We start from the raw sequence: 113,518 nt of genomic DNA, 5'->3' as shown, positions 1-113,518 counted from the left end.
ATGTGAAGACCGGGCTCAACAAGCCGCCCGTGCCGCATATCCGCAAGGTGCTCGGCGACTATCCGACCTATGACCGGACCAGCATCAACAGCTGGGAAGACACCGAATTCCGCAAGGCGGTGGAGGAGACCGGCCGCAAGAAGCTGATCATGACCGCGCTGTGGACCGAGGCGTGCTTGACCTTCCCCGCAATCGACGCGCTGGCGGAAGGGTATGAGGTCTATGTGCCGGTCGATGCGGTCGGCGGCACCTCGTCGACGGCGCACGAGGCGGCATTGCGCCGGATCGAACAGGCGGGCGGCAAGCTGATCTCCACGGTCCAGCTGTTCTGCGAATTGCAGCGCGACTGGAATCGGCTGGTCACGGTGCCGGCGTTCATCAACCTGTTCATCGAAACCGGCGGCACCGCCGGCATCCAGTTCAGCTACGACAAGGCGGAATAAACCGGCCGCCATCCAATCAAGCGCGCGATCTGCAATATGGCCGACACGGCTCGATTGCAGATCGGCCGCTTGATGAAGTAAGAATGAGCACAGCGGAACATCGACGGAGGACCGCCGTGAGATTGTCGTTACTTTCTGCGCTGTTGCTGGCGGAGCCGGATGCGCGCAGCAAGAGAAACCGATCGGCATGGCCAACCCAGCGTCGAAGAATTGCATCAGGCTCGGCGGCCAGTTGGAAATTCGCGGGGAGACCGCGGGCGAGACGGGGTATTGCCGTCTGCCCGACGGACGCGTGATCGAGGAATGGGCGCTTTTCCGCGAAAGCGAAGGCAAGAAGCCGGCGAACTAAGGGATGCCGGCGCGGGCTTCTTAGGCGACGGTCGGTCTTTTCGCCTAGTTTATCTTCTTGCCGGGCTAAATTATATTAATGAGGACGTGAACTAAATAACGCTCGCCATTAGCGTTATTTAGTCGAAGCACCGCTGCCCGGTCATCATTCTGTCGTCTTGCTGAAACAAAAGCGACGCCGCATTGCAAAGATCGACGGTTAGGCCCCGCCGCAGACGGGGCCATTCGCGACCCCGCGCAAGGGGAAAATCATGACGCGCAAGCCGATGTTCGCAATGATGCTGCTCGCCACCACGGCGTGGCCGTCGCTGGCGATTGCCGAGGCCCCCGCCGATGCCGCGCCCGCCGTGGCCGATGCGCCGGCGGCGGCGGACGATATCGTCGTCATCGGTCGCGGCGAAACGCGACAGGTGCAGGAAATCAGCACGCGCGATTTCGATCTCGTGGTGCCGGCGACCAGCCCGCTGAAGGCGATTGCCAAATTGCCAGGCGTCAATTTCCAGTCGGCCGATGCCTTCGGCAATTACGAATGGTCCGAGCGCGTCTCGATCCGCGGCTTCAACCAGAACCAGCTCGGCTTCACGCTCGACGGCATTCCGCTCGGCGACGGCAGCTACGGCAATACCAACGGTCTGCACATCAGCCGCGCGATCAGCTCGGAGAATATCGCGCAGGTCCGCGTCGCGCAGGGTTCGGGCGCGATCGGGACGCAGGCGACCAACAATCTCGGCGGGACGATCGAATTCATCTCCTCCGATCCGAAGCGCGAGGCGGGGCTGACGCTCAACGGCACTTATGGCAGCGACAATACGTGGCGCGCCTTCGTCCGGCTCGATACCGGCACGCTCGGCGACAACGGGCCGAGCGCCTATGTCTCCTACGGGCATTTCACCACCGACAAATGGAAGGGCTGGGGCGTCCAGCGGCAGAATCAGGTCAATGCCAAGGCGGTCGCGCCGCTCGGCGACAGCGGGCTGCGGCTGGTCGCCACGTTCGACTTCTCCGACCGGCGCGAGAACGACTATCAGGACATGTCGCTCGATATGATCCACCGGCTCGGCTATCGCTGGGACAATATCTCGAACAATTATCCGCTCGCGATCCTGGTATCGGATGTCGGTGCGAACACCGGCTATACCGGGGTGACCCCGACCAATCCGGCGGCGGGCAAGACCTATCCGGCGCCCTTCGCCAACCCCGACGACGCTTATTACGACGCGGCCGGGTTGCGGCAGGACTATCTCGCCTCGGTCGGCATCGAGACCGCGAAGGACGCCAAGATCCACGGCGAGCTGCGCGGCTATTATCACGACAATCACGGCCGCGGCATCTGGTTCACCCCCTATGTCGCCTCGCCCTCCGGCGTGCCGATGTCGGTGCGCACGACCGAATATGACATCCGCCGCAAGGGCGTGTTCGGATCGGTCGGCACGTCGCTGGGCGGGTTCGGCGATCTCACCGTCGGCGCCTGGTACGAGCGCAACGATTTCCGCCAGGCGCGGCGCTTCTACGGGCTCGACAGCCGCACCGTGCCGACGCGCGACAGCCTCGATTTCCCGCTGCTGCCCTTCTTCACGCAATGGGATTATCGCTATCAGACCGATACCTTCCAATATTATGTCAGCGACAGGATCGCGCTCGGCAATCTGACGGTCGACCTCGGCTGGAAGGGCTATGACGTGCGTGTCACCGCGACGCCGCTGACCGCCGGCAGTCTCGCCTCGGGCAAGATCAAGACGACCGACTGGTTCCAGCCGCGCGCCGGGCTCACCTATCGCCTCGGCGCCAATGCCGAATTGTTCGGCGGGTTCAGCCAGGTGACGCGCGCCTTCACCGGCTCGGCGACCAGCGGTCCGTTCGCGACGACGCAGGCCGGGTTCAACGCGCTCGGCAATCTCAAGCCCGAGCAATCCGATACCTATGAGGCGGGTACGCGTTTCCGCAGCGGCATCTTCACCGGCTCGATCGCGGCTTATTATGTCGATTTCCGCAACCGGCTGCTGGCCTATTCGGTCGGGTCGGGAATCCAGGGCAATCCGCCGATCCTGCAGAATGTCGGCGGGGTCCGCTCCTATGGTGTCGAGGCGACCGGGCAGATCAAGCTGCCCAACGGGTTCGGCGCGTTTGCGTCCTATGCGTATAATGACTCGCGCTACCGCGATAACGTCTTTGTCGTCGATCCGCTGACCCAGCAGAAGGTACTGCTCGGCGGGGTGCCGATCAAGGACAAGACGGTGGTCGATGCGCCGCGCAACATCGCCTCGGGCGAGGTGACCTATGACAGCGATCTGTTCTTCGGCCGCATCGGCGCGAATTACATGAGCAAGCGCTATTTCACCTATAGCAACGATCAGTCGGTGCCCGGGCGCGTGCTGTTCGATGCCTCGATCGGGGTGCGCTTCGCGGTGGCGGGGGATCGCAAGGTGGAGCTGCAGCTTTCCGGCACCAACCTGCTCGACAAGCAATATATCGCGACGATCGGCTCGAACGGCTTCACCCAGAAGGGCGACAACCAGACCCTGCTGGTCGGGGCGCCGCGGCAGGTGTTCGTTTCGCTCAAGACGGGTTTCTGACCGGCCTGCAGGACTCGAACGGCGCGGAGCCGGGTACGCTCCGGTTCCGCGTCTTTCCGCGCACCTGCCGCAACCTCGACCTTGCAAAGGAAGGAGGTGGCGGGGCGGTTCGAGATAGCGTAACCACGCGCAATTCCCGCCGCTTGATGGAGCGAATATTCGTGCCGACCCCCGAAAGCCAATCCGTCACAGCAAGGCTCTCTCGATCGGCGATCTTCCTGGTAGCGACGATCAATCCCGAGCCAGCGGCACTCGGCACGGTCAAAGCTTTTCTCGCCGATTTGTCCGGGATCGTCCGCGCGATCAGGTTCCGCGATGTCGATGCCGATCTGTCGTGCGTGACGGGCATCGGGTCGGGCGCGTGGGACCGATTGTTCGGCGCGCCGCGGCCGAAGGAGCTCCATCCCTTTCGCGAGATCAGCGGCGTCCATCATGCGCCGTCGACGCCGGGCGATCTGCTGTTCCATATCCGCGCCTCGCGGATGGACATGTGTTTCGAACTCGCCGCACAGATCATGGTGCGGATCGGATCGGTCGCGACGATCGTCGACGAGACGCACGGCTTCAAATATTTCGACGATCGCGATCTGCTCGGCTTCGTCGACGGGACCGAAAATCCCGTCGGGCAGGAGAGCGTGGACGCGACGATCATCGGCGACGAGGACCCGGCATTCGCCGGTGGCAGCTATGTGATCGTCCAGAAATATCTGCACGATCTGCCGAAATGGGAAAAGGTGCCGGTCGAGCAGCAGGAGGGCTTTGTCGGCCGCAAGAAGCTGTCCGACATCGAATTGCTCGACGACGTCAAACCCTCTTTCGCGCACAATGCGCTGACCGTGATCCACGACGAGGACGGCAACCAACTCGATATCCTGCGTGACAACATGCCGTTCGGCGCGATCGGCAAGGGCGAATACGGCACCTATTTCATCGGCTATGCGCGGTCGCCGAGCCGCACCGAGCGGATGCTCGACAATATGTTCGTCGGCAATCCGCCCGGGAATTACGATCGCCTGCTCGATTTCAGCCGCGCCGTGACCGGCACATTGTTCTTTGTGCCGACATCGGCGTTTCTGGATGAGGTGACGCCGGACGGCCCGGCGCCGGCGGAGGCGCGTGCCGCGTCGCCGGACGTCGCGCCGGCATCGCACGGCTCGCTCGCTATTGGATCGCTGAAGGACGGGGACTGACATGAACAATCTTCATCGCGAATTGGCGCCGATCTCGGCGGCGGCGTGGGACCAGATCGAGGAAGAGGCCAAGCGCACGCTCAAGCGCTACCTTGCGGCCCGCAAGGTGGTCGACGTGATCGGTCCCAAGGGGTTCGATCTCTCCGCGGTCGGCACCGGCCATACCAAGGAGGTCGCGCCGCTTCGCGAGGGGCTGCAGGTCGTCCAGCGCGAGGTGACCCCGGTGATCGAATTGTGCGTGCCGTTCAAGCTGACGCGCAAGGCGATCGACGATGTCGAGCGCGGCTCCAACGATTCCGACTGGCAGCCGCTCAAGGATGCGGCATGCACGATCGCCTTCGCCGAGGATCATGTCGTCTTCGAAGGCTATGCGCAGGCCGGCATCGACGGCATCCGGCAGGTCACGAGCAATCCCAAAGTGAGCTTGCCGGCCGATGTTCGCGGCTATCCCGAGGCGGTCGAGAAGGCGATCAATGCGCTGCGCCTCGCCGGGGTCAATGGCCCCTATGCGCTGGTGCTCGGTGCCGATCCCTATAGCAAGCTCACCGGCGAGAGCGATGACGGCTATCCCGTGCTCAAGCATATCGAGAAGCTGGTCGACCGCGAGGTGATCTGGTGCCCGGCGATCAAGGGCGGGGTGGTGGTCACCACGCGCGGCGGCGATTTCGATCTGACGATCGGGCAGGATCTGTCGATCGGCTATCGCCACCACACCGCCGATGCGGTTGAGCTCTATATCCTCGAGACGCTGACCTATCGCACGCAGACCTCGGAAGCGTCGGTGATCCTCGACCTTCCGGCGGCGGGATAAGGCGCGGCGCGGCGGCTCCAGCGGGGCGCCGCCTTCCGCGCTCGATTTCAGGGACTTGCTGCGCACACTTACGATCGGTACGCTCCGTGACGCATAATAGGAGAGTGCCGATGAAGTGGCTTCCCCTCGCGTCCGCCGGCCTGTTGCTGGTTCCCGACATCGCCATTGCACAGGCCGCCGCGCCGCAAGTGCAGCCCGTTCCGGGGCAACCCGGCCGTCCGGGTGGCCCCGGCCAGGGGCAGCGCCCGCCCGGCGTGCGCCCGCCCAATCCGGGGCCGGGCAATGGCCAGCGTCCGCCGATCACGCGACCGCCCAATCCGGGGCCGGGCAATGGCCAGCGTCCGCCGATCACCCGTCCGCCGAACCCCGGCCCGGGCAACGGCCACCGGCCGCCGGTGACGCGGCCGCCGGTCGTGCGCCCGCCGCACGGCATTGGCCACCGCCCGCCGAACTTCCGGCCGATCCCGGCCAAGCCGTTCCGCTATCCGCGCGGCTATCATTATCGCCGCTGGACGATCGGGCTGATCCTGCCGCATCTGTTCCTGTCGTCGGCTTATTATTTCGACAATTATGCGACTTATGGCTTCGGACCGCCGCCGCGCGGCCATCGCTGGGTGCGCTATGGGCCGGATCTGCTGCTGGTCAACACGCGGACCGGGCGGATCGCCGACGTCATCTACGGCGCGTTCCGCTGATCTTGTGGGGCGGGAGCGGGCGCGCGCGGCCGCTCCCTGCGCGCCCGTGCAAAAAATCGGTGCACGATCGGGACGGCGCCGCCCTTTCCTGGCGCTTGTCATCGCGACGGCAGCGTGCGACCCTCGCTCAATAGTCGATCCCGCATCGCCGATATCATTTGATTTAGAGATAACGCTTTGAGGGCATTGAGAATGTTGCCGCGCGCCGATTCTCTGCTTTCCCAATCGTCCGGGGTGATGACGCCGCGTCGCGATGCGTGGCCTTAAAGTGGGGGAGGGCGGCCTTTGTACAAACATCTTTTGCTCGCGAGCGACGGGACAAGGGAAAGTCTGGTCACCCTCCGCGAAGGCGCGCTCATCGCCAAGCGGTTCGAGGCGACCGCGCATCTGCTGATCATCGATCCCGAAACCGCGTCCACGCGCATCGCCGAAAGCCATTGCGCGGTGGAGCGCTCCGCACACAGCCGGGAATTGCTCGATCTCGGGCTTTCGCGGCTTCGGCAGCTCGGCGTGAAATCGACCGGTGAATTGTTGCGCGGCGAGCCCGTCCGGCTGATTTCGGAGCGGGTCGGGCCGCTGGGGATCGATCTCGTCGTGCTGGGGCACCGGCGGCAATCGTTTCTCGATCGTTGGTGGTCGGGCGCAAACGGCGGGTATATCGTCGACAATGTCGCGTGCAGCGTGCTGGTGGTGCGCGACACGATCAGCGACGAGGAATTCAACTGCCACCTGGCAGCCGCGTCGGCCGGGTAATACCAAGGCTTCGTTATCGCGCGTGGAGCCGGGCCAGCGCGATGCCCGCGAGGTTCTGCGCGCGTTTCACATGCCGGATATGCAGCGGGCCTGACGCAGCGCGCAGCGCTTGCAACGCCTCGAAGTGCTTGGCGGCCGCGCCGCGGCATTTCGCCGTGCCGTTCGCCTGACTGACGACCGCGAGCGAGTCGCCGACAAACAGCGGGTTCGCCAGCCCCAGGTTGCGCGCAATCTGCACCGCGTGGCGCAACGCCAGCCATTCGGCGTCCATGCTCGTGCCGGGGCCGAGATCGCGCTGCAGATAGCTGCGCCCGCCCACCACCACCGCGGTTTCCATCCCGATCGGGGCAGGGCGGTAGCCGCCGTCGAAATAGACCTTTACGCGGGGTGGCATTGCCACTCCCCGGGCGACAGACCGTCGAGCGTCCAGTCGCCGACGCGCCAGCGCACCAGCCGCAAGGTCGGGAAGCCTACCGCGGCGGTCATGCGGCGCACCTGACGGTTGCGGCCTTCGCGGATCGTCAGGCTGATCCAGCGATCGGGGATGCTCTTGCGCACGCGGATCGGCGGGTCGCGCGGCCACAATTGCGGGTCCGCGATCGCCTCCGCCTCCGCCGGGCGGGTCGGCCCGTCCTTGAGCCGGACGCCGCGGCGCAGCGCGGTGAGCGCGGTCTCGCTGATCTCGCCCTCGACCTGGACCAGATAGGTCTTGGGCAATTTGAACGCCGGATCGGCGATCCGCGCCTGCAGCCGGCCGTCGTCGGTCAGCAAGAGCAGCCCCTCGCTGTCGAGATCGAGCCGCCCCGCCGGGTACACGCCCGGCACATCGATGAAGTCGGACAAGGTGCGCCGCGCCGATCCTTCAGTGCCGCGGTCGGTGAACTGGCTCAGGACATCATAGGGCTTGTTGAACAGGATCAGCGTCACGCGGCGATGCTCCGCGCGACCGCCTCGGCGACCTTGATGCCATCGACCGACGCCGAGAGGATGCCCCCCGCATAGCCCGCGCCCTCGCCGGCGGGGAACAGCCCGCGGGTGTTGAGGCTCTGGAAATCGTCGCCACGGGTGAAGCGCACCGGCGACGAGGTGCGCGTCTCGACCCCGGTCATCACCACATCGGGGTGGTCGTAGCCCGCGATCTGGCGCCCGAACACCGGGATCGCCTCGCGCATCGCCTCGACCGCGAAGGCGGGGAGGCATTGCGAAAGGTCGGTCGGGGTGACGCCGGGGCGATAGGAGGGGATCACGCTGCCCAGCGATTCCGACGGGCGGCCGGCGAGGAAATCGCCGACGCGCTGCGCTGGTGCGCGATAGTTGGAGCCGCCGGCGACGAAGGCCAGCGACTCCCAATGCCGCTGGAAGGCGATCCCGGCGAGCGGGTCGCCGGGATAGTCGCGCGCCGGGTCGATCGCGACGACGAACCCCGAATTGGCGTTGCGCTCGTTGCGCGAATATTGGCTCATCCCGTTGGTCGCGACGCGCCCCACTTCGGATGTCGCGGCGACCACGGTGCCGCCGGGGCACATGCAGAAGCTGTAGACCGTGCGGCCGTTCCCGCAGTGATGCGAGATATGATATTCGGCCGCGCCTAGGATCGGATGGCCCGCGTCGGCGCCGAAGCGCGACCGGTCGATCCACGATTGCGGATGCTCGATCCTGACCCCGATCGAGAACGGCTTGGCCTCGACATGCACCCCCGCCGCCTGGAGCATCGCAAAGGTATCGCGCGCGCTATGCCCGATCGCCATCACCACGCGATCGGCCTCGAGATAGTCGCCGGTGTGAAGGTGCAGCCCGCGGATATGGCGCTCACCGTTCGCGCCGGTCTCGATATCGAGGCCGTCGACACGCGTCTGGAAGCGATATTCGCCGCCGAGCCCCTCGATCGTCTCGCGCAGACTCTCGACCATCGTGACCAGCCGGAAGGTGCCGATATGTGGATGCGCCTCGGTGAGGATCTCGGGCGGCGCGCCGGCCTTGACGAATTCGCTCAGCACCTTGCGGTCGAGGTGCCGCGGATCCTTGATCCGGCTGTAGAGCTTGCCGTCCGAAAAGGTGCCGGCGCCGCCCTCGCCGAACTGGACGTTGGATTCGGGGTTGAGCACGCTGCGCCGCCACAGCCCCCAGGTGTCCTTGGTCCGCTCGCGGACGACCTTGCCGCGATCGAGGATGATCGGGCGGAACCCCATTTGCGCAAGGATCAGCCCGGCGAACAGCCCGCACGGCCCCGCGCCGATCACCACCGGCCGCTTCGCGCCCGCGGGGGGCGCTTGCGTGACGAATTTGTAGCTGGTGTCCGGCGTCGGCTGTACGTTGCGGTCCTTGCGGAAGCGCGCGAGTACCGCGGCCTCGTTCTTCACATTGACGTCGACCGAATAGACGAGCTGGATCCGGGTCTTGTCCCGCGCATCGTTCGCCCGACGCGCGACGACATAGCGGATCAACTCGCGCGGGGTGATCCGCAGCCTTTTGCAGATCGCAGCCGGCAGGGCTTCGTCGGCGTGGTGCAGCGGCAGCGTCAATTCGGTCAGGCGAAGCATCGGCCGCGCTGTAGCCTGCACGCCGGCCGCGCGATAGCGCCTCAGTTCTGGCGGCGCAGCGCGGCGACCTCCTTCGCCGTGATGCTCGATCCCGCGGCGCCGAACCGCGCGGTGACATAATTGGCGACCGCGGCGACCTCGCTGTCCGAATAGGCATCGGCGAAGCTCGGCATATAAGGCCGCCCGGTGCCGGGCCTGCCCGCGCCGTTGAGGATCATCTGCGCGACATTGGTGGCGGTGGGATCGTTGACCGATCGGACGCCGGTAAGCCGCGCTTCCTCGATGATCGCCCCCGCGCCGGTCCAGGCGTGGCAGGCGACGCAATTGCCCTCGAACATGCGCTTGCCGACCGGATTGTCGATCGACGCGAGCTTGGGCGAGGCGGGCGCGGGGCCGGCGGGCTGGGGCAGGCGATCGCTGCGGATCGCGGGGACGGTCCTGAGATAGGTGACCATCGCGGCTATATCCGATTTGGTCAGCTTGGAGATACTGAGCGCGACCGCCTCGTGCATCGGCCCGGAGGCGACCCCGCGGCCCTTCGCGTGACCGGTGGTAAGATAAGCGGCGAGCTCGTCGTTGCTCCACGCGCCGATGCCGCTGATCCGGTCGCTGGTGATATTATAGGCGTTCCAGCCCTCGGCCTGTCCGCCGGCGAATTTCTGGCGCTGGTCGAGCGCCTGCAGGAGATTGCGGGGGGTGTGGCATTCGCCGCAATGACCCGCGGCCTCGACGAGATAGGCGCCGCGGTTCCACGCCGGGCTCTGCTCCTGGACCGGCTGGAAGCGTTTGTCGTCGTTGAAGAAGGCGGACCAGATTCCCATCAGCCAGCGCTGGTTGAACGGGAAGCCGAAGGTGTTGGGCTTGTTCGCCTGACGCACCGGCTTGAGCGAGAACAGATAGCTCTTGATCGCCAGCACATCGGCATCGGTTAGCCGGGTGTAGGAGGCGTAGGGGAAAGCGGGATAGAGCCGCGATCCGTCCGGCGCGATGCCCTTGTGGACCGCGGTGAGAAATTGCGCGTCGGTCCATTTGCCGATCCCGGTTTCGGGATCGGGGGTGATGTTCGGGGTGTAGATCGTCCCGAACGGCAGGACGAACGGGCGACCGCCAGCAAAGGGCGTGCCGCCCTTGGCAGTGTGGCACGCCTCGCAATCGGCCATGCGGGTGACATATTCGCCGCGGGTACGCGGATCGGCGGCGGCAAGCTCGGCCGGGACGCCGGTGGGCGAGGCGCCCTTGTAGCTGGCGAGATCGACCCGATTGCCGCCGGCAAAGCCATAAGGCCCGGGCTGGAGGATCATGCGGCCGAAGATCGCGCCGAGCACGACGATGATCGCGCCGGCGATGAGCGTGAGGATCCGCCGCATGCTCAGGCTCCCTTCGCGATCAGCGCGCGATCGATCGGCATGCGCGTCAGCTGCACCCCGGTCGCGGCATAGACGGCATTGGCGACGGCCGGCTGCGTGACCACCGTGCCCGGCTCGCCGATCCCGCCCATATTTTCCTTGCTCGGCACGACATGCGCCTCGATCACCGGCATCTCGTCGATGCGCAGGATGCGGTAGTCGTTGAAATTGCCCTGTTCGACCTTGCCGCCGGCGAAGGTGATCTTGTCGAACAGCACCGTCGATAGCCCGAAGGTCGCGCCGCCCTGGATCTGCGCCTCGAGCGTATCGGGGTTGACGACCTGCCCGACATCGGCGGCGATCACCAGCCGGGTGACGCGGACGTCGCCGGTATCGTTGACCGCCACATCGGCGATCGCCGCGAGGAAGCTGCCGAAGGCGTTCATCAGTGCGATCCCGCGCCCGCGCCGCGCGCCGTGGGGCGAAGGCGGGGCCGGGGTTCCCCAGCCAGCCTTCTCCGCCACGAGGTTGAGGACACCCAGCGCGCGAGGGTTCTTCTCAAGATGCGCGCGGCGGAAGTCGAGCGGATCGCTCCCCGTCTTGCGCGCGATCAGATCGATGAAACACTCGACCGAGAAGATGCTGCCGTTCGGCCCGACACCGCGCCAGAAGGCGACCGGCACCGCGCTTTCGTGACGGATATATTCGACCAGCCGGTTGCCGATCGCATAGGGCACGTCCACCGCGCCCTCGACCGCATCGCTGTCGACCCCGTTGGTGAACGCCACGGGCAGCCAGCGCGCCATCACCGATCCGCCGGTGACGCGATGATGCAAGGCGGTGATCCGGCCGTTCTCCACCCGCGCCTTGAGATGCTCGTTATAGAGCGGGCGATAGAGTTGCTGGCGGATATCCTCCTCGCGCGACCAGATCACCTTCAGCGGCCCGTCGACATGCGCGGCGATGCGCGTCGCCTTGACCACCCCGTCGACCTCGAGCCGTCGCCCGAAGCCGCCGCCGATCATGTGGTTATGGATCGTCACCTTCTCGGGCGGGATGCCGAGCGCCTTGGCCGCGCCGGCCTGCGCGAAGCCGGGGACCTGGGTGCCGGTCCAGACTTCGCAGCCGCCGTCATGAACGTGGACAACGCAATTGGTCATCTCCATCGGGGCATGCGCGAGATAGGGCAGCTCGTAGCTCTGCTCGAACAACGTGCCGTCCTTGAGCTTCGCCGGCGCGTCGCCTTCCTTCTTGGCGGTGACGCCGGGGCCTTGTGCGGCCTTTTCGAGCCCGGCCCAGAGCTGCGCCTGATCGAGCCCGGCATTGCTGCCCGGCGCCCATTCGATCGCGAGCGCGTTGAGCCCCTGCATCGCGGCCCAGGTATTGTCGGCGACCACCGCGACGAGATCGTCGAGCACCACCACCTGCCTGACCCCGGGGACGGTCATCGCCTGCGCCTGATCGACCGATCCTACCTTGCCGCCGAGCACCGGCGAGGCCATCAGCGTCGCGAACTTCATCCCCGGCAGCATCACGTCGATGCCGTAGACGGTCTTGCCGGTCACCTTGTCGGGCGTGTCGATGCGATGCACCGGCTTGCCGATCAGGCGGAAATGCGCAGGGTCCTTGAGCGGGACGTCCTTGGGCGGGGTGAGCCGCGAGGCAGCGTCGGCGACCGCGCCATAAGCGATCGTCCGGCCGCTCGGCGCGTGGGTGATCACGCCGTTTTCCGTCGTCAGGCTGGCGGGATCGACCTGCCACCGTGCCGCAGCGGCGGCAACGAGCATCGCGCGCGCGGTGGCGCCGGCCTTCCGCAACGGGCCGCTCCACGCCATCGTCGTGGTCGACCCCCCGGTCGCCTGGACGATCAGCGCCGGGCTGCCGTAATTGGCCTGATCGGGCGGCGCGGGGACGGTCATCACCTTGTCGAGGGCGACGTCCAATTCCTCGGCAAGGCATTGGGTTTGCGAAGTGAAGGCGCCCTGACCCATTTCCACCGCGGGGAGCGTGAAGGTCACCGTGTTGTCGGGGGCGACATGGATGAAGGCGTTGAAACGCTTGCCGGTTGGCTCCGGCTCGTCGGCGCGCGCGGCGGCCCAGGGCAGTTCGATCGCGACCAGCAGCCCGGCGACGAGCGCGCCGCCGCCCTGCAGGATGGCGCGGCGCGAGAGATCAGGCGCGAGCGGCATGCTTGATCCCCTCGCGGATGCGCACATAGGTGCCGCAGCGGCAGAGATTGCCCGCCATCGCCGCGTCGATCGCCTCGTCGTCGGGCTGCGGATTGGCGGCGAGCAATGCCGCGGCCGACATCACCTGCCCCGGCTGGCAATAGCCGCACTGGATCACTTCGAGATCGAGCCACGCCTTCTGGATCTTCGCGCCCGCCGGAGTCGCGCCGACGCCCTCGATCGTGGTGATCGCGCGTCCCCCGACCGCGCCGACCGGCAACTGACACGAGCGCACCGCGACGCCGTCGAGATGGACGGTGCATGCCCCGCATTGCGCGATGCCGCAGCCGAATTTGGTGCCGGTCAGCCCGATCACGTCGCGCACGACCCATAATAGCGGCATATTGTCGGGGACGTCGACCTGGTGATCCGCGCCGTTGATCTTAAGATCCATCGCACCCCTCGCTTTGCCGCCAGCCCCTTGGGACGGCGACGAATAGGCGCTTTTTCGGTCAGAAGGTCAAATGGATCGTCAACGCAGCCGGTCGAGCGGCACGAGCATCGGGGTGGCGCCCTCCCCGAAATAGGCGGTAATGCCATAAACGCGCGCCAGCAACTCGGCGGTCAGCACATGGCGCGGCGCGCCGTCCGCGACCAGCGCGCCCTCCGCCATCACCAGCACGCGATCGCAGAAACGCGCGGCGAGCGTCAGGTCGTGGAGCACCGCGACGACCAGCCGGCCGGCGTCGGCTTCGGCGCGGAGCAATTCCATCCCCTCGATCTGATGCGCCGGATCGAGGCTGGCGAGCGGCTCGTCGACGATCAGCGCGGGCGCCTCAACCGCGAGCGCCCGCGCGAGCAATACGCGCGCGCGCTCGCCGCCCGACAATTCGGTCGCGAGCCGGTCGGCGAGCGACGTGACCCCGGCGCGCGCCATCGCATGATCGATCGCGGCGTGATCCGAATCGGCGAGCCGCGAAAAGGGCGCGAGGTGCGGCAGCCGCCCGAGCGCGACCAGCCGCGCGACCGTCAGCGGCCAGTGCAGCACCTGCCCCTGCGGCAGATAGGCGACCGCCTGCGCGATCGCGGCGCGCGACATCGCGGTGCGCGCGATGCCGTCGATCGTCACATTGCCGTGATGCGGGACCAGCCCGAGCAATGCGCGGACCAGCGTCGATTTGCCCGCGCCATTGGGGCCGAGCACGCCGACCAGGCGGCCCGGCGTCAGCGCGGCCGATACCTCGCGCACCACATGCCGCCCGCCGAGGGAGACGCTAACCCGATCCGCGGCGATGCTCACCACAGTCGCCGCTCCCGCATCAGATGGACGAGGAAGACCGGCACGCCGAGAAAGGCGGTGACCACGCCGAGCTTCAATTCGTTGGTCGCGGGGATCACCCGCACCGCGACATCGGCCAGCGCGAGCAACGCCGCCCCGGCGAGCGCGCTCGGCCACAGCACCGCCGACGGGCTGCGATCGGTGAGCGGGCGGACGAGATGCGGAACGATCAACCCGACGAACCCGATCGCCCCCGAAACCGCGACCGCCCCGCCGACCCCGATCGCCACTCCGAGCATCAGCCGCATCCGCGTCGCGCGGAGATCGATCCCCAACGCGGCCGCGCCGTCTTCGCCGAGCGTCAGCGCATCGAGTGCGCGGCCTTGCCCGGCGAGCAGCACGATGCCGATCGCGATGCAGGGAAGCGCGAGCAGGACGTGGCGGAACGAGCGATCCTCGAGGCTGCCGAGCAGCCAGGTCATGATCTCCATCGCCGCGAAGGGGTTGGGCGACAGATTGAGCGCGAGGCTGATCCCGGCGCCGGTCAATGTCGCCACCGCGATCCCGGCGAGGATCAGGGTCAGCGGGCTTTCCGATCGCCCGGCGAGCGCGAACAGCGCCGCGAGCGTCACCAGCGCCCCGGCGATCGCGAGCACCGGCAGCGCGACCGCATTCCACTCGGCGATCCCGAAATAGAGCGCGACCACTGCGCCGAGCGCCGCGCCGTTCGACGCACCGAGCACCGAAGGTTCGGCGAGCGGATTGCGCAGATAGCCTTGCAGCGCGGCGCCGGCGAGCCCGAGCATCGCGCCGACCGCAAGCCCGAGGATCGCGCGTGGCAGCCTGAGCTCGATCAGGATCGCGCGCTCGATCGGATCGCCATGCCCGGCAAGCGCGGCAAGCGCGTGGCCCGGCGCGATCGAGGTGCTGCCGATGCCCACGCCGAGCACGCCCGCGACCAGCATTGCGAGGATCAGGGCGGGCCAGAGCCAGCGGCGGGTCACGATCGGGCAGCCTCGTCGGGCAAGGGGGTAGGCCCGACGCGGGCGCGCGGACCGGCGGGTGCCTAGCGCGGATCGGAACGGAGGAGAACTCGTTTTTCCGTCGTGCAGACCCTCCTTTGTGCTGCCGCGCAGGCGGGAGCCCAGACTAGTGGGTAGATACAGACGGATGGTTCCCGCATCTCTCACCCGGCATGACGGGAAAGGATTCCGGGACTCATCCGTTGTGTTCTCAGCATTAGGTCCCCGCCTTCGCGAGGACACGGGGGAGCCGAGTGGAGCGTTAACGGACCTAAGATCACCCCTCGCCTGGACGCCGGCAATCGGGCAAAGGCGCGGATGCGATGCGCCGCTTGCTCCTTCTGCCTTTGCTGACGATCCTGCTCGGCGCCGCCCCGCCTCCGCCCGCTGCACCTCGCCGGATCGTGTCGCTCAACCTGTGCGCCGACCAATATCTGCTCGCGCTCGCCGATCGCGGGCAGATCGCGGCATTGACCAATTTCGCGCGCGATCCGCAAATGTCCGCCGTCGCTGCCGCGGCCCGGTCGGTGCCGATCACCCGCGGTGGGGCGGAGGAGGTGCTGGCGCTGCGCCCCGATCTGGTCATCGCCACGCCCGGCCGTCGCCGCGAGACGATGGCGCAGTTACGCGGCCGTTCGATCGCGACGCTCGATCTCGTGCCCGCCGAAAGTTATGCCGAGATCCGTGCGCAGGTGCGGATGGTTGCTGCGGCGGTCGGGCATCCCGAACGTGGCACCGCGCTGATCGCGCGGATGGATGCCGCGCTGGCGCGAATCCCGCGCGACGCCGGGCACCGCGCCACCGCGGCTTATTATCAGCGGCGCGGCTATCTCACCGGCACCGGTACGTTGGTCGACGATCTGATGCATCGGGTCGGGCTGACGAACCTTGCCGCACGGTTGGGCAAGCCGGCGCTGGCCCGCGTCGGGCTGGAGGAAATGGCGCGGGCGCGGCCGGACTATCTGATCGTCGAAACCGCGACCGATCAGGTGACCGATCAGGGCATCGAATTGCTCCATCATCCGCTGCTCGGCACGATCCCGCGGTTGAAGCTGCCCGAAGCCTGGACGGTGTGCGGCGGCCCTGCCTATGTGCTGGCTGCGGACTCGCTCGCGCGGCAATTGCGCCGGCGGGGGCGATAACGCGCTTTCGCCGGAACCGCGCCCGATCCGGCGCGTTGAAACCACGCCGATCGATCGAAAGACGATCCGGTATCGAAGGCTTTGGTCACACCGAGCGTGTTGAGTAAACCTTCAGGGAGCCCCGCCGCTGAAAAGCGACGGGGCTTACTTGTATCGCCGATAGTGAGGTTCGCGGTGGGCGCGGTTAACCCGGAGAACCGGGTTGCCGCGGCGCGGTTTCCTCGCCGCCTTCGGCCGGTTCTTCGCTCGACTCGCCCTCGTTGGTCTGGTCGCGGTTGCGTTTGGTGCCCGGCGGGCCCTCGACGTCGCGGCCGGATTGCCGAGGTTCGTTGCTGCGGTTGTTCATCGCGCTGCTCCTGGCATTTCCAAATGTCGTGGCGCGCCGACGTTCCGTGCGCTTTGCCTAACCTGGATCAGTTCCGGGGAGCGGCCGCGTGCAACGGCACGTTGATCGGGCATTCAGGAGAAGCGGCATGAACCAACCAGCCAAACGGCAGCGTCCCGATCTGCCCCCGGACAACGGCAAGCGCGCCCGCGTCGATCCGGAGACCGGCGAGGTGCGCGGCGCCGGATCGGGGGCGGGGGGCGGCAACGCCGGCGAGGATTTCGACAGCGACTCCGCGACCGGCTCGGGTTATCCGCAGACTGGCGGCGATCGGCAAAAGCGCGACCACAAGCAGTAATGGCCGAAACGGCGCTCAGCCGCGCGGCTTGAGCCGTTCGGGTGACATCGCCTCCCGGGTGACGCCCCACTCGGTCAGCATCTCGGGCCAGGCGGTGCCGGCGATCAGCGCCTCGGTGATCGCGCTCATCGCGGGAGCGGTCTGCAGCCCGTATCCGCCCTGACCGGCAAGCCAGAAGAACCCCGATGCGTCGGGCGCGAACCCGGCGACGGGGACGCGATCGTGGGTGAAGGTGCGCAGCCCCGCCCAGCTATGGCTGATCCGGCGGATCGGCACCGAGGTATATTCCTCGACCTTCGACGCGGCGAGCGCGATGTCATATTCCTCGGGGTGCGCGTCGCCGGGATCGCTCGGGACCTCGTCGACCGGGCAGGCGAGCAGTCGGCCGGATTCGGGGAGCATGTAGAAATCGTCGACCGCGGTCTTGGTGAACGGCCAGTCGCGCACGTCGAGCTCGGCCGGCGCGTCGAATACGATGATCGTCCGCCGCAGCGGTTGCAGCCCAAGCGGCGCGACTCCGGCGAGGCGCGCGATCTCGTCGCACCACGCGCCGGCGGCATTGATCAGGACCGGCGCGGCGTAACTGTCGCCGGCGGCGGTGGTGACCGTCCACGCACCGCCTTCGCGTGCGACCGCAACGACCCGCGCGTCGGGGATCGCCTCGCCGCCCGCTTTCTTGAGCGTCGCGCGATAATCCTGCTGCAGCGCCTCGCTATCGAGCCGGCGCGCGGTGCGATCGATCACCCCGGCGACCACGCCGTCGCCGCCGGTGTTGAGGATCGGCACGATCGCCTTCACCCCCGCCGCATCGAGCCGTTCGAGCCGGTCGCTGTAACGCGCCATCTCCGCCTCGAGCTCGTCGAGCCCGTCGACCATACCCGGCGTGGCGATGAACAAGGCGGCGGAGGGGCGCGAAAGCTCCACCCCGGCGGCGGTGGTGGTCTCAAAATGCGTGCGGCTGAACGCGGTCATCCCGCGGACCACCGATTTGCCGATCCCGAAATGATAGAAGGTCGCGCTGCGGCCGCTCGAATGATAACCGAACGCACTTTCCGCTTCGAGCAGCAGCGTCCGGCCGTGCGGGGCGAGGCGGGCAGCGGCGGAGACGCCGGCGATGCCGCCACCGATGATCAGGAAATCGGCCGTTTTCAAAAAATACACTCCCTCTTCGGCGCGCGAGGTGCGGCGAATGCGCGCGAAGGTCAATGCTCGACTTACGCGCGGCGCGGCGCGATGGTGCGCGAAACGAATCCGCTCCGGAAGGAAATGACGTGACGATCGAACGCATTATCGACAAGCGCAGCCGCGATCTGGGCGGCGGCTTCGTGGTCGGCCGGGTGTTGCCGTTCCACGCGCGGCGGATGGTCGGGCCGTATATCTTCTTCGATCACCTGGGGCCGCTCGAGCTGGCGCCGGGCATCCCGCGCGAGCTCGACGTGCGCCCGCATCCGCATATCGGGCTCGCGACGGTGACCTATCTCTATTCCGGGCAGATCACGCACCGCGACAGCCTGGGCTATGAGCAGGAAATCCGTCCCGGCGAGGTCAATTGGATGGTCGCGGGGAGCGGGATCACGCATAGCGAGCGGCTCGAATATGCGCGGTCGCACGGCGCCAACATGCACGGCATCCAGGCGTGGGTCGCGCTGCCGCTGGCGGACGAGGAGACCGACCCGAGCTTCGATCACCGCGAGGGCGACGACCTGCCGCAATGGACCGAGGACGGGGTGCGCGGCCGGCTGATCGCGGGCACCGCCGACGGGCTGACCGCCGGGGTCAAGGTCCATTCGCCCCAATTCTACCAGCATTGGGAAATGTCGCCCGGCGCGCGACGCAGCGTGACCACCGCCTACCCCGAGCGCGCGGTCTATTGCGCGAGCGGCGAGGTGACGGTCGGCGGGACGGTGCTGAACGCGGGACAGATGGCGGTGCTCGCCGGGCGCGACGCGGTGGACGTCGAGGCGCGCCAGCCTTCGACGGTGATGGTGCTGGGCGGCGAGCCGATCGGCGAGCGCTTCCTGCTGTGGAATTTCGTCTCCTCGTCGAAGGAGCGGCTCGAACAGGCGGCGGAGGATTGGCGGCAGCAGCGGATGAAGCTGCCGGTCGGCGACGATCGCGAATTCACCCCGATGCCCGAGGCGGCGCACTGATGTTGGCGGCGAGACCGGTGGCGGCTGTCATGACGAAGGAATGAAGGCGATGGCCGATATCACGATCACCAAAGAGGATGGCGCGCGTCACGGCCGCTATGTCGCGCGGGTCGCCGGGATTGACGCCGAGGCCGAACTCACCTTCACGCATCGCGGGCCGGGGCTGATCAGCGCCGACCATACCGGCGCGCCCGAGGCGCTGCGCGGCACCGGCGCCGCGGCGGCGTTGGTCGACTATCTGATCGCCGATGCGCGCAGCGGCGGGTTCAAGATCATCCCGCTCTGTCCCTATGTCCGCGCGCGATACGAAAAGCACCCGGACTGGCAGGATGTGATGACCGTCGGGCCGGGGGAGATGCCGCGGATCACGGTGTGAACTCTCTCCTCACAGGGGAGAGCGAGAAAAAAATCAGAAAAATCTTCGCCCGATGTCACGCCCGGCATCGTGGGCTCGTCATGTCACCGGAACCCACGAAAGGACCCCGACCATGACTGCCAAGCTCAACCCCTATGCCGCTGCCCCGCAACTGATGAAGACCTGGACCGGCGCGTCGATGGCGATCGCCGCCAGCCTCGAGCCGAGCCTTATCGAACTGGTCAAGATCCGCGCCTCGCAGATCAACGGCTGCGCCAATTGCATCAATATGCACACCGTCGAGGCGCGCGCGCAGGGCGAGACCGAACAGCGCATCTACCTGCTCTCCGCGTGGCGTGAGGCGCCGTGCTACACCGATCGCGAGCGCGCCGCGCTGGGGTGGACCGATGCGCTGACCCGCCTGTCCGAAGGGCATCACCACCGAGAGGCCTATGCCGCCCTCAGCGCGCATTTCTCCGAGGAGGAGCAGGTCAAGCTCACGCTGATGATCAACATCATCAACGGCTGGAACCGGCTCGCGGTCGGTTTCGGGCTGTGGATCGAGCCCGAGGCGGCCAAGGCGGTGCAGCAGCAGGTCGCGGCATGACGAGCGCCGGCGCGGCGGAAAGCTTCGATCCGCTGCGCCCGCGGCTGCTGCGCGTCGCCTATCGCATGCTCGGTTCGGTCGCCGATGCCGAGGACGTGGTGCAGGAGGCCTTCATCCGCTGGATGGGGGCCGACCGCGCCGCGGTGCGCGAGCCCGAGGCGTTCCTGCGCCGCACCGTGACGCGGCTGTGCCTCGATCAGCTCAAATCGGCGCGGCACAATCGCGAAACCTATATCGGCCCGTGGCTGCCCGATCCGATCGTCGAGGAAGAGGAAGAGGCGGAGGACGTGACCCTGCCGCTGATGCTCGCGCTCGAACGGCTTTCGCCGCTCGAACGGGCGGCGTTCCTGCTCCACGACGTCTTCGGGGTCGGCTTCGACGAGGTGGCGACGACGATCGCGCGCGATGCCGCGGCGTGCCGCCAGCTCGCCGCGCGTGCCCGGGCGCACGTCCGCGAGGCCCGGCCGCGCTTCAAGGTCGAGAAAGAGCGCGGGATGGCGATCGCCGAAGCGTTTTTCGCCGCGTCGCGCGGGGGTGACATGACCGCGCTCGGCGCGATGCTCGCCGCCGATGTCAGCATCCATTCCGACGGCGGCGGCAAGCGCCCGGCGGCGATGAAGCTGGTACTCGGGTTCAAGCAGGTCATGCAGGTCCACAAGGCGCTGGCGGTGCTGTTCCGGAAACACCGCTCGCAATTGGTGCGGACCGCGTTCGTCAACGGACTGCCCGGCTTCGTGACGCGCGAATCCGACGGCGAATTGCAGACCACCGCGCTGGAGATCGAGGACGGCAAGGTCGTCGCTATCTATGTGATGCGCAACCCGGACAAGCTGCGTCACCTCCACTGAATTGGCGTGGCCCGGCATCGGGCATCGCTCTATAGTGGAGCGATACCCGGTTTCAGGCGTATCTTGGTGCGGACGACCTTCTGCGCGCGGGTGCGCCGGGTCGAAAAGCACAGGAGGGCGAGAGCATGACGCTGCTGATCAACGATATCGCGCCGGATTTCACCGCAAACACCACCGAGGGACCGATCAACTTCCACGAATGGATCGGCGACGGCTGGGCGATCCTGTTCTCGCACCCCAAGGATTTCACCCCGGTCTGCACCACCGAGCTCGGCTATATGGCCGGGCTCAAGCCCGAGTTCGACAAGCGCAATACCAAGATCATCGGGCTCAGCATCGATCCGGTCGACAATCATGCGCGCTGGGCCGCGGATATCGAGGAGACACAGGGGCATAAGGTCAATTACCCGATGATCGGCGATACCGATCTGAAGGTCGCCAAGGCCTATGGCATGCTGCCGCGCGACGCCGGCGAGACCTCGGAAGGGCGCACCGCGGTCGACAATGCCACCGTCCGCGCGGTGTTCGTCATCGGGCCGGACAAGCGCATCAAGGCGATGCTGATCTATCCGATGAGCAGCGGGCGCAATTTCGACGAGGTGCTGCGGCTGCTCGATTCGTGCCAGCTCACCGCCAAACACACCGTCGCGACCCCGGTGAACTGGCGCCCCGGCGACGATGTGATCATCCCGCCCTCGGTCTCGGACGAGGCGGCGGCGGCGAAATATCCTGAGGGGTGGAAGACGCTCAAGCCGTATCTTCGGGTGATCGCGCAGCCGCGCGATTGAGGTTGCGGGTGCTCGCGCGGAGGAGGGCGTGATGATCTTTCGCCAATTGTTCGATTCCGCGTCGAGCACCTATTCCTATCTGCTGGCGAGCCGCGCGGGCGGGGAGGCGCTGATCATCGATCCGGTGCTGGAGCGGACCGACCGTTACCTGCAATTGATCCGCGAGCTCGATCTCAAGCTGGTCAAGGCGGTCGATACGCATCTTCACGCTGATCATATCACCGCGCTCGGCGCGCTGCGCGACCGGACGCATTGCATCACCGTGATGGGCGAGCAGACCAAGGCCGATATCGTCTCGATGCGGCTCGCCGACGGCGACAGGCTGACGATCGAGGGCGTGTCGCTCGATGTGATCTACACCCCGGGGCATACCGACGATTCCTATAGCTTCGCACTGCCCGACCGCGTCTTCACCGGCGATACCCTGCTGATCCGCGGCACCGGACGCACCGATTTCCAGAACGGCGACGCGCGGATGCAATATGAGTCGCTGTTCGGGCGGCTGCTCAAGCTCCCCGATGCGACATTGGTCTATCCGGCGCACGATTATAAGGGCGATACGGTATCGACGATCGGCGAGGAGCGCGCGCACAATCCGCGGCTGCAGGTTTCCAGCGCCGACGAATATGCCGAGCTGATGCACAGTCTGAAGCTCGCCGATCCCAAGATGATGGATGTCGCGGTGCCCGCCAATGTGCGCGTCGGGCTCGATCAGGAGGCGATCGCGCGTGCCGGCTGGGCGGTGTGCGCCAAGGAAGCGGTAAGGCTGGTCGGCGCGCCCGACGTGATGCTGATTGATCTGCGCGAAGAGGGCGAGCGCGCGCGCAATGGCGTGATCTGCGGCTCGCTTCATCTGCCCTATCCCAATCTCCACGACAGCATCGGGGAGGGGGGGATGCTCCACGAGCTGGCGAAGCTGCCCGACCGGCGGCTGCTCTTCTATTGCGCGTTCGGCGAGCGTTCGGCGATGGCGGTGCAGGAAGCGCGCGCGGCGGGGCTCGCGGTGTTCCATATCCAGGGCGGGATCGATGCGTGGCGCAAGGCGGGCGGGCCGTTGAGTTAACGCGCCGAGCACAAACCCTCCCCGAGGAACGACGCAACCTAGAGCAAAGAGTTGAACAGTCGCGCGACATTCTCGGCCAGCCGCCGCGCCAGCGAGCGTTGCCGCCATTGCGCCAGATCGATCGTGTCGGACTGGGCGAGATATCCGCGCTGGATCGCCTCGACCGCGGCGACCGACGCGGGGTCGTAGAGCAAGAGGCTCGCCTCCTCGTTGAGCTGGAACGAGCGCAGATCGACGTTGCTCGAACTGACGATCGCCAGCCGACCGTCGATCCCGACATTCTTGGCGTGGAGCAGGAAGCCGCGGAACAGGTGGATCCGCACCCCCACCGCCATCAGCTCGTCGTAATAGGAGCTTTGCGACAGGTTGACGAGCCGCTGGTCGACCACTTCGGACAGCACGATGTCGACCGTCACCCCGCGCGCGGCGGCGGTCTGCAGCGCGGCGAGCACGCCTTCGTCGGGGATGAAATAGGGCGCGACCATCACGATCCGCTCGCACGCTTGGTGGAGCTGCCAGACAAGCAGAGATTCGAACCCTTCCAGCCGGTAATTGGCGCCGCTCGGCATCAGCTGCGCATCGGCGTCGCCGGTCGCGGCGGGCAATTCGATCCGGTGTTCGGGGAGGATGCCGGTTTCGAGGCACCAGTCGCCGCGGACGATCGCCTCCATCGCCGCGACCACCGGCCCGGTGACGCGCGCGACCAGCTCGCGATTGACCACCCCCGGGCGGAAATCCTTCGCGACGATATTCTGCGATCCGGCATAGCCGATGCACCCGTCGATCACGAACAGCTTGCGGTGGTTGCGCATGTCGCGGCGCGAGCGGTTGCGCCACAGCCGCCACGGCAGCGATTCCATCACCTCGACGCCGTGCGCGCGCAGCATCGCGAGCGTGCCCTTGCGCCAGTGATGCGAGCCGACCGGATCGAACATCACCCGCGCCTCGACCCCGCGTGCCACCGCTCGTCCCAAGGCGGCGGCGATGCGCCGGCCGACATGATCGTCGGCGAAGATATAGACGAGGATATGGACGAAGCGCTGCGCGGCATCGATATCGGCGACGAGCCGGTCGATCACCGCGTCATAATCGTCGATCAGCGTGATGTCGTTGCCCGTCGTCGCGGGCATATGCCCGAGCGTCGCGGCGAGATCGGCGGTCGGGCGATTGTCGCCCAGCCTCGGGGCGTGCGCGGCAAGGCTCGCGGCGGTCTCGCGGAAAAAGGGCTGCAGCGCCGCGAAGCGCTGTCGGCGCCACGCCGGGAAGCGCGGATTGCCGATCAGCAGATAGAGGATCAGCCCCGGGATCGGCAGGAAGAAGATCAGCAGCAGCCACGCGCGGGTGGCGTTGGGCGAGCGGCGCTGCGGGACGACGATCAGCGCGCCGATCCGCACGATCCATTCGACCGCGTAGTAAAGGACCTCAATCTGGTTCGACACCCGTTGCTCCCGGCTGCGTCAGCATCTCATGCTCAGACGCAGACCGGGAGGCAAGGGTTTCAGCCGGCCGCCTGAGGGCCCAAATCTAATCGGGACGACGTCGTGATCGCCCGGAGAAGCCCGCTGGCAAGGAGTGCAGCGCAGACGCGTAGCAGTCGCTACGCGCAAGCAAGCGACGCCGTCCAGCGGGCTTCTCCGGGTGACCGCTCTGCGGCGGGCGGCTTTTGGCGCCATGCGGCGTCGCGCGTCGATCACGATGCATCAGCATCGCTCTCTCCTTGCTCCTAGCCTGGCGCCAAAATCCGCTCCGTCACGACCTCGTCCCGATTAGATTTGGGCCCTAATCATGTCGAGCGCGACGTCGACGATCATATCCTCCTGCCCGCCGACCATCTTGCGGCGGCCGAGCTCGACGAGGATCGCGCGGGTATCGAGGTTGTAATCTGCGGCGGCCTTTTCGGCGTGACGCAGGAAGCTCGAATAGACCCCGGCATAGCCGAGCGCGAGCGTCTCGCGGTCGACCCGCACCGGGCGGTCCTGCAGCGGCCGGACGAGATCTTCGGCGGCGTCCATCAGCGCCATGACGTCGCAGCCGTGGTTCCACCCCTTGCGATCGGCGGCGGCGATGAACACTTCGAGCGGCGCATTGCCCGCGCCCGCGCCCATCCCGGCGAGGCTGGCGTCGATCCGGATCGCGCCTTCCTGCGCCGCGACGATCGAATTGGCGACGCCGAGCGAGAGGTTGTGATGCGCATGCATCCCACGCTGCGTTTCGGGCTTGAGCACCTTGTCATAGGCGCGGAAGCGATCGCGCACCCCGTCCATATCGAGCGCACCGCCGCTATCGGTGACATAGACGCATTGCGCGCCATAGCTTTCCATGAGGAGCGCCTGCTGCGCGAGCCGATCGGGCTCGATCATATGGCTCATCATCAGGAAGCCCGACACGTCCATCCCGAGATCGCGCGCGATGCCGATATGCTGTTTGGAGACATCCGCTTCGGTGCAATGCGTTGCGACGCGCACCGAGCGCACGCCGAGATCATAAGCGCGGCGAAGCTCCTCGACCGTGCCGACGCCCGGCAGGATGAGCGTGGTGAGCACCGATCTGCTCAGCACGTCGGCAACGGCCTCGATCCATTCCCAATCGGTATGCGCGCCGAAGCCGTAGTTGAAGCTCGCGCCCGACAGGCCGTCGCCATGCGCCACTTCGATCGCGTCGACGCCCGCCTCGTCGAGCGCCTTAGCGATCGCGCGGACGTGATCGATGCCGTACATATGGCGGATCGCGTGCATCCCGTCGCGGAGCGTGACGTCCTGGACGTAGAGCTTGGTGGTGGTGGGATCGAAGGTCATGCGGTCACCTTTTCAGCGATGCGTTGCGCCAGCAGCTCGCCGGTCGCCTTGGCCGCCGCGGTCATGATGTCGAGATTGCCCGAATAGCTCGGCAGATAATCGCCCGCGCCCTCCACCTCGAGGAAGATCGAGGTCTTGAGGCCGGTGAATTCGCCGCGGCCTGGGATCTTGAGCTTGTTGTTGTCGCCGTAGCGCTCGAACTGCACTTCCTGCTTGAGCCGATAGCCGGGGACATATTTCTGCACCTCGGCGACCATCTTCGCGACCGAGGCGCGGATCGCCGCCTCGTCGCCGCCCTCGGACAAGGTGAACACCGTATCGCGCATGATCATCGGCGGTTCGGCCGGGTTCAAAATGATGATCGCCTTGCCCTTGGCCGCGCCGCCGACTTCCTCGATCGCGCGCGCGGTGGTGCGGGTAAATTCGTCGATATTGGCGCGGGTGCCCGGCCCGGCCGAGCGCGACGAGACCGAAGCGACGATCTCGGCATAGTGGACCGTCGCGACCTGGCTGACCGCGGCGACCATCGGGATCGTCGCTTGCCCGCCGCACGTCACCATATTGACGTTGGGCTGATCGAGATGCGCATGCATGTTGACCGGGGGGATCGTGAACGGCCCGATCGCCGCGGGGGTCAGGTCGACGACCTGCTTGCCGTCGGCGCGCAACGCCTCGTCATGCACCTTATGCGCATAGGCCGAGGTGGCGTCGAACACGATGCCGATCTCGGGATAGACCGCCATCGCCTTGAGCCCGTCGATCCCCTCATGCGTCGTCGCGACGCCGCGCTCGCGCGCCATCGCCAGACCCTCGGAGGCCTCGTCGATCCCGACCACCGCGACCAGCTCCATATTCTGGGGATATTTGACCATCTTGATCATCAGATCGGTGCCGATATTGCCCGAACCGATGATCGCCGCCTTGACCTTGCCGCTCATCGCCATGTCCTCGTGATTTCCCGCGCAAATTACGCCCGCGGCGGAGGCGGAACAACTTGCGCCGACGTCCGGATTCTCGGACAATGAGAGAATGGCCGGAAAAGAGACCGAGAGTGGCGCCGTCGATCGCGCGCTGGCGCTGCTTGCCGCGCTGCTCGCCGATAATGGCGAGCGCCCGCTGGCGGCGGTCGCGGCGGATCTCGCCTTGCCACTGTCCACCGCGCATCGCCTTGTCGCGGCGCTGGTGCGCCACGGGCTGCTGATCCGGGTGGGGCAGGGGCGCTATGCGGCCTCGGCGGGGTTGACCCAGCTCGGCGCGGCGGCGCGCAGCCATGCCTTGCTCGCGCGGATCGCGCGCCCGGCGTTGCGCCGGCTGGCGGGCGCGACCGGGATGGTCGTCCACCTCGGGGTGATGCGCGGCGATATGGTGAGCTATCTGGTCAAGGAGCCGATCGATTTCCCGCTGTTCACCCGCGAGGGAATGGAGCTGGAGGCCTATTGCTCGGGGATCGGCAAGCTGCTGCTCGCGCATCTGCCCGATGAGGCGCTCGATCAATATCTTGCCAATGGCCCGTTCGTCGCGCTGACGCGCGCGACGATCATCGTCCCGGAGGCGATCCGCGCGCATCTCGCGCAGGTCCGCGCGCATGATTTCGCGACCGATGCGGAGGAGGTGGTCGAAGGGCTCGGCTGTATCGCGGTGCCGATCCGCGATGCGGGCGGGGCGGTGATCGCGGCGCTGTCCGCCTCCGCCTCTCCGCCGCGGCCGGTAAGCGCGCCGGTGTTGCGCCGGTTGCGGCGCTGCGCCGGGGAGATCGAGCGAGCACTGGCGGGGGTTAGAACCTCTCCCGCCCGTTCGCCCTGAGCTTGTGAGGGCGCCCATGAAAGTAATACTTTCATGGGCCCGCCGAAGGGCGGCGCTTCCTCGTGTGAAGAAAAGTGCAGGGCTTCGACAAGCTCAGCCCGAACGGAGGTTTGTAGCAGGCGGCTATGCCTCCGCCTTCTCCGCCGGCAACAACCCCAACAGCACCGGCATCGCGAGCAGCACCAGCGGATATTGCAGCAGCAGCCCGGCGATGATCGCGATCGCCAGCGGCTGCTGGATCCCCGCGCCCGAACCGATCGCGAGCGCCAGCGGCAGGAGCGTCAGGATCGCGGCGAGCGTCGTCATCGTGATCGGGCGCAGCCGGTTACGGCTCGCTTCGCGCAGTGCCTCGGCGCGCGGCATGTGCCGCGTCAGCTCCTGATATTCGCTGACATAGAAGATCGCCATTTCGGTGCCGATGCCGATGATCATCGTCATCCCCATCAGCGCGGTGATGTTGAGATCGACCCCAGTGATCCAGAGCGCGGTGAACACCGCGGTGGTCGAGACGAGCGAGCAGCCGATCACCACCAGCGGGGTGGTAAAGCGGCGATAGAGCACGAGCAGCAGCGCGAATTCGGCGACCAAAGCGGCGAGGAACACCTTGGTCAGCCCGGCGAAGGCGATCTGCTGTTGCTGGTAGAGCCCGCCCAGTTCGTAGCGAACCCCCGGCGCGAGCATCCCCGGCCGGGCGAGCACGGCGCGGATATCGGCGATCGTCGCGCCGAGCCCGCGCGCCTGGATCCGCCCGGTGACCGCGACCATCGGCTCGAGATTCTCGCGCGCGATCTGCGGCTGGCCGGTGACCGGCACGAGATCGGCGACGCGCGAAAGCTGGAACACATGCCCGTCGCCCGCGCGGATCGGCAGCGTCGCGAGTTCCTCACGGGTCAGCGTCATCGCCGCCGGCAGGCGGACGCGCACGTTCACCGAGCGCGAGGGCTGGGGGAGGGTGGTTGCGACCACGCCGTTGAGCGCGGCGTCGATCGCATTCTGCACATCGGCCGGGGTCACCCCCTCGAACCCGGCGCGGACCGGATCGATCCGCACGTCGATTGCATCGCCGGCAAGCTGCACCCCGTCCTTCACCTCGACCACGCCCGAAACCTTGCCGATCGCGGCGGCGACCTTGCGCGCCTGATCGGTGAGGATCGACGGATCGGCGGCGAACAATTTGACCTCGATCGGCTGCGGCACCGCGGTGAGATCGCCGATCAGATCCTCCATCAATTGCGCGACCTCGATCTGCACCCCGGGCACCTCGGCGCCGATCCGCTTGGCGACATCGGCGGCGACTTCCTCGGTCGCGCGATCGTGATCGGGCTTCAGCCGGACGAAATAATCGCCGTGATAGCTCTGCCCGAGATCGCCGCCGAGACCGGTGCCGAGCCGTCGCGAGAAGGTGAGCACGTCGGGATCGGCGCGGATCAGCGCGTCGACCTGGCTCATCCGCCGCTCGGTCTCGTCGAGCGAGGTGCCGGGCGGGGTATAATAATCCATCACGAACCCGCCCTCGTCGACCTTGGGCATGAAGCCGGTGGGGACATTGGCATAGCCGAGATAACCGATGAGCAGCAGCGGCACCCCGATCGCGGCGAGCAGCCACGGACGCGCGAACAATTTGTCGAGCCCGCGCGCATGCCAGCGCGACAGCCGGCCTTGCTCTCCGTCGGCGGCGGGATCGTGGACCTTGTCGAAATCGACCAGCCACGCGGTCAGCACGGGGACGACGAAGGCGGTCATCGCCCAGGAGATCGCCAGCGCCGCGCCCATCGTCAGCGACAGCGCTTTGGAGAACGCGCCTGTCACCCCGGTGAGGAACGACAAGGGCAGGAAGACGATCAGCGTCGCGAGGCTCGATCCGGTGAGCGGCGTCATGAACTCGCGCGCGGCGGGGAGCACCGCGGCGCGCCCGCCGCCGGTCCCGGCACGGCGCACAATATGCTCGACCATCACGATCACATCGTCGATCAGCAGCCCGACCGCGGCGGCGATCCCGCCCAGCGTCATGATGTTGAAGCTCATCCCGCAGATCGTCAGCACCAGCACCGTTGCCGCCAGGGTCGCGGGGACGATCAGCGCGGCAACGAGCGTGATCCGCCAGTTGCGCAGGAACAGCAGCAGCACGAGCGCCGCGAGTACCAGCCCGATCAGCACCGCATCGCGCACGCTGGCGAGCGATTGCGTCACCAGCTCGCTCTGGTCGTACCAGGAGACGAGCCGCGTGCCGGAGGGCAGGCGGACCGCGGCGAGCTTCTGCTGTACCGTTTGCGCGATGCGCACCGCGTTGCCGTCGGGCTGTTCGTAGATGTTGAGCAGCACAGCGCGGCGCCCGTCCTCGCTGACGTGCATCCATTGCGGGGCGACGCCGGGCTGGACGCTCGCGACGTCGCGGACGCGTACCACCCCGGCGGGATCGGCCTTCACCACCACCTCGCCCACCGCCGCGGCGCCAGGGAGGGTGCGGTCGGCGACGACCAGCGAGAGCCGCCCGCGATCCTGCACCCGCCCGACCGCGCTCAGCACATTGCCGTTGGCGATCGCGGTCGAAAGGTCGCTCATCGCGAGCCCGTGCGCGGCGAGCCGCGCGGGATCGGCGAGCACCTCGACCTCGGCGGTATCGCCGCCTTGCACGTCCGCGCGCGCCAGCCCGGAGATGCCGCTGAGCAGCGGCACGAGCTGGTAACGCGCGAAATTCTGCAGCTCGGCGGGCGAGGTGCGATCGGATTCGAGCGCGTAGGAGATGATCGGGAAGACCGTCGGGTCCATCCGCCGGACGTTATAGCTCGTCCCGGGCGGCAGCGCGCCGAGCGCGCGCGACATCGCCGCCTCGACCAGCAAGGTGGAGGCAGTCATGTCACGCCCCCAGCCGAAGTCGATCGAGATCTGCGCCGACCCGCGGGTCGTTTCGGAGCGGACGTTCTGCACCCCCGGCACCGCGCGTAACGCCTGTTCGACCGGGGTGGTGACGCTGCGTGCGGTCTGGTCGGCGGGGCGCGAACCCGCGTCGATGTCGACCACGACGCGCGGGAACGACACCTGCGGGAACAGCCCCACCGGCAGCGACAAGGCCGCGACCAGCCCCGCGATCGCCAGCGCGACCGCAATCGTCACCAGCGCACGCGATTGGCGCGCGAGCAGGGCGGCGTAGGTCATTCCTCCGTCGCCCCGGCCTTGAGCCGGGGTCCATCGGGAGGCAAGCGCAGGGCAAGAACTTCCTGCCGCCGCGCCTGAGGCATGATGGATCCCGGCTCAAGGCCGGGATGACGCCGGGCGGCGGAGCCAGTGCCGCGCGAAGCCGCGGCGTGACGATCAGCTCCCACGCGCACCGCATCACCGTCCCCCACCTGATAGGCGCCGTCGACGATCAGCCGGGCGTGGGGATCGATCGCGCCGGTAACGAGATCGTCGTCCGATCGCGCGACCGCGATCGTCACCGGCACCGCCTTGGCCTTGCCGCCGACGATCTGGAACACATTGGCCTTGCCGTCCGCGTCGATCACCACCGCGCGATGCGGCACGCGCCAGCCTTGCGCGGTACCGGTTTCGATCGCGACCTTCATCGCTTCGCCGGAAAGGATCGCGCCCGCCGGATAGGCGATATCGACATCGATCTGGCGGGTGCGCGGGTTGAGTATCGCATCGACCCGCTGGACATGCCCGGTCACCGATGCGCCGCCCTCGAGCCGGGTCAGCGTCACCGGCGCCCCGACGCGCAGATCGCCGCGCCGCGCAGGGTCGACCCCGACCGTCACGATCAGCGCCCCGGCGCGCGCGACCGTCGCCAGCGCCTGCCCCGGCTGGGTGCGGTCGCCCGGCGCTACGGGGACGGTGCTGACCACCCCGGCGAATGGTGCGCGCAATGTCATCGTCGCCGCACCGGCGCCTTCCTTGGCCAGCGCGTCGAGCGCAACACGCGCGTCGATGACGGCTTTTTCGGCCTGAACGAGCTGGTCGCGCGTGGCGAGCTGCTGGGTCACCAGCCGCGCGGTCGTTTCGCGCTGCGATTCCGCCGCCTTCACCGCGCTCGCCGCCTGCTGCCACGCGCTGCGCGCCGCGGGGGCGAGCGCGAATATGACGATCGGCTGGCCCGCGGCGACGGTCGTCCCCGCCACCGCCGGCACCGCGACGACCTGCCCCGGTTGCTGAACGCTCAACGTCACCGTGCCATTGGCCGCGGGCACCGCCTGCCCATAAGCCTCGATCACCCGCGGCAGGCTGCCCTGCTGCGGCGCGACGGTGGAGACCAAAGCGGTGCCGCGCGCGCCCTCGTCGGCCGGCTCGCCCGCGCCGCATGCCGCGAGCGGCAACGCAAGGAGGATCGTTGCGACGCGCTTCATCGGGCGGCCCCCTTGGTCCCCGGATCGATCAGCCCGAGGGTATCGACCCCCGGCAGCCCGGCGCCGATCAGCGCCTCGATCGCGATCTGCCGGTCGAGCAGCGCGAGTTTCAGCGTCTGCACTTCCTGTTCCTTCGTGAAGCGGTTGGTGACGAGATCGACGTAAGCGCGCTCGTCGAGCGCGGCATTGCCGAACGCGGCGCTCGCCCGCACGGCGGCAGCGCGCGCGGCGGGGAGGTCGCGCTCGACCGTGGCGAGCTGGTCGCGCAGTTGCGCCAGCTCCGAGAGCAGCGCGCCGACCTGCCCGACCGTCGCCGAGAGCCGCGCGGCATATTCGGCGCGGAGCTGTTCGCGCGTGGCGCGCGCGATCGCGACATTGCCCTGGTTGCGATCGAACAGCGGGAGGCCGAGCTGCGCGGTCGGGCCGGCATTGACCACCCGGCTGTTGTCGCTCGACGCGTTGCCGCCGAGGATCAGATCGGGGAATTGCGCGAGGATCGCCGCGCGCAGCGCCTCGTCCTGCGCGGCATAGCCGAAGCGCAGCGCGAGCAGATCGGGGCGCCGCGCCGGGAGCGTATCGAGCGCGGCGCGTGCGGCGGCGATATCGAGCGGCGCGACGGCCCCGACCGGCGCGAGCGGCAAGGCTGCGTCGGGCGTGAGGCCGAGCAAGGCGTTGAGCTTGTGCCGATCCTGCAATTGCTGCTGGTCGAGCGTCTGCAGATTGGTTCGCGCCTGCTGATAGCCGACTGCGCTCGGCGCGGCGGTCACCAAGGTCACGTCGCCCGCCGTCAGCGCGCGCTGGGTGACCCGATAGCGATGCTCGAGGATCGTCACCGCTTCCTGGAGCAGCAGGCGGGTCTGGTCGCGGCTGGCGATATCGGTGGCGAGCTGGCGCGCCTCGCCCGCGACTTGCCATTCCTGCCACAACAGATCGGCGCGGACCTGCGCCGCGCTGTCGCGCGCGCCGCGGCGCTTGGGGCGATAGACGAGCAATGCCTTGATATCCTGCGCCAGCCCGAGGTTCCACGCCGGCACCGTCCCCGCGCCCGAGATCAGCGGCAGGAAGGCGCCGGTCAGCGAAGGATTGGGCAGCACCCCGGCCTGCACCAATTGCGCTTCGGCGACGCCGCCTTTGGTGCGCGCGGCTACGAGATCGGGATCGCGCGCCACCGCGAGCGTCGCCACCTCGGCCGCCGACAGCGGGTGCGTCGGGACATCGGGCAGCGTGGCGACCAGCGCGGGGCGTTCGGCGAGCGGCGCCGGCTGGTAATGCGCGCAGCCACCCGCCAGCGCGGCAAGCGCGAGCGGCATCAGGTGGCCGGGCAATCGAATGGTCATGGCGGCGTCCGTCGTCTCGTCGGATTTGGCCCATAAACCCAGCGCGATGCCCGCCGACATTGTATTATCCCAATGTTGCCGAAAGCGCTGGCGGCGAGGGGCGGTGCGACGGCAAAATCGCGCGAAGGAGACTCGCTCGATGTTTCGCACGATCACGTTCGCGCTGGCCGGGCTCGCCGCTGTGACCGCCGCCGGCGCGCAAAGCTACCGCATGCAGCCCGCGATTTCCGTCCCCGGCGACGGCGGCTGGGATTATGCGACGGTCGATCCGCTCGCGCGCAAACTCTATGTCGCGCACAATGACGCGGTGGCGGTGGTCGATCTCGCCACGATGCGCGCGGCGACGCCGCTCGGTCCGGTCGCGCACAGCCACGCGGTGGTGCCGCTCGCCACCCGCGAACTGGCGGTGACCAGCGGTGGCGACGACAGCGTTCGCTTCTTCGATCCCGCGCGCGGCACGCAAAGCGCGAGCGTCGCGGTCGATCGCAAGCCCGATGCGGCGATCGTCGATCGCGGCACCGGCCATCTGCTGACGATGAACGCCGCCGCCGGCACGGTGGCGGAGATCGACGTGACTGCGCACCGCGTGATGCGGACGATCCGGGTCAAGCCGGGGCTCGAATATCCCGCGATCCGCGGCCGCACGCTCTACATCAACAATGAGGACGCCAATGAGATCGAGGTGGTCGATCTCGCCCAAGGCACCATAGGCAAGCCGATCGCGCTGCCCGGCTGCGAGGGGCCGACCGGGCTGGGGCTCGATGCCCCCCACGCGCGACTGGTGAGCGCGTGCGGCAACGGCGTCGCCGCGGTGGTCGATCTGGCGACGGGCAGGCTCGCGCAGCGCGTCCCGATCGGGCGCGGCCCCGATGCGGTGATGATCGACGCGCGGCGCAAGGTCGCGCTGATCCCGGCGGGGCAGGACGGGACGCTCGACGTGCTCGATCTGTCCGCCGCGCGGGTGACGCCCAAGGCCAAGATCAAGACCGCGCCCGGCGCGCGCACCGGTGCGGTCGATCCGGTGACCGGGATGGTCTATCTGCCCACCGCGACTTTGGTGGCGTCGCAAGGCAAGCGCCCCGGCGCGGCGCCGGGGACGTTCCATATCCTGGTGCTCAAGCCCAATTGAGCGGCACGGATTGCGGTTTCGCGTGGCAGCGCGCAACACGGCCCCGATGCACATTCTGCTTGCCGAGGACGATGCCGAAACTGCGGCGCTGGTCGAACGCGGGCTGGCCGACGCCGGTCATAAGGTGACGCACGTCGCCGACGGCGATGCCGCGCATCGCGCGGGCGACGCGGCGGATTTCGATCTTGCGGTGGTCGATCGCATGCTGCCCGGGGTCGACGGGCTGGAAGTGGTCCGCCGCTGGCGCGCCGCGGGGATCAGGGTGCCGGTGATCATGCTGACCGCGCTGGGCAGCATCGGCGATCGCGTTGCCGGGCTGGAAGCGGGGGCGGACGATTATCTCGTCAAGCCGTTCGCGTTCGCGGAGCTTTCGGCGCGGGTCGGGGCGTTGCTGCGCCGCCCGCCGCTGGCCGAGGCGCCGACGCGCTTCCACGTCGGCGACGTGACGCTCGATCTGTTACGGCGCGAGGTGCGGCGCGGCGCACGCGAGATCCGGCTCCAGCCGCGCGAATTCGGCATCCTCGAGCAATTGATGCGCAACGCCGGGCGGATCGTCACCCGCGCGATGTTGCTGGAGGAAGTGTGGGGTTTCCACTTCGATCCGCAGACCAATATCGTCGAAAGCCATTTGAGCCGGATGCGCGGCAAGCTCAACGAGGGGTTCGACAGCGACCCGATCGAGACGTTGCGCGGGGTGGGATATCGGATGCGCGGCGGTGACTGAGAAGCGGCGCAGCGCCGTCTATCGCATCGCGTTCATCTATTCGGGGGCGTTCGCGCTGGCGGTCGCGCTGCTCGGGGTGCTGGTCTATGTCGCGGCCGAGCGGGCCTTGCGCGGCGAGCAGGATCTCGCGCTGGGCGAGGCGACCGCCGCGCTCGAACGCAGCTATCGCACGGAGGGTTATGCCGGGCTGATCGACGCGATCGGCGAACGGGGATCGACCAACGGCGTGGTCACCTTCGGCTATGCCCTGTTCGACGCGTCGGGCAGGAAAGTCGCGGGCAGCTTCGACCTCGATCTGCCCCCGCCGGGCTATTCGAACGTCGCGTTCCGCGATCCGGTCGAGGGGCTCGATCATGCGCGCGCGCTGACGACGCGGCTCGATCGCAACCTGTCGCTCGTCGTGGGGATCGATTCGCAGGTGCTGGAGCGGCTCGACCGGCTGATCCTGTCACTGTTCGCCGGGGTGCTCGTGCTGATCCTCGCGATCGGCGCGGGCGGAGCGCTGGTGCTCGGCAGCTATCTCCGCCGGCGACTCGACCGGATCAGCGGCACCGCGCAAGCGATCATCGCCGGCGACATGCGCCGCCGCGTGCCGGTATCGCCGCGCGGCGATGAATTCGACCAACTCGGCATCGCGCTCAACCTGATGCTCGAACGGATCGCGCGGCTGCTCGACAATCTCCGCCAGGTGTCGGCCGATGTCGCGCACGATCTGCGCACCCCGCTCGCGCGGCTGCGCGCCGGGCTCGAAGCGGCGCTTTCGGTCGACGATCCCGCCGCCCAGCGCGCGGCGATCGCCAAAGCGGTCGAGCAGGCGGATGCGACGCTAGCGCTGTTCGGCGGAATCCTGCGCATCGTGGAGGTCGACGCCGGGGACGTGCGGCAGGGCTTCGTCACGGTCGATCTCACCGCGCTCGCCGAGGATCTCGTCGACAGCTACGCCCCCGCGGTTACGGACAAGGGGCGGACGCTGGCGTGCGATATCGCGCCGGGCATCGCGGTGCCGGGCGATCGCGAGCTGATCGCGCAGGCGGTGATCAACCTGCTCGACAATGCCCAGGCGCACACCCCGCCGGGCACCGCGATCCGCCTGACCTTGCGCGCCGAGCCGGGGATCGCGCGGCTGGAGGTGGCCGACGACGGGCCGGGGGTGGCGGCCGCGGACCGCGCGCGGATCGTCGAGCGCTTCGTGCGGCTCGATCGCAGCCGCGCGGCGCATGGCCATGGGCTGGGGCTCAACCTCGTCGATGCGATCGCACGCGCGCACGGCGGCACGCTGGCGATCGAGGATGCCGCGCCAGGGCTCAGCGCGGTGCTGCGGTTGCCGAGGATCTGAGTGCGTCAATCCGCATCGTTCCGCCTCCGGGGCACCGCGTGTAGACCTTCGCAAAGTTCACGAAGTTCACACGAATGATACTTCGCCTAAGAACAACGGATCGCCACTTAAGATATTGTAAAAAAGTCATTCATTGCATGAGTCGTCTGGCGCGTCGCGTTTAATTGGGGGTACACCAAGCCCCTTGTGCTCCCGCGAAGGCGGGAGCCCAGACTGGGTCCCCGCCTTCGCGGGGACACAAGGATAGGACTAACCACCCCGGCGAAGGCCGGGGTCCAGTTACGACCGGCCCGTTGCTGGACCCCGGCCTTCGCCGGGGTGGACCACGTTTCTTACGGATACTCTAATCGGGATCTATGAGCCGTCGTCATACAGGCTACCGACATATTCGTTGTCGACCGGCCCGTCGCTTCCGTCCTGCCGGTCCGCCGTCGCGTCATTCCGCCGCTCGCCCCGGCGCGGGCGCGATCCGTGGGGCGGGTCCTTCGGCGCCGGTCAGCGCGATCGACCCGTTGGCGGTCGTCACCGCGGCGATCGCGAAGCTGCTTTTCAGCGCCTCGACGAATTCGCGGCTTTCGTGGATCCCGAACCGGCCCGAGATCACCAGCGAGCCGATCCGCGGATCGGCCACCACGATCGGCTGGTCGCGATAGCGGTTGAACTCAGCCACCGCCTCCTCGATCGTCTCGTCGTTGAGCTCGATCACCCCGTCCTGCCATGCGGTGCGCTGGCGGATCAACGCCTCGCCGGGGTCGGCCACCGCGAGCACGCCGGGGCGGATCAGCGTCGTCTCGCCCGCGCCGACGCGGATCGATTGCCCTTCGACATCGCTTACCGCGACCAGCCCGCGCGTCACGGTCAGTTCGGTGCGATCGGCGCGTTTGCGGATGTTGAAGCTCGTGCCGATCACCCGTACCTCGGCGTCACCGAGATCGACGATGAACGGACGACGCGGATCGCGCGCGACGTCGAACAGCGCCTCGCCCTCGATCATCCTTACCTTGCGCCGCGCGCCGCTGAGGCTGATCGCCAGCGTCGTCGCGGTGTTGAGCCGGATCGACGAACCGTCGGCAAGCCGCGTCAGGCTTTGCTCGCCGCGCGTCGTGGCGCGGCGCTCCTCCCCGGGAAGGAGCAGCCGGCCGAGCCCGACCGCCCCCACCGCCGATGCCGCGAGCAACCCGAGCCCCACCGCGCGCCGGCTGATCATCGGCGCGGCGGGGACCAGTGCCTCCTCGGGCGCGGTCGCTTCCTCGTCCTGCCCCTCCTCGTCGCGTAACCGGGTGTGCGGCGCGGCTTCCCAGGCGAGCTGCGCCTCGGCGAACGCGACCGCGTGGCGCGGATCGGCGTCTATCCAGCGATCGGCGTCGTCGCGCAGGCTGGGATCGCCCGGGGCGGCGTCAAGGCGCACCACCCAGGCCGCCGCCGCGGCGCGGATCGCCTTGCGCTCGTTCGCCGCTTTCGTCCCGCTGGACAACGCAATTATCCTCCTGCTCGGCGCGCTCGGCCGCGATACGGGCGAGCGCCTTCGTCAGATGCTTCTCCACGGTTGAGACGGATATCCCCATGATTTCCGCCACCTCGCCGACCGAATGCCCCTGCACGCGGCGCAGCAGAAAGGCGCGGCGCGGTTGCGGGGGCAATCGTTCGATCACCGCCTCCAAGTGACGCAGCGCATCGCGCGCGTCGAACATCTCGTCATAGGAGACGCTGCGCTGCAACGTCTCCAGATCGGCCATATAATCGAACGAGACGATCACTTCGCGGCGCTGCTGGTCGATCAGGATATTGTGCGCCGCGCGGGTGATGAAGGCGAGCCCGTTGCGCACCTCGCGCCAGCCGTCATAGGCATAGGTGCGCGTCATCACCTCCGCGACCAGATCGTCGAGATCGTGCGGATTGCGCACCAGCCGCCACAACCGGCGCCGCAGCACCGGCTGATACGGCAGGATCACGGCCTTGAACCAGGCCAGCCGCTCGTCGCGATCGTTCAGCGCTTTCCCCCCGGCCTTTTCGCTCGCTGGCATGAAAGCGGGCGGCGCGGGGCTTGTCGAGAGCTAATGCGCGAAGCGTGGATTTCTGCGGTTGGGAGGTAAAAAGGCGCGGGATTACCTTTGCTTGTTCGGTGGAGGGGGTGATGAAAATCCGCTTTCCTACATGCAATGTTCCTGCTTCGTTCCAAATCCCCCCACGGAGTGATTCGCGATGCGACAGGTTAACCGGGACGAGCTGGTCACCGCCTTGCAGTCCGGAATAGGCGATTGGTCGACGACGCTGCTCAACGAGCTTCAGCACCACGATCCGGATCGCAGATTGATGGCCCGGCTCGTCGCCGCGCGGCTGCTCACCGACAAGCTCAGGCGGCTGGAGGATGTCGCCGACGAGCCGGCGCGGCCGCTTTCCGCAGAAGCGTAACGGTCGTAAGCGCAAACTTGCGCGAACCGCGCCGCTGAGAGGCGCAGAAACGCTCGCGGCGCACGCGCCGAGACATAAAAGTGCAAGAAATTCCTCCGCGAGGGTGGGGGGAATGCGCGCATCGCCCGTCTTGGAAGGATGAGGGTCGGAAAATGCCGGCTCGGTCGTACCGGGGGGTAAGATTGATGATCGGTGGAATCGGGCGTTGGGCGCTTATCGCACAGGCAAGCGCGGCGGTGATGGCGGTGGCGACGATATCGCCCGCTGCGGCCGCGGCGGCCCAGGCACAAGTGACGCGGTTCGATATTCCGGCGCAGTCGCTGGGCGGCGCGCTTCAGGCGTTTTCGAAGCAATCGGGCTATCGCCTGCTGTTCCCCTCCGCCAATGTCGCGGCATTGCGCGCGCCGGCGGTGGTCGGCAGCTATGCCGCCGAAAGCGCGCTGGCGAAGATCCTGGAGGGTACGCCGCTCAAGATCGCCTCGATCAACGGCCGCGTCGTCGCGCTGACCTTGCGCGAGCCGGCGAAGCAGATGTCGCGGCGGATCGCGTCGACCACCCATTTCGTTCCCGCGCCGCAGGAGGCGAGCCCCGGCGCGGCCGCCCCGGCGCCGGCCCCGGCGGAGGATGTCGATCAGACCCCGGTTCAGGATGTCGTCGTCGTCGGCTCGCAGATCAAAGGCGCCAAGATCAACGATGCGCTGCCGGTCACGCTGATCGGCCAGCGCGAGATCCAGGACAGCGGCGCGGTTTCGGGCGATGAGCTGTTCCGTTCGGTCCCGCAATTCGGCGACGTGACGTTCAACAGCTCGTACCTGCCGCAGAGCAGCAACGCCGCGCGCGGCGACGTGGGATCGGTCAACCTGCGCAACCTCGGGATCGGCAACACTTTGGTGATGCTCAACGGTCGCCGCGTCGTCCAGCACCCGACCAGCCAGGCGAACGATCAGCTCGTCCCGGTCCTCACCTATAATACCAATGCGATCCCGGTGAACGGGCTAGAACGGCTGGAGGTGCTGCGCGACGGCGCGGCGGCGATCTACGGCGCGGATGCGGTGGCGGGCGTCGTCAACACCGTGCTCAAGAAGGATTACAGCGGCGGCGACGTGTCGCTGCAATATGGCGGCGCCGAGGGGACGCGGCTGCGCGAGCTCAACGCGAGCGGGGTGTTCGGCAGCAATTTCGCGGGCGGCAAGGGCAATATCACCTTGTTCGCGAGCTATGATCGCGGCACCGGCTTGCTGACCACCGACCAATATTTCACCGCGTCGGCGGACCGCCGCCCGCTGTTCGTGGGTACCCGGTTCGAGGGCAACAGCAAGCTCGACGGCCGCAGCACCACGACACCGTGGCTGGGCGGTACGGTCGTGAAGACCGGCAGCAGCCCGGTCATGGCCGGCGGCACGGCAGTGACGACCAGGGCCGGCGCGTTCCAGATTCAGCCCGCGACGCTGTCCGGCTGCAACACTGCGCTGGGCAACGGGCTGTGCACCACGACCGGCGGGCTCAACGCCGCGTTGCGCGAAGACCATATCGCCGAGGGCACCTCGGTCATCCCGCGGCTCAACCGCGTCAATTTGTTCCTCACCGGGCACTATGACTTCGACGACGTCACCGCCTTCTGGGAAGCGGGCTATTATTACGCGAAGACCCATGCGGTGCAGCGCCCGATCGAAACGCTGACCTCGATCCCGATCACGGTGCCGGCGAGCAATTACTGGAACCCGTTCGGCCCGGTCACCTTCGCCGACGGCACCCCCAATCCGAACCGTATTCCGGGGCTGAACATCCCGGCCGGCGGGTTGCCGGTCCGGATCAACAATTATGCCTTCCGCGATTTCGGCCAGATCAACGTCGATGTGACGAACAAGCAGTTCCGCACCCTGTTCGGGCTGCGCGGCGAATGGAACGGGTTCAACTGGGAAACCGCCGGCAGCTATTCCGAGGCGACGGTTCGCGACGTCAGCGACAATATCTCGCGCACCAAGCTCGCCGAGATCCTCGCGCTGTCGACCCCGGCGGCCTATAATCCGTTCAACGGCGGCACGCTCGCCACGCCCTCGCTCGGCGACGGCACCCCGAGCAACGCGACCAGCATCGATGCGGCGCGGCAGAAATTGGTGCGCTTCACCAAGGCGACGCTGGCGACCTACGACTTCCGCGTGTCGAAAAAGGATCTGATCACGCTGCCGGGCGGCGACGTCGGCTTCGCCTCGGGGATCGAGGCGCGGCGCGAAACCCAGCTCGACGATCGCGACGCGCGGATCGACGGGACGATCGACTATATCGATCCCTATACCAAGACCGCGGTCAGCGATTTCGCCAATCTGAGCAAGAACCCGGATACTCGCGGCGCGCGTATGGTATTCTCGGCCTATGGCGAGCTCGCGGTGCCTGTGGTGTCGCCCGAAATGTCGGTGCCGCTGGTCCGCAGCCTCAATCTCCAGGTCGCGGGCCGCTTCGAGAATTACAGCGATTTCGGCGATATCGCGGTGCCGAAGGTCGCGGGCTCATGGGATGTGGTGAAGGGTTTCCGCCTGCGCGGATCCTGGGCGAAGTCGTTCCGCGCGCCGAACCTCGAACAGGTCAATGCGCAGGTCATCGCGCGCACCAACACGCGCACCGACTATGCCTTCTGCGAGGCGGATTTTCGGCGCGGGGCGTTCGCCAAATTCTCCGATTGCTCGGCGCCCGGCAGCCCGCGCCGGATGAACGTGACCGCGCTCCGCTCGGGCAACCCCGATCTCCAGCCCGAGCGCGCCACCACCTGGTCGGTCGGCGCGGTGGTCGAGCCGCCGATCCCCGATCGCTTCGGCCATCTGACGCTCACCGCCGATTATTGGCGGGTCAAGCAGACCGGGCTGATCGGCATCTTCGGCGAAGGCAATGCGCTGATCCTCGATTATCTGCTGCGCCAGTCGGGCGAGACCAACCCGAACGTGGTGCGTGCGGCGCCTACCGCCGACGATCTCGCCGCCTTCGCCGGGACCGGGCTCGCGCCGGCCGGGCAAGTGCTTTACGTCAAGGACCAGTACGTCAATCTGTTGCCGCAAACGGTGCGCGGGCTGGATCTCAATGCGGTCTATTCGGTCCGCGATACCGGGATCGGCGACTTCAACGTCGCGGTGAACGTGTCGCATCTGTTCGAATTCTATCAGGATCCGTCACCGGGGATCGCCGCGCTGATGGCCGCGCGCGCGGCGGGGAAGATCAACAAGGATACGGTGATCACCGGCGGCGGCAGCCTGCTGCGGCTCAATTCGCGCCCGGCGTGGAAATGGTCGGCGTCGTTCAACTGGTCGCTGGAGAATGTCTCGGTCGGCGCCTTCACCCAATATATCGGCAGCGTCGAGGACGACAGCATCGACAGCGCCTCCGCGCCGTGGGTAGTCGACGGGCAGCTCACCGCCAATCTTTACGCCGAATATCGCTTCACCGGCGCGCTCAAGGGCGCAAGCATCCGGATCGGCGCGCGCAACATCACCAATGAAGCCCCGCCGCTTGCGGCGACCGGCTATCTGGGCACGCTCTATACGCCGATGCGGCGCTATTGGTACGCCAACATGAGGTATCGTTTCTGATGTTCAGACGGGGGGCGGCAGCGTTGGTTCTTGCCGTGGCGCTGGCGCCCGCGGCAGCGGTCGCGAAAACGGGGGATGCGCCCTTGTTCGCGATCGCGGCGGGGGAGGGCGGACGCATCACGATCCGGCTTCCCGCGGCGGGCGCGGACGGAATCCTCGGGCGCTACCTCTACACCCCGCAGATCGCCGGCGGGCTCGGCGCGACCGAGATCGGCGCCGACCGCGCCGGGCTGGGGCAGACGCAGGTCATCGTCTTCCGCCGCGTCGGCAAGCGCGTGCTCGCCGAATTCGAGAATAATCGCTTCCGCGCGCTCTCCGGCGATGCCGGGGAGGAACGCGCGGTGGCGGCGTCCTTCGCGCCGTCGGTGGTCTGGGCGGGGGAGGCGACCGACTTGCCCGACGGCGGCGTCTCGGTCGATATCTCGGGCTTCCTGCTGCGCGATGCGGTCGACATTGCCGCGCGGCTCAAGCGCGGCAAGGCGGGGGCGTATAAGCTCGCCCCGGCGCTGAGCTATGTCGATCCCAGGCAAAGCCTTGCCTTCCCCGACAATGCCGAATTCGAGGCGGTGCTGACCTTCCAGAGCGACGATCCCGGCGGCGCGCTCGGGCGGATCGTCCCCGATGCGCATGCGGTGACGCTGGCGATCCACCACAGCTTCGTGCGGCTGCCCGACGCCGATTTCCACCCACGTGGCTTCGATCCGCGCACCGGCACCTCGGCGCAGGTGATCCGCAACGATTATGCCGCATCGCTCGATCAGCCGATTGTCAGCCGACTGGTGCGGCGCTTCCGGCTCGAAAAGACCGACGCCAATGCGGCGCGCAGCCGCGTCGTCAAGCCGATCGTTTTCTATGTCGACCGTGCCGCGCCCGAGGCGATTCGCACCGCGTTGATCGAGGGCGCGCGCTGGTGGGCGCAGGCGTTCGACGCGGCGGGCTATATCGACGCCTTCCGCGTCGAGACTCTGCCCGAAGACGCCAATCCGATGGATGCGCGCTACAATATCATCGCCTGGGTCCACCGCGCGACGCGCGGCTGGTCGACGGGCACGACGGTGGTCGATCCGCGCACCGGGGAGATCGTGCGCGGGGTGGTGCAGCTCGGATCACTGCGCGCGTGGCAGGACCGGCTGATCTTCGACGGGCTGATCGGCGCGGCGCATGAGGGCAGCGGCGCGGCGGACGATCCGCTCGAGCTGGTCCGCGCGCGGCTGCGCCAGCTCGCGGTGCATGAGGTAGGGCATGCGCTCGGCCTTGCGCATAATTTCGCGGGAAGCACCTATGCCGGGCGCGCCTCGGTGATGGATTATCCCGCGCCGCTGATCCGGGTGAACGGCGAGAAGCTCGATTTCTCGAATGCTTATGCCACCGGCGTCGGCGCGTGGGACAAGTTCGCGATCAACTGGCTGTACGGCGCAGCGCCGAAAGGCGCGAACGAGGCGGCGTGGCTCGACGCGCTCGCGCGCAAGGCGGCGGACGACGGCTATCGCTATGTCAGCGACGGCGACACGCGCGGGGTGGGCGACGCGCAACCTTATGGCAATATGTGGGACAATGGCGACGACGCGGTGGCCGAGCTTGCCAATGTCCTCGCGGTGCGTCGCATCGCGCTGGCGCGGCTCGGCCCGGACAATCTGCCCAAGGGATCGCCCGCCGCCGATCTTCGGCGGATGATCGTGCCGATCTATCTCTATCACCGCTATCAGGTGACCGCGGTGTCGAAGCTGATCGCGGGGGTCGATTATCGCTATGCCGTCGCGGGGGACGGGCATGATCGTGCGTCGGTCGTTCCGGCGGCGAAGCAGCGCGCGGCGCTGACCGCGCTGATCGGTACGCTCGATCCGGCGCTGCTCGACCTGCCCGATCGGTTGCTGGCGCAGCTCTCCTCGGTGCAATCGGGAACCCCCGATCCGCAATATGAGATCGAGCTGTTCCCCTCTAACACCGCCGCGCCGTTCGACCTTCCCAGCGCCGCCGAAACCGCGGCGGACCAGACGCTCGAGGCGCTGCTCGCGCCCGAACGGCTCAACCGGCTGGTCGAGCAGGCGCGGGTCGATAGCGGGCAATTGTCGCTCGCCGAGATGCTCGACAAGCTTTCCGCCGCGCTCGCCCCGGCGGCGCGCGGCCGCGAAGCGGAGCTGCGGCGTCGGATCCGCGCGCGTTATGCGGTGCGGCTGGCGACGGTGATGCAGGACAAGCATCTCTCCGCCACCGCGCTCGGCGTAGTGCGCGGCGCGGCGATGCGCTTCGGCGAGCGGCTGCGTAGTTGCGCGGGCGATGCGACCGAGACCGATGTTTGCGCCTATCTCGCCGCGATGCTCACCGGCCCGCAGGCGGAGCTGCGCGCGCTGGCCGAGCCCGTTGCGACCCCGCCCGAAATCCCGCCCGGGGCGCCGATCGGCGAAGACGATTGGCTGACCGGACCCGTGCCGACAAGGACGCTGCACCAATGACGCTCTCGCTCCTCCCCCGCCTCGCCGCCGGCCTGCTTCTCGCGGGGAGCATGCTCGGCGCCGCGCCGCTTGCCGCCGCCGATGACGGCCCGCTGGCGATCGTCGGCGCGACCGTGTTCGACGGCACCGGCGCCGCGCCGCGGGTCGCGACGGTGGTGATCCGCGACGGCCGGATCGTCGAGGTGACGCCGGACGGCAAGGCGCCGCGCGGCGCCAAGGTGATCGACGCGCGCGGCAAGGCGCTGATCCCCGGGCTGTTCGATCTCCACACGCACTGGACCCCGGCGGGCGAGCCCAACACGACGCCGCAGATCGCGACGGCCTATGTCAAATCGGGCGTCACCACGGTCAACGATTTCCACGAACAGCCCGAAAGCTATGCCCCGCGCCGCGAGTGGCTGAAATCGCTGGTCACGCCGCACGTCAATTTCGCCGCGCGGATCAGCACCCCGGGCGGCCACGGCGCCGATTGGGGCGATCAGGCGACGACGATCTGGATCAATACCCCCAATGCCGCGCGCGCCGCGGTCGAGAAGCTCAAGCCCTATCAGCCCGATCTGATCAAGGCGTTCACCGACGGCTGGCGCTACGGCGTGGCGCCCGACAATACCAGCATGGACGGCTGGACGCTTTCCGCGCTGACCGATGCCGCGCACAAGGCGGGGTGGAAGGTGCTGACCCACACCGTCACCGCCGATCGCGGGCTGGTCGCGGCGCGCGGCGGGGTGGATTCGCTCGCGCACGGCTTGCAGGATCGCGACCTGACCGCCGAGGAGGTCAAGGCGATCGCCGCGTCGAAGATGGCGATGATCCCGACGCTGGCTGTCTATGATCCCGACAAGGGCGGGGCGGGGGCCAAGCCCGACGATCCGCGCTATCGCCAGAGCGTCGCCAAATTCGGCCACGCGCTGCACAATGTGAAGGCGTTGTTCGACGCGGGCGTGCCGATCGGGGTCGGCACCGATGCCGGGATGCCGTCGACCCCGCACGGCACCTCGACCCAGCATGAGCTGGAATTGCTGGTCCGCGCCGGGCTCACCCCGTCGCAGGCCCTGGTCGCGGCGACCGCGACGAGCGCGCGGATCATGGCCGAGGACGCGGATCGCGGCACGATCGCCCCCGGCAAGCGCGCCGATCTCGTGCTGATCGACGGCAAGCCGTGGGAGACGATCGGCGATATCTACAAGGTGTCGCAGGTGGTGATCGACGGCCGCCCGGTGATCGGCTCCGGGGCGCCCGCCTTGCCTGCGGCGAACCAGGCGAAATATCCGGCGCCGGTCAAGATCGAGCCGTTGCTTGACGATTTCGAGCGCGCCGACGGACGCAGCGCGCTCGATACGCTGCGGCTCGAAACCGGCGACGGCGGGATCGATCGCTCGGTCGAGATCACCCAGATCGTTCCGCGCGGGGATGACGGGCATGCGCTGCAGCTTGCCGCGCGAATGGCGGTGAAGGATCGCGCTTACGCCGGCTTTGCGGTGCCGCTGACGCGCGGTTCGGTCCAGCCGGTCGATGTGCGGCGCTACAAAGGGGTCCGGTTCGATCTCAAGGGGCCCGGTGCGTTCGTCGTGCGGCTGAATGGCCTCGCGGGAAGCTGGGCGGCATCGGTCAACGGGGTCGCGGGCTGGGCGGCGGTCGAGGTGCCGTTCAGCGCCTTCGCCCCGGTGAAGGAGGGCGGCCGCGCCGACAAGCCGTGGAGCGGGGACGATATCGTCCAGGTCGAAATCGGCGGCACGCGCGGGCCGGGGCAGACGATGACGTTCGAGGTGGACAACATCCGTTTCTATTGAGCATGCTCGCCCTCGAACAGGGCGAGGAGCGGATATGCGGAGCATCTTCATCACCGGCGCGGCCTCGGGGATCGGGCGCGAGACCGCGCATCGCTTCGCCGGCGCCGGATGGCGCCTCGGGCTCTGCGATCGCGATGCCGCGGCGCTGGCGTCGGTCGAGGCCGAGGTCGGCGTTGCCGCATCGTCGCACGTCGCCGATGTGCGCGATGCCGGTGCGCTTGCTGCCGCGCTGGCCGAATTCTGCGGACAGGATGCACTGGGCGTGCTGTTCAATTGCGCCGGCATCCTCGAGATGCGCGATTTCGCCGATACTCCGCTCGATCGATTGCACGCGCTGGTCGACGTCAATGTGAAAGGGGTGATCAACGGCATCCACGCCGCCTTGCCCTATCTGCGCCGCGCGCCCGATGCGCGGATCGTGACCATGTCGTCGGCGTCGGCGGTCTATGGCGTGCCCGAGGAGGCGGTCTATTCGGCGAGCAAGTTCGCGGTGCGCGGGCTGACCGAGGGGCTCAATATCGAGCTGGAGCGCGACGGCATCTGGGTATGCGACGTGATGGTCGGCTATGTCGCGACGCCGATGGTCATCGCCGCCGAGCGTCAGGCCAAGTCGGTCGAGATCGTCGGGGTCAACGTCAAGCCGTCGCAGGTCGCCGAAACCGTGTTCGCCGCGGTCGAGGGGCGCAAGGTGCATTGGTTCGTGACCGAGGCCGATGCCGGGTCCGCGCAAGCCTTTGACGCGACCGAATGGGAGCAGCGGCGCGACCTGATGAAGCGCGCCGCGGGGTTCTGAACGACGATGCACGCTACCGCGGCGGCCGGTTCCTGCCGCCGCGGCAACGGCCCATTAAGGGTGCATATCGCGCAGGCGACCGCCGATCACCCCGGCAACGCTGGCGATGAAAGCGCCGATGACGAGCGACAGGCCGGTGAAGGCGGCGAAGGTAGCGGCGACCTTGCGCGCCGCATCGATCGCTTCCTTGCTCGTCGGAACATCGGCCGGCGCCGGTGCGAGGCTGGCGAGCGCGGTCGCGCCGACCGCGACGACCGCCACCACCACCGTCGCGGTCGCCCAGGTGACGAAGCCGTGCGCGGTATCGCGGAAGAAGACCTCGTCGCCGTGGAGCCCGTGCCACCGCACGCGCAGCCGCCCGGCGAGATACCCGCCGAGCGCGGCGGACAGCCATTGCGTCACGACCAGCCAGATTCCCGCGCCGATCGTAAACGTCTCGGGCTTGGCGCCGACGCCGGGCCACGGCGACACCGTCGCCAGCCCGAACGCCGACCCCAGCATCAGCAAGGTAAGGCTGAGCGCGATCGCGCCGATCGTACCGGCGGTCACCGCGGACCAGGATAATGCCGCACCCGCAGCGGGTGTCGAAGCGCCGTTGGGATAGAGCACGGGATCGACCGTGCCGTAGATTTCGCCGGTCATGATCAATGCCAGACCAGCAAGAGAATCAGGATGATCGGCAGCGGGATGCCGAGCAGCCACAGCAAAATGCCCTTTCCCATGACATTTTCTCCCATACCCCTCCCTGGGTTGATGGTGCTGGTTACAACAACTTGAAATACGAAGAAGTTCCCTGTCCGAAAGCTTGACGGACCCAGGCCGGATTGCGTCTTCCGATCGAGCGATGCTTCCGACTTCTTTCCAGACTATCCCGCGGCGCGGATCTGGGTCGCGCGCGCGGCGAGGTGCGCCGCCGCGCCGTCGAGGCCGTAAAAGGCGAACGGGTTGAGGAACTGGCGGCCCCAGAACAGCGACCGGTCGACCGGCCCCAGACCGGCCTCGTCGCACAAGGGGTGCCAATGCGCGGCGATCGTTTCGAGCTGGTGCCCGACGATCGCGATCGCCTGATCCTGCGAAAGATGGAAATCGCCCGCCGCGGCGAGGCAGGTGGCGATCTGGCTCGATCGCTGCTGGTCGATGATCAGCATCGCCTGGCTCGCCTCCTCGCCCGCGCGCGCCTGCGGGCAAATGTCATAGGCCGGGGTCAGGCTGAGCCGCGTGCCGTCCCAGAAGGCGGCGTGATTGCGCGCATGATCGTCGACATTGCCGACGAGGATATTGAGCACCAGCCGCCCGAACAATTCGCGCAAGGTGGCATTGGGGTCAATGAAGCGGAAACGGATGATTTCGGCGAGATCCTGATAGCTTGCGTAACGCGCCTGCATCTCGTCCAGCTCGAGCATGGTGAGCGCCGACACCATTGCCTTGCGGCGCCACGCATTGCCCAGCGGCACGCGATCGAAGCGCTCTACCAGCAGCACGTCTTTGCCCGCGGCATGCGCCAACCGCACCGGGGCGACCGAAAGCCCCGCCAGCTCGGCCAGCCGCATCGCGATATATTCGCCCTTCACGACCGCATAAGTGTCGTTCCCGCTCGAGAATTTGGCGACATATTTGCGCTTGCCGTCGACGATCAGCGCCTTCGGCCGGGCGCCGCCGATCGAGCTGCCGTGATGCAGCGCCTGATCGAGTTCGAAGGTGAGCGGCAGATTCTTCTCGACCCGCTCGGCGGAGGCGAGCAATTCCTCCAGGCTCGCATGCCCGCCGCCGCGCGGGACATAATCGGTCGCCGAGGTCTGGAAATCGAGCGCGCCGATCCGGTCCGATCCGGATTCGAGCAGGAAGACGAGTTCGTCGAGTTCGAGCCCTTCGAGCGCCTCGCCCTTCACCCCGAAGGTCTTGTTGAGGATCACCCGCCGGCCCCAGGCATCGGGCGCGCTGTCGCGGATCGCGCTCGCCATCGACAGATTGCCGGGCGGCGCGATCGGGCCGGGTTCGAGCGGCAGTTCGGGCAGGTAAAGCGGGATCGCATTGTCGCGCTCGCGATAGGAGCGGCCGTAGACGAACTGGATACGTTCGCCGTCCTGCACCAGCCGCCCGGCGACGACCGGGGTGGTCGCGCCGGGCAGCCAGGTCCAGACGAAGGCCTCGCGCGGCGCGGGGAGCTCAGAAGTCATCGCTGACGCTCAGCTGGTGTGGGCGGACGCGGCTGGGGAGCAGCGCGAGGCGCTTGTTGGTTTCGTCGAGTCGCATCGTGACGCCCTGCGCATCCTCGTCGAACAGCGGGATGTTGAGCAGCGCACAGGCTTCGAACGCGAGCCCCACTTCGACCTTGGGATCGCCGCTTTCGAGCCGCTGCAACGTTCCCCGATCGACCCCGAGCCGGTCCGCCAGTTCTTTCGCGGTGATCCGCCGCGACTTGCGCTCGGCTTCGACCAGCGCGCCGAGCAGCTGAACCGCGGCGATCGTGTAACGGGCGTAGCTTCGCTTCTTCGACGCGGGCATTTGCGGGACCCATCCATCGTTAATCGCGTTAATGCGCGATGCAAGCGGCGCTAGCCGTTTCGTCAGCGTTTGTCAAACGAGAAGCTGTATGTATCCAGCATTATGGCGCTTAATGCTGGATACATACAGCTCGAAACGCGAACGGTTTTATCGCAGCGGCGGCAGGCCGTCCATGATCGCGGTCAGCGCCAGCGCATTTTCGCGTTCCATCGCGCTATGTCCGGCGTTGGTGACGACATAGCTCGCCGGCGCCGCTCCCGCGTCGCGCAGCGCGGCGACCAGCCGCGATGCCTGGGTCAGCGGGCAGACCAGATCGAAGCGTCCGTGAACGATATGCGTCGGGATCGTCGCCAGCGTCGCGGCATGGCGGATGATGTGATCGGGGGGCAGGAACAAGGCGTTGGCGAAGAAATGCGCCTCGATCTGCGCGAAGCACAGGGCGAAGGTCTCCTCGCCGAACTTGCCCTCGTCTTCGGTATCGGGGATCGCGTTGGAGATCGTGCCTTCCCACACCGACCAGGCGAGCGCCGCGGCGAGCTGGTGCCGGCGCTCGTCGTCATTTTTCGGCGCCATGTCGAAGATCGCCTTATAGGCCTTCATCACGTCGCCGCGGTCGGCCGGCGCGATCGGGGCGAGGAACGCCGCCCATGCCTCGGGGTAGCTGACATAGGCGCCCGGTGCGGTGAGCCCGAACGGGTCCCCGGCAAAGGTCGCGGCATTGCCCTGATACATGAAGTGGAGGTCTTCCGGCGCGCCGAGGAAGATCCCGCGCAGGATCAGCGTGGCGCAATGCTGCGGATACGCGATCGCATAGGCCATCGCCAGCGTGCTGCCCCAGCTGCCGCCGAAAACGTGCATCTTGCCGGTGATGCCGAGCGCGTCGCGCAGCCGGTTGATATCCTCGACGAGATGCGCGGTGGTGTTGTTGGTCAGCGCCACCGCGGGGCCGGCCGAGGCGACGGTGGGCTCGCTCTTGCCGCAGCCGCGCTGGTCGAACAGGATGACGCGATAGCGCTCGGGATCGAAGAAGCGCGCCATGACGGGGGCGCAGGCGCCGCCGGGGCCGCCGTGAAGGAACATCACCGGCTCGCCGGCCGGATTGCCATATTCTTCCCAGTAGAGCTTGTGATCGGGATCGCGATCGACCTGCAGCAGCCCGGTGCGGCGCGCCTCGGCGGCGGGATAGCGCCATTCGTCGTCGATCTTGCTGGTGCGCTGGAGCGCCGAGAAATCCATGTCCGCTGTCCTTGCTGTTCCGAGGGGCGCCGGTCCGGCCGGCCGACGTCATGCTTCTATCGCGCGTCCTACCCAGATTTGGCGATAAATGCCTTGAATCTCTTCCGCCGACGGGGTGACCGGATTGTTGCCGGGGGACCCTGAGGCAAGCGCCTGTTCGGCCATCAGCGGCAGCAGCGTATCCCAGCGCGCGCGATCGATCCCATAGGCCGCCGGGGTCGGGACGGCGAGGTCACGGTTGAGCGCCTCCAGCTCCCCGATCAGCCGCGCGACCGCCGCCTGATCGCCTTCGCCCGGTGGCGCGATCTGCATGAAGCGCGCGCAATCGGCGTAGCGGTCGAGCGCATGCGGGGCCGAGAAAGCGGTGACGGCCGGCAGAAGCATCGCGTTCGACAGCCCGTGGGGGACGTGGAAATGCGCCCCGATCGGCCGGCTCATCCCGTGGACCAGCGCGACGCTGGCGTTGGAGAAAGCGATCCCGGCATAGGTCGCGCCGCGCATCATCGCGTCGCGCGCGGCGCGGTCGTCGGGGGCGGCGCAGACGCGGCGCAGATTGGGCGCGAGCAGCGCCATCGCCTTTTCCGCGAACAGATCCGAGAAAGGATTGGCGCGGCGCGAGACATAGGCTTCGATCGCATGGGTCAGCGCGTCGATCCCGGTGTCCGCGGTGAGCCGCGCGGGCATGCTGAGCGTGAGATCGGGGTCGACCAGCGCGGCGAGCGGGAGATAGGCGAGCCCCGCGCACAGCATCTTCTCGTCGCTCGCCTCGTCGGTGATGATCGTGAAACGGGTCGCCTCGGATCCGGTCCCGGCGGTGGTCGGGATCGCGACGATCGGCAGCCCCGGCGCGTCCTGGACATGCGGCACCATATAATCGCGCGAGACCCCGCCGTGCACCGCGAGGACCGCGATCGCCTTGGCGCTGTCGATCGGACTGCCGCCGCCGAACCCGACGACGCAATCGTGATCGCCCTGCGCGAGAAAGGACCGCGCCAGCTCGATCGACGCCGCGGTCGGCTCCGGCACGGTATCGGCGAAGACCCGCGCCGCGATCCCCGCAGCGGCCAGCCCCGCGACGAGCGGCGCGACGAAACCGTTATCGAACAGGAACCGGTCGGTGACGATCAGCGGCCTCGACAGGCCGAGCGAACCGAGCACGGCGGGTAATTCGCCCGACGATCCCGCGCCGATGCGCAGGATCCTCGGCAATGCGACGATCGGTGTCATCCTTCCTCCCGCGCGTGCTTTTCACGTTGCGGGAGCATGTAGCCCGGTGAGCGCCGATCGCAAATGGCGCGACCATGCGTCCGATCAATAAGCGGCGGACAGGGTCAGGAACCACTGGCGCGGCGCGATCGGATAGGCCGAATAGCTGTTGGTCGCCGACCCGATCGATAGGCTCGATACGCCCTTCTTATCGGTCAGGTTGGTGACGTTGAGCGCGATCTCCGCCTTGCGCAGCGGCAGGACGTTATCCGGCACCTTGGCGGCGAGACGCAGCGAGGTCAGGAAATAGGAGGGCACGCTGGCGTCGTTGGTGAACGTCGCGAAGCGGCGGCCGACGAAATCGCCGATCACCTGCAGCTCGAACGGGCCGCCGGAGAGCGTCGCGACGGTCTTGTTCATCCATTTGGGCGTCCCGGGCAATTGCTTGCCGCAGGTCGGGACGACGCCGTTGGTCACGAGATAGCCGCCGATGCACGACCCGGTCGCGGCGCCGATCCCGGTCGCGGCCGAGGTGTAATCGCTTTGATATTTGGAGAGATTGTACGAAGTCGCATTGTAGAGCGAGAAGGTGCGGCCGAAGCGCAGCGTGAAGGCCGCGTCGACGCCGTCGGTCTTCACGTCGCCGACGTTGACGAGGATCGAGGTGCCGCCGGTGATGCCGCTGCCCGCGATCCCGCCCGGGTTGGTCGAAATCGCCAGCAGCCGGTTGTTGAACACGACGTGATAGTAATTGATCTGCGCCTCGAGCCCGATGTCGTTGCCGAAATTGCGGCGCGAGCGCAGGCCGCCCTCATAGGTCCAGCTGCTCTCAGGCTTGCCCTGTTGCGCGAAGGCGTCGAACGCCGCCTGGCTGCCGGTGAACCACGGCCCGCCGCCGCCCGCCAGATACGCCTGATACTGGCGCAGATTCTTCTGGACGTTGAAATAGACCTGCTCGTGGCCGTTGATGTCATAGGTCGCGCCGAACGCCGGCAGGAACCAGCGCAAGGTGTTGATCCGCCCCTGCGGCAACCCGCCCGCAAGGCCCGAGAGCGACCCCGCCCTGGGCTGGACCGGGAACCAGCCGTTGGCCCATTGCGCGCTCGTCTTGAAACCGGCCTGGACCAGCAACTTGTCGGTCGCCTGCCAGCTATCCTGGATATGGAGCTGGAGCTGGTTGATCCGCGCCTCGCCCTGATATTGGGTGAACAGCGGCGCGGCCGCATCGAGCGGGCGGATATAGGGCGTGCTCGACGCGGGATTGTTGACGTCGACGCCGTACCAGCGGCGCCATTGCGTCGTGCTGTTATGTTCGAACCAGCCGCCGAGCTCGATCTTGTGGTCGCCGATTTCGGCGTTGAGCGCGGCAATCACCCCGCCGCGATCGATGCGATATTCGGTGGTGCGGGTGATCAGCCCCGACCCGCCGGTCGCCGCAACCAGCGCCGCGCCGGCCGCTGCCGCCTGCGCGTTGGTCAGCGCGGTGCAGGCAGCGGGGCGGACGCCGTTGGCGTTGCCGCCGAACCGGCAATTGGTCGGCAGGCTGGCGTAATTGGGATCGAGATAGGGCTGGGCGGTGGTGATCGACTGGCCGAGCGGACCGGCGACAACGCCGGCACCGTCATTGTGGTGATAATAGCCGGTGGTCGACAGCGTCACGCGATCCGATAGATGCGCGTCGTAGCGGATGTAGCCGAGATAATCGGTCCGCTGCGCATCGGAGTAATAATTGCGGTAATTGCTTCCCTCGGTCGCCGGCGAATTGCCGAGCGGGCTGAGATAGGCGGTGCGATAGGTACCGAAATCGGGGTAGAAGAATGGCTTGGTATAGGGCGTATAGAGCTGCGTCGGTGTCGCTGTGCCGCCCGCCGACGGCTTGAAGAAGACGGTCGCATCCTCGTTCGGCTGCGTCATGTCATTATAGTCGAAGAAGAATGTCAGCTTGCCGATCTTGCCGTCGTGGACGAACTTGGCGTTCGCCTGATAACCGCCTTGATTGCCGTTGAAATCCCACGCCCGGGCATGCTGGCGCGCCGCCGAGATATAGGCCGAATTGCTGCCGTCCGCGCCGAACGCGCCGCTGTCGAGCCGGATGAAGGTGCGCGAGGTGCTGTAGCTGCCGATGGTCTGTGCGGCCTGCACGCCCATCTTCTGGAGCGGGTTCGACGAGAAGGTTTCGACCGTGCCGCCGAGGTTGCTGTTCGACGCGGTGGCAAGATCGCCCGCCCCGGTCGCCACGACGACGCGGCCGACATTTTCCGAGATCACCGCGCGCTGCGGCGAGAGGCCGTTGTAATTGCCGTAGCTCTGATCGCCGAGCGGGATCCCGTCCATCGTATAGCCGAGCTGGTTGCCGGCGAAGCCATGGATGAAGATCTGCGCGTTCTGCTCGTTATAGCCCCAGGGATCGGCGGTGATGTAGAGCACGCCGGGCAATGTCTGGACCGCCTTCAGCGGCGAGACGCCGGGCAGGATCTTCTGGATTTCGACCTGCGGGATCGCGGTCGCCGAGCGGGTCGATTTGGCGGTGATGACGATCGTCGAACTGTCGTCGGCCACGGCCGTTTCCGCTGGCGCCTCGGCGGTCTGGGCGAACGCCGCATTGGCGAACAGAAGCGCGCTGGCGAGCGCGAACAGGCTGGACGTGGATCGGATCACGGCGGTCCCTTTTTTGTGGTCGTTGCTGCGACGCAGAACGAGGCGCCTGTGGACGCCGGCCGTGCAATTTTCGTGACGCTTTCGTTGCGGACCGATGACAATCGTCCCTCTCATGTGCTTCTGCCTTCGCCGGGACACAAGGGAGGCGGATACGCAATGCTCGTTCGACGAGAAGCAGTATTGGCCGCGATGCCGCCGCACAATTGTAATAAACGGTGTCCGCAAAATCAGCCACTTGCCAGTCACATCGAATATTGTTACACGGCCACCGCATTCCAGCGCGAAGAAAGGAGGGCGTAGATGATCATGTCGACCACAGCACGCCCTCTCGGCGGGTTCGGAGCCATTAGGCATTACCGCCATTAGGTTCTGAAGCCTCCCGATTCGGGTTTTCGCCCGATCGATCCTGACATTCATCGCATTGGAGACGGCGCCTGAGCGCCGGTTCACGACATGGCATTAACACGCGCCGAAGACCGCGCGGATTCGATCCGCCGCGTGCTTGCATTCACCTTTCGTCACTGGGCCGCGCAACGCGGCCGCGCGATCTTTATCGCGCTGTTCATCACCGCGGCGACGGTCACCGAGATTTTCGTGCCGCTTTTCGCCGGCCGGCTGATCGACGCGCTCGCCGCCAACCGGCGCGAGGGCGCGCTGCTGCTGTTCGCGGCGATGGCGTCGCTCGGCCTCGCGATGGTCGCGCTGCGCCACGTCGCCTGGGCGGGGATCGTGCCGTTCACGTTGCGCATCATGCGCCACGTGACCCACGACGCCTTCCACCGCGTCCAGCGCTTCTCGACCGACTGGCACGCCAACAGCTTCGCCGGCTCGACCGTGCGCAAGATCACCCGCGGCATGTGGGCGTTCGACACGCTCAACGACGTGCTGCTGCTCCAGTTGCTGCCGTCGACCGTCGTGCTCGTCGGGACGATGCTGCTGCTCGGCTGGCACTGGCCGATCCTCGGCGTGGTGATGGGGGTGGGCGCGCTTGCCTATATCGCGATGACCGTCGTGCTCGCGACGCGCTGGGCGGCGCCGGCCTCGACGCTGTCCAACGCGTGGGACACTAAATTGGGCGGGCTCTTGTCCGACGCGATCGGCTCCAACGCGGTGGTCAAGGCGTTCGGCGCCGAGGATCGCGAAGAGGGTCGGGTCGACCGGCTGCTCACCAAATGGGCGAAGCGGACGCGGCGCACCTGGATGCGCTACACCTGGTCGGGCAGCGGGCAGCTCCTCGTATTATGGGGCATTCGCAGCGCAATCACCGGCGCGGCCTTGTGGCTGTGGTGGCGCGGGGCGGCGACGCCGGGCGATGTCACTTATGTGCTCGCCAGCTATTTCGTGGTCCACGGCTATCTGTCCGACATCGGCTTCCACATCCATCACCTGCAACGCTCGGTGAACGAGATGGAGGAGCTGGTCGACCTGCACGATCAGCCGCTCGGGATCGAGGATCGCAGCGACGCGGTGCCGATCCGCATCGACGCGGGCGAGGTGCGCTTTGAGGATGTCACCTTCCGCTATGGCGGGCATGAGACGCCGCTCTACGAGCACCTCGATCTCGTGATCCGCGGCGGCGAGCGCGTCGGCCTCGTCGGACATTCGGGATCGGGCAAGACGACCTTCGTCAAGCTCGTCCAGCGGCTCTACGACGTCAGCGCGGGCCGGGTGACGATCGACGGCCAGGATGTGTCGCACGCGACCCAGCAATCGCTGCGTCGGCAGATCGCGATCGTACAGCAGGAACCGATCCTGTTCCACCGCAGCCTCGCCGACAATATCGCCTACGCCCGCCCGGAGGCGACGCAGCGCGAGATCGAGGCGGCGGCACGGCTCGCCAATGCGCATGACTTCATCGTCAAGCTGCCGCGTGGCTACAGCACGTTGGTCGGCGAGCGCGGGGTCAAGCTGTCTGGCGGCGAGCGTCAGCGCGTGGCGCTGGCTCGCGCCTTCCTGGCGGATGCGCCGATCCTCATCCTCGACGAGGCGACCTCCAGCCTCGATTCGGAGAGCGAGGCGCTGATCCAGCAGGCGATGGACCGGCTGATGAAGGGCCGCACCGCGATCGTCATCGCGCACCGGCTCTCCACGGTGCGCACGCTCGACCGCATCCTGGTGTTCGATCAGGGGCGGATCATCGAGGACGGCGATCACGATGCGCTGCTTGCCGATGCGGGGGGCCAGTATCGCCGGCTGTTCGATCGGCAATCGGGCAACATCGTCGACGACGCGCCCGAGCTGACCGACGCCTGAAGGGTTCGGGGGATCGGGCGCCGCATTTCGGCGCCCGATCTTCGCGCCGGCGAGAGACGTTGACGCCGCGGCGCTGCGGCTTCTAGGTCGCGCGTGCACAGAGGAAGAAGAAGCCGGTGAAAGCCCGGCGCGGTCGCGCCACTGTAAACGACACTGCGAAGCGGGGTCGGGAGCCAGACCTTCTCCCTCGGGCGACAAACCTCTCTTGGGACGCGAAGATCCCGCAAGGAGCAAGACGATGGCCGAACGGACCGAGGCGCAGCACGCCGAAAAGATGAAGAAGCGACAGGCGGCGCAGGCCAGGATCGTCGCGGCCAAGACGATCGAGAAGGGGCTGCTGATCGTCCACACCGGCGCCGGCAAGGGCAAGACCACCGCCGCATTGGGGATGGCGGTGCGCGCGATCGGCCACGGCATGAAGGTGGGGGTGATCCAGTTCGTCAAGGGCGCGATGACCACCGGCGAGAAAGCGGTGTTCGACGCTTTTCCCGCGCATGCCGAGTTCAAGCCGATGGGCGAGGGCTTCACCTGGGATACGCAGGACCGCGCACGCGATATCGCGACCGCGCGCGTCGCGTGGGACGAGGTGAAGCGGATGATCGCCGACCCGGCCTATGACATGGTGGTCGCCGACGAGCTCAACATCGTGCTGCGCTACGATTATCTGCCGCTCGACGAGGTGCTGGCGGTGCTCACCGCGCGGCCGGCGATGAAGCATGTCGTCGTCACCGGCCGCAATGCCCCCGCGGCGCTGATCGAGGCGGCCGATCTGGTGACCGAGATGACGCAGGTGAAACACCCGTTCCGATCCGGGGTGAAGGCGCAGGCCGGGATCGAATTCTAGCGCGTCGCGGGATCCACCCCGGCGAAGGCCGGGGTAAAGTTACGACCGGCCTGATCCTGGACCCCGGCGTTCGCCGGGGTGGGCGCCCCCATATTGTGTTCCTGCCTCCGCGGGAGCACAGCGGCGGCTCGACGTGACCGACGTCCCGCCGCTCGGCTTCACCTTTCATCGTCACGCCGGGCTCGACCCGGCACCCAGAGTCTCAGGCGGTGTCCTTTGTGGCTCTGGATGCCGGGTCGAGCCCGGCATGACGATGAAGAAATTCGGATTCTACCCCCGCCCGCGCTGCGCAGCAACTACTCCAACCTCAGCGCCTGCGTCAGATCGCCCGGCGGCGGGCCGCCCGCCGCGATCATCGCGCGCTCGCGTTCGACCAGCCCCGGCAGCTTCTCCAGCCCCCAGCGCCGCGTGATGAAGCGCGCGATCGATCCGGTATCGTAGATCGTATGATCGACCTCGCCGCGCCGCGCGTGCGGCGAGATCACCAGCGCGGGGATGCGGGTGCCCGGCCCCCAGCGGTCGCCCTTGGGCGGCGCGACATGATCCCACCAGCCGCCATTTTCGTCGAAGGTGACGACGATCAGCATCTTCGCCCATTGCGGGCTCTTGCGCAGCGCGTCGATCACCCCGGCGATATGGCGGTCCCCGGCATCGACGTCCGAATAGCCGGCGTGCATGTTGAGGTTGCCCTGCGGTTTGTAGAAGGTGACCGGGGGCAGCTTGCCCGCCGCGGCATCGGCGAGGAACTTGTTGGTCCGCGCGGTCTCGCCGGTGCCGCCGTCGCGCAGATGCCGGTCGCGCGCCGCGGTGCCGGGGGCGAATTGGGTGAAATAGTTGAACGGCTGGTGATGCGGCTGGAAATTGGGCCGCGTCGGGAAAGCGCCGTCGGTGCCGTGCCCGGCAAGCGCCGCCGCCCAGCCGCCGCCATACCACGCCCAGTCGACAGTCTTCGCGCTCAGCATGTCGCCGATCGTCTTGTGGCTCTGCGGGACGAGCGTGTGCGCGCTCTGCCAATTGGCATAGCCGGGCCGCGCGGGATCGAGATCATAGGTCGGCGCATAAGGCGGCATCAGCGTGTTGACCGCCCAGAAATCGGGGGTGATCGAATTGGGCACGAACTGCACCGGGCCGTCCATCGCGCTCTTGGGCGAATTGGCGGTCTGCTTGATGCGGATGCTCCTGGGATCGCCGTCCTCGGTGATCGCGATCCGGCCCTTCGCCGGGCTCTTGTCGGCATCGGGATAGAAAGGCGGGCGCGCCGCAATGAGATATTGGTGGTTGAGATAGGAGCCGCCGAATGCCCCCATGAAGAAATTGTCGCACAGCGTGAACTCGCGCGCGATCTGCCACAGCCGCAGGTTGGACGAGCCGTCACCATAATGGCCCATCACCAGCGCGCCGCTGTCGCCCCAGGCAACGAAGCCGTCGTTGCGCCCGCCGTTGATCTGCAGCTGGTTGTTGTAAAAGGCGTGGACCAGATCGCGCGTGACGACGCCATGCGGCAGCGGATCGCCCTCCGGGGTCGACAGCGCGAAGGGCGCATTGGGCAGCGCGGGCAGATCGTCAGGGCCGATCTGATAGTCGCGATGCTCAACCACCTGTTTGTTGGGGACCAGCCCCTCCCAGATCTTGGGCAACTTCTCCAGGACCTTGCCGTCTCGGTCGCGCTGGAGCGTGCGGTCGGCGGGCACCTTCGACAGCGGGTTCTGGAGCCCGGGGAAATCGGCGAACAGATTGTTGAAGCTGCGGTTCTCGGCGTAGATCACGACGATTGTATCGATATGTGCGCGCAGCGCCGCGTCGCTCGCCCCGCCAGCGGGCCGCGCGGCCGGCTTGGTCGCCGCCTCCGCCGGCAGCCCCACCGCCGCCGCGCCGATCGCGGTGGCGATGCCTTCGAGAAGCAGGCGGCGTTGCGGGCTCTCGGGGCGGCCGGGGCGGGGCGGCTTGGCGGTGCTGTCGGTCATGCGGCGTTCGTAGCCGCCGCACGCGACCGGTGACAATCCCGCAACAATCGGCTTCGACGTGGCGGCGCCGATCGGCTAGTCTTCGCGCGATCACACCCTGTTGCAAGGAGATGGAAGATGAGCGGCCCCGCCAATCAAGCGCCTACCAGCGGCCTTACCCCGCACATCACGATTCGCGACAAGCGCGCCAAGGAGGCGATCGATTTCTACGCCCGCGCGTTCGGCGCGACCGAGCAGGCGCGGGCGCCCGCGGAGGACGGCGAGCGGCTGATGCACGCGCATCTCCATATCAACGGCGCGTCGCTGATGATGCATGACGATTTCCCCGAATATTCGGGCAAGCCAGCGAGCGAGCCCGCGGGTCTCGTGCTCCACCTGCAGGTCGACGATACCGACAAATGGTATCAGCGCGCGGTCGATGCCGGGGCGACCTCGGTGATGGCTCCGGAGGATATGTTCTGGGGCGATCGCTATGCGCAGGTGCGCGATCCGTTCGGCCACCTCTGGTCGATCGGCACCCCGCTACGCTGACCCGCGCGCACCTTTCGCACCCGCAACAATGGCGACATGCCGGGTTCATCCGGCGCGACCTATTCGCCTCCGTAACAAAGGAGTTTGCGATGAAGTTGATCGACCGGACCGGCGCGATGATGCTCGGTCTCGCCGTGGTCCTGGCGGCGGGTGCGGCGGATGCCGCCCCCGCGAGCGCGAAAGGTGCCGCCGCCCGGCTCGCAGCGCAGCATTGGGATCTGGTGGCGTGGAGCGGGCGCCCATTGCCACAGGGCAAGCCGCTGCGGCTCGATTTCGACGCCGCGAACGGGCGCTTTTCGAGCGACACCGGGTGCAACCGCACCGGCGGCGCGTTCCGCGTCGGCCGCGATACGTTGCGCTTCGGCGACGGCAAGCACGGCTTCGCCAGCACGCTGATGGCCTGCCCGCCGCCGGCGATGGCGACCGAGCGCGCCTATGTCGACGCGCTGTCGGCAGTCACGCGCTATCGCCTTGCGGGCGATCAATTGGTCCTGCGCACCGCCAAGGGCGCGACGCTGACCTATCGCGCGGCGCACAAGCCCGCCGCCGATGCCCCGCGCAAGCTGGTCTATGTCTCGGCCGAAACCCGCCCGTGCAATGGGGTCGGCCGGATGACCTGCCTGCAGATCCGCGAGAAGCCTGGCGACCGCTGGCAGCTGCATTATGGCGGCATCGAAGGGTTCGCCCCGCATCCGGGGATCGAATACCGCCTGCGGATCATCGAGGAAAAGATCGCCAACCCCCCGGCGGATGCGTCGTCGATCCGCTGGACGCTCGATCAGGTGATCGAGCAGCGCGTGGTGCGTCGATAAGTGACGGTCGGCGGGCGCCGCGACGCCCGCCGCCGCTTCATGCAGCCTGTTCGTTCAGCCGATAGGTGCGCACCCAGGCTTCGACCACTTCGAAGCGGGGATCATTCTCCTCGAGATCGAGGTAGAGACGAAGAATCTCCATGCGCGGTGTGACAAAGAGTTCCTGCTGAAAAGCAGCGATTTCGAGCGGGGTCACAGAGTTGATCCAGTGCATCCATTATCGGGCGGCGACACGGCGCGGGAAGGGAGCGCCGCATCGCCACCGACAAAACCGCCGGCGCGCGATGTCGATCCACGGTTCGTCTCATTCTGGACGCGATAACCCGTTGGTCAGGCAGCGCCGCTGGCGTCCTCTAACACCCTGTTCCCGCCGCGCAGGCGCCCGGCGTCGCGGTGCGGCGGGGCGCCGAACATGCGGGCATATTCGCGGCTGAACTGCGACGCGCTTTCATAGCCGACCATATGCGCCGCCCGCGCCGCGCCGCCGCTGGCGATGAGCAGTCGTCGCGCCTCCTGCAGCCGCAGCGTCTTCTGATATTGCAGCGGGCTCATCGCGGTCGCCGCCTTGAAGTGGCGGTGGAACGACGCGGGGCTCATCCCGGCCCGCTCCGCGAGGTCCTCCACGCGCAGCATCTCGTCGAAATGCGCGCGGATCCACGCGATCGCCTGCCGCACCCGGCTCAGCCGGCTGTCCGTCCGCACCACCTGGCGCAGCACCCCGCCCTGCGGCCCCTTGAGTAGCCGGTAGAGGATCTCGCGCTCGTGGATCGGCGCGAGCACCGCGATATCATCGGGGGTGTCGAGCAGGGCGAGCAGGCGCGTCCAGGCGTCGAGCAGATCGGGGGTGACCGCGCTCACCGCGAAACCGCGCGTTTCTCCCTCCGCGGCGGGAGGCATATCAGAGATCAACGCGAGCAGACTGGCGCGATCGAGCCGCAGGCTCACCGCGACATAGGGTTTGGCCGGGGTCGCCTCGACCACCCAGCCAGAGGCGGGCAGATCGACGCCGGTGATGAAATAGCTCGCCGGGTCGTAGCGCAGCAGCCGATCGCCGATCATCACCTGCTTCGCGCCCTGCAGGACGAGACACAAGGCGGGCTCGTACAGGCTCGGGGTCGGCAGCGTCGGTCCGATGCCGCCGTGCACCGCGACGCGGGGGATAAGCGTGTCGCGCCGCATGCCGTCGACGTGGCGCGCGGCGATCGCCAGCATCCGGCTGAGCTGTTCCTGCATGCCCGCAACATCGTGAAGCTTGCGCGCCGAGACAAGTCGCCCACGCGCAGAGCGCACCGCTGTTGATAGGATCGGGCAAGACTTCGATCGGATCGCGCTTCGGCCGTAGCGCGCCCGGCCCAATATCGGGCCGGCAGCGGACGACCCTCCACGGCGCGATCCACATCATTGTCTGTCCAATCATTCCCCGACACAGGAGAAACGATCCATGACCAATGCCTTCGGCGCGGAATCGACCACCGACGAGATACTCGCCGGCGTCGATCTCGCGGGCAAACGCATCCTCGTGACGGGCGTATCGGCCGGGCTGGGGGTGGAGACGGCGCGCGCGCTTGCCGCGCACGGCGCCGACGTCGTCGGGGCGGCGCGCGATCTGGCCAAGGCCGAGACGGCGACCGCAGTGGTGCGCGAGGCGGCCAGGGCCGGCGGCGGGAGCCTCGAACTGGTCCAGCTCGATCTCGCCTCGCTCGCCAGCGTGCGTGCCTGCGCCGATGCCTTGCGCGCCGATGGCCGTCCGTTCGACATCATCATCGCCAACGCCGGGGTGATGGCCTGTCCCAAGGGGCAGACGCAGGACGGGTTCGAGACCCAGTTCGGCACCAACCACCTCGGCCATTTCGTGCTGGTCAACCGCATCGCATCGCTGCTGCGGCCCGGCGGGCGGCTGGTGAATCTCGCCTCGGCGGGGCATCGTATCGCCGATGTCGATCTCGACGATCCCAATTTCGACCATACGCCCTATGTCGAATTCGTCGCTTATGGCCGCTCCAAGACGGCCAATATCCTGTTCGCGGTCGAATTCGATCGCCGGCACCGCGATCGCGGGGTCCGCGCGGCCGCGGTCCATCCCGGCGCGATCCAGACCGAGCTGGGGCGGCACCTGACGCAGGAGAGCATCGATCAGCTGCTCGCGTCGCTCGGCGCGCCGCAAAGCGAAAGTGGCGCGCTGCCGTTCACCTATAAGTCGATCCCGCAGGGCGCGGCGACATCGGTGTGGGCGGCGGCAGTCGCCCCGGCGGATGAAGTGGGCGGGCTCTATTGCGAGGACTGCCATGTCGCCGAACTGGAGGAATCGACGAGCATCTTCGCCGGCGTGCGGGGTTATGCGCGCGATCCCGAGCGCGCCAAGGCATTGTGGGCGAAGAGCGAAGAAATGGTCGGCGAACGTTTCTGACGCCGACTGGACCGACAAGAGGAGAACCGGACATGAAATATCGTACGCTGGGGCACGGGCTGAAGGTGTCCGCGATCGGGATCGGCTGCATGCCGATGATCCGCGGCGGCAATATCATCTACGGCGCGGCCGATGACGATGTGTCGACCCGCACGATCCACGAGGCGATCGATCTCGGCATCACCTTCTTCGATACCGCCGAAATGTACGGGCCGTTCAGCAACGAGGAACTGGTCGGCGCGGCGATCAAGGGCAAGCGCGACGGGCTGGTCATCGCGACCAAATTCGCGATGCGCTGGGAGGGCAACAATCCGGTCGCGGTCGACGGCAGCCCGGAAAATGCGCGGCGCGCGTGCGAGGGATCGCTGAAACGGCTCGGCATCGACACGATCGACCTGTTCTACCAGCATCGTGTCGACCCCGATGTGCCGATCGAGGAGACGATCGGCGGGATGGCCGAGCTGGTGAAGGAAGGGAAGGTGCGTTACCTCGGGCTGTCCGAGGCTGCGGCGGAGACGGTGCGCCGCGCCGCCGCGGTGCATCCGATCGCCGCATTGCAGACCGAATATTCGGTGTGGGAGCGCGACGTCGAGAACGGCATCCTCCAGGCATGCCGCGAGAATGGCATCGGCTTTGTGCCCTACAGCCCGCTCGGGCGGGGGCTGCTCGCCGGCGGGATCCGCAGCCTCGACGATCTCGCCCCCGACGACTGGCGCCGCAACGATCCGCGCTATTCGCCCGAGAACATGCCGAAGAATCTCGCGATCGTCGATGCGATCGCGACGGTGGCGCAGCGCCACGGCGTCTCCAACGCGCAGATCGCGCTGGCGTGGCTGCTCGCACAGGGCGACGACATCGTGCCGATCCCCGGGGTCAAGCGCAGCGAGACGATGCGCGACAGCGCCGGCGCGCCCGATGTCACGCTGACCGCCGACGACCTCGCGACGATCGCCGCAGCGGCGCCGAGCGGCGCGACGGCAGGGCCGCGTTATGCCCCCGCCGGCATGGCGCGAGTGAAGCTGTAATCTCTTCTCCCCTCCCTTGAACAAGCGAGGGGGCGGGGGTGGGTTGGCCCGCGAGGAAGCGGACCGGTATCCCTCATACCGACCCACCCCCAGCCCCTTCCTTCCAGGGAGGGGGCAGACTCACCCCGCGATCGTGCAGATCTCGCTCTGCTGCACCGGTCGCGTGGCGATCCCGGCGAAGCCGTCCATCGCGCCATAGCTGTCCTCGCACTTGACCAGCCCGTCGTTGTCGAACCCCCAGACGATCATCAGCCGCGCCTCGTAGAGATAATAAGGCGCATCTTCCGGCACATCATGCCCCATCGCGCGCAATGCGGCAGCGGGATAGGCGATGCGGATATCGCCCTCGGTGGTGATATTGTCGCGATCGGCGACGATCCGGTCGAGGTCATGCTCGATCTGGTGGCAATGATTTTCCACCAGCGCGCGATAATAAGCCGCGACGGCATCCTTGGAGCGCGGGCTGTGCGGCGAATCCACCCCGACGTTGAAGCTGGTATAGGCCGCATCGGGCGAAACGGTCGCCATCAGCGCGTCGAAATCGGCGGTCGCCTCGGCCTTCATATGCACGAGCATCGTGCGCAGGTTGCGCCGGGTCGCTGCGTCGTCGCCGCCCGCCGCAAGCCGCGCCTCGACCGCGTTGATCTGTTTCCGGGGATCGATCTTGTAACTCATCCTCACCTCTCCGGCTGAAACGTCATTGCCGTCCGCATCAGCTTAGCGCGTCGCCGTCTGCCGCGGAAAGCTGCGCATTCATGGCAGAATGAATCGATTCGTTGATGATTTGCGCCGTCACGCGTACCAAAGGCGCGCGAACATGAGAGCGCGGCGCGAGCGGGAAGGCGTAAGATGGAAGCGACCCAATCGAGAAATCAGGTCGAGGCGGAGCTGTCCGGCACGATGGCGCGCGTCCGGCTGCAGACCTATGAATATGAAACCCCTTCCGAAGAGGTGCGACGCCCGTCGCAGCATCAGCTCGCGCTGATCCTGACGCGCCGGCCGCGCGAGAGCCGCTATGTCGGCCGGCTCGCTTCGGGGCGGACCTTCTCGATCGGCAATCTGATCTATGTCCCCGCGTCGCAGTCGATCTGCGGGGCGGGGCCGGGCGGCCCGCATCAGATGATCACCTGCGCCTTTCCGGTCGGCACGCACGCTGCGCTGGCCGGTTTCGAGCGCGAGTGGGATGACGCGGGGCTGACGCGCTGCGGCAATCTGCGCTCCGAATGGATCGCCGAATCGATGCGGCGGCTGGGGCGCGAGGCTGTGCGGCCGGGGTTCGCGAGCGATATCCTGATCGACAGCCTCGCCGCGGCGCTCCCGGTCGAGCTGCACCGGTTGCTCGAGCCGCAGCCGCAGCCGCGCGCGCGCTGCCGCGGGGGGCTATCGCCGCACCAATTGCGCCGCGTCGAGCAATATGTGTTCGACTGGCCGAGCGGCGGGATCAAGGTGCCTGAACTGGCCGGTCTCGTCGGGCTCAGCCGCGGGCATTTCATGCGCGCGTTCAAGCAAAGCACCGGGCGGACGGTCCACGCCTTCGTCGAGGAAGCGCGGCTCGATCGCGCCAAGGCCTTGCTGTGCGCGGATCAGTTGCCGATCAAGCAGATCGCCGCCGATCTCGGCTTCGCCGACCCGTCGAGCTTCTCGCTCGCCTTCCGCCGGATGACCGGCATCGCGCCGGGGCGATATCGGTCGGCGGAGCATGCGAACAACATATGAGCCGTTCGCCCTGAGCCTGTCGAAGGGGCTGCACTTCTTCCGGCGAAGAAAGGGCGGGGCTTTGAGAGGCTCAGCCCGAACGGTGGAGGGGCGGCGATATACGCTAAGGCCGCACCGCCAGCCCGTCGACGATCATCCGCGTCACCTGTTCGGCATAATCGGGCGGGATCGGCTTCATGCTGAACAAGGCGCGATAGATCAGCGTCCCGACGATCATGTCGAACAACGTATCGGCCGAGCTCGCCGGATCGATCAGCCCCGCCGCCTTGCCGCGCGCGACGATCGCGCTCAATTCGCCGCGGGCGGCGGTCTCGGCCTTGGCCCCAAGCTCGTCCTGCACCGTGCGGTCGCCCTGCGTCGCGGCGATCACCCCGATCGCGGCGGCGGCGATATCGGGGCGGCGATAGCGATCGAACACCTGATGGACCAGCGCGAGCACCTGTGCGTCGAGCCCCTCGGCGTCGATCACGTCGGGCAGGCCGTCATCCCCGCCGGTCGAGATCTCATTGGCGAGATGCGCCTTGGTCGGCCAGCGGCGATAGATCATCGAGCGCGGGATGTCGGTCATCTGCGAGATGCTGTCGAACGCCAGCGCGCGATAGCCGCCCTCGGCGAGCAGCGTGCGCGCCGCATCGAGAATCTTGCGGTCGATCTCCGCGTCGCGTGGTCGCCCCCGGCCCGTCGCCTGCTTCATCGCGCCACGGTGGCACGGGCGTGCGCGCCAAGTCCAGCCGGCAACATGTGCGGCTTGATTTTTTACGGGACACTCTGTACCTAAATAATGACAGGGCACACCGCGGAGGCGGCGGCCGGCAGGAGAGATAGCGATGCTCGATCTGGTGATTCGCAACGGGCTGATCTGCGACGGCAGCGGCGCGCCGGCCTATCGCGGCGATGTCGGGGTGCGCGACGGGCGGATCGTCGCGGTCGGCGAGGTTTCGGGCGAGGCGCGCGAGACGGTCGACGCCGGCGGTCGGGTGATCGCGCCGGGGTTCATCGATCCGCATACCCATTATGACGCGCAACTGGTGTGGGACGGGCTGGCGCAGCCGTCGCTCGAACATGGCGTGACGACGGTGATGCCGGGCAATTGCTCGCTCAGTCTCGCCCCGCTTCGCGCCGAGCATCGCGACCTGCTCGGGGCGACGTTTCGCAAGATCGAGGAAATGCCCAAGAATGCGTTCGATGCGGGGCTGACCTGGACGTGGGAGAGCTTCGCCGATTATCTCGCCGCGATCCGCGCCGGGCTCGGCGTCAATGTCGCGCCACTCGTCGGGCATAGCCTGGTGCGGCTGTGGGTGATGGGGCTCGACGCGCGCGAACGCGCCGCGACCGATGCCGAAATCGCCGAGATGCAGCGGCTGCTCGCCGAATGCCTCGATGCCGGCGCAGTCGGGATGAGCGGATCGTGGGTCGACATCGATCACGAACTGCGCCCGGTGCCCGCGCGACTGGCCGAGCCGAAGGAGCTCGACGCGCTGTGCGCGACGCTGGGCGAAAAGGGCGGCATCCTCCAGATTGTCCCCGAATTCTGGGACGCCGACCTGCTCTGCGCGCGGATCGACCTGCTCGCCGATCTGTCGCGCAAGCACAAGATCGCGACGACCTTCTCGCCCTTGTTCGACAGCAATGCCGCGCCCGAACTGGTCGGGATCGCGCTCGATCGCGTCCGGCTGCAGACCGCGCATGGCGCGCGCGTCGTGCCGCAGATGCAGACCCGCCCGATCGATCTGTCGTTCGATCTCGGCGCGCCGATGTCGACCTTTGCGACCCTGCCGGGCTGGTGGGCGATGACGCTGCTGCCGCACGCGGAGAAGCTCGTCCAGCTGCGCGATCCCGAGCGGCGCGCGGCGCTGGCGGCGGAGATGGATCATTTCATGATGCCGATCGGTCTGCAGATCGATTTCGCCGATTCCTACGTGAAACGGATGGGCACCCCCGACCCCGCGCTGATCGGGCGCCGCGTCGGCGACATCGCCGCCGAGCGCGGCTGCCATATCGCCGAGGCGATCATCGATATCGCGCTGGCCGACGATCTCGCCACCTCGTTCGGGCTCGATGCGATCGGGCATAATGACGATGCCAAGATCGCGACGATGCTCGCCGATCCGCTGATCGGGATCGGCGCGGGCGACGGCGGCGCGCATGTTACCAATTTCGCGACCTATGGCGATACGGGGTATCTGTTCAGCCGTTACGTCCGCGGCTTCGACGCGATGCCGCTGGAGACCGCAGTGCGCAAGCTGACGCATGACGTCGCGCAGCTGTGGGGTCTCCGCCAGCGCGGGCTGCTGCGGCCGGGCTATGCTGCGGATGTCGTGGTGTTCGACGCCGAGACGATCGACCGCGGCCCCGAGATACCGGTCGAGGATCTCCCGGCTGACGGCTTCCGCTACATCCGCCGCGCGAGCGGTGTCGATCGCGTGTTCGTCAACGGCGCGCTCGCCTATAGCCAGGACGCGGGCTACGCCTCCGCGCGGGCCGGCGTCATCGCGGAAAGGATCGCGGCATGAGCACCAACCTCGCCCCCATCCGTCGCTTCATCCAGCCGGAGAGCGGCGACGACTGGCCGGCGATCGCCGCGCGCGTGCTGCCGGACGAGCCGGCCGAGGCGGCGATCGAGCAGCTTAAGAGCTGGAACCTCCATCTCGTCTTTCGCCCGGTGTCGGTGATCACCCCGTCGGATATCGTCTTCGTCGAGCCGCCGCGCGCGGTCGCGGCGTGACCGACGCCGCGCGATGAACGACGCGCGGATCGAAAGCGTGCGGCTCACCCCGACGCATGACGGGGAAGCCGCTTTGGTGGTGACGTTGCGCTTCGCCAACGGCGGGCGATCGAACGTCCAGATCGAGGCGGAGGGGATGCGCCGCGTGATGGCGCGCGCCGGGATCTTCAATGCGCTCGACCTGATCGGGCGGAGCTGGGCGGTGCTCGATGTCGCCGACCCGCCGTTCACCGGCTGGGCGAACAAGGGAGAGTAAGCGATGAAAGCCGATACGAGCCTCGCGGCGGGCGAAGCCGCCTATCTGATGGGCGCCGCCGAGCCGGCGACGTCGAGCGTGCTGATCAGCAATTCGAAATATCTCAACAGCCCGCTGTTCCGCGACGTCTATGCGCAAATGGGGCTCAAGCGCGACGGGCACGATCTGCCCGACGCCTATCTGATCCCCACCTTGTCGCGCGCGATGGGCGAGGTGGTCGATCCGGCGCGCACCGCCGCCTTGCTCGCCGCCGAGCGCGAACGGCTCCCCGAATTCGCCGCGTGGCTCGACGAGCGTTTCACCTCCAATTTCACCGCCGAGCAGGTGGCGCATTGCGCCCCCGGGACATTGGGTGCGCGGATCCATGCGTTCATCGCCGACAGCGGCTATGAGATCGACTTCCTCTACAAAGGCGAGCCGCGCGACGATTACGAATTCCTCGTCAAGCGCCGCGCGCAGAACCACGATATCGAGCATATGGTCACCGGGCTGTGCCCGAGCCAGGTCGGCGAGATCGCGCTGATCGCGGCCAATACGATGGCCAATGCCAATTATTTCTCGACCGAGTTCGCGCATGAGCTGAACCTCTATGGCGTGGTGCTGATGTCGACCTCGCTCAGCCGATCGGGGCTGCATTATCCCAGGACCTTGCCGGCTTTGCTCGAGGGGCTGAGCCGCGGCTATGCGCTGGGGGCCAAGCAGAAGAAGCCCTTGTTCATGATCCGCTGGGAGCATCATCTCGATCGCCAGCTATCCGATATCCGCGCCGAGTTCGGGTTCGAGGACGGCCCGGCGCCGGGCTATTGGGACTGGGTGTTCCAGGAATTCAAGGGGTGATTGTCCGACGATTGGGACACGACACCTGCGTTAGCTCCCGTTCGATCTGAGCTTGTCGAAGGGCTGCACTTCTTCCGAAGAAAGGGCAGGGCTTCGACAAGCTCAGCCCGAACGGGGAGAGATAATTTCAATTTACGCAACGATCTGGATGGGAGAGCAAGGATGACCAAGGGCGCGGAAGCGTGGTGCCGCAGTTATGGCGAGGCGATGCTGCGGCGCGACGGGCCGGCACTCGCGGGGCATTATCTCTATCCTTATACGTCTTTCACCTTCGGCCAGATCCACAGCTTCGCCGATCGCGCAACCGCCGATGTCGCGTGCGGCGAGCAGGTCGCGCGCTTCGATCGCGTGGGGGTCGGGTCGGACATCCGCATGGCCGATTTCAAGGTCGTCCCGGTCTCGACGGATTCGGCTTTGTGCCATGTGACGTGGCAGCTGTTTCCGGTCGACGACACCCCGGGCTGGTCGTGGACCAACGTCTATGGCTATCGCCGCCGCGGCGATGATGAGGGGTTCGAGTTCAACATCTCCGACAATGAAATCGGCGAGGTGCTGCGCCGTTTTCCTAATTTCTTCGCGGCATAGCGGGAGCTTCTACCCGATCGGTGAGATCTCGGCGGCGGCGAGGATCGCCTCGGACGCCGCCTCGACGACGGCGCTCCTCGCAGCGTCGAGCGACCGCGCGAGGATCACCGGCTCGCATGCCAGGTCATCCGCGATCGGCACGCTGGCGAGCGGGGTTCCGTCATAAGCGTGGCGGCTTTCTGGTCCCGAATAGGTGATGCCGATGCCCTCGCCATGCGCCGCGAGGCTGCGCATCACCTCGAGCGCCGCGACGCGGTGGCGGACGAGCGGCTCGGCACCGACCCGCCGGAACAGCCCGAGCATGTGGCGCACCGACAACCCCTCTTCGAACAGGATCAGCGGGCGCGTGCCGACCGCCGCGAGGTCGACCGCGGGCAAATGCGCGAGCGGATCGTCGACGCTCATCACCGCGCACGGCCGCACCGACGCCAGCCGCGTGCGCGCGAAGCTGGCATCGAGACCGAGACCGAACGTCACCGACAGATCGACGCGCCCCTGCAGCATATCGCGCGCGAGCGTTTCGAGGTCCGCGATGCGATAGCGGATGTCGACGCCCGGCAGCGCCGCGCGCAACACCGACAGCAGGTGGCCGATGTGAAGCGGCGCGAGATCGTCGAACAATCCCAGCGTCAGCCGGCCCGCAGCGGCGCGCGGCGCACGCGTCGGATCGTCGAGCTGGCGCGCGAGCGAGAGGAGCTCCTCGGCCTGCGCCAGATAGTCCTTGCCGAACCCGGTCAGTTCAACCGGCGCGCCGCGGCGGCGGATGAAGAGCTTCTGCCCCAGTCGCCGCTCGACCTGCGTCAACGCGACCGACAGCGACGGTTGCGAGACATTCAGTTGCGCCGCCGCTGCGGAAAGGCTGCCGGCGCGCGCCACCGCCGATACATATTCGAGCTGGCGCAGCGTCAGATATAGCATCAAGCTAACAGTAGATTAGATACTTATTATTTGAAACTAATATAGATCGGGTTTCTGCTGGCGCTCGCAAACCGGAGGGATCAGCTCATGCCGCACGCGCTTCTCTGCGCCGACCAGATCGAGGCCTTTCAGCGCGACGGCGTCGTGCTGGTGCGCGGGCTGTTTCGCGATCATGTCGAGACGCTGCGCGCCGGCGTCGCGCGCAACATGGCCGAGCCCGGCCCTTATGCCGCGGAGAACCTCAAGCCCGGCGAACGCGGCCGCTTCTTCGACGATTATTGCAACTGGGATCGCATCGCCGAATTCGAGGCGGTGGTCCGCCGATCGCCCGCGGCGGAGGTGGCGGCCGATCTGATGCGGTCGGATAGCGCGCAGCTCTTCCACGATCATGTGCTGGTCAAGGAGCCCGGCACCGCCAAGCCGACGCCCTGGCACCAGGACGGTCCTTATTATTTCGTCGAGGGGCGCCAGACGGTGAGCTTCTGGTCGCCGCTCGATCCGGTGCGCGAGGCGTCGCTGCGCTGCGTGGCGGGATCGCATCGTTGGCCCAAGCCGGTGCTGCCGACGCGCTGGCTGTCGGATGAGAATTTCTACGCCGGCGACGATGCCTATATGCCGGTGCCCGATCCCGATGCGGCGGGGATGGACATCCGCGAATGGGAAATGGCGCCGGGCGATGCGGTCGCGTTCAATTATATGACGCTCCACGGCGCACGCGGAAACGATACCGCGACGCGGCGGCGGGCCTTTTCGCTGCGCTTCGTCGGCGACGATGCGCGTTATGTCGAACGGCCGGGCCGCACCTCGCCGCCCTATCCGGGGCATGGCATGTCGGCGGGCGAAAGGCTGCGCGAAGACTGGTTTCCGATCATTTTCCGCCGCGCCTAGGGTCGGGATCGACGTTTCGCCCCACCGTCGTCACCCCGGCTCAGGGCCGGGGCGACGGGGTTTATGAGGCCCGACAGGAGCCGCAGCGGCGACGCCATTTTCCGATTCAATATATCAAAACCGGCCGATTTATCCTGACTTTGGACCTGCGAAGCGGCGCGACCCCGTCCTAGAACCCACTCAGCCGCCCCGAAAAGCGGGCGGGGGAGACGGGTGCGATGGGCGAGTGGGTGGTTCCCGGCCGCGAGGAGACGATGGCCCGGCTGATGCGCGGCTATGCGCGCGTCACGGGTTTCGCGCGCGATCAGGACTATACCGTCGCCGACCGGCTCGAGGAGCGCGCGGGCGATCACGCCGATACGCCGTTCATCCTGTTCGAGGACCAGCGGCTGACCTTCGCCGAGGTCAATGCCCGCGCCAATCGCGTCGCGCATGCCGCGCGGGCGGCGGGGCTGGGGAAGGGCGATGTCGCCGCGCTGATGATGTACAACCGGCCCGATTTCGTCGCGATCTGGCTCGGGCTGGCCAAGATCGGCGTCGTCACCGCGCTGATCAACACATCGGCCACCGGCAATGTCCTTGCGCATGCGATGAAGCAGGTCGGCGCCAAGGCGTTGATCGTCGATGCCGAATTGGGCAGGTCGGTCGCCGAGCTGCCCGACGCCGATATCCCCGGGCTGTTGTGGGAGCAGGCCGAGGAAGGGCGCCCGCTGTTCGGGCTCGCCCGCGCGCGCGATTTCAGCGCCGACCTGGCCGCCGCCAGCGATGCCAACCCTGATCGGGCGCTCCGCGCCGGGGTGAAGATGGGCGATCCGCTCTATCTGATCTTCACCAGCGGGACGACCGGACTGCCCAAGGCGGCGAAGATGAGCCACATGCGCTTCGTCAACGCCGGGGAGATGATGGGCGGGCTGATGGAATTCGGCCCCGGCGATGTGTTTTACTGCGTGCTGCCGCTCTATCATGGCGCTGGCGGGATGGTGGTGCCCTCGACCTCGCTCGCCTTCGGGGTGCCGTTCGTGCTCAGGCGCAAATTCTCCGTCAGCGGTTTTTGGCCCGATGTGCGGCGCCACGGCGTCACCGCTTTCTATTATATCGGCGAGATCTGCCGCTATCTGCTCAACGCGCCCGCGCGCGCCGACGATGCCGACAACAGCCTGCGGGTGATGACCGGCGCCGGGCTCAAGGCCGAATTGTGGACCGCCTTCCAGCAGCGGTTCGGGGTCGCGCAGGTGTTCGAGGGGCTGGGCTCGACCGAGGCCAATTACGGCATCACCAATGTCGACAACAAGGTCGGCTCGGTCGGCCGCGTGCCTTATCCCGCACATACCAACATGAAGTTCGTCCGCTACGACGTCGAGGCCGACGAACATGTCCGCGACGCCGACGGCCGACTGGTCGAGGCCCGGCCCGGCGAGGTGGCGGAGCTGATCGCCGAGGTGCTCGGCGGCACGGGGGTCGGCGGCTATTTCGAGGGCTATACCTCGGCCGCGGCGACCGAGCAGAAATTGCTCCGCGGCGTGGTGAAGCCCGGCGACGTCTGGTTCCGCTCGGGCGATCTCGTACGGTTCGACGCGGAGGATTATTTCTATTTCGTCGATCGCATCGGCAACACTTATCGCTGGAAAGGCGAGAATGTCTCGACCGAGGAAGTCGCCGCGGTGCTCGGCGCCTTTGCCGGGCCCGATGTGGTCAACGTCTATGGCGTGAAGGTGCCCGCGACCGAGGGGCGCGCCGGCATGGTCGCGCTCACCTATGCCGATCCCGCCGCCTTCGATCCGCACGCTTTCTATCAATTCGCGACCGCGCGGCTGGCGCATTATGCGGTGCCGGTCTTCGTCCGCCTGTCGCGCGAGGCGGAGATGACCACCACCTTCAAGCTGCGCAAGGTCGAGCTGCAGCGCGAAGGCTATGCCCCCGATCGCGTCCACGGCGATGCGCTGTTCGTCGCCGACGCAGCCGCCGGCCGCTATGTGCCGCTGACGCCCGAGGCGCTCGCCCGGCTGGGCATCGCCCCCTTTGCTGCGGAGAATTGAGATGCGCGTCGAGCCGAGCGCGGAACAGAGAGCGCTGCGCGACGAATTCCGCGCCTATCTGCACGGCATCATGACCGACGAGGTGCGCGCGGCGACGGCCGGCGCGGAAAGCGGCCCGGTCTATCGTCAGGTGATCCGCCAGATGGGGCGCGACGGCTGGCTCACCCCCGGCTGGCCGGTCCAATATGGCGGCAAGGGCCTCGATCCGGCGATGCAGAAGATCCTGCTCGAAGAGCTGGTGCTGGCAGAGGCGCCGTTCCCCTTCGTCACCGTCAACACCGTCGGCCCGGCGCTGATGCGGCTCGGCACCGAGGCGCAGAAGCGCGAGATATTGCCGCGCATCGCGAGCGGCGATCTGATCTTCGCGATCGGCTATACCGAGCCGGGCGCGGGGTCGGACCTCGCCGCGCTCAAGACCCGCGCGGTGCGCGACGGCGATGATTTCGTGATCAACGGGCAGAAGATATTCACCAGCGGGGCGGAGGGCGCGGATTACGTCTTCCTCGCCGCGCGCACCGATCCCGCGGCGCCCAAGCACAAGGGCATCACCATCTTCATGATGGATGCCACGACGCCCGGCTTCTCGGTCTCGCCGATCTGGACGGTGGGGGGCATCCGCACCAACGTCACTTATTACGAGGACGTCCGTGTCCCCGCTGCGATGATCATCGGCGCGGAGAATGCCGGCTGGCGGCTGATCGCCGAACAGCTCAACCACGAGCGGATCGGGCTCGCCGCGCTGACCTATGGCGGCAACGGCTGTTTCGACGACGTCGTGAACTGGGCGCGCGGCATCGCTACCCCCGACGGCGGGCGGCTGATCGATCAGGGCTGGGTCCAGCTCGCGCTCGGCGAATGCTATGCCTTGCTGCGGGCGATCGGGCTGATGGGAGATCGCGTCGGCTGGGAAGTGTCGCAGGGGTTGACGCGGCCCGAGCTGGCGAGCGGGCTCAAGGTGTTCGGCACCGAGGGGATGATCCGCGCGCTCCGCCTGCTGCTCGACGTGATGGGCGCGGCGGGGCTGGTCCGCGGCGGTTCGCCCGGCGCGCAGCTCCGCGGGCGGATCGAGCGCGAATATCGCAAATGCCAGATCAACACTTTCGGCGGGGGCACCGCCGAGGTGCTGCGCGATATGGTGGCGCAGGTCGGGTTCAATATGCCGCGCGCAAGGTGAGGACGGACATGACCGAACAGGATTTGCTGACCCGGGCGCGCGCTTTCGTCGGCGGCGAAGCGACCCCGCCGGTCACCGCGCGCGATGCAGTCAACCAGCCGATGATCCGCCGCTGGGCCGAGGCGATGGGGGACGCCAATCCCCTGTGGCACGATCCGCAGGTACGCGCGGCGGGCGGTTTCGCGGGCGCGATTGCCCCGCCGGCGATGCTCGACGTGTGGACGATGGCGCGCTACCGCCCCGGTGGACGCACCGCCGACGAGGGTATGCCGGTGCTCCAGCTGTTCGACGCCGCGGGCTATACCGGGGTCGTCGCGACCAATATCGAGCAGGAATACCTCCGCTATCTCGAAGAAGGCGATATCGTCAGCATGCGCGCGACGGTCGCCGACGTATCGGACGAGAAACGCACCGGGCTCGGTATCGGCCATTTCGTGACGATCGATTATGAGTTTACCGACCAGCGCGGCGACGCGGTCGGACGGATGAAGTTCCGCGTGCTCAAGTTCAAGCCGCCGCTCACGCAGGCGGCGCCGGCGGCGGACGGCGAGAAGCCAAACAAATTCCCGCATCCGCGCCCGGCGATCACGCATGACAATGCCTTCTTCTGGGAGGGGCTGAAGCAACGCAAATTGCTGATCCAGTCGTTCGGCGGGCGGCTCGTCCACCCGCCGGTGCCGGCCTGCCCCGAGACGGGGTCGTTCGACTGGACGACCGTGGAGGCGAGCGGGCGCGGGACGATCCACAGCTTCGTCATCATGCACCAGCCGCAACTGCCGTGCTTCGATTATCCGCTCCCGGTGGTGCTGGTCGAGCTGGAGGAGGGCGTGCGGATCGTCGCCAATATGCTTGGCGCGACGGCTGACGAAGTGGCGATCGGCAAGCCGGTCACGCTCGATTTCGTCGAGGTCGAGCCCGATTACATCCTGCCCGCCTTCCGGCTGGCCTGAGGAGCCATACGGATGGATTTCGCGCTCACCGAGGATCAGGCCAGCCTGCGCGATCTCGCCGCGCAGATCCTGTCCGACAACAGCAACGACGATAGCCTGCGCGCCTTCGCGAAAGACGATCGCCCCTATGACGCGGCGCTGTGGCAGACACTAGCCGAGGCCGGGCTGCTCGGCGTCGCGGTGCCGGAGGCGCACGGCGGGCTGGGGCAGGGGATGATCGAGCTCGGGCTGCTGCTCGAAGAACAGGGCCGCACCCTCGCACCGGTGCCGCTCCACGCGACCTTGGTGACGGGTGCGCTGCCGATCGCGCAATTTGGCAGCGCGGCGCAACAGGCGATCCTGCCGCGCGTCGTTGCCGGGGAAGCAATCCTCACCGCGGCGCTGGAGGAGGTCGGCAACCACGATCCCGCGCGCCCGATGCTGCGCGCGACCCGCTCGGGCAACGGCTGGACGCTCGATGGCGTCAAGACGGCGGTGCCCTATGGCGCGGAGGCTGAGCGCATCCTCGTCCCGGCGACCAGCGAGGAAGGAGTGATCGTTTTCCTCATCGATCCGGCGACGCCGGGCATCGAGATCGGCGCGCAGCGCACCACCAGCAGCGAACCGCAGGCGCAGATCACCTTTCGCGCGGCGCAAGCCGATGACGTGCTCGGGTCGGCCGCGCAGGGCGCCGATATCGCGCGCTGGATCGTCGACCACGCGCGCGCCGGGCTCGCTGCGATACAGGTCGGCATTTGCGCCGAAGCCCTGCGCCGCACCGCCGCTTATTCGAGCGAACGCATCCAGTTCGATCGCCCGCTCGGCGGGATGCAGGCGGTGCAGCATCGCGTCGCCGACGGCTTCATCGATGTCGAGGCGATGCGTTCGACCGCGCTGCGCGCCGCGTGGCTGCTCGACGAAGGCATCGCCGCGCCGGCCGAAATCGAGACCGCCAAATATTGGGCGGCGATCGGCGGGCATCGCGTGTCGCATTCGGCGCAGCATCTCCACGGCGGGATCGGCGCCGATATGGATTATCCGATCCACCGTTATTTCCTCGCTGCCAAGCAGGTCGAGCTCGCGCTCGGCGGGGCGCAGCCGATGCTCGCGGCGATCGGCCGCGCGATCGCCGCCGGCGACACCCAACCACTTGCGGGAGCGCGCGCATGACCTTCGACGATCTCCACGCCGGGCAGGCATTGCCCGAACTTATCGTCCCGATCACCGCCTCGGCGATCGTCGCCGGCGCGATCGCGACCAATGATTTCGAGAACGTCCACCACGACAAGGCCGCCGCGCAGGCGACGGGGGTGCCCGATATCTTCATGAACATCCTGACCACCAACGGCTTCGTCCAGCGCTTCGTCACCGATTGGGCGGGAGCGAACGCGCGTATCCGCAGAATCGCGATCCGGCTCGGCGTGCCCAATTTCGCGGGCGATGTGATGAAGCTCGGCGGCGAAGTGGCGGCGATCGACCCCGCGGCGCGGACCGCGGAAATCAGGGTTTCGGGCCGCAACGGCATCGGCGAGCATGTCGCCGCGACCATCACGATCGGTTTTGCGGAAGAGGTGCGCTAATGGACACGATCAGCAACAAGGCGGCGATCGTCGGCATCGGCGCGACCGAATTCTCCAAGAACAGCGGGCGTTCCGAGCTGCGTCTCGCGGTCGAGGCGACGCTGGAGGCGCTGGCCGATGCGGGGATCGATCCGGCGGAGGTTGACGGGCTCTCCACCTATACGATGGACAATAACCCCGAGATCGAGCTGTTCCGCGCGATCGGGGGGCGCGCGCTCAAATTCCACAGCCGCATCCATTATGGCGGCGGCGCGGCCTGCGCGCCGATCATGCACGCCGCAATGGCGGTGGCGACCGGGATCGCGAAGACGGTGGTGTGCTACCGCGCGATGAACGAGCGTTCGCAATATCGCTTCGGCACCGGGCATACCCCGCCGCCGGTGCCGACCGCCGAGACCGCCCATTACGGCTGGTACGTGCCGTTCGGGCTGATCTCCCCCGCCTCGTGGGTGGCGATGCAGGCGCAGCGCTATATGCACGATCACGGCGCCACCTCGGAGGATTTCGGCCGCGTCTCGGTCGCCGCGCGGCGCCACGCCGCGACCAACCCCAAGGCGTGGTTCTATCAGCAGCCGATCACGCTCGAGGAACATCAGGCGAGCCGCTGGATTGTCGAGCCGCTCCATCTGCTCGATTGCTGCCAGGAATCGGACGGCGCGGTGGCGGTGGTGGTCACCTCGGTCGAGGGCGCGAAGTCGCTGCGCCAGCCGCCCGCGATGATCCGCGCCGCGGCGCAGGGCGCGGGCGACGACAGCCAGATGATGACGAGCTATTACCGCAAGCATATCGGCCGCATCTCGGAGATGAACATCGTCGCCGAACAGCTTTACGCGCAGGCCGGGATCGGCCCCGCGGACGTGCAGGCGGCGATCCTCTACGATCATTTCACCCCCTTCGTGCTGCCCCAGCTCGAAGCTTTCGGTTTCGCGCGCGAGGGGCAGGCGAAGGATTTCATTCGCGAGGGTAATATCGAGCTCGGCGGCCGGCTGCCGATCAACACCCACGGCGGGCAATTGGGCGAGGCCTATATCCACGGGCTCAACGGCGTCGCGGAAGGCGTGCGGCTGGTGCGCGGCACGTCGGTCAATCAGGTCGCGGGGGTGAGCAATGTCATCGTTACTGCCGGCACCGGGGTGCCGACCAGCGGGCTGATCCTGTCGCCCGCATAACCGCGTCGCCGAATACTTAAGGAATGGCTTGACTATCGGGCCGCGCCGCGGTTACTTAAGCCTATGCTTGAGTATTCGGCGCAACTCGACCTGGCCTTTCACGCGCTCGCGGACGGGACGCGGCGCGCGATCCTCGAACGCCTGTCGCGTGGGCCCGCATCGGTGAGCGAATTGGCCAAGCCGTTCGAGACGTCGCTCGCGGCGATCCACCAGCATGTCCAGGTGCTCGAAGCGAGCGGGCTGATCGCGACCGAGAAACGCGGCCGCACCCGCGAATGCCGCATTTCGGCGGAGACGATCATGCGCGTCGAACATTGGCTCAACGAGCGTCGCCAGCTCTGGGAACAGCGGTTCGACCGGCTCGGGAAACTGCTCGAAAACAATGAATTCCAAAATATGGCCGGTGCCGGCGGCACGGCCGACGGAGGCGAACACCGATGACCACGACGCCCTTTTTCCACGGTACGTTTACGTTGAAGCGCAAATGGGCCGCCTCGCCCGAGAGGATATTCGAGGCGTGGTCCGATCCGGCGATCAAGGCGCAATGGTTCACCGGGCCGCCGGAGCAATGGACGCTGGGGAAACGCTCGATGGACTTTCGCGTCGGCGGGCACGAGCTGCTCGAAGGCCATTTCACTCAAAGCGGGCTGGTGACGCGCTTCGACGCGCGCTTCCACCTGATCGAGCCCGGCCAGCGGCTCGTCTACGCCTATGATCTCTATCATTCGGGGATGTTCCATTCGGTCACCTTGTCGAGCCTCGAGCTGGAGGCGGACGGTGACGGGACGCGCGTTTCCTATACCGAGCAGATCGTCTTTCTCGACGGCGAGGACGGCACCGAGGCGCGACGCCACGGCACCGGCATCCAATTCGACATGATCGAGCACGTCCTTCAATCGCTGGGAGTCATCCAATGACCGTCGCGCTCTACGGCCACCCCTTTTCGTCTTTCACCTGGAAGGCGCTGATCGCGGCCTATGAACGCGACGTGCGCTTCGAATTCCGCATGATCGACCCCGATCATCCCGACAATCTGGCGCGCCTGGCGAAGCTCGCGCCGACCGGGCAATTTCCCGCGCTGGTCGATGGTGCGCGCGAAGTGGTCGAGAGCAATGCGATCATCGACTATCTCGATCTGTACCACGGCAGCGGCGCGCCGATGGTGCCGGCGGATCGGGCCGAAGCGGTCGATGCGCGGATGATGGCCGATGTGTTCGACGATTATGTCCATGCGCCGATGCAGCGGATCGTCGGCAATGCGCTGCGCGCCGAGGAAAACCGCGATCCGACCGGGGTCGAGGATGCGCACCGCGTGATCGAGCGCTGCTATGCCTGGCTCGAAAACCGCCTGAAGGCCGGGCAATGGGCGACGGGCGGCGGGTTCACGATCGCCGATTGCGCCGCCGCGCCCGCGCTGTTCTACGCCGATTGGGTCCATCCGATCGGGGCGCAATTTCCGTTGCTTTCGGCCTATCGGGCGCGGTTGCTGGCGCATCCCTCGGTGGCGCGGGTGGTCGACGAGGCGCGGCCTTATCGCGCCTTCTTCCCGCTGGGGGCGCCGGATCGGGACTAGGGGAGGACCACCACCCCAGCGAAGGCCGGGGTTCAGTTACGACCGGCCCGATGCTGGACCCCGGCCTTCGGGGTCCCAGCAAAGTATTACTTTGCGGGATGCCCCTTCGCCGGGGTGGATCGCATTTTACGTATGATGCTCTAACAAGGGCCATGCTTTACCTCGCCCTCAAGGCCGCCATTTCGGGGATATTGATCGCGATCGCCTCGACGCTCGCGAAACGCTACCCCGGCTTAGGCGCGCTGATCGCGTCGCTGCCGCTGGTGTCGGTGCTCGGGATGATGTGGCTGTGGCACGATCGGCCCGATGCCGAGAATATGGCGGCGCATGCCGGGGCGACCTTCTGGTATGTCCTCCCGTCGCTGCCGATGTTCCTGCTCATCCCGCTGCTGTTGCGGCACGGCATCGGCTTCTGGGTCGCGCTCGTCGCCGGATGCGCGCTGACGATCGCGCTTTATGCGGCGATGACCTGGCTCGGGCCGCGGTTCGGGCTGCAGCTCTGACGCGCGACGCCTACCCCGGCCAGGCCAGCTCGCGCCGCGCCGCACTCTCGCGATAGAAAGCGAGCAACGCGCTTTCGTCGCCACCCTCCGCCGCGACGCGATCGTGATGCGCGATCAAAACCGCGGCGAGCTGAGCCCAGCGCGCGTCGAGCGCGGAAAGCGTCATCTCCTGCGTCTCCTCGCGCGGCGCTTCGTCGCCGAGCAATGCGCGCATCGCGGCGATATCGGCCAGCCGCCACGCCGCGGCTTTCTCCGCCTCCTCCGCGGCGAGCAGCGACAGGACCCCGGTGATCGTGAAGGTCGCGCCGCCGAACGCATCGTGCGCGCTCGCGGCCATGCCGGCGCCGGCAGCCGTCAGCCCGGTGCCGGTGAGGATATGGCCGAGATCGCTCTGTGCCTCGTCCCGCGCGGTCGGGACGGTGGGGGTGCCCGACAGCATCGCAGCGATCACCGCATCCTGGCGGCGCTGGACATACCAGCCCGAGAGGCCGAGCACCGGATCGGTGCGCCCGCCGGTCACGAATTCGCGGAACGCCGAAGTCCAGATCGCGCTGCCCTTGACCGCATTGAACAGCCGCCACCAGTCGAGCGCGGCGGGGTCGGGGACGACCCCGCTCGACGCCTGCCAGATCGCCAGCGCGCGCTCGGGGGAGACCATGCCGCACGCGCGGCCGGGCTGGAAATGGTCCCACACCGGGTTCAGCGCCCAGCCGAGATCTTCGAGCGGATCGCCGAAATGCGCCATTTCCCAATCGAACATCGCCAGCATCCGCCCGGCGCCGTCGTGCATCATATTGCCCGAACGATAATCGCCGTGAACCAGCGCGATGCGGGCGGCGGGCGGCGGCGGCGTCGCGCGCAGCCGGCGGATCGCGGCGCGGACGATCGGCTGCGGCGCGAACGCATCGGTGTCGATCACCTTTTCCCAATAATCGAGCGCGATGCGCCAGCATTGGTCGGGCGCCGGCGCGTCGAGATGCGCGGCGAGCGGCGACGCGCTCGCATCATGTGCGGCGAGCCGCCCGAGCGCGGCGAAGAATTGCTCGCCCAGCGCCTCGGCATGATTGCCGAACCCGGCGCGGTCGAACGGGCCGACTACCACGCCGTCGTCGATCCGCTCCATCAGAAAGAACGGCCGCTCCAGCTCCGCGCCGCCCTTTTCCAGCGCGATCGCGCGCGGCACGGGCACGACCCCGGCCGCGCTCCGATAGGCGCGGAATTCGGTCTCGCTCTCGGTATCGATCAACCCCGACGCCGGCTCGCGCCGCAGGATCAGCCGCCGCCGCTCGCCATCGACGAAGGCATCGAAGCGATAGGTCTCGCGGCTCGCCCCGCCGGGGATGCGCGCGAGATCGCGGATCACCACCGGCGTTTCCCACAAGCGGGTGAGATAGGCCTCGATCGCCGGCCCGATATCGCTCATGCCGGATCCAGCGCGGCGTGAAAGCCGGACGGCGCGTGCGGCCCGACGACGAGCTGTTCGAGCACGCCGCGGCCGCGCTTCACCGAGCCGTCGGGCGCGGTCATCGTCACCGCGACCAAAGCCTGGATATGCAGGTGATGCGGCAGCAGCGGATCGAGCTCGGCGGGAACGAGATCCTCGCGCTCGACCGTCACCGCCTCGCCGTGGTGCCGGCCGTGTGCCCATTGCGGATGGCCGTAGCCGAGCCCGAGCATCATGAAGGTCGCGCCGATATCGAAGGCGACACGCGTTTCACCCGCCGCATCGTGGAGCGAGAGCGCGGCGCGCGCAGCATTGCGCGTGCCCTTGCGCCACTCGATCGTATAATCGGCGGCATCATAATGATGTTCGTCGTCAGCGCCGCCGCCTTCGGGGCGCCAGGTCGCGCGACGGTTCCAGAAGCGGCCATGCGCGTCGTCGTTGGTGTGGCAATAAAGCTCGCCGCCCTCCATCACGCACGGGCTCCACAGCCAGAAGAATTGCGGCGGGAGCGGGGGGCTGTGCGGCTGGGCGTCGGGCGCGCCGATCGGCCGCACGCCCCAGGAACGGTCGCGCGTGCCGACCCAGCCGCTGATGTCGGTGCGGGTGCCGTCGACCTCGATCCAGCCTTGGTAGCGCCCGTTCTGGGTCAGACGCGTCACATCCATCAGCGTGCGCGGGCCGTTGCGGCGGATGAAGCGCGGCTCCTCCTGCGGAAAAGCGCGGCCGGTGAAGACGATATCGGCGGCGATGCCGTGCTCGGGGGCGGCGACGGTGACGCGCAATTGCCTGAGCGGCTCGATCACCTCGATGCCGATCGGGCCGACGCGGGTATCCATCCGTTCCATCCCCAGCCCGCGGCTGGCGTGGAGGTTGACCTGCTTGCCGCCGATCAGCCAGCAGAAGGCGGCGTCGATCACGTTGAGGTGCGGATAGACCCCCATCGCCACCGCGAAGAAGCCGTCGGTATCGGCATTGGGGGCGTAGCCGTTGAAGAAATAGCGGTCGTAGAAATTGCGATCGGTGCCGGCGTAAGCGACCGGCTCCGGCGTCTGGTGGATCGGGAAATCATCCCCTTTTGTCAGCACCATGCCTGCTCTCCATGGGGCACGGTCTGGCGCCGCGCATCGCGAGAGACTGGCCCAGCGACGGCCGCGCTGTCAATGTTTCGATAACAGAAGTTATGGCGGTTCGCGTTGCAGCGGCTCAGCTACCCGTTCGCCCCGAGCCTGCAGGGCTTCGACAAGCTCGGCCCGAACGGGGCTGTATGGTCGCTACTTCGTGAAACCGCGTGTCGGCGTCCCCTTGTGTCCCCGCGAAGGCGGGGACCCAGTCTGGCTGGGCTCCCGCCTTCGCGGGAGCACACGGGGTTTCGTAATCGCTCTTCGATAAGGAACGAAAGTCTACCCGCCCGCGCGGCACTGGCGCTGCTGGTCGACGCGTTCCTGGCTGTCGCCCGATCCGCGGGTGAGGATCGAGAGGTTGCGGCAGGTCTGCGTGCCGTCGCGATCGGCCGGGCCGGCGACGACGAACCCGCGTTCGCCGGCCCTGGCGTCGCGCCATTCCTGCATGTCGCCGCTGCGCAACGCCGCGTCGATCGCCGCGGCGCGGCTGGCGAAACCGGCGGTCGTCGCGTCGCCCAGCGACCGCGCGGATATGATCTCGGTCGCGTCAGCGGGGACGGGGGCGGGCACCGCCTGCGCGGCCGCCGGCGCACGGCGCGGACGGTGGCGCGCGACGGCTTTTCCCGCGTCCGCGAAAACCGCCGGCACCGAATCGGGGATCGGGATGCTGACGACATAATCACCGCGCGTGGGCACGCCGGTGGCGGCGAGCGCGATGCCGCCGATCCCTACGCATCCCAGCACCGCCGCGCCAACCACTCGCCAGCCGGCGAACCGGGCGCGTCGGCGCACCGCCGGGACGAACGTATCGCCGGCGATATCGCGCGCGAAGCGATGCTCCTCGCGGACGATATAGAGCGGGCCGCAACTGATCGTGGTGCGTCGCACGACACGCGCCGCGGGCAGCCCCGCGCGCGGTTTCAGCCGGTCAATGTCCATCTCACTCACCCCTTCACCCCGGACCGCGGCGGGCCGGCGGAGGCGAGTCGTTCCGTCGCGGTGGGCGGCAGCATCGCGCTTCCGCCGCTTTATGGCAAGTTCGGCATTAACCACGGCGCCGCTGTTGCGATTGCGGTGAAGTGCTGGAACAAGCGCGCTTATGTGTGTGCTTGCAATCGCCTGGCGGGCTGATCCGCGCTGGAAGCTGGTGGTCGCCGCCAATCGCGACGAATTCCACGATCGCCCGGCCGAGGCGCTGCAGCGCTGGCCCGACGGTGCGATCATCGCCGGGCCCGATGCGCAGGCCGGCGGGACGTGGCTGGCGGTCGCCGCGCCTGGGCGGTTCGCCGCGGTGACCAATTTGCGCGGGTTCGGCGCTCCCGATCCGTCGCGTGCGTCGCGCGGCGCGCTGGTTACCGGGCTCGCGACGGGGATCGTGCCGCCGACCGAGCGGCTCGGCGATTACAATCCGTTCAACGCGGTGACGATCGGCGACGACGATGCGCTGTTCCTGTCTAACCGCCCCACGCCGCTGGCGCGCGCGCTCGCGCCCGGGCTTCATGCCATGTCGAACGGCCCGCTTGACCCGCCGTGGCGCAAGACGATCCGGCTGAGCGAGGTGATCGCCCGCTGGCTCAGCGGCGCGGAACATGATCGCGAGGCGCTGTTCGCCGGGCTGCGCGACGCGACCCCGGCGGCCGGGACCGATGACGATCCGGCGCCGATCTTCGTCCGCGACACGGCCTATGGCACGCGCTGCAGCACGATCGTGCTGGTCGACGCCGGCGATAACGGGCTGATCGTCGAACGGCGGTTCGACCGGCACGGCGACGCGGTCGGCGACACCGCGATCGCCTTTCGCTGGCGCGCCGACTGAGCGGCCGCTGTCCGCAATCGGGACAGGCGGCGATCGGCACTGCGCGGGGTCTTCTTCCTAAAGTTCGATAATGTTAATGAACTGTTCACCGAATCGATAACGAATTTGGGGTGACAGGGGAGTGGCAGGCAGGGGTAGAGCGCCGCCGCTCTTCGCGGCGACGTTGCAGCAATGGGGTGCCGCACCGGCATTGGTCTGCGAGGATGGCCGATCGATCTCGTTCGACCAGCTCGCGGGGTTGGCCGACGACTTCGCCGCTGCCCTGCCCGACGAAATCCTGCTGCTGGCGGTCGAGGCGCGAAACCGGGTCGAAGCGGTGGTTGCATATCTCGGAGCGCTCCGCTCGGGCACTCCGGTGATCATGCATCACGAGGCGGCCGCGGCCGGACATATTCTCGATCATTATCGGCCCGACGCGCGCTATCTGCTCGATGAGGCAAGCGGCGCGTGGCGGCTGGAGGCGACGCCAGCCGCGTGGGAACTTGAACCGCACCCCGATCTGGCGTTGTTGCTGTCCACCTCCGGCTCGACCGGCAGCCCCAAGCTTGTGCGGCTCAGCGCCAATGCGCTCGATGCCAATGCGCGGTCGATTGCCGCCTATCTCGGCCTCACCGCCGCCGATCGCGCGGTCACCAGTTTGCCGCTTTCCTATTCCTACGGGCTGTCGGTGGTGAACTCGCATCTGACGGTGGGGGGATCGATCGTGCTGACCGAGGCGAGCGTCGCCGATGCGACCTTCCGCGATATGCTGCACACGCACGGTGTCACCGGGCTCGCCGGGGTGCCGCACAGCTATGAACTGATGGACCGCGCCGGCCTGCTGGCGGATCTGCCGGTTAGCCTGACCACGCTGACCCAGGCCGGGGGGCGGATGGCGCCCGATCTCGTCGCGCGCATCGCCGGGCAGGTGCGCGACAGCGAGGCGCGGTTGTTCATCATGTACGGGCAGACCGAGGCGACGGCGCGCATCGCCTATCTTCCGCCCGAGCAATTGACGCTGCATCCCGGCGCGATCGGTCGGGCGATCCCCGGCGGCGAGCTGTGGTTGGAGAACGGGCAGGGCGCGCGCGTCGCCGCGGGCGAGCCGGGCGAACTCGTCTATCGCGGCCCCAATGTGATGATGGGCTATGCCACCGCGCGGCGCGACATGGCCGATCCGCCCGGTCCCGATGTGCTACGCACCGGCGATCTGGCGATCGAGATCGAACCGGGGCTGTTCCGCATCGTCGGGCGCAAGAGCCGCTTCGTGAAGGCGTACGGGTTGCGGGTCGGGCTCGACGATCTGGAGGAAAGATGCCGCGCGGCCGGCGCGGCGACCTGTTGCGTTGCCGGTGACGATGCATTGGTGGTGGTCGCCGCCGCGGCGACCGCGGATCTGGACAAGGCACGACAGGCGCTGGGCGGGCTCGATCTTCCTGCTACGTTGTTCGAATTCGTCGAATTCGCGGCGCTGCCCCGCACGCAGCGAGGCAAGATCGATTATGCGGCGGTGCTTCGCGCGGGGCATGCAGCCCGCGAGCGGTTGCTCCTCGCAGACGGCAGCGCGATCGAACGGGTCGCGCGGCTCTATCGGGGGTTGGCGCATGGCATGCCGATTGCCGAGACCGACAGTTTCGAGAGCCTCGGCGGCGATTCCCTCAGCTATGTGCAATGTTCGATCGCGATCGAGGATGCGCTCGGCGCCTTGCCCGAGGGCTGGGAGACACTGTCGCTCGCGCAATTACGTGCTCGGGCGCAGACCGATGCGCCGCGCCACGCGCATTGGCATTTGATCTGGCTGGAAAGCGACATCATCGTCCGTTGCCTGGCGATCATGCTGATCCTGTTCCAGCATGCGCTGGGCGGGATGCAGGGCGGGGCGGACGTCCTGATGATGCTGGCCGGCTTTACCTGGGCAAGATTTCAACGAACACGGTTGCTCGCGGGGCGATCGGGGGCGGTATTCCTCGATTTCGCGCGGCGTTACTTGCTGATTTACCTCGCGATCATGCTGGTGGTCTTTGCCCATGACCGGCATATCCTGTGGCGGCACCAATTGTTCGTCAGCACGTTCCACGGCGATTGGGGCGGAATTCTCAACCCCTATTGGTTTATCGAAAGCCTGACCTGGTGCGTGGCGGTGACCTGTATCTTGCTCGCCATACCCGCTGTTCGCCGCTTCGCCACGCTCCGTCCGACCGGTTTCGGGATGGCATTTGCCGGGGCCGCGCTGATGATCCACCTGATTGGCGGTCGCGTCGGCGATGCGGCCGGGCACGCTTTCCGCAGCCCCGATCAGACATTGGTCTATTTCGCGACGGGCTGGGCGATCGCCCAAGCGGGACGGCCGCTGCGTCTCGCGCTGTTTCTGATGCTCGCGACCGTTTCCGCGCTGGCATGGGGATGGAACGATGCGCATGTCGCGGCGATGCTCGTTGCGGCGGGGCTGATCGTCTTCGTGCGGCGGATCCCGCTGCCCGACATCGCCGGGCGAATGATGATCATGATCGCCGCGGCAAGCTTCTACATTTATATCTTCAACATCTTCCCGATGTATGTGACCGACACCGTCCTGCACGCCAAATTCGGGGAATTTTGGGTTGCGCAGATCGTCGCATCGCTGGCGCTGGGGATCGGCGCCTATCTGATCCTGCCGCGCGCGCGCATGGTCCACGATCTTATTCGCAAGCGCGTGACATTGCCATATGGCCTGACATCCCATATATGATGCCATATGGAGATTGACCATGTTGGCATTGCAGCCGGTTGATACCGCACCCCAGGCGTTCCGCGCCGACCCGATTACGCAGGAGGAGGGCGAGGCGATGTTCCGTGCCACGCTCAACCTGTTCGGCAAATGGGGCGTCACCGACGAGCAGGCCGCGACCTTGCTCGACATGCCGGTGCGCAGCTATCGCCGCTGGAAGGCGGAAGGGCCGGGGCGGATCTCGCGCGACGGTCGCGCGCGGCTCTCCAACCTGCTCGGCATCCATAAGGCGCTCAGGATCATCTTCAGCGAGCCGCAGCGCGGTTATGGCTGGGTGCGCGCCGCCAATCGCGCCTTCGCCGGCGCGAGCGCGCTCGACGTGATGCTGGGCGGCGAACTGACCGATATCATGCGGGTGCGGCGTTATCTCGACGCCGAGCGCGGCGGGTGGTGACGGCGGCCGAGGCCGCGACCACGCATCTCGAATGGAAGGGCGCGGTACGGATCATCCGCAGTCTGTTTCCGCCGATCGACCTGTTCGAGGATATCGCCGATCCGGCCGACTGGCCGCTGCTGCTCTCGGCCGAGCAGAAGACCAATCCGCGCATCATGGCGACGATCGGCAACCTCGATCTGGTGCCGGCCGACCGCCGCGTGGGCGGGCCGGGGGCGTCGTGGCTGATGGCCTCGTTCACGCATGTCAGCCCCGACCGGCCGAGCCGCTTTTCGGCGGGCGATTATGGCGTGCTCTATGTCGGGGATCGCTACGAGACCGCGCTGTTCGAGACGATCCACCACCATGCGCGCTTCATGGCGCGCACCGCCGAGCCGCCGGGCTGGACCTCGCAGTTCCGCGAGATCGTGCTCAACGTGTCGGGAGATCTCGTCGATCTGCGCGCGGCGGGTGCGGACGATTTGCTCGATCCGGACGATTATGCCCCGGCGCAGCGTTTTGCGGCACGGATGCGCGCGTCGGAGGCGGACGGCATCGTCTATCCCAGCGTGCGCTATCCGGGGGGTGAATGCGTCGCGCTGTTCTACCCCGATTGCGCCGCCGCGCCGGTGCAGGGGCGGCATCTCGATTATCACTGGAACGGCAGCGCGGTCGATCTGGTCCGCAATGCCGGAACGGGGGCGGTGTTCCGCATCGTCGACGCGTGACACTTTGCCCGGAGCGCCACGGGTGACACTTTACCAGAATCGGCGCGGCAGACTGTCATCCGTGGCGGTTTGGAGCCGGGAAGGCCCCCTGCCACCCGGTCTTGAGCCGGGATCCACCGGGAGGCGAGCGCGAAGCAAGAGGTTCTTGCCACGGAGTCTGCGGTACGATGGACCCCGGCCCAAGACCGGGGGTAACGAGGGATGCGGCGGGGTGCGGCCGTCCTTCAGGCAAAGTGTCACCCACGACAAAGTTGATGCCGGGCGCAGAAGTGGGATTCACTATTCGTTCCGCATGTGCTTGATTCTGCGGCATGACCGAAGACAGCGCCGCCCGGCCCGATCTGGGTTCGATCCTCGCCTCGCTGGCGGATGCTTCCAGCCGCCCGCGCTATGCCTTTCTCGTCCTCGGGCTGATCGCCGAGGCGGCGCGCCCCGATGGCGAGGCGGGGCCGTGGGTGCGCGGCGGGGCAGGGGAGCGGCTGTCGTTGCGCGACTGGCTCGCGCGCCAGCTCGTCCCGCTCGCAGCGCGCGACCGACGCCGTGCCGGGCTGCGGGCCAGGGTGGCGGCGCGGATCGGCAGTGACGATCCCGAGAAATTGGAGGCGGCGCTGGCCGAGGAAGCGCTGGCGGTCGGCAAGGCCAATGTCAGCCGCGCGGTTTCCGATCTGGTCCGCGCCGGGCTGGTGCGGCGCTATTATGCCGGACGGGTGACCGATCACGTCAACCGCGGCGGGCGGCGGATGGCGGTCTATCGCGTCGCACCGCCGGTGCTCAACGCGATCCGCTCGCGTCCGACCTTGGTATAGCGCTCACCACACGCCCGGCAGCAGCCGGTAACGCGTCCGCCGGGCGTAATCGGCATAGCCGGCCAGCTCGGCGTGAAGCAGCGCATCCTCCCACCGCGTCCGCACGATCAGCAGTGCGCTTGCCCAGGCCGCAGGGATCAGCGCCCACCACGACGCCAGCGCTAGCGCCAGCCCGGCGAAGACCATCAGCGCGCTGACATAGCCGGGGTGGCGGACGAAGCGATACGGCCCGTCGGTGATGACATGCTGCCCGCGCTCGCGCTGGAGCCTGACGCCGGGTTCGAAGAAGCGATTGACCGCCTGCGCCCACCCGCCGAACGCGATCCCGCCGCCGAGCAAGGCATAGCCCAGCACGACGATCGCGGGGGACACCACCGACCAATGCATCCGCCCGGCGTCGAGCGTCGCGAGCGGAATCTCGATCACCATCGCCGGGAGCATCAGCGACAGCAGGATCAGATCCCAGCGCTGCGTCCCCGGCTGGAAGCGGTTGCGCGCGCGGAAGATCGCGGGATTGACCCGAAGCAGGACCGACGCGGCAATCCCGTAGGTGACGAAGAGGAAGCCGATGAACACCCAGCCCGGCACCCAATCGAGCCGGCCGATCGGCAGAAAGACCAGCATGAGAAGACCGAGCGGCAGCCCGATGGCGTAAGCGATCTTGCCGCCGCGGGACATCGGCCTGGGCTCGGTAACCATGCGTTCAACTCCGCTTGAAGTTGTGCACCAACTCGCGAAACGCCTCGATCGATACGTGTTTGATCCGATTCATCTGCGATCGGAACGGCTTTTCATAGCCCGCGAAGATCGTCGATCCCTCCATCGAATAAGAGATGAACAAGGTCAGCGTTTCCTGATCCTCGGTCGACAGATCGGGGCGGATTTCCGCCACCACCTCGAACAGCGGGCGGCGCGCGCGGGTGTAGAGCTCGTGCATCCGCTCATAGACGAACGGATCGTGGTTCGACAAAGCCCATAATTCGGGGAACAGCCGGGTCGTCTTCTTGGTCGTGATATCGTCGAGCACCAGCCGGCAATAGCGCTCGAGCCGCTCGTCGGGGGTGAGATCGGGCTGGTGGACGATCGCCTCGAATTCGACCTCATAGCTGCTGATCATCCCGTCGAGCAGTTCGCGCACCAGATCCTCGCGGGTGCGATAATGATAAGTGAGGTTGCCGAATTTCATCCCGCAGGCAGCCGCGACTCGGCGCATCGACATCGCGCGATATCCCTCGTCGATCAGGATCGACAGCGCCGCGCGAAGGATCATTTCGCGGGTCTCATGTCCCTTGGAATAGCCCCCGTCGCGTTCCGGCACGATCAGGTCTGGGACCACAAATGACAGATTATCATCCTGATTCATAACAATTCATCTCCCGGTATCGCGGCGCCTATAACAGCTTTTCAAAATTAGGTCACTCGCCAGATTTAGGTCGATTGACAGAATTAGGTCGGACGCACATTATTCCTGCAACGCCGCTCGAACGGCGATGTCAGGGAGGTGCAGCATGAGGTGGTTCGCCCGGTTGTGTTCAACCGCGCTCGGTGTTGCCGCGCTTCCGACGCTGGCCGGCGCAGCGCCCGGAACGGGCACGGCGCCGTTGCCGGAGGAAACGATCCCCAGCGTCACGCCCTTGCCGGCGCAATGGCCGAAAAGCTGGGTGCTCATCAACGATCTCAATTTCAACGCGATCGTCGACGGGCGCGTGGTGGTGGTCGATACCGCCTCGGCCGATCATCCGTTGAAGGCGATCGTCCGCTCGGCGCAATTCGGCAATTCGCTCTACTCGGCCAAGCGGCAAGAGATACTGACCGCCGAGACCTTCTATTCGCGGCTGACGCGCGGCGAGCGCACCGATGCGATCACCTTCTGGGACATGAAGGATCTGAAACCCAAGGGCGAGATCGTGCTCCCTGGCGGCAAGCGCCAGCTCTCGGTGGTCTATCCCCACCTGTTCCAGTTCACCAATGACGAGAAATGGGCGCTGGTCGCCAATTTCACCCCGGCGCAATCGGTCACCGTGGTCGATCTCGACGCGCGCAAGGTGCTCAACGAGATCGATCTGCCGGGCTGCTCGCAAATCTACCCGACCGGCCCGCGCGGCTTTTCCAGCCTGTGCGCCGACGGCTCGATCTTCAGCGCGACGCTCGACGCGCAGGGCAAGGTCGCGACGTCGAAGACGATCAAGACGGTACAGGACATCGACAACCAGCCGCTGTTCAGCAACCCCGCGATGGTCGGCCAGACGGCTTGGTTCATCAGCCAGAAGGGTTTGCTCCAGGGCTTCGACCTCTCGGGCGAGGTGGCGAAGGTGATCCCCGGTTCGTTCAGCGTCGGCACCGCGCCGGGCGCCACCCCCGAATGGCGCCCGAGCGGCTGGCAGGTGATCAATTCGGATGCCGCCGGCCGGCTCTATGTGCTGATGAATCCCGCCGGCAAAGAAGGCAGCCACAAGGACGGCGGCACCGAAGTGTGGGTGATCGACCCCGCGAAAAAGGCCCGCGTCGCGCGCATCGCATTGAAGGGCCAGTCGATCGCGGTCGCGGTGACGCGCGAGGCGCAGCCGCATATGGTGGTGTCGCGCGCCGACGGCGCGATCGACGTCTATGACGCCGCGAGCGGCGCCTTCGTCCGGTCATTGGGCGCGACCGTCGCGTTCAGCCCGATGGTCATCACCCCGGTCGAATGATGGCGCCGCTCCCCCTGTTCCTCGCGCTGGTGCTGGCGGTGTCCGCCGCGCACAAGGCGCAGTCGGGCGCGCGGTTCGCTACGGCGACGGCGCGGTTGGCCGGGGTCTCCCCGTCGGCCGGACAATTGCTGCTGGTGGTCGCCGCGGCGGCCGAGGCGATCGCCGCACTTTGTCTCGTCATCCCGGCGGCGACCGTCGCCGGGGCGCTGATCGCCGCCTTGCTGTGGAGCGCTTATGCGCTGGCGCTATGGCGTCGGCGCGGCGAGACGCTCGACTGCGGGTGCGACTTCACCGCGCGTCCGCGCCCGGTCGGCGCGGGGCATATCCTCCGCGCGCTGCTGCTCGCGGGGCTGGCGGCGGTGCTCATTGTGCTGCCGGCGCCCGAGGGGGTGCCGCCGGCCGAGGCGTTGCTGTCCGCGCTCGCCTTTCTCGCGCTCTATTTCGGCGCGTCCGAACTTCTCTCCATTCCCCATCCCGCGTGGAGGAAATCCTGATGCTGGTATCTCAATTGCTGCTGTGGGCGGCGGTGATCGTCCAAGGCGTGCTGATCGCCGCGCTCGCGCGCCAGGTCGGTATCCTGCACGAGCGCATCGCCCCGGCCGGTGCACTGACCCTCCACCAGAAGGTCGAGGTGGGCGAGGTCGCAAGCCCGATGACCGTCACCACGATCGAGGGCGTTCCGCTCGAGGTCGGGGGACGGCGCGACGGACGCAGCCAGCTTCTCTTCTTCGCCTCGCCCGATTGCCCGGTGTGCAAATCGCTGCTCCCGGTGGTGCGCTCGGCGGCCAGGGCGGAGAGCGACTGGCTCGACGTCGTGTTCGCCGGTGACGGGACCAAATCGGCCTACAGCCGGCTGATCGCCGAATATGGGCTCGGCGGGATGCCGCTGGTGCTGTCCGAAGCGCTCGGCCGCGCGTTCGGGGTCTCCAAGCTCCCCTATGCCGTGCTGCTCGACGAGGACGGCAGGGTCGCCTCGCTCGGGCTGATCAACAGCCGCGAGCATCTCGAAAGCCTGTTCGTCGCCAAGGAGCACGGGGTCGCCTCGATCCAGGATTTCCTTGCCCGCCGCCAGAAGGAGGCATGACCGATGCGTGGTTTCGACAAGCTTGCCGAGCGCTTTGCCCGCTCGGTTGCGCGCGGCACCTCGCGGCGCAGCCTCTTGGCGACATTGGGGATGGGGATCACCGGCGCCGCGGTCTTCCCGGTGCTGCCGGTGGCGCGCGCCTCGACCCACCCCGGGGGCACCCCGCATCAGCCGGTGACCTCAGGCAATCCGCAGGACCCCGGCGATCGCACGACCTGCGATTACTGGCGCTATTGCGCAATCGACGGCTTCCTTTGCACCTGCTGCGGCGGATCGGTCAGTTCGTGCCCGCCGGGGACCGAGATGTCGCCGATCACCTGGATCGGCACCTGCACCAACCCCGCCGACAACCGCGCCTATATCATCAGCTATAACGATTGCTGCGGCGTCTCGTCGTGCGGCCAGTGCCTCTGCAACCGCAACGAGGGCGATCGCCCGCAGGTCCGCACGCAATCGAACAACGATTACAATTGGTGCCTCGGGTCGGAGAGCAGCGTCTATAATTGCTCGACCGCGGTGATCGTCGGCGTCGCGCTTGAGCAGCCGAAATGAGGCGGCTGATCCTGCTCGCCGCGCTCTTGCCCGCCGCGGCCGTGGCGGCGCCGGACGGCAAGGCGATCTTCACCCGCTGCGCCGCCTGCCACACCGCGACCGGCGCCGGGGTGCCCGGGGCCTATCCCCCGCTCGGCGGAGATTTCCGCGCGCTCGCCGCCAAGCCCGAGGGGCGGCGCTATCTCGCGCTGGCGGTGATCAAGGGGCTGGCCGGGCCGCTGACGATCGAGGGCAAGCCCTATCGCGGGGTGATGCCCGCGCAAGGCGGGCTCGACGAGGCGTCGATTGCCGCGGTGCTCAATCATGTCGGCACCGCGATCGCCAAGACCGGGCCGGCGTTCAAGCCGTTCTCCGCCGCCGAGATCGCCGGCTACAAGGCCAAGGCCGGGTCGATGACCGGCGCGGATGTCGCCAAGCTCCACGCCGGGCTGGAAGGCAAATGACCGATCGCCTCGCCCTCCTGATCTTCGGTCTCGCAACCGGGCTGATCGCGGCGGGCGTGGCGGCAAACCAGCCCGCGGTCCTGCCGATGCCCGGCGTGGCGGACGCGGCGCAGGCGCATATCGACTATAAGCTCAAATGCCAGGGGTGCCACCGGCCCGACGGCAGCGGCGACGATACGTCCAACCCGCCAATGCGGGATATGGTCGCGCGCTTTCTGTCGGTGCCCGGCGGGCGCGAATTTCTCGGCCGGGTGCCGGGCGTCGCCACCGCGGCCCTCGACGACGCGCGGCTCGCCAATCTCGTCAACTGGACGCTTTACACCTTTGATCGCCAGCACATGCCCAAGGATTTCCGACCGTACACAGCGGCGGAAATCAATGTGCTGCGACAAAACCCCCTCCGCCTTGAACGCGTCGAAACAAGAGCGCGTCTGGTGGCGGGTTTCATGCAGGCAGGAAAAGACCGGCACATCGAAAACTAGGGAGGGTTCACTTTATGAGGAATCATCTGTTGTTGCGGACGGGTGGTGCGCTGCTCGCCATGTCCGCCGCACTCGCCGCCACATCGGCGCTGGCGCAGACCGCCCCCGCGCCGCCCGCCACCCCCGCCGCGGATGCCCCGGCACCGGGCGAGATCATCGTGACGGCGACCAAACGCTCGGAAAGCCTGCAGTCGGTGCCGATCTCGGTGTCGGCGATCGGCGGCGACACCTTGTCGAAATCGCGCACCACCAGCGTCGACGATCTGACGAGCAAGGTCGCCAATCTCCAGATGACCGGCATCGTCGGCGACAATACCCCGATCTTCTCGCTGCGCGGCGTGTCGATGTCGGATTACAGCCTCAACCAGTCGAGCCCGGTCGCGACCTATTATGACGAGGTGTACAAAGGCAATTTCGCCTTCCTCGGGGTCGCGATGTACGATCTCGAGCGGGTCGAGGTACTGCGCGGGCCGCAAGGCACGCTCTATGGCAAGAATACCACCGGCGGCGCGGTCAACATCATCAGCCACGATGCGACGCTCGGCGAGACCAACGGCTATTTCAACCTCGGCTACGGCAATTACAATCGCGTCGACATGAGCGGCGCGCTCAACGTCGCGGTCGCCCCCAATCTCGCGTTCCGCATCGCGGGGACGTTCAGCCACGCCGACGGCTGGTTCAAGAATGTCCTGCCCGGCTATCCCGATCTCGGCGAGACGCGCGAATTCGCATTGCGCGGGACGATCCATTGGGAGCCGACCGACCGCCTCAAGCTGGTGCTGCGCGGCTCGGTGAGCGAGCAGACCCCGCATAATTACGGCATCTACGCGCAGAATGCCGATCAGTCGCGCGTCGACGGGCTCGATCGCTATCACATCGCCTCGAACGTCGCGACGCGCCGCATCGCGCGGACGCAATCGGTCGCGCTGACCGCCAATTACGAGCTGACCGATGCGCTGACGCTGACCAGCATCACCTCCTACGACCACGGCACCTTGTTCTTCACCGAAGACACCGACGGGCGCGGCGACAAATTCCTCGAAATTCCCTATGGCGATCGGGCGAGCCAGTTCGCGCAGGATCTGCGTCTCACCAGCAACACCCACGGCCCGTTCGATTTCATCCTCGGCCTCTATTACGCGCGCGAGAAGGTGTTCAATTCGAACTCGTTCCAGATCATGAACGATGTCGCCTCGGGCGGCGATCTCAACGGCGACGGCGTGGTCAACCATCTCGATTGCCAGCTCAGCGGCGGGCTCGCGGGGTGCAAGATCGAGAACCATTTCGATCAGGTCAAGAAAAGCTACGCCGCTTATACCGACGTAAAATTCAAATTGACCGACCGGTTCACCTTGCGCGGTGGATTGCGCTTCACCCACGATACCGGGGTGCAGAGCAATTTCGAATCCAACGTCTATGGCGCCGACGATGTCTTCGTCCAGACCAATATCCCGCTCACCGGCGCGCGCTATTCGACCGACAATCTCTCGGGCAAGATCGGGTTCGACTATAAGCTCGCCGACGGCAATCTGTTCTACGCCAGCGTCAGCCGCGGCTATCGTGCGCCGAGCTTCAACGCGCAGGCGTTTTTCGATCCGAGCGAAGTGTCGGTCGCCAAGGCGGAGAAGGTCACCTCCTACGAAATCGGCGCCAAGACGCGCTGGTTCGACCGGCGCGTGACGCTCAACCTCGCGGCATTCTATTACGACTATCGCAACCAGCAGTTCATCAACGTCAACCCCTCGACCGGCGCGCAGGATCTGTTCAACATCCCCAAATCGCGCATCTTCGGCGGCGAGGCCGAGCTGACCGCGCGCATCGCCGACTGGTTCCAGCTCCACGCCGGGGCGGGTGCCTTGTCGACCAAGATCCTCCAGGGGACGGTCAGCGGGGTCGATGTCGTCGGGCACAAGCTCGCCAATGCCCCGTCCTTCACCTTCAACGTCGGGCCGGACCTGACGCTCGCGCGCGGCAGCTTCGGGACGATCAGCGTGCATCCCGCATTGGCCTATCAGTCGAGCCAGTATTTCGAGGTGATCAACGAGCCGATCCTCAAGCAGAAGGGCTATGCGCTGCTCGACGCGCATGTCGATTACGAGAGCGCCGACGGACATTTCACCGCTTCGGGCTGGGTCAAGAATGCGGCGCAGCAATTCTATTTCACGTCGCGGGTCGATCTGCTGGCCGGGTTCGGCTTCATCTACAATCATATCGGCAACCCGCGGACCTATGGCGTGACCTTGGGCTATAAGTTCTGACGGGAGAGAGCGATGACTGATTATCGGATGCTGATCGGGGGCGCGCTGGTCGATGCGGACAAGCGGATCGAGGTGATCAACCCGGCGACGGGCGAGCCCTTCGCCACCGTCCCGCATGCCTCGACCGCCGATGCCGATGCGGCGATCGCCGCCGCCCGCGCCGCGCAGCCGGCCTGGGGTGCGCGGCCGATCGCGGAGCGGCGGGCGGCGCTGGTCGCGCTCGCCGATGCGATCGCGGCGAACGGCGATGAGCTCGCGCGGCTGCTGACGATGGAACAGGGCAAGCCGCTCGCCGAGGCGCAGGGCGAGCTGGCGTGGACCGAGGGCTATCTGCGGCATTATGCCACGCTCGAGCTGCCCGATCGCATTATCCAGGACGATGCGACCGGCTATATCGCGGTGCGCCACCAGCCGCTTGGCGTAGTGGTGGGGATCATCGCGTGGAACTTCCCGCTGCTCGTCGCCTGCTGGAAGATCGGCCCGGCGGTGCTCGCGGGGAATGCGATCGTGCTCAAGCCGGCGCCGACCACCCCGGTCACCGCGCTCCGGCTCGGCGAGATCGCGCGCGAGATCTTTCCGGCCGGCGTGGTCAATATCATCACCGATGCCAATGATCTCGGACCGCATCTGACGGCGCATCCCCACGTCGCCAAGATCGGCTTCACCGGCTCGACCGCGACCGGCAAGCGCATCGCCGCCAATGGTGCGGATACGCTGAAGCGCGTCACGCTCGAACTTGGCGGCAATGACGCGGCGATCGTGCTCGAGGATGTCGACGTACGCGAGACGGCGCAGGCGATCTTCGACAGCGCCTTCCTCAATTGCGGGCAGGTGTGCCTCGCGGTGAAGCGCGCTTATGTCCACGCCGATATCTATGACGCGATGTGCGCCGAACTGGCACGGCTGGCGAGCGAGGCGGTGGTCGGCGACGGGCTCGAGCAGGGCGCGCGGATCGGCCCGATCCAGAACCGCATGCAATTCGAGAAGGTGAAGGGCTTTCTCGAAGCGGCGCGCGCCGAGGGGACGATCGCGGCGGGCGGCAAGGCGATTGAGCGCGCCGGCTATTTCATCGAGCCGACGATCGTGCGCGACGTGACCGACGGCGCCAGAATCGTCGACGAGGAACAATTCGGCCCGATCCTGCCGGTGATCCGCTTCGAGGATGTCGAGGATGTCATCGCGCGCGCCAATGCCTCCGATTACGGGCTCGGCGGCTCGGTATGGAGCCGCGACGTGGATCGCGCCGCGGGGATTGCCGGGCGGATCGCCGCCGGGCAGGTATGGGTCAACCAGCATATCGCGATCGGCCCGCACATCCCGATGGCCGGTTTCAAGCAATCCGGCCTCGGCGCCGAGCAATCGGTGGAGGGGCTGGCGGAATATACCCAGCTTCAGGTGGTGAACATCAAACGATGACCGGACTTTCGATTGCCCGCGGCCCGACCGACACCCCGCTGCTCGACACGACGATCGGCGTCGCGCTGCGCGAAGCGGCGGCGCGCTGGGCCGACGATCTGGCGCTGGTTTCGCGGCATCAGGCGATCCGCTGGACGTGGCGCGAATTCGACGCAGAAGTCGATCGCGTCGCGACCGGGCTTATCGTGCGCGGGGTGAAGAAAGGCGATCGCGTCGGGATCTGGGCGCCCAATTGCGCCGAGTGGGCGGTGATCCAGTTCGCCACCGCGCGGATCGGCGCGATCCTCGTCAATATCAACCCGGCCTATCGCGTCAGCGAGGTCGAATATGCGTTGAACAAGGTCGGCTGCTCGGTGCTGGTCACCGCGGCGCGGTTCAAGTCGAGCGACTATCTCGCGATGCTGCGCGCGATCTGGCCGGCGAACGTTCCCGGGCTCAGGCTGGCGGTCTCGCTCGGTGCGGAGGCGCATGACGGCTTCCTGCCGTGGGATGAGCTCCGCGCAACCCCCGACGAAGCGGCACTGGCGGCGGCCGAGGCGGCGCTGCACCCCGACGACGCGATCAACATTCAGTTCACCAGCGGCACCACCGGGCTGCCCAAGGGCGCGACGCTCACCCACCGCAACATCCTCAACAACGGCTATTTCACTGCGCGGACGCTGCATCTGGGGCCGGACGACCGGATCTGTGTGCCGGTGCCGCTCTATCATTGCTTCGGGATGGTGCTGGCCAATCTCGCGGCGGTGACGAGCGGGGCGGGGCTGATCTATCCGGCGGAGAGCTTCGACCCGGAACGCGTGCTTGAGGCGGTCGCGGCCGAGCGCTGCACCGCGCTCTACGGCGTGCCGACGATGTTCATCACGATCCTCAACCACCCCGCGCTCGCGGCGACCGACACCTCGTCGCTGCGCACCGGCATTCTCGCCGGCTCGCCGTGCCCGCTGGCGACGATGCGCGAGGTGATCGACCGGCTCAACATGCGCGAGGTGACGATCGGTTACGGGATGACCGAAACCAGCCCGCTCACCACCCAGACCGCGACCGACGATCCGATCGAGGAGCGCGTCGGCTCGGTCGGACGGGTGCATCCGCACGCGCAGGCCAAGATCGTCGGCCCAAACGGCGAGACGCTCCCCTATGGCGAGCAGGGCGAATATTGCTCGCGCGGCTATGCGGTGATGCTCGGCTATTGGGACGAGCCCGAAAAGACCGCCGAGGCGATCGACGCCGACGGCTGGATGCATTCGGGCGACCTCGCGACGATGGATGCGCGTGGCTATGTCCGCATCACCGGACGGATCAAGGACATGATCATCCGCGGCGGCGAGAATATCTATCCGCGCGAGATCGAGGAATTCCTGCTCGGGCATGAGGCGATCGCCGATGCGCAGGTGTTCGGGGTGGCGGACGAGAAATTCGGCGAGGAAGTCTGCGCCTGGATCATCCCGCGCCCCGGCGCGGCGCTGACGCCGGATGAGGTGCGCGATCACTGCAAGGGCCGCATCGCGCATTACAAGGTGCCGCGTTATATCCGCATCGTCGAAAGCTTTGCGATGACCGTCACCGGTAAGGCGCAGAAATTCGAAATGCGCCGGATCATGGAAGCGGAATTGAGCGTATCGGTCTGATATTGTTGTAAAGTCATCTTACGCGGGGTTGCCCGTCGGGGATTTAATCGCCATCCCCGGCGACCATGGCGAGCAATCAGGCAGAACATATCCTGTCGACGGCGGCGCGCCTCGCGCTCGATCACGGGCTGGGGGCGCTGACGATGCGCGCCGTGGCGTCCGCCGCCGGGGTGTCGTCATCGGCGATCGTCTATCATTTCCAGACGCGCGAGGGGCTGCTCGTCGCGATCCTCGAATATCTCGCCGAATCGATCGCCGCCGGCCGCGACCGGCTGGCCGGTGCCTTCGACGACGAACAGCGCGCGATCGCCGGCCCGGCGGCGGGGGTGGCGGCGATCCTGTGCCGCATGGTCGACGAACAGGGGCTCGCCAGCATCACCGTCTCCGAGATCGCCCGGCTGTTGCGCGGCACCGATATGGACCGGCCGGTACAGGCGGCGATGGCGGCCGCGAACCAGCGCGCCGCGCATTTCTGGCAGGCGTTGCCGTTGCTCGCGCAGGAAGACGCGCAAGCGCGCGAGATCTGGGCGGCGTTTGGGCAAGGGGTGCTCGCACTCGCGATGCTCGATCGCAGTGCGGTGGCACGCAACGCGCGCGTCATCCGGCTCACCGCGCGGCTGGCGGACCGTCTTGCGGCGCGCGAGGTCGTGGTGCTGCCGGCGAGCGACGCCCCTCAGCCGCTCGCGGCATTGGTGCGCCCGGCCGGCAAGCAGCAGATCGTCGACGCGACGATCCGGCTGAGCGGGGAGGGCGGGATCGAGGCGCTCACTCACCGCAAGATCGCCGCCGCCGCCGGGCTGTCGGTCGCATCGACGACCTATTTCTATCCGACCAAGGAGGATATCATCGTCGACGCCGCTTATGACGTCCAGGCGCGTGCGATGAATGCGGTTATAAATCAAAGCGTTGCTCCACCGAGCTTCATGTCGCGTATCACGCTCGACGATCGGCAGGAGGAGCGTGCCGAAATGGCGACGCTGAGCGCCTTCATGGCCGCCGCGGTGCGCAACCCCGAGCTGCTGCCGCTGGCCGAGGTGTTGCGACGGACCCGCGGCATCGACGGCGCGCGCTGGCTGGCGGCGCGCGGCTATCACGCCACCGATCGACTGGACGGAATCGTCTGGGCGGCGGTCACTTCGTTCCTCGCGCAGCATGCATTATTGCTGCCGGCTGCCGAGCGTGTCGCATTTCTCGATGATTTTTCAGATGTTTGGCTCCGCCGGCTGTTCGGCTGAGCGCCGCTGTACATTTGCACACCATATGGCTTGACCGCCTGTCGACGCCGGACATATGCTTAGTTCGGGTCGATTGCAGGGCCTCCCTGTACCGTTTTTAAGGTAAAACGGGCTGTTCATTTGTGCAGTATCGACCCGTGATGTGTCTCCAGTCGGGGTCGATGATGCGCCATTCTCTGCTTGCCGCTGCCGCGGTGTTCTTCGCAACGATCGCCGCCGCGCCTGTGTCGGCAACCGAGGAGGCGCCCGCGGCCAGCGCGGCCTTGCCCGCGACGGGGTTTGCCGCGGGCTTGTCGAATGCCGACATCGAGGCGCTGAGCGCCGAGGCCTTCTACTGGGGGCTCAACATCGCGGGCTTCTACGAGCTGCGTTACGTCTTCACCCAGCTCGAGGGAACGCCGACGTTTCGCGGGCTCAACCGGGTGCAGGCCAACGACAATCTGATGGACGCATCGGCGCGCTATGCGACGACGATCAACGCCTCGACGCTCTATGCCGGCGGGATGTTCGACGTATCGCGCGATCCCCTGGTGATCGAGGCGCCCGCGGTGACCGACCAACGCTATTGGAGCATCCAGGCGCTCGACCAGAACGCCAATTGGTTCCTGATGGTCGGATCGCAATTCACCGGCAACGGCGCGCAACGCTATCTGGTCGTCGGGCCGCAGTGGCGCGGCAAGCTGCCGGCAGGTTTCCGCTCGACCGAAATCATCCGCGCGACCTCGAACAGCTTCTCGCTGACGACGCGGGTCGCGGTGACGACGCGCGATGCCGCCGATATGGCGGGCGCGCGCAAGGTGACCCACGGCGTCGCCGCAGCGCCGCTGTCGCTATGGCAGGCCAATGGCGGGAAGGTGCCCCCGCTCGCGCAGCAGCCGACGGTGAGGGCAAATTACCGAACCTTCCCGCGGATGCGGCAGATCATCGATTACGGGCGGACGATGACCGCGGTCGATTTCCTCCAGTTGCTGAGCCTCTCGATCAACGACCCGTCGCTCACCCGCCGCACCGACTCGGTCAAGGAGACGGCGACGCTGGCGCGGCTGGCGAAGCTCGGGCTGCGCGAGGGGGCGTTGCTCGATCCGGCGAAGCTTTCCCCGGCGCAGGTCGCCGCGGCGCAGGCCGGGTTCGATCTCGCGCGCAAGAAGGCCAAGGCGGCGCTCGACGCGTCGTTGATCGACATGAACGGCTGGCGGCTGCAGTCGAGCCTGTTCTACGACGATCTCGACTATGTCGCCAAAGCGGGCGCCGACGATGTCGCCTGGGGCACCCCGGTGCCCTATCAGTCGCACAGCATCGCTTATGTCTTTCGCGACAGCCACGGCGCGCCGCTTGATGGTGCCAAACGTTACACCCTGACGCTCGATCTCGCGAACCTTCCCCCGGTGACCGAATTCTGGGAGCTGCCGGTGTACGATTCGGCGGGCTATTTCATTCCCAATGCGCTCAACCGCTACAGCGCGACGAGCTATCTGCTCGCCAGCGGCGCCTATGCGGTGCGCGACAATCGCGTCACTTTCTACCTCCAGCCCGATCGGCCGACCGATCCCAATCAAGCGCGCAACTGGCTGCCGACCGCGCGCGGCGATACCTTCCAGCTCGCAGCGCGCTTCTACGGGCCGATGGCGCCGCTGGTCGACGGCAGCTATCCGATGCCGAAGATCGAGCCGGCGCCGTGAGAAACATCCCACAGCCGCCACGGCCTTGAGCCTTGATGACGCAATGCTAGACAGCATTTCAGCTTATAGCGCTCATAAGTCATTCCGATGTAGCCACTCTCCATTTCCTCCTAGGTTCGGTGCTTGGCATATCGATGCCGAAGGCCCCGGCTGAGGAACGATATGAAAACGACGGCGCGAGTGGTGGTGATCGGCGGCGGCGTGGTGGGGGTGAGTACGCTCTACCATCTCGCCAAGCTGGGCTGGTCCGATGTGGTGCTGGTCGAGCGCAAGGAGCTGACCTCCGGGTCGACCTGGCATGCGGCGGGGCTGCTGCCGCTGTTCAACCTCAGTTATTCGGTCGGCAAGCTCCACCAATATTCGGTCGACTTCTATCCCACGCTGGAAGAGGAAACCGGCCTAAATGTCGGTTTTTCCAGGGTTTCTAATATCCGCCTCGCCACCAGCCGCGATCGGCTGGACGAATATCGTTATTATGCCGGCGTCGCGCGGACGATCGGGGTCGACGTCGATTTCCTTACCCCCGACGAGGTGAAGGCGGCGTGGCCGCTCGCCGAGACCGACGGCCTGCTCGGGGCGATCCAGCATCCCGCCGACGGCTATATCCAGCCCGCCGATCTCACCCAGGCGCTGGCGTTCGGTGCGCGCCGCCGTGGGGCGACGATCTATCGCGAGACCACCGTCACCGGGATCACGCAGAAGACGAACGGCGAATGGGTGGTGTCGACAGACAAGGGCGATGTCACCTGCGAGCATGTCGTATCCGCCACCGGCAGCTTCGCGCGGGGGACGGGGGCGATGGTCGGGCTCGATATCCCGGTGGTGCCGGTCGAGCATCAATATATCGTCACCGAACAGCATCCGCTGCTGATGGAGCGCCGCGCCAAGGGGCTGCCCGAAATGGGCGTGCTGCGCGAATCCGACGCGAGCTGGTATATGCGCGAGGAAGCCGGCGGGCTGCTGCTCGGGCCGTATGAGGTGGGCGCACCAGCCTGCTACGTGAACGGCCCGGCGGCGAACAGCGAGTATGAGTTGTTCCCCGACGCGCTCGAGCGGCTCGAGCCCTATATCCTCTCGGCGATCGCGCGCGTGCCTGCGTTCGGCGAGGTCGGGGTGAAGAAGGTTTATAACGGCGCGATTGCCTATACCCCCGATGGTTCACCGATCGTCGGCCCGGCGTGGAGCCGGCGCAATTTCTGGCTCAACGAAGGGCATAGCTTCGGCATCACCGCCGCGGGCGGGGCGGGGTGGCAACTCGCGCAATGGATCGTCGAGGGCGAACCGAGCATCGACATGATGGGCGTCGATCCGCGCCGCTTCGGCGATTATGCCGGCGAAGGCTATCTGATCGAGAAGAACGAGGAGGCCTATGCCAAGGTCTTCACCGTCCACTATCCCGACGAGGAGCGTGAGGCGGCGCGCCCGCTGCGCCGCACGCCCTGCTATGACCGGATGAAGGCACTCGGCGCGGTCTTCGGCAGCGTGTTCGGCTGGGAGCGCCCCAATTGGTTCGCGCCCGAGGGGTATGAGCTGAGCGACGCCGATCTCGATCGGGCGGATGTGATCCTCAACCACAATCACCCCGACGTGGCGGGCGAGCCGATCCGCGAGAAATGGTCGTTCCGCCGCTCCAACTATTTCGAGCATGTCGGGCGCGAATGCCGCCACGTCCACGAGCATGTCGGCATCCAGGACATGAGCGCCTTCGCCAAATGCCTGATTTCCGGCCCCGGTGCGGAAGACTGGCTCAACGGGCTGCTCAGCAATGTCGTGCCGAAGAAGGTCGGCAAGCTCTCGCTCTCCTATCTGCTCACGCAGGAGGGCGGGGTACGCGCGGAGTTCACCGTCTATAAAAAGGCGCCGCAGACTTATTATCTGGTCTCGGCCGGCGCGCTCGAGCGGCACGATCACGATTATCTGCAAAAGGCGCTGCCGACCGACGGCTCGGTGCGCTTCGAGCGGCTGACGACGCAGATGGGGGTGCTGGTGCTCGCCGGGCCGAAGGCGCGCGACGTGCTCAAGGCGGTGACCCGCGCCGATCTGTCGAACGAGGCGTTCCCGTGGCTGACGGGTCAGCGCATCTCGATCGGCGCGGCGCCGGTCGATGCCCTGCGGGTCAATTTCATCGGCGAACTGGGCTGGGAGATCCACCACCCGATCGAGATGCAGAATTACATCTTCGACAAATTGATGGCGGCGGGCGCGGCGCATGATATCCGCCCGTTCGGGATCCGCGCGATGGACAGTCTGCGGCTCGAAAAGGGCTATAAACTGATCCCGCGCGAGCTTTCGATCGAATATGCTGCGCTAGAAAGCGGGCTGGAGCGGTTCGTCAGCTTCAAGAAGCCCGACTTTATCGGCCGCGCGGGGCTGCTCGCGCGCAAGGAGGCGGGGCTGAAGTGGCAATTCGTGACGCTGGAGGTGGATGGCGTGACCGACGCCGATGCGCGCGGGTCGGAGCCGATCCAGCGCGACGGCGAACTGATCGGTCGCGCCACCTCGGGCGGTTATGGCTGGCGGACGGGCAAGTCGCTCGCGCTGGCGATGGTCGCGCCGCAACATGCTGCGCCGGGGACCGAGATGGAGATCGTCATTCTCGGCCAGCCGCATCGCGCGGTGGTGATCGCGGATTCGCCCTTCGATCCAGAGAACAATGCGTTGCGGAGCTGACGCGATGACCCGATTTGCCGCGATCGCCGATTTGCTGAAGCAGAACCGCCCCGGCTTCTCGCTGCCGCAGCAGCTCTATGTCGGCGAGGAAGCCTATCATTTCGATGCCGAGGTGATGCTGAAATCGGTGTGGCTCTATGCCTGCACCGTCGCGCATGTGAAGAACCCGGGCGATTTCTATCTGTTTGAGCTGGGCGAGACCTCGGCGATCATCGTGCGCGGGCGCGACGGCGAGGTGCGCGCGTTCCACAATACCTGCACGCATCGCGGCGCGAAACTGTGCGACGCGCGGACCGGGCACGTGCCGCGCATCATGTGCCCCTATCACCAGTGGACCTTCGGGCTCGACGGAAAATTGCTCGCCGCGCGCAACATGCCGCCCGAATTCGAGAAATCGGCCTATGGCCTGCGCCCGCTCGCGCTGGAGAATATCGGCGGGCTGATCTTCGTCTGCTTCGCCGAAAATCCACCGCCGATTGATCGGGCGAAGGCCGATATTGCCGAGCAGATCGCGCTCTACGACCTCAGCCGCCTCAAGGTCGCGGTGCAGGACGATCTGATCGAGCCGGCCAATTGGAAACTGGTGATGGAGAATAATCGCGAGTGTTATCACTGCGATGTCAGCCATCCCGAATTGCTCAAATCGCTTTCCACCTATGGCTTCGGCAAAGGCCTGCCGGAGGATGGCGAGGCCGATGTGGTCGACGACGCGAAGTTCGACGCAATGCTCGAGGAACAGCGCCAGCGTTGGGAAGAACTAGGCTTTTACCGTGATTTGGTGGAGTTTCCTGACGGCTGGTGGCATCGTGTCGCGCGGTTGCCGCTGGCGCATGGCGCGGTGTCGCAGACGCTCGACGGCAAGGTCGCCTCGCAGAAATTGATCTGGCCGCACGGCGAGGAGCCGACCAGCCTGTCGATCTGGACCCAGCCCAATTCGTGGCACCATTTCTGCTGCGATCATGTCGTAACCTTCTCGCTCGTGCCCTTGGGACCCGACAAGACTTTGCTGCGGACGAGCTGGCTGGTGCATGAGGATGCGGTCGAAGGGGTCGATTACGATCCCGACAATCTCGCCGCGGTGTGGCGCGCGACCAACAAGCAGGACAGCAAGCTCGCCAGCCTCAACCACGCCGGAATCCGCGGCGACGGCTACCGCCAGGGGATGTATTCGGTCGAGGAGAAACTGGTCGACGCGTTCAAGACATTCTACGTCGAGCGCGGCGTCGCGGCGCTCGCGGTGCAGGGGGCGTGATGCGGCGCTTTTCAGCCTTCAGCCTGTTCGCCGAGGCGCTGCGCGGGCATCAGGACTGGCCCGAGCATTGGCCCGACAAACCGCCCAAATCGAGCTATGACGCGATCATCGTCGGCGCGGGCGGGCACGGGCTCGGCGCGGCTTATTATCTCGCCAGCCGCTACGGCATCCGCAATGTCGCGGTGATCGAAAAGGGCTGGCTTGGCGGCGGCAATACCGGGCGCAACACCACGATCATCCGCTCCAACTATCTCTACGACGAAAGCGCGCACCTCTACGATCACGCCGTCAAATTGTGGGACGGGCTGAGCCAGGAGCTCAATTTCAACGTCATGTATTCGAAGCGCGGGGTGCTGATGCTCGCGCATAACGTGCATGACGTGCAGAGCTTCAAGCGCCATATCCACGCCAACCGGCTGAACGGCGTCGACAATGAATGGCTGAGCGCGGAGGAATGCCGCGAATATTGCCCGCCGCTCGATATCTCGCCTAATGCGCGGCACCCCGTGCTCGGCGGCGCGCTGCAGCGGCGCGGCGGGACCGCGCGGCACGACAGCGTCGCCTGGGGCTATGCCCGCGCCGCCGCGGCCCTGGGGGTCGATATCATCCAGAATTGCGCGGTCACCGGGATCAGACGCGGTGTTGACGGCGCGGTACAAGGCGTTGAAACCGAACGTGGTTTTATCGCAGCAAAGAAGATCGGCGTCTCGGCGGCGGGCAGCAGCTCGCTGGTGATGAAGATGGCGGGGCTCGAATTCCCGCTCGAAAGCTATCCGCTGCAGGCGCTCGTGTCGGAGCCGGTCAAGCCGATCTTCCCCTGCGTCGTGATGTCGAACAGCGTCCACGCCTATATCAGCCAGTCCGACAAGGGCGAATTGGTGATCGGCGCGGGGACCGACCAATATACCAGCTATTCGCAGCGCGGCGCGCTCCACATCATCGAGCATAATCTGGCGGCGATCTGCGAGATCTTTCCGATCTTCACGCGGATGCGGATGCTCAGGAACTGGGGCGGGATCGTCGACGTGACGCCGGATCGCTCGCCGATCCTCGGCAAGACCCCGGTGCCGGGGCTGTACGTCAATTGCGGCTGGGGCACCGGCGGGTTCAAGGCGACCCCGGGGGCGGGGGATCTGCTCGCCTATACGATCGCGCATGATGCGCCGCACGCGATCAACGCGCCGTTCAACCTCGATCGCTTCCGCAACGGCGCGCTGATCGACGAGGCCGCCGCCGCGGCGGTCGCGCATTGAGCGGCGGGATGCCTGTCTCCTCCCTTGGTCGCCCCGGCCCCTTCGACCGCCTGCAAGGCAGGCGCTCGGGGCAGGCTTTGCCGGGGTCCGTTGTGCTTCGCAATGCTGCGGCCAGAGCCTCTTGTCCTGCGCCTGCCTCCCGATGGACCTCGGCTCAAGGCCGGGGTGACGGGGCGGTTGTGGCGCGCGCGCGATATCTCGAAACGGACCAACGATGCTGCTGATCCATTGCCCTTATTGCGACGAGGACCGCGCCGAGGTGGAATTCGTCTATGGCGGCGAGGCGCATATCGCGCGCCCGCTCGATCCGTCGGCGCTCGATGACACGCAATGGGAAAGCTATCTCTATCTGCGCCGCAACCCGCGCGGCCGGCATCATGAGCGCTGGCGGCATACCTACGGCTGCGGTCGCTTCTTCAACGCGGTGCGCGATACGGTGAGCGACGTGATCGAAACGACCTACAAGGCCGGCGAGGCGCGGCGGTGAGCGGCTATCGGTTGCCCGCGGGAGGGCGGATCGATCGCAGCCGGGCGATCGCCTTCACCTTCGACCGGCGCGGCTATCGCGGGTTTGAGGGAGACAGTCTCGCCTCGGCGCTGGTGGCGAGCGGGGTCACTTTGTTCGGGCGGTCGTTCAAATATCACCGCCCGCGCGGGCTGCTCGCGGCGGGGGTGGAGGAGCCCAATGCGCTCGTCACGGTGACGCGCGGGACGGGGCGAACGACGCCGAACCTGCGCGCGCCGTCGGTGCCGCTGCATGGCGGGCTCGTCGCCGAAAGCCAGAACCGTTATCCCTCGCTCGGCTTCGACCTCGGCGCGATCAACGACCGGCTCGGCGCCTTTTTCCCGGCCGGTTTCTACAACAAGACCTTCATGTGGCCGCGCTCCGCGTGGGAGAAATTGTACGAGCCGGCGATCCGGCGGATGGCGGGGCTCGGCGAAAGCCCCACGACGCGCGACGCCGATCATTATGCCGCGACTTACGCGCATTGCGAGACGCTGGTGGTCGGTGGCGGCCCGGCCGGCATCGACGCCGCGTTGACGGCGGCAGAGGCCGGCGGCCGGGTGATCCTGATCGACGAAGGCGAGGAAGTCGGTGGCGGCGCGCTCGCCGATCCGGGGCAATGGGCGTGGCTGGCGGATGCGCTGGCGCGGCTCGCGGCGATGCCCAATGTGCGCATCCTGTCGCGCACCACGGCGTTCGGTTTCTATCACCAGAATTTCATCGGCGCGGTCGAGCGGTTGACCGATCATCTCGCGCCCACCGACGCCAACGGCGCGCGCGAGCGGCTGTGGCGGATTCGCGCGGGCGAGGTCGTGCTGGCGCAGGGCGCGATCGAGCGGCCGCTGGTGTTCGACGGCAACGACATTCCCGGCGTGATGCTCGCCGGGGCGGCGCGGACCTTGGCGCTGCGCTACGGCGTCGCGGTCGGGCGGCGCGTGGTGGTAATGGCGGTCCACGACAGCGGCTGGCGCGACGCGCTGGCGCTGGCCGAAGCGGGGGTGGTGATCGCAGCGATCGTCGATCTGCGCGAGACGGTCGATGCGGCATTGCTCGCTGCGGCCAAGGCGGCCGGGATCGCCTGTCATCTCGGCCATGCGGTGACCGGGGTGGCGGGGCGCAAGGCGGTCAGCGGCGCGACGATCGCGCCGGGCGGCACCGGTGCCGCGCAACGCATCGCGTGCGACGCCTTGCTGATGGCCGGCGGCTGGACGCCGAGCGTCCATCTATGGAGTCAGGCGCGCGGTCCGCTGCGATGGGATGATAGCTGGGGCGCCTATCTTCCTGATAAATCAATCGAACGGGTACGCTGCGTCGGCGCGTGCAGCGGCGATTGGGATTTCGGCGGCGGCGTGGCGGTCGCGGCGCTGCCCTCGGCCAAACCGGCGCATCAGCAGAAGGCATTCGTCGATTACCAGAATGACGTGAAGTCGCGCGATATCGAGCTCGCGGTACGCGAAGGCTATCGTTCGATCGAGCATATCAAGCGCTACACCACCAACGGTATGGCGACCGACCAGGGCAAGACCTCGAACCTCAACGGCCTGCGCATCGCCTCCGAGGCGCTGGCGCGGCCGGTGACCGAGGTCGGGCTTACCACCTTCCGCCCGCCCTATACTCCGCAGACCTTCGGCGCGCTGATCGGGCATCACAAGGACGCCTTGTTCCAGCCGCTGCGCAAGACCGCGATCGACGATTGGGCGGCGACGAACGGCGCGGTGTTCGAGAATGTCGCGCAATGGCGCCGCGCGCGTTACTTCCCGCAGGGCGGCGAGGATATGCACGCCGCGGTGGCGCGCGAATGTCGCGCGGTGCGCGATGGCGTGGGGATGTTCGACGCCTCGACCCTCGGCAAGATCGAGGTGGTCGGCCCCGATGCCGCCGAATTCCTCAACCGCATGTACACCAACCCGTGGAAATCGCTCCAGCCGGGCCGCTGCCGCTATGGTCTGCTGCTGCGCGAGGACGGGTTCATCACCGATGACGGCGTCGCGGGGCGGATGGCCGAGGATCGTTTCCACGTCACCACCACCACCGGGGGCGCGGCGCGCGTGCTGGCGATGATGGAGGATTATCTCCAGACCGAATGGAGCGACCTCGACGTCTGGCTGACCAGCACGACCGAACATTGGGGGGTGATCGCGGTACAAGGCCCGCGCGCGCGCGACGTGATCGCGCCGCTGGTCGAGGGGATCGACCTTTCGCCCGACGCCTTCCCGCATATGGCGGTGCGCGAGGGGCGTATCTGCGGCGCCCCGACGCGGCTGTTCCGGGTGAGCTTCACCGGCGAATTGGGTTTTGAAATCAATGTCCCGGCAGATGATGCTCGCATGGTGTGGCAGGCGGTTCACGCCGCCGGGCAGCGTTTCGGCATCACGCCCTATGGCACCGAAACGATGCACGTCCTGCGTGCCGAAAAGGGCTTCATCATCGTCGGGCAGGATACCGACGGGACGGTGACGCCGGGGGACGCCGGAATGGATTGGGCGGTGGGCAAGAAGAAGCCCGATTTCGTCGGCAAGCGCTCGATGATGCGTCCGGATATCGTGGCGAGCGGGCGAAAGCAGCTTGTCGGGCTGTTGACCGAAGACCCCGATGAGGTGCTCGAGGAGGGCGCGCAGATCGTTGCCGATCCCAACCAGCCGGTGCCGATGACAATGCTCGGGCACGTCACCTCTTCTTATTGGAGCGCGACGCTCGGCCGCTCGATCGCGCTGGCGCTGGTGCGCGACGGACGCGCGCGGACCGGTGAGACGCTGCATGTGCCGATGCCGGGGAAGACGATCCGCGCGGTGGTGGGCCCGACGGTCTTTTACGATGCCGAAGGGAGCCGGCTCAATGATTGAGATCACGCCGCTTGCCGTTTCGGCGGCGGACCTTGTGGTCGGCACCGCGCCGGTCTCCGGGCATGACGTGCGGTTGAGCCTCGCACCGGCCGCCGCGCGCTATTCGCTCCGCGCGCGCGATCCCGCGACCTTGGCCGGCGTGATCGGGCGAGCGCTGCCCACGCGGATCGGGGATATGCAGGGCGGTATCGCCTGCCTCGGCCCCGACGAATATTATGCGCTGCTGCCCGCCGGGGAGCGCGTGCCCGACGGCGCGGGGCTGCCGGTAAGCGTGGTCGACGTGTCGGACCGGGCGCTCGGCTTCGTTGTCGAGGGGACAGGGGCCGCGGCGGCGATCGCGACCGGCTGCCCGCTCGATCTCGATCGTTTCGCGGTCGGGCGCGCGACGCGCACATTGTTCGAGACGGTCGAGATCATCCTGCTGCGCGAGGACACGACGCGCTTCCGCATCGAGGTGTGGCGCAGCTTCGCGCCGTGGCTGTGGCATGCGCTCGTCGCGGCGATTGCGGATCGCTGAACGCTGTTCCGCCGCGCCCAGAAAGAACAAATATGGTTCTTTCTATCGGTTACTTGGTGTCTGTCGCCGATTAAGGCCCGGGCCTGGCGTCCAGTCGACTGGACGCGGGCGGTGACTCAATCGGGTCGGGGCATGGTTAACTATGGATGACAGGGTCTGGTTTAAGAAAATACTATTCGCCTATATACCGATCAAGCCGGAAGGGTTTTTGGTATTATTCGGGCTCGCTTCAATATTCTTTCTGTTATTCTCGATCATCAGCCTCGTCGAACGATATTTTTCGCAGGTCGATCTCGACATATTGAAGCTGCTGTCGTTCGTTTCATGCGCTTTCGCCGGCTATCTGGTGGCCG

The 113,518-nt window shown here is 67.1% G+C and carries 105 protein-coding genes (2 of these 105 only partly in view); 70 read left to right on the top strand and 35 right to left on the bottom strand.

The window, feature by feature from the left end; translation table 11 throughout:
• From NED98_RS07780 to NED98_RS07750, 7 genes are all read left to right on the top strand, one after another.
• Window positions 1-443, top strand: partial view of a hydrolase gene (locus NED98_RS07780; protein ID WP_179515268.1) — the 3' portion only. The gene continues 199 nt to the left of window position 1, outside the view; 443 of the gene's 642 nt are visible here — the last part of the coding sequence; its start codon lies beyond the left edge, outside the window; it ends in the stop codon at window positions 441-443.
• A 187-nt stretch (window positions 444-630) separates the two neighbouring features.
• On the top strand, window positions 631-792 hold the full coding sequence (locus NED98_RS07775; RefSeq protein ID WP_265312491.1) for a putative hemolysin: 162 nt from the start codon (window positions 631-633) through the stop codon (window positions 790-792).
• Window positions 793-1,042: 250 nt separating this feature from the next.
• Window positions 1,043-3,364, top strand: a complete 2,322-nt coding sequence (locus NED98_RS07770; protein WP_265312490.1) for a TonB-dependent receptor domain-containing protein — start codon at window positions 1,043-1,045, stop codon at window positions 3,362-3,364.
• Between the two features lie 161 nt (window positions 3,365-3,525).
• Window positions 3,526-4,554: a Dyp-type peroxidase gene (locus NED98_RS07765; protein WP_265312489.1), complete on the top strand. Its 1,029-nt coding sequence runs from the start codon at window positions 3,526-3,528 to the stop codon at window positions 4,552-4,554.
• A gap of 1 nt (window position 4,555) precedes the next feature.
• Window positions 4,556-5,365, top strand: coding sequence for a family 1 encapsulin nanocompartment shell protein (locus tag NED98_RS07760; RefSeq protein ID WP_265312488.1), 810 nt, complete (start codon window positions 4,556-4,558; stop codon window positions 5,363-5,365).
• 110 nt (window positions 5,366-5,475) lie between these two features.
• Window positions 5,476-6,060, top strand: coding sequence for an RcnB family protein (locus NED98_RS07755; protein ID WP_265268180.1), 585 nt, complete (start codon window positions 5,476-5,478; stop codon window positions 6,058-6,060).
• 285 nt (window positions 6,061-6,345) lie between these two features.
• Complete coding sequence (locus NED98_RS07750) at window positions 6,346-6,813, top strand: universal stress protein (protein WP_265312487.1); 468 nt, start codon at window positions 6,346-6,348, stop codon at window positions 6,811-6,813.
• A gap of 13 nt (window positions 6,814-6,826) precedes the next feature.
• Here the strand turns inward: NED98_RS07750 and NED98_RS07745 are convergent, their stop codons facing one another.
• From NED98_RS07745 to NED98_RS07710, 8 genes are all read right to left on the bottom strand, one after another.
• Window positions 6,827-7,207: a reverse transcriptase-like protein gene (locus NED98_RS07745; RefSeq protein ID WP_265312486.1), complete on the bottom strand. Its 381-nt coding sequence runs from the start codon at window positions 7,205-7,207 to the stop codon at window positions 6,827-6,829.
• Window positions 7,192-7,740, bottom strand: a complete 549-nt coding sequence (locus NED98_RS07740) for a pseudouridine synthase (RefSeq protein WP_265312485.1) — start codon at window positions 7,738-7,740, stop codon at window positions 7,192-7,194. Before NED98_RS07740 ends, NED98_RS07745 begins: the two co-directional genes overlap by 16 nt.
• Window positions 7,737-9,353: an NAD(P)/FAD-dependent oxidoreductase gene (locus NED98_RS07735; RefSeq protein WP_265312484.1), complete on the bottom strand. Its 1,617-nt coding sequence runs from the start codon at window positions 9,351-9,353 to the stop codon at window positions 7,737-7,739. Before NED98_RS07735 ends, NED98_RS07740 begins: the two co-directional genes overlap by 4 nt.
• Before the next feature lie 41 nt (window positions 9,354-9,394).
• Window positions 9,395-10,720, bottom strand: a complete 1,326-nt coding sequence (locus tag NED98_RS07730) for a c-type cytochrome (RefSeq protein ID WP_265312483.1) — start codon at window positions 10,718-10,720, stop codon at window positions 9,395-9,397.
• A gap of 2 nt (window positions 10,721-10,722) precedes the next feature.
• Window positions 10,723-12,888, bottom strand: coding sequence for a xanthine dehydrogenase family protein molybdopterin-binding subunit (locus NED98_RS07725; protein WP_265312482.1), 2,166 nt, complete (start codon window positions 12,886-12,888; stop codon window positions 10,723-10,725).
• Entirely contained in the window at window positions 12,872-13,321 is a 450-nt protein-coding gene (locus NED98_RS07720; RefSeq protein ID WP_265312481.1) for a (2Fe-2S)-binding protein, read from the bottom strand. Before NED98_RS07720 ends, NED98_RS07725 begins: the two co-directional genes overlap by 17 nt.
• 78 nt (window positions 13,322-13,399) lie before the next feature.
• Window positions 13,400-14,170, bottom strand: coding sequence for an ABC transporter ATP-binding protein (locus NED98_RS07715; RefSeq protein ID WP_265312480.1), 771 nt, complete (start codon window positions 14,168-14,170; stop codon window positions 13,400-13,402).
• Window positions 14,164-15,111 (bottom strand): FecCD family ABC transporter permease, encoded by a 948-nt coding sequence (locus tag NED98_RS07710; RefSeq protein ID WP_265312815.1) that lies wholly within the window; start codon window positions 15,109-15,111, stop codon window positions 14,164-14,166. Before NED98_RS07710 ends, NED98_RS07715 begins: the two co-directional genes overlap by 7 nt.
• A gap of 380 nt (window positions 15,112-15,491) precedes the next feature.
• On the opposite strand from NED98_RS07710, the gene NED98_RS07705 reads away from it, so the two are divergent.
• Complete coding sequence (locus tag NED98_RS07705; RefSeq protein ID WP_265312479.1) at window positions 15,492-16,310, top strand: ABC transporter substrate-binding protein; 819 nt, start codon at window positions 15,492-15,494, stop codon at window positions 16,308-16,310.
• Between the two features lie 184 nt (window positions 16,311-16,494).
• Here the strand turns inward: NED98_RS07705 and NED98_RS07700 are convergent, their stop codons facing one another.
• Entirely contained in the window at window positions 16,495-16,656 is a 162-nt protein-coding gene (locus tag NED98_RS07700; protein ID WP_265312478.1) for a hypothetical protein, read from the bottom strand.
• 127 nt (window positions 16,657-16,783) lie between these two features.
• On the opposite strand from NED98_RS07700, the gene NED98_RS07695 reads away from it, so the two are divergent.
• Window positions 16,784-16,993, top strand: a complete 210-nt coding sequence (locus NED98_RS07695; protein ID WP_265312477.1) for a hypothetical protein — start codon at window positions 16,784-16,786, stop codon at window positions 16,991-16,993.
• A gap of 15 nt (window positions 16,994-17,008) precedes the next feature.
• Here the strand turns inward: NED98_RS07695 and NED98_RS07690 are convergent, their stop codons facing one another.
• Window positions 17,009-18,145: an NAD(P)/FAD-dependent oxidoreductase gene (locus NED98_RS07690; protein WP_265312476.1), complete on the bottom strand. Its 1,137-nt coding sequence runs from the start codon at window positions 18,143-18,145 to the stop codon at window positions 17,009-17,011.
• Between the two features lie 119 nt (window positions 18,146-18,264).
• Here NED98_RS07690 and NED98_RS07685 point away from each other — a divergent pair, with 119 nt between their 5' ends.
• The 6 genes from NED98_RS07685 (at window position 18,265) to NED98_RS07660 (ending at window position 22,804) form a co-directional block, all read left to right on the top strand.
• The gene (locus tag NED98_RS07685) at window positions 18,265-19,143 is read left to right on the top strand and encodes a pirin family protein (RefSeq protein ID WP_265312475.1); all 879 of its coding nucleotides are present in this window, start codon (window positions 18,265-18,267) and stop codon (window positions 19,141-19,143) included.
• Between the two features lie 49 nt (window positions 19,144-19,192).
• A complete protein-coding gene (locus NED98_RS07680) occupies window positions 19,193-19,519 on the top strand; it encodes a GNAT family N-acetyltransferase (protein ID WP_265312474.1) in 327 nt (108 codons plus the stop codon).
• 112 nt (window positions 19,520-19,631) lie between these two features.
• Entirely contained in the window at window positions 19,632-20,105 is a 474-nt protein-coding gene (locus NED98_RS07675; protein ID WP_265312473.1) for a carboxymuconolactone decarboxylase family protein, read from the top strand.
• Window positions 20,102-20,953 (top strand): sigma-70 family RNA polymerase sigma factor, encoded by an 852-nt coding sequence (locus NED98_RS07670; RefSeq protein ID WP_265312472.1) that lies wholly within the window; start codon window positions 20,102-20,104, stop codon window positions 20,951-20,953. The genes NED98_RS07675 and NED98_RS07670 overlap by 4 nt, the downstream gene beginning before the upstream one ends.
• A 125-nt stretch (window positions 20,954-21,078) precedes the next feature.
• On the top strand, window positions 21,079-21,741 hold the full coding sequence (locus NED98_RS07665; protein WP_179515290.1) for a peroxiredoxin: 663 nt from the start codon (window positions 21,079-21,081) through the stop codon (window positions 21,739-21,741).
• Between the two features lie 31 nt (window positions 21,742-21,772).
• A complete protein-coding gene (locus tag NED98_RS07660; protein WP_265312471.1) occupies window positions 21,773-22,804 on the top strand; it encodes an MBL fold metallo-hydrolase in 1,032 nt (343 codons plus the stop codon).
• Between the two features lie 38 nt (window positions 22,805-22,842).
• Here the strand turns inward: NED98_RS07660 and cls are convergent, their stop codons facing one another.
• From cls to NED98_RS07645, 3 genes are all read right to left on the bottom strand, one after another.
• The gene (gene cls / locus NED98_RS07655) at window positions 22,843-24,243 is read right to left on the bottom strand and encodes a cardiolipin synthase (RefSeq protein WP_265312470.1); all 1,401 of its coding nucleotides are present in this window, start codon (window positions 24,241-24,243) and stop codon (window positions 22,843-22,845) included.
• Between the two features lie 327 nt (window positions 24,244-24,570).
• Window positions 24,571-25,599, bottom strand: a complete 1,029-nt coding sequence (dmpG, locus tag NED98_RS07650) for a 4-hydroxy-2-oxovalerate aldolase (protein WP_265312469.1) — start codon at window positions 25,597-25,599, stop codon at window positions 24,571-24,573.
• Window positions 25,596-26,537, bottom strand: coding sequence for an acetaldehyde dehydrogenase (acetylating) (locus tag NED98_RS07645; RefSeq protein WP_179515294.1), 942 nt, complete (start codon window positions 26,535-26,537; stop codon window positions 25,596-25,598). Before NED98_RS07645 ends, dmpG begins: the two co-directional genes overlap by 4 nt.
• A gap of 91 nt (window positions 26,538-26,628) precedes the next feature.
• Here NED98_RS07645 and NED98_RS07640 point away from each other — a divergent pair, with 91 nt between their 5' ends.
• The gene (locus NED98_RS07640; RefSeq protein WP_265312468.1) at window positions 26,629-27,402 is read left to right on the top strand and encodes an IclR family transcriptional regulator; all 774 of its coding nucleotides are present in this window, start codon (window positions 26,629-26,631) and stop codon (window positions 27,400-27,402) included.
• A 123-nt stretch (window positions 27,403-27,525) separates the two neighbouring features.
• On the opposite strand, the gene NED98_RS07635 is transcribed toward NED98_RS07640, so the two are convergent.
• Genes NED98_RS07635 through NED98_RS07625 form a run of 3 tightly spaced genes read right to left on the bottom strand, consistent with a single transcriptional unit; the run spans window position 27,526 to window position 33,139 of the window.
• Window positions 27,526-30,558 (bottom strand): efflux RND transporter permease subunit, encoded by a 3,033-nt coding sequence (locus tag NED98_RS07635; protein WP_265312467.1) that lies wholly within the window; start codon window positions 30,556-30,558, stop codon window positions 27,526-27,528.
• The gene (locus NED98_RS07630; protein WP_265312466.1) at window positions 30,555-31,742 is read right to left on the bottom strand and encodes an efflux RND transporter periplasmic adaptor subunit; all 1,188 of its coding nucleotides are present in this window, start codon (window positions 31,740-31,742) and stop codon (window positions 30,555-30,557) included. Before NED98_RS07630 ends, NED98_RS07635 begins: the two co-directional genes overlap by 4 nt.
• The gene (locus NED98_RS07625; RefSeq protein ID WP_432423304.1) at window positions 31,739-33,139 is read right to left on the bottom strand and encodes a TolC family protein; all 1,401 of its coding nucleotides are present in this window, start codon (window positions 33,137-33,139) and stop codon (window positions 31,739-31,741) included. Before NED98_RS07625 ends, NED98_RS07630 begins: the two co-directional genes overlap by 4 nt.
• A gap of 79 nt (window positions 33,140-33,218) precedes the next feature.
• Here NED98_RS07625 and NED98_RS07620 point away from each other — a divergent pair, with 79 nt between their 5' ends.
• The 3 genes from NED98_RS07620 to NED98_RS07610 are packed head-to-tail and all read left to right on the top strand — an operon-like array spanning window position 33,219 to window position 36,268.
• Window positions 33,219-34,208 (top strand): YncE family protein, encoded by a 990-nt coding sequence (locus NED98_RS07620; RefSeq protein ID WP_265312465.1) that lies wholly within the window; start codon window positions 33,219-33,221, stop codon window positions 34,206-34,208.
• A gap of 46 nt (window positions 34,209-34,254) precedes the next feature.
• Window positions 34,255-34,932 carry a response regulator transcription factor gene (locus NED98_RS07615; RefSeq protein WP_265312813.1) on the top strand — a complete coding sequence of 226 codons (678 nt, stop codon included), beginning with the start codon at window positions 34,255-34,257 and terminating at the stop codon, window positions 34,930-34,932.
• Entirely contained in the window at window positions 34,925-36,268 is a 1,344-nt protein-coding gene (locus NED98_RS07610) for a sensor histidine kinase (protein WP_265312464.1), read from the top strand. The genes NED98_RS07615 and NED98_RS07610 overlap by 8 nt, the downstream gene beginning before the upstream one ends.
• Window positions 36,269-36,704: 436 nt before the next feature.
• On the opposite strand, the gene NED98_RS07605 is transcribed toward NED98_RS07610, so the two are convergent.
• Together NED98_RS07605 and NED98_RS07600 are read right to left on the bottom strand one after the other, a co-directional pair.
• Window positions 36,705-37,742 (bottom strand): FecR family protein, encoded by a 1,038-nt coding sequence (locus tag NED98_RS07605; RefSeq protein WP_265312463.1) that lies wholly within the window; start codon window positions 37,740-37,742, stop codon window positions 36,705-36,707.
• Window positions 37,666-38,292 (bottom strand): RNA polymerase sigma factor, encoded by a 627-nt coding sequence (locus NED98_RS07600; protein WP_265312462.1) that lies wholly within the window; start codon window positions 38,290-38,292, stop codon window positions 37,666-37,668. The genes NED98_RS07605 and NED98_RS07600 overlap by 77 nt, the downstream gene beginning before the upstream one ends.
• A gap of 178 nt (window positions 38,293-38,470) precedes the next feature.
• On the opposite strand from NED98_RS07600, the gene NED98_RS07595 reads away from it, so the two are divergent.
• From NED98_RS07595 to NED98_RS07575, 5 genes are all read left to right on the top strand, one after another.
• Window positions 38,471-38,680, top strand: coding sequence for a hypothetical protein (locus tag NED98_RS07595; RefSeq protein WP_265312461.1), 210 nt, complete (start codon window positions 38,471-38,473; stop codon window positions 38,678-38,680).
• 185 nt (window positions 38,681-38,865) lie between these two features.
• Window positions 38,866-42,258 carry a TonB-dependent receptor gene (locus NED98_RS07590; RefSeq protein WP_265312460.1) on the top strand — a complete coding sequence of 1,131 codons (3,393 nt, stop codon included), beginning with the start codon at window positions 38,866-38,868 and terminating at the stop codon, window positions 42,256-42,258.
• Between the two features lie 23 nt (window positions 42,259-42,281).
• Window positions 42,282-44,711: a zinc-dependent metalloprotease gene (locus NED98_RS07585; protein WP_265312459.1), complete on the top strand. Its 2,430-nt coding sequence runs from the start codon at window positions 42,282-42,284 to the stop codon at window positions 44,709-44,711.
• Window positions 44,708-46,501, top strand: coding sequence for an amidohydrolase family protein (locus NED98_RS07580; RefSeq protein WP_265312458.1), 1,794 nt, complete (start codon window positions 44,708-44,710; stop codon window positions 46,499-46,501). The genes NED98_RS07585 and NED98_RS07580 overlap by 4 nt, the downstream gene beginning before the upstream one ends.
• Window positions 46,502-46,535: 34 nt before the next feature.
• Window positions 46,536-47,294 (top strand): SDR family oxidoreductase, encoded by a 759-nt coding sequence (locus tag NED98_RS07575; RefSeq protein ID WP_265312457.1) that lies wholly within the window; start codon window positions 46,536-46,538, stop codon window positions 47,292-47,294.
• A gap of 54 nt (window positions 47,295-47,348) precedes the next feature.
• On the opposite strand, the gene NED98_RS07570 is transcribed toward NED98_RS07575, so the two are convergent.
• The 6 genes from NED98_RS07570 to NED98_RS07545 all read right to left on the bottom strand — a co-directional run bounded on the left by NED98_RS07570 (window position 47,349) and on the right by NED98_RS07545 (window position 54,899).
• On the bottom strand, window positions 47,349-47,936 hold the full coding sequence (locus NED98_RS07570) for a hypothetical protein (protein WP_265312456.1): 588 nt from the start codon (window positions 47,934-47,936) through the stop codon (window positions 47,349-47,351).
• A gap of 224 nt (window positions 47,937-48,160) precedes the next feature.
• A complete protein-coding gene (locus NED98_RS07565; RefSeq protein WP_265312455.1) occupies window positions 48,161-49,471 on the bottom strand; it encodes a type II toxin-antitoxin system HipA family toxin in 1,311 nt (436 codons plus the stop codon).
• Window positions 49,461-49,799 (bottom strand): helix-turn-helix transcriptional regulator, encoded by a 339-nt coding sequence (locus NED98_RS07560; RefSeq protein WP_265312454.1) that lies wholly within the window; start codon window positions 49,797-49,799, stop codon window positions 49,461-49,463. Before NED98_RS07560 ends, NED98_RS07565 begins: the two co-directional genes overlap by 11 nt.
• A gap of 147 nt (window positions 49,800-49,946) precedes the next feature.
• Window positions 49,947-51,035 carry a prolyl aminopeptidase gene (gene pip, locus NED98_RS07555; RefSeq protein WP_265312453.1) on the bottom strand — a complete coding sequence of 363 codons (1,089 nt, stop codon included), beginning with the start codon at window positions 51,033-51,035 and terminating at the stop codon, window positions 49,947-49,949.
• Between the two features lie 48 nt (window positions 51,036-51,083).
• Window positions 51,084-52,262 carry an iron-containing alcohol dehydrogenase gene (locus NED98_RS07550; RefSeq protein ID WP_265312452.1) on the bottom strand — a complete coding sequence of 393 codons (1,179 nt, stop codon included), beginning with the start codon at window positions 52,260-52,262 and terminating at the stop codon, window positions 51,084-51,086.
• Between the two features lie 84 nt (window positions 52,263-52,346).
• Window positions 52,347-54,899 carry a TonB-dependent receptor gene (locus NED98_RS07545; RefSeq protein ID WP_265312451.1) on the bottom strand — a complete coding sequence of 851 codons (2,553 nt, stop codon included), beginning with the start codon at window positions 54,897-54,899 and terminating at the stop codon, window positions 52,347-52,349.
• A 453-nt stretch (window positions 54,900-55,352) separates the two neighbouring features.
• On the opposite strand from NED98_RS07545, the gene NED98_RS07540 reads away from it, so the two are divergent.
• Together NED98_RS07540 and cobO are read left to right on the top strand one after the other, a co-directional pair.
• On the top strand, window positions 55,353-57,152 hold the full coding sequence (locus NED98_RS07540) for an ABC transporter ATP-binding protein (RefSeq protein WP_265312450.1): 1,800 nt from the start codon (window positions 55,353-55,355) through the stop codon (window positions 57,150-57,152).
• Between the two features lie 238 nt (window positions 57,153-57,390).
• Window positions 57,391-57,996 carry a cob(I)yrinic acid a,c-diamide adenosyltransferase gene (gene cobO, locus NED98_RS07535; RefSeq protein ID WP_265312449.1) on the top strand — a complete coding sequence of 202 codons (606 nt, stop codon included), beginning with the start codon at window positions 57,391-57,393 and terminating at the stop codon, window positions 57,994-57,996.
• Window positions 57,997-58,292: 296 nt separating this feature from the next.
• On the opposite strand, the gene acpA is transcribed toward cobO, so the two are convergent.
• Complete coding sequence (gene acpA / locus NED98_RS07530; protein WP_265312448.1) at window positions 58,293-59,960, bottom strand: acid phosphatase; 1,668 nt, start codon at window positions 59,958-59,960, stop codon at window positions 58,293-58,295.
• A gap of 117 nt (window positions 59,961-60,077) precedes the next feature.
• Here acpA and NED98_RS07525 point away from each other — a divergent pair, with 117 nt between their 5' ends.
• Together NED98_RS07525 and NED98_RS07520 are read left to right on the top strand one after the other, a co-directional pair.
• On the top strand, window positions 60,078-60,491 hold the full coding sequence (locus NED98_RS07525) for a VOC family protein (RefSeq protein WP_179515318.1): 414 nt from the start codon (window positions 60,078-60,080) through the stop codon (window positions 60,489-60,491).
• An 89-nt stretch (window positions 60,492-60,580) separates the two neighbouring features.
• A complete protein-coding gene (locus tag NED98_RS07520) occupies window positions 60,581-61,303 on the top strand; it encodes an META and DUF4377 domain-containing protein (protein ID WP_265312447.1) in 723 nt (240 codons plus the stop codon).
• 37 nt (window positions 61,304-61,340) lie between these two features.
• Here the strand turns inward: NED98_RS07520 and NED98_RS07515 are convergent, their stop codons facing one another.
• On the bottom strand, window positions 61,341-61,499 hold the full coding sequence (locus tag NED98_RS07515; RefSeq protein ID WP_179515320.1) for a hypothetical protein: 159 nt from the start codon (window positions 61,497-61,499) through the stop codon (window positions 61,341-61,343).
• 134 nt (window positions 61,500-61,633) lie between these two features.
• Entirely contained in the window at window positions 61,634-62,536 is a 903-nt protein-coding gene (locus tag NED98_RS07510) for an AraC family transcriptional regulator (RefSeq protein ID WP_265312446.1), read from the bottom strand.
• A 208-nt stretch (window positions 62,537-62,744) separates the two neighbouring features.
• Between NED98_RS07510 and NED98_RS07505 the strand changes: the two genes are divergently transcribed.
• Both NED98_RS07505 and NED98_RS07500 read left to right on the top strand, forming a co-directional pair.
• The gene (locus NED98_RS07505) at window positions 62,745-63,710 is read left to right on the top strand and encodes an SDR family NAD(P)-dependent oxidoreductase (RefSeq protein ID WP_265312445.1); all 966 of its coding nucleotides are present in this window, start codon (window positions 62,745-62,747) and stop codon (window positions 63,708-63,710) included.
• A gap of 32 nt (window positions 63,711-63,742) precedes the next feature.
• Window positions 63,743-64,735 carry an aldo/keto reductase gene (locus NED98_RS07500; protein ID WP_265312444.1) on the top strand — a complete coding sequence of 331 codons (993 nt, stop codon included), beginning with the start codon at window positions 63,743-63,745 and terminating at the stop codon, window positions 64,733-64,735.
• Window positions 64,736-64,855: 120 nt separating this feature from the next.
• Here the strand turns inward: NED98_RS07500 and NED98_RS07495 are convergent, their stop codons facing one another.
• Complete coding sequence (locus NED98_RS07495) at window positions 64,856-65,410, bottom strand: nuclear transport factor 2 family protein (protein WP_265312443.1); 555 nt, start codon at window positions 65,408-65,410, stop codon at window positions 64,856-64,858.
• Between the two features lie 174 nt (window positions 65,411-65,584).
• On the opposite strand from NED98_RS07495, the gene NED98_RS07490 reads away from it, so the two are divergent.
• Window positions 65,585-66,451, top strand: a complete 867-nt coding sequence (locus NED98_RS07490) for a helix-turn-helix transcriptional regulator (protein WP_265312442.1) — start codon at window positions 65,585-65,587, stop codon at window positions 66,449-66,451.
• Between the two features lie 103 nt (window positions 66,452-66,554).
• Here the strand turns inward: NED98_RS07490 and NED98_RS07485 are convergent, their stop codons facing one another.
• Entirely contained in the window at window positions 66,555-67,145 is a 591-nt protein-coding gene (locus NED98_RS07485; protein WP_265312441.1) for a TetR/AcrR family transcriptional regulator, read from the bottom strand.
• Window positions 67,146-67,278: 133 nt separating this feature from the next.
• Between NED98_RS07485 and NED98_RS07480 the strand changes: the two genes are divergently transcribed.
• From NED98_RS07480 to NED98_RS07460, 5 genes are all read left to right on the top strand, one after another.
• Window positions 67,279-68,964 carry an N-acyl-D-amino-acid deacylase family protein gene (locus NED98_RS07480; protein WP_265312440.1) on the top strand — a complete coding sequence of 562 codons (1,686 nt, stop codon included), beginning with the start codon at window positions 67,279-67,281 and terminating at the stop codon, window positions 68,962-68,964.
• On the top strand, window positions 68,961-69,176 hold the full coding sequence (locus NED98_RS07475) for a hypothetical protein (protein ID WP_265312439.1): 216 nt from the start codon (window positions 68,961-68,963) through the stop codon (window positions 69,174-69,176). Before NED98_RS07480 ends, NED98_RS07475 begins: the two co-directional genes overlap by 4 nt.
• 13 nt (window positions 69,177-69,189) lie before the next feature.
• Complete coding sequence (locus NED98_RS07470; protein ID WP_265312438.1) at window positions 69,190-69,432, top strand: hypothetical protein; 243 nt, start codon at window positions 69,190-69,192, stop codon at window positions 69,430-69,432.
• Window positions 69,433-69,435: 3 nt separating this feature from the next.
• Window positions 69,436-70,269, top strand: a complete 834-nt coding sequence (locus NED98_RS07465) for a Coq4 family protein (protein ID WP_265312437.1) — start codon at window positions 69,436-69,438, stop codon at window positions 70,267-70,269.
• A 162-nt stretch (window positions 70,270-70,431) separates the two neighbouring features.
• Window positions 70,432-70,854 (top strand): hypothetical protein, encoded by a 423-nt coding sequence (locus tag NED98_RS07460; protein ID WP_265312436.1) that lies wholly within the window; start codon window positions 70,432-70,434, stop codon window positions 70,852-70,854.
• 9 nt (window positions 70,855-70,863) lie between these two features.
• On the opposite strand, the gene NED98_RS07455 is transcribed toward NED98_RS07460, so the two are convergent.
• Window positions 70,864-71,772, bottom strand: a complete 909-nt coding sequence (locus NED98_RS07455; protein WP_265312435.1) for a LysR family transcriptional regulator — start codon at window positions 71,770-71,772, stop codon at window positions 70,864-70,866.
• 87 nt (window positions 71,773-71,859) lie between these two features.
• On the opposite strand from NED98_RS07455, the gene NED98_RS07450 reads away from it, so the two are divergent.
• From NED98_RS07450 to NED98_RS07400, 11 genes are all read left to right on the top strand, one after another.
• A complete protein-coding gene (locus tag NED98_RS07450) occupies window positions 71,860-72,660 on the top strand; it encodes a phytanoyl-CoA dioxygenase family protein (RefSeq protein ID WP_265312434.1) in 801 nt (266 codons plus the stop codon).
• Between the two features lie 218 nt (window positions 72,661-72,878).
• A complete protein-coding gene (locus tag NED98_RS07445; protein WP_265312433.1) occupies window positions 72,879-74,696 on the top strand; it encodes a long-chain-acyl-CoA synthetase in 1,818 nt (605 codons plus the stop codon).
• A 1-nt stretch (window position 74,697) separates the two neighbouring features.
• Window positions 74,698-75,870, top strand: coding sequence for an acyl-CoA dehydrogenase family protein (locus NED98_RS07440; RefSeq protein ID WP_265312432.1), 1,173 nt, complete (start codon window positions 74,698-74,700; stop codon window positions 75,868-75,870).
• A gap of 8 nt (window positions 75,871-75,878) precedes the next feature.
• Window positions 75,879-76,820, top strand: a complete 942-nt coding sequence (locus tag NED98_RS07435; protein ID WP_265312431.1) for a bifunctional MaoC family dehydratase N-terminal/OB-fold nucleic acid binding domain-containing protein — start codon at window positions 75,879-75,881, stop codon at window positions 76,818-76,820.
• Between the two features lie 12 nt (window positions 76,821-76,832).
• Window positions 76,833-77,969, top strand: coding sequence for an acyl-CoA dehydrogenase family protein (locus NED98_RS07430; protein ID WP_265312430.1), 1,137 nt, complete (start codon window positions 76,833-76,835; stop codon window positions 77,967-77,969).
• The gene (locus tag NED98_RS07425; protein WP_265312429.1) at window positions 77,966-78,379 is read left to right on the top strand and encodes a MaoC/PaaZ C-terminal domain-containing protein; all 414 of its coding nucleotides are present in this window, start codon (window positions 77,966-77,968) and stop codon (window positions 78,377-78,379) included. Before NED98_RS07430 ends, NED98_RS07425 begins: the two co-directional genes overlap by 4 nt.
• Window positions 78,379-79,548, top strand: coding sequence for a lipid-transfer protein (locus tag NED98_RS07420; protein WP_265312428.1), 1,170 nt, complete (start codon window positions 78,379-78,381; stop codon window positions 79,546-79,548). Before NED98_RS07425 ends, NED98_RS07420 begins: the two co-directional genes overlap by 1 nt.
• Before the next feature lie 63 nt (window positions 79,549-79,611).
• Entirely contained in the window at window positions 79,612-79,989 is a 378-nt protein-coding gene (locus tag NED98_RS07415) for an ArsR/SmtB family transcription factor (RefSeq protein ID WP_265312427.1), read from the top strand.
• Window positions 79,986-80,465 (top strand): SRPBCC family protein, encoded by a 480-nt coding sequence (locus tag NED98_RS07410; protein WP_179515342.1) that lies wholly within the window; start codon window positions 79,986-79,988, stop codon window positions 80,463-80,465. The genes NED98_RS07415 and NED98_RS07410 overlap by 4 nt, the downstream gene beginning before the upstream one ends.
• Window positions 80,462-81,121, top strand: coding sequence for a glutathione S-transferase family protein (locus NED98_RS07405; protein ID WP_265312426.1), 660 nt, complete (start codon window positions 80,462-80,464; stop codon window positions 81,119-81,121). Before NED98_RS07410 ends, NED98_RS07405 begins: the two co-directional genes overlap by 4 nt.
• A gap of 152 nt (window positions 81,122-81,273) precedes the next feature.
• Window positions 81,274-81,624 carry a DUF3147 family protein gene (locus tag NED98_RS07400; protein WP_265312425.1) on the top strand — a complete coding sequence of 117 codons (351 nt, stop codon included), beginning with the start codon at window positions 81,274-81,276 and terminating at the stop codon, window positions 81,622-81,624.
• A gap of 10 nt (window positions 81,625-81,634) precedes the next feature.
• Here NED98_RS07400 and NED98_RS07395 read toward each other — a convergent pair whose 3' ends face one another.
• The 3 genes from NED98_RS07395 to NED98_RS07385 form a co-directional block, all read right to left on the bottom strand.
• Window positions 81,635-83,047 carry a phosphotransferase family protein gene (locus tag NED98_RS07395; RefSeq protein ID WP_265312424.1) on the bottom strand — a complete coding sequence of 471 codons (1,413 nt, stop codon included), beginning with the start codon at window positions 83,045-83,047 and terminating at the stop codon, window positions 81,635-81,637.
• A complete protein-coding gene (locus NED98_RS07390) occupies window positions 83,044-84,156 on the bottom strand; it encodes an Rv3169 family protein (RefSeq protein ID WP_265312423.1) in 1,113 nt (370 codons plus the stop codon). Before NED98_RS07390 ends, NED98_RS07395 begins: the two co-directional genes overlap by 4 nt.
• Before the next feature lie 312 nt (window positions 84,157-84,468).
• Entirely contained in the window at window positions 84,469-85,128 is a 660-nt protein-coding gene (locus NED98_RS07385) for a hypothetical protein (RefSeq protein WP_265312422.1), read from the bottom strand.
• Window positions 85,129-85,288: 160 nt separating this feature from the next.
• Between NED98_RS07385 and NED98_RS07380 the strand changes: the two genes are divergently transcribed.
• The 5 genes from NED98_RS07380 to NED98_RS07360 all read left to right on the top strand — a co-directional run bounded on the left by NED98_RS07380 (window position 85,289) and on the right by NED98_RS07360 (window position 90,658).
• Entirely contained in the window at window positions 85,289-86,005 is a 717-nt protein-coding gene (locus tag NED98_RS07380; RefSeq protein WP_265312421.1) for an NRDE family protein, read from the top strand.
• 121 nt (window positions 86,006-86,126) lie between these two features.
• Entirely contained in the window at window positions 86,127-88,712 is a 2,586-nt protein-coding gene (locus NED98_RS07375) for an AMP-binding protein (protein ID WP_265312420.1), read from the top strand.
• Window positions 88,713-88,731: 19 nt separating this feature from the next.
• The gene (locus tag NED98_RS07370; RefSeq protein WP_265312419.1) at window positions 88,732-89,145 is read left to right on the top strand and encodes an MbcA/ParS/Xre antitoxin family protein; all 414 of its coding nucleotides are present in this window, start codon (window positions 88,732-88,734) and stop codon (window positions 89,143-89,145) included.
• Entirely contained in the window at window positions 89,139-89,852 is a 714-nt protein-coding gene (locus tag NED98_RS07365) for an RES family NAD+ phosphorylase (protein WP_432423303.1), read from the top strand. The genes NED98_RS07370 and NED98_RS07365 overlap by 7 nt, the downstream gene beginning before the upstream one ends.
• 311 nt (window positions 89,853-90,163) lie before the next feature.
• Window positions 90,164-90,658, top strand: a complete 495-nt coding sequence (locus NED98_RS07360; RefSeq protein WP_179515352.1) for a hypothetical protein — start codon at window positions 90,164-90,166, stop codon at window positions 90,656-90,658.
• A 3-nt stretch (window positions 90,659-90,661) separates the two neighbouring features.
• Here the strand turns inward: NED98_RS07360 and NED98_RS07355 are convergent, their stop codons facing one another.
• Together NED98_RS07355 and NED98_RS07350 are read right to left on the bottom strand one after the other, a co-directional pair.
• A complete protein-coding gene (locus tag NED98_RS07355; protein ID WP_265312417.1) occupies window positions 90,662-91,357 on the bottom strand; it encodes a methyltransferase family protein in 696 nt (231 codons plus the stop codon).
• Between the two features lie 4 nt (window positions 91,358-91,361).
• Window positions 91,362-92,021 carry a TetR/AcrR family transcriptional regulator gene (locus NED98_RS07350; protein WP_265312416.1) on the bottom strand — a complete coding sequence of 220 codons (660 nt, stop codon included), beginning with the start codon at window positions 92,019-92,021 and terminating at the stop codon, window positions 91,362-91,364.
• 145 nt (window positions 92,022-92,166) lie between these two features.
• Here NED98_RS07350 and NED98_RS07345 point away from each other — a divergent pair, with 145 nt between their 5' ends.
• The 18 genes from NED98_RS07345 to NED98_RS07260 all read left to right on the top strand — a co-directional run.
• Window positions 92,167-93,348 (top strand): amine dehydrogenase large subunit, encoded by a 1,182-nt coding sequence (locus NED98_RS07345; RefSeq protein WP_265312415.1) that lies wholly within the window; start codon window positions 92,167-92,169, stop codon window positions 93,346-93,348.
• Complete coding sequence (locus NED98_RS07340) at window positions 93,348-93,842, top strand: MauE/DoxX family redox-associated membrane protein (protein WP_265312414.1); 495 nt, start codon at window positions 93,348-93,350, stop codon at window positions 93,840-93,842. Before NED98_RS07345 ends, NED98_RS07340 begins: the two co-directional genes overlap by 1 nt.
• A complete protein-coding gene (locus NED98_RS07335; protein WP_265312413.1) occupies window positions 93,842-94,432 on the top strand; it encodes a thioredoxin-like domain-containing protein in 591 nt (196 codons plus the stop codon). The genes NED98_RS07340 and NED98_RS07335 overlap by 1 nt, the downstream gene beginning before the upstream one ends.
• Before the next feature lie 3 nt (window positions 94,433-94,435).
• Entirely contained in the window at window positions 94,436-94,984 is a 549-nt protein-coding gene (locus NED98_RS07330; RefSeq protein ID WP_265268104.1) for a methylamine dehydrogenase light chain, read from the top strand.
• Window positions 94,981-95,427: a c-type cytochrome gene (locus NED98_RS07325; protein ID WP_265312412.1), complete on the top strand. Its 447-nt coding sequence runs from the start codon at window positions 94,981-94,983 to the stop codon at window positions 95,425-95,427. The genes NED98_RS07330 and NED98_RS07325 overlap by 4 nt, the downstream gene beginning before the upstream one ends.
• Window positions 95,424-95,909, top strand: a complete 486-nt coding sequence (locus tag NED98_RS07320; protein ID WP_265312411.1) for a c-type cytochrome — start codon at window positions 95,424-95,426, stop codon at window positions 95,907-95,909. The genes NED98_RS07325 and NED98_RS07320 overlap by 4 nt, the downstream gene beginning before the upstream one ends.
• 14 nt (window positions 95,910-95,923) lie before the next feature.
• Complete coding sequence (locus NED98_RS07315; protein ID WP_265312410.1) at window positions 95,924-98,167, top strand: TonB-dependent receptor; 2,244 nt, start codon at window positions 95,924-95,926, stop codon at window positions 98,165-98,167.
• 12 nt (window positions 98,168-98,179) lie between these two features.
• Window positions 98,180-99,583: an aldehyde dehydrogenase family protein gene (locus NED98_RS07310; protein ID WP_265312409.1), complete on the top strand. Its 1,404-nt coding sequence runs from the start codon at window positions 98,180-98,182 to the stop codon at window positions 99,581-99,583.
• Window positions 99,580-101,211 (top strand): AMP-binding protein, encoded by a 1,632-nt coding sequence (locus NED98_RS07305; RefSeq protein ID WP_265312408.1) that lies wholly within the window; start codon window positions 99,580-99,582, stop codon window positions 101,209-101,211. Before NED98_RS07310 ends, NED98_RS07305 begins: the two co-directional genes overlap by 4 nt.
• A gap of 65 nt (window positions 101,212-101,276) precedes the next feature.
• Window positions 101,277-102,446 carry a TetR/AcrR family transcriptional regulator gene (locus NED98_RS07300; protein ID WP_265312407.1) on the top strand — a complete coding sequence of 390 codons (1,170 nt, stop codon included), beginning with the start codon at window positions 101,277-101,279 and terminating at the stop codon, window positions 102,444-102,446.
• A 164-nt stretch (window positions 102,447-102,610) separates the two neighbouring features.
• Window positions 102,611-104,125: a DUF1254 domain-containing protein gene (locus NED98_RS07295; protein WP_265312406.1), complete on the top strand. Its 1,515-nt coding sequence runs from the start codon at window positions 102,611-102,613 to the stop codon at window positions 104,123-104,125.
• A 162-nt stretch (window positions 104,126-104,287) separates the two neighbouring features.
• Window positions 104,288-106,795 (top strand): GcvT family protein, encoded by a 2,508-nt coding sequence (locus tag NED98_RS07290; RefSeq protein ID WP_265312405.1) that lies wholly within the window; start codon window positions 104,288-104,290, stop codon window positions 106,793-106,795.
• Window positions 106,796-106,799: 4 nt separating this feature from the next.
• Complete coding sequence (locus NED98_RS07285; protein ID WP_265312404.1) at window positions 106,800-108,047, top strand: aromatic ring-hydroxylating oxygenase subunit alpha; 1,248 nt, start codon at window positions 106,800-106,802, stop codon at window positions 108,045-108,047.
• Window positions 108,047-109,300: a sarcosine oxidase subunit beta family protein gene (locus tag NED98_RS07280; protein ID WP_265312403.1), complete on the top strand. Its 1,254-nt coding sequence runs from the start codon at window positions 108,047-108,049 to the stop codon at window positions 109,298-109,300. The genes NED98_RS07285 and NED98_RS07280 overlap by 1 nt, the downstream gene beginning before the upstream one ends.
• A gap of 214 nt (window positions 109,301-109,514) precedes the next feature.
• Entirely contained in the window at window positions 109,515-109,787 is a 273-nt protein-coding gene (locus NED98_RS07275) for a sarcosine oxidase subunit delta (RefSeq protein ID WP_265312402.1), read from the top strand.
• On the top strand, window positions 109,784-112,648 hold the full coding sequence (locus tag NED98_RS07270; protein WP_265312401.1) for a glycine cleavage T C-terminal barrel domain-containing protein: 2,865 nt from the start codon (window positions 109,784-109,786) through the stop codon (window positions 112,646-112,648). Before NED98_RS07275 ends, NED98_RS07270 begins: the two co-directional genes overlap by 4 nt.
• Window positions 112,641-113,165 carry a sarcosine oxidase subunit gamma gene (locus tag NED98_RS07265; protein WP_265312400.1) on the top strand — a complete coding sequence of 175 codons (525 nt, stop codon included), beginning with the start codon at window positions 112,641-112,643 and terminating at the stop codon, window positions 113,163-113,165. The genes NED98_RS07270 and NED98_RS07265 overlap by 8 nt, the downstream gene beginning before the upstream one ends.
• 142 nt (window positions 113,166-113,307) lie before the next feature.
• On the top strand, window positions 113,308-113,518 hold the 5' portion of the coding sequence (locus NED98_RS07260; protein ID WP_179515370.1) for a hypothetical protein. It continues 14 nt past the right edge of the window; the window shows 211 of its 225 coding nt (coding positions 1-211); the start codon lies at window positions 113,308-113,310; the stop codon falls past the right edge of the window.

The sequence above is a fragment of the Sphingomonas lycopersici genome (assembly GCF_026130605.1).
Taxonomy (GTDB): domain Bacteria; phylum Pseudomonadota; class Alphaproteobacteria; order Sphingomonadales; family Sphingomonadaceae; genus Sphingomonas; species Sphingomonas lycopersici.
Note: the sequence above shows the minus strand (reverse complement) of the source record. Positions and strands in the feature narration are given on the sequence as shown.

Excerpts from the sequence above, each read along its gene's own strand:
- NED98_RS07775 (WP_265312491.1), top strand. The coding sequence starts at position 631 with ATGGCCAACCCAGCGTCGAAGAATTGCATCAGGCTCGGCGGCCAGTTG.
- NED98_RS07770 (WP_265312490.1), top strand. The coding sequence starts at position 1,043 with ATGACGCGCAAGCCGATGTTCGCAATGATGCTGCTCGCCACCACGGCG.
- NED98_RS07760 (WP_265312488.1), top strand. The coding sequence starts at position 4,556 with ATGAACAATCTTCATCGCGAATTGGCGCCGATCTCGGCGGCGGCGTGG.
- NED98_RS07755 (WP_265268180.1), top strand. The coding sequence starts at position 5,476 with ATGAAGTGGCTTCCCCTCGCGTCCGCCGGCCTGTTGCTGGTTCCCGAC.
- NED98_RS07745 (WP_265312486.1), bottom strand. The coding sequence starts at position 7,207 with ATGCCACCCCGCGTAAAGGTCTATTTCGACGGCGGCTACCGCCCTGCC.
- NED98_RS07735 (WP_265312484.1), bottom strand. The coding sequence starts at position 9,353 with ATGCTTCGCCTGACCGAATTGACGCTGCCGCTGCACCACGCCGACGAA.
- NED98_RS07730 (WP_265312483.1), bottom strand. The coding sequence starts at position 10,720 with ATGCGGCGGATCCTCACGCTCATCGCCGGCGCGATCATCGTCGTGCTC.
- NED98_RS07725 (WP_265312482.1), bottom strand. The coding sequence starts at position 12,888 with ATGCCGCTCGCGCCTGATCTCTCGCGCCGCGCCATCCTGCAGGGCGGC.
- NED98_RS07720 (WP_265312481.1), bottom strand. The coding sequence starts at position 13,321 with ATGGATCTTAAGATCAACGGCGCGGATCACCAGGTCGACGTCCCCGAC.
- NED98_RS07710 (WP_265312815.1), bottom strand. The coding sequence starts at position 15,111 with ATGCTGGTCGCGGGCGTGCTCGGCGTGGGCATCGGCAGCACCTCGATC.
- NED98_RS07705 (WP_265312479.1), top strand. The coding sequence starts at position 15,492 with ATGCGCCGCTTGCTCCTTCTGCCTTTGCTGACGATCCTGCTCGGCGCC.
- NED98_RS07700 (WP_265312478.1), bottom strand. The coding sequence starts at position 16,656 with ATGAACAACCGCAGCAACGAACCTCGGCAATCCGGCCGCGACGTCGAG.
- NED98_RS07695 (WP_265312477.1), top strand. The coding sequence starts at position 16,784 with ATGAACCAACCAGCCAAACGGCAGCGTCCCGATCTGCCCCCGGACAAC.
- NED98_RS07680 (WP_265312474.1), top strand. The coding sequence starts at position 19,193 with ATGGCCGATATCACGATCACCAAAGAGGATGGCGCGCGTCACGGCCGC.
- NED98_RS07675 (WP_265312473.1), top strand. The coding sequence starts at position 19,632 with ATGACTGCCAAGCTCAACCCCTATGCCGCTGCCCCGCAACTGATGAAG.
- NED98_RS07670 (WP_265312472.1), top strand. The coding sequence starts at position 20,102 with ATGACGAGCGCCGGCGCGGCGGAAAGCTTCGATCCGCTGCGCCCGCGG.
- NED98_RS07665 (WP_179515290.1), top strand. The coding sequence starts at position 21,079 with ATGACGCTGCTGATCAACGATATCGCGCCGGATTTCACCGCAAACACC.
- NED98_RS07660 (WP_265312471.1), top strand. The coding sequence starts at position 21,773 with ATGATCTTTCGCCAATTGTTCGATTCCGCGTCGAGCACCTATTCCTAT.
- dmpG (WP_265312469.1), bottom strand. The coding sequence starts at position 25,599 with ATGACCTTCGATCCCACCACCACCAAGCTCTACGTCCAGGACGTCACG.
- NED98_RS07645 (WP_179515294.1), bottom strand. The coding sequence starts at position 26,537 with ATGAGCGGCAAGGTCAAGGCGGCGATCATCGGTTCGGGCAATATCGGC.
- NED98_RS07640 (WP_265312468.1), top strand. The coding sequence starts at position 26,629 with ATGGCCGGAAAAGAGACCGAGAGTGGCGCCGTCGATCGCGCGCTGGCG.
- NED98_RS07635 (WP_265312467.1), bottom strand. The coding sequence starts at position 30,558 with ATGACCTACGCCGCCCTGCTCGCGCGCCAATCGCGTGCGCTGGTGACG.
- NED98_RS07630 (WP_265312466.1), bottom strand. The coding sequence starts at position 31,742 with ATGAAGCGCGTCGCAACGATCCTCCTTGCGTTGCCGCTCGCGGCATGC.
- NED98_RS07625 (WP_432423304.1), bottom strand. The coding sequence starts at position 33,139 with ATGTCGGCGGGCATCGCGCTGGGTTTATGGGCCAAATCCGACGAGACG.
- NED98_RS07620 (WP_265312465.1), top strand. The coding sequence starts at position 33,219 with ATGTTTCGCACGATCACGTTCGCGCTGGCCGGGCTCGCCGCTGTGACC.
- NED98_RS07615 (WP_265312813.1), top strand. The coding sequence starts at position 34,255 with ATGCACATTCTGCTTGCCGAGGACGATGCCGAAACTGCGGCGCTGGTC.
- NED98_RS07600 (WP_265312462.1), bottom strand. The coding sequence starts at position 38,292 with ATGCCAGCGAGCGAAAAGGCCGGGGGGAAAGCGCTGAACGATCGCGAC.
- NED98_RS07595 (WP_265312461.1), top strand. The coding sequence starts at position 38,471 with ATGCGACAGGTTAACCGGGACGAGCTGGTCACCGCCTTGCAGTCCGGA.
- NED98_RS07590 (WP_265312460.1), top strand. The coding sequence starts at position 38,866 with ATGATCGGTGGAATCGGGCGTTGGGCGCTTATCGCACAGGCAAGCGCG.
- NED98_RS07580 (WP_265312458.1), top strand. The coding sequence starts at position 44,708 with ATGACGCTCTCGCTCCTCCCCCGCCTCGCCGCCGGCCTGCTTCTCGCG.
- NED98_RS07575 (WP_265312457.1), top strand. The coding sequence starts at position 46,536 with ATGCGGAGCATCTTCATCACCGGCGCGGCCTCGGGGATCGGGCGCGAG.
- NED98_RS07570 (WP_265312456.1), bottom strand. The coding sequence starts at position 47,936 with ATGACCGGCGAAATCTACGGCACGGTCGATCCCGTGCTCTATCCCAAC.
- NED98_RS07565 (WP_265312455.1), bottom strand. The coding sequence starts at position 49,471 with ATGACTTCTGAGCTCCCCGCGCCGCGCGAGGCCTTCGTCTGGACCTGG.
- NED98_RS07560 (WP_265312454.1), bottom strand. The coding sequence starts at position 49,799 with ATGCCCGCGTCGAAGAAGCGAAGCTACGCCCGTTACACGATCGCCGCG.
- pip (WP_265312453.1), bottom strand. The coding sequence starts at position 51,035 with ATGGATTTCTCGGCGCTCCAGCGCACCAGCAAGATCGACGACGAATGG.
- NED98_RS07550 (WP_265312452.1), bottom strand. The coding sequence starts at position 52,262 with ATGACACCGATCGTCGCATTGCCGAGGATCCTGCGCATCGGCGCGGGA.
- NED98_RS07540 (WP_265312450.1), top strand. The coding sequence starts at position 55,353 with ATGGCATTAACACGCGCCGAAGACCGCGCGGATTCGATCCGCCGCGTG.
- cobO (WP_265312449.1), top strand. The coding sequence starts at position 57,391 with ATGGCCGAACGGACCGAGGCGCAGCACGCCGAAAAGATGAAGAAGCGA.
- acpA (WP_265312448.1), bottom strand. The coding sequence starts at position 59,960 with ATGACCGACAGCACCGCCAAGCCGCCCCGCCCCGGCCGCCCCGAGAGC.
- NED98_RS07525 (WP_179515318.1), top strand. The coding sequence starts at position 60,078 with ATGAGCGGCCCCGCCAATCAAGCGCCTACCAGCGGCCTTACCCCGCAC.
- NED98_RS07520 (WP_265312447.1), top strand. The coding sequence starts at position 60,581 with ATGAAGTTGATCGACCGGACCGGCGCGATGATGCTCGGTCTCGCCGTG.
- NED98_RS07510 (WP_265312446.1), bottom strand. The coding sequence starts at position 62,536 with ATGCAGGAACAGCTCAGCCGGATGCTGGCGATCGCCGCGCGCCACGTC.
- NED98_RS07505 (WP_265312445.1), top strand. The coding sequence starts at position 62,745 with ATGACCAATGCCTTCGGCGCGGAATCGACCACCGACGAGATACTCGCC.
- NED98_RS07500 (WP_265312444.1), top strand. The coding sequence starts at position 63,743 with ATGAAATATCGTACGCTGGGGCACGGGCTGAAGGTGTCCGCGATCGGG.
- NED98_RS07495 (WP_265312443.1), bottom strand. The coding sequence starts at position 65,410 with ATGAGTTACAAGATCGATCCCCGGAAACAGATCAACGCGGTCGAGGCG.
- NED98_RS07490 (WP_265312442.1), top strand. The coding sequence starts at position 65,585 with ATGGAAGCGACCCAATCGAGAAATCAGGTCGAGGCGGAGCTGTCCGGC.
- NED98_RS07485 (WP_265312441.1), bottom strand. The coding sequence starts at position 67,145 with ATGAAGCAGGCGACGGGCCGGGGGCGACCACGCGACGCGGAGATCGAC.
- NED98_RS07480 (WP_265312440.1), top strand. The coding sequence starts at position 67,279 with ATGCTCGATCTGGTGATTCGCAACGGGCTGATCTGCGACGGCAGCGGC.
- NED98_RS07475 (WP_265312439.1), top strand. The coding sequence starts at position 68,961 with ATGAGCACCAACCTCGCCCCCATCCGTCGCTTCATCCAGCCGGAGAGC.
- NED98_RS07470 (WP_265312438.1), top strand. The coding sequence starts at position 69,190 with ATGAACGACGCGCGGATCGAAAGCGTGCGGCTCACCCCGACGCATGAC.
- NED98_RS07465 (WP_265312437.1), top strand. The coding sequence starts at position 69,436 with ATGAAAGCCGATACGAGCCTCGCGGCGGGCGAAGCCGCCTATCTGATG.
- NED98_RS07460 (WP_265312436.1), top strand. The coding sequence starts at position 70,432 with ATGACCAAGGGCGCGGAAGCGTGGTGCCGCAGTTATGGCGAGGCGATG.
- NED98_RS07455 (WP_265312435.1), bottom strand. The coding sequence starts at position 71,772 with ATGCTATATCTGACGCTGCGCCAGCTCGAATATGTATCGGCGGTGGCG.
- NED98_RS07450 (WP_265312434.1), top strand. The coding sequence starts at position 71,860 with ATGCCGCACGCGCTTCTCTGCGCCGACCAGATCGAGGCCTTTCAGCGC.
- NED98_RS07445 (WP_265312433.1), top strand. The coding sequence starts at position 72,879 with ATGGGCGAGTGGGTGGTTCCCGGCCGCGAGGAGACGATGGCCCGGCTG.
- NED98_RS07440 (WP_265312432.1), top strand. The coding sequence starts at position 74,698 with ATGCGCGTCGAGCCGAGCGCGGAACAGAGAGCGCTGCGCGACGAATTC.
- NED98_RS07435 (WP_265312431.1), top strand. The coding sequence starts at position 75,879 with ATGACCGAACAGGATTTGCTGACCCGGGCGCGCGCTTTCGTCGGCGGC.
- NED98_RS07430 (WP_265312430.1), top strand. The coding sequence starts at position 76,833 with ATGGATTTCGCGCTCACCGAGGATCAGGCCAGCCTGCGCGATCTCGCC.
- NED98_RS07425 (WP_265312429.1), top strand. The coding sequence starts at position 77,966 with ATGACCTTCGACGATCTCCACGCCGGGCAGGCATTGCCCGAACTTATC.
- NED98_RS07420 (WP_265312428.1), top strand. The coding sequence starts at position 78,379 with ATGGACACGATCAGCAACAAGGCGGCGATCGTCGGCATCGGCGCGACC.
- NED98_RS07415 (WP_265312427.1), top strand. The coding sequence starts at position 79,612 with ATGCTTGAGTATTCGGCGCAACTCGACCTGGCCTTTCACGCGCTCGCG.
- NED98_RS07410 (WP_179515342.1), top strand. The coding sequence starts at position 79,986 with ATGACCACGACGCCCTTTTTCCACGGTACGTTTACGTTGAAGCGCAAA.
- NED98_RS07405 (WP_265312426.1), top strand. The coding sequence starts at position 80,462 with ATGACCGTCGCGCTCTACGGCCACCCCTTTTCGTCTTTCACCTGGAAG.
- NED98_RS07400 (WP_265312425.1), top strand. The coding sequence starts at position 81,274 with ATGCTTTACCTCGCCCTCAAGGCCGCCATTTCGGGGATATTGATCGCG.
- NED98_RS07395 (WP_265312424.1), bottom strand. The coding sequence starts at position 83,047 with ATGAGCGATATCGGGCCGGCGATCGAGGCCTATCTCACCCGCTTGTGG.
- NED98_RS07390 (WP_265312423.1), bottom strand. The coding sequence starts at position 84,156 with ATGGTGCTGACAAAAGGGGATGATTTCCCGATCCACCAGACGCCGGAG.
- NED98_RS07385 (WP_265312422.1), bottom strand. The coding sequence starts at position 85,128 with ATGGACATTGACCGGCTGAAACCGCGCGCGGGGCTGCCCGCGGCGCGT.
- NED98_RS07380 (WP_265312421.1), top strand. The coding sequence starts at position 85,289 with ATGTGTGTGCTTGCAATCGCCTGGCGGGCTGATCCGCGCTGGAAGCTG.
- NED98_RS07370 (WP_265312419.1), top strand. The coding sequence starts at position 88,732 with ATGTTGGCATTGCAGCCGGTTGATACCGCACCCCAGGCGTTCCGCGCC.
- NED98_RS07360 (WP_179515352.1), top strand. The coding sequence starts at position 90,164 with ATGACCGAAGACAGCGCCGCCCGGCCCGATCTGGGTTCGATCCTCGCC.
- NED98_RS07355 (WP_265312417.1), bottom strand. The coding sequence starts at position 91,357 with ATGGTTACCGAGCCCAGGCCGATGTCCCGCGGCGGCAAGATCGCTTAC.
- NED98_RS07350 (WP_265312416.1), bottom strand. The coding sequence starts at position 92,021 with ATGAATCAGGATGATAATCTGTCATTTGTGGTCCCAGACCTGATCGTG.
- NED98_RS07345 (WP_265312415.1), top strand. The coding sequence starts at position 92,167 with ATGAGGTGGTTCGCCCGGTTGTGTTCAACCGCGCTCGGTGTTGCCGCG.
- NED98_RS07340 (WP_265312414.1), top strand. The coding sequence starts at position 93,348 with ATGGCGCCGCTCCCCCTGTTCCTCGCGCTGGTGCTGGCGGTGTCCGCC.
- NED98_RS07335 (WP_265312413.1), top strand. The coding sequence starts at position 93,842 with ATGCTGGTATCTCAATTGCTGCTGTGGGCGGCGGTGATCGTCCAAGGC.
- NED98_RS07330 (WP_265268104.1), top strand. The coding sequence starts at position 94,436 with ATGCGTGGTTTCGACAAGCTTGCCGAGCGCTTTGCCCGCTCGGTTGCG.
- NED98_RS07325 (WP_265312412.1), top strand. The coding sequence starts at position 94,981 with ATGAGGCGGCTGATCCTGCTCGCCGCGCTCTTGCCCGCCGCGGCCGTG.
- NED98_RS07320 (WP_265312411.1), top strand. The coding sequence starts at position 95,424 with ATGACCGATCGCCTCGCCCTCCTGATCTTCGGTCTCGCAACCGGGCTG.
- NED98_RS07315 (WP_265312410.1), top strand. The coding sequence starts at position 95,924 with ATGAGGAATCATCTGTTGTTGCGGACGGGTGGTGCGCTGCTCGCCATG.
- NED98_RS07310 (WP_265312409.1), top strand. The coding sequence starts at position 98,180 with ATGACTGATTATCGGATGCTGATCGGGGGCGCGCTGGTCGATGCGGAC.
- NED98_RS07305 (WP_265312408.1), top strand. The coding sequence starts at position 99,580 with ATGACCGGACTTTCGATTGCCCGCGGCCCGACCGACACCCCGCTGCTC.
- NED98_RS07300 (WP_265312407.1), top strand. The coding sequence starts at position 101,277 with ATGGCGAGCAATCAGGCAGAACATATCCTGTCGACGGCGGCGCGCCTC.
- NED98_RS07295 (WP_265312406.1), top strand. The coding sequence starts at position 102,611 with ATGCGCCATTCTCTGCTTGCCGCTGCCGCGGTGTTCTTCGCAACGATC.
- NED98_RS07290 (WP_265312405.1), top strand. The coding sequence starts at position 104,288 with ATGAAAACGACGGCGCGAGTGGTGGTGATCGGCGGCGGCGTGGTGGGG.
- NED98_RS07285 (WP_265312404.1), top strand. The coding sequence starts at position 106,800 with ATGACCCGATTTGCCGCGATCGCCGATTTGCTGAAGCAGAACCGCCCC.
- NED98_RS07280 (WP_265312403.1), top strand. The coding sequence starts at position 108,047 with ATGCGGCGCTTTTCAGCCTTCAGCCTGTTCGCCGAGGCGCTGCGCGGG.
- NED98_RS07275 (WP_265312402.1), top strand. The coding sequence starts at position 109,515 with ATGCTGCTGATCCATTGCCCTTATTGCGACGAGGACCGCGCCGAGGTG.
- NED98_RS07265 (WP_265312400.1), top strand. The coding sequence starts at position 112,641 with ATGATTGAGATCACGCCGCTTGCCGTTTCGGCGGCGGACCTTGTGGTC.